Source organism: Serratia sp. CY32780 (genome assembly GCF_052169135.1).
Taxonomy (GTDB): Bacteria; Pseudomonadota; Gammaproteobacteria; order Enterobacterales; family Enterobacteriaceae; genus Serratia; species Serratia sarumanii.
Genome location: NZ_JBJNLI010000006.1, coordinates 1 through 109577 on the forward strand (window position 1 = coordinate 1; position 109577 = coordinate 109577).

Sequence of the window (109577 nt, forward strand, 5' to 3'; positions counted from 1 at the left end):
TGAATTTTACTTCAGTTAGTCACTCTTCAAGACTTGATATTTTTTTGCATCCGAAGATGCTGGATATCGTCTTGTGGAGTGCCCACACAGATTGTCTGATAAATTGTTAAAGAGCAGTGAGTTAGGCGCTTTCGCTTGCTAACTCGAGGTGGCGTATATTACGCTTTCCTCTTTCAGAGTCAACCCTAATTTTCAGGATTTTTTCTCTTTCTTCCCGGCCGCTGTGTGAAGTGAATCACTTGCGCCGTGTCGATGGAGGCGCATTATAGGGATCCGAGTTTTTTGCACAACCCCTTTTTTGATCTTTTCTTTCTGTTTGCACACTTTTCAGCCCTTCCGTGTGGATCTTGTGCGATCAGGGCCATTTTCAGCAGGATCCGGCGCTGCCGTTGGTTGTAATTCCATCGCCAGGGTCTAGTATTGCCGGTAAATATGATCCCGACGTGAGGCAGCACTATGTCCGATGCAGTACGTTCTTATCTTCAATACACCCCCAAACTCGGTCAGCGTGTCTTGATCGATCCTTCCAGCGTCGTGATCGGCGACGTCGAACTGGCGGATGACGTCAGTATCTGGCCGCTGGTCGCTATCCGCGGTGACGTCAATGCGGTAAAGATCGGCGCGCGCAGCAATATTCAGGACGGCAGCGTACTGCATGTGACTCACCGTTCCGAACATAACCCCGACGGTTATCCCCTGCTGATTGGGGAAGACGTGACCGTGGGTCATAAAGCCATGCTGCACGGCTGCGCCATCGGCAACCGGGTGCTGGTCGGTATGGGCTCGATCCTGTTGGACGGTGTAGTAGTAGAAGACGACGTAATGATTGGTGCCGGCAGTTTGGTGGCGCCGGGCAAACGGCTGGCCAGTGGCTATCTCTATATGGGGAGCCCGGCACGCCAGGTTCGGCCGTTGACCGCCGCCGAGTTGGAAGGATTACTTTATTCTTCTAACAACTATGTGCGTTGGAAAGATGAATATCTGTCGGAAGACATCTGACGGCCACCCCGTTCCCTATATAGAGAACGGGGTGGAAATTATGCCGCCAGTTCGCTGCGCAGCTGGCGCAATACCGGCTCGATCTCTGGCATCACTCCATGCCAAAGCAGGAAAGCATGCGCCGCCTGCCCCACCAGCATGCCCAGCCCATCGGCATATTCCGTTGCCCCTTGCTGCTGCGCCCAGGCCAGGAACGGCGTGACGCCCTGCTGATAGAACATGTCATAGCAACGGGTTTGCGCGTTCACCACGCCTGAGGGCAACGCCGGGATCTCCCCGCTGATACCGGACGCCGTCGCGTTGATCACCAGATCGAACGCTTGCTGATTCAGTTGATCCATCGGCGCCGCCGAGATCTCTCCCAGATGCCGGAAAGCGTCGGCCAACTCCTCGGCGCGGCTGAAGGTGCGGTTGGTGATCGTGAGCCGGCAGCCGAAAGACAGCAGCGGCAGGATCACGCCGCGCGCCGCGCCGCCGGCCCCCACCAGCAAGATGCGATCCTGCGGCCGAATCAATTGCTGACGCTGCAGATCGGTCAGCAAACCGATGCCGTCGGTGTTGTCCCCCAATAGACCGCCATTCGGCAATACCTTCAGGGTATTGACCGCGCCGGCCATCGCTGCGCGCTCGCTCAGCTCGGAAGCGGCCTCATAAGCGCGCTCTTTGAAAGGCACCGTGACATTCGCCCCCAGCCCTCCGGCGTGGATAAACGCCTGCAGGCTGGTTTCAAAACCGTCCAACGGCGCCAACACCGCTCCATAGGGATGCTCAATGCCAGTCTGGGCAGCGAACAGCGCATGAATTCGCGGCGACTTGCTGTGACCGATAGGGTTGCCAAATACCGCAAACTTCTCCATGCCCATTACCTCTAGCCCTGACGGATCTGTTCGCCGGTCAGAGCATCTCTGATTTCGGAAGGGTTAAGACGGCCACCCACCTCGCCGGCCAATACCGGGAAAGCCTCGCCGAATTGCCGCGCGACTTCATCCGCACTGCGGCACGGCTCCAGACCACTGAGATTGGCGCTGGTCGATACCAGTGGCTTGCCGTACTCCCGGCACAGTTGCTGCACCAACGGATGATCGCTGACGCGCACCGCCAGCGAGCTGAAACGCCCGGTCAGCAAACGCGGCGTCTCCGGCCGGGCAGGCAACACCCAGGTTACCGGCCCAGGCCAGCTGGCGAACATCGTCGCGCGCTGCTGTTCGCTGAGCGCGCTGTCGTCGATATAGGGCTTAAGCTGCGTATAGTCGGCGGCGATCAGAATCAGCCCCTTTTCCCACGGCCGCTGTTTCAACGCCAGCAGCGCATTGACCGCCTGTTCGCTGTCGGGATCGCACCCCAGGCCGAATACCGCTTCGGTGGGATAGGCAATCACCTGCTGTTGATGCAAAGCATCGATGATAGATAAAAGGTTCGGGCTTAATTCTGAGTTCATGATGTGATTATTCTGTAGTCGCCACGGGTTTTCCGCACAGCTTGCTGGCACAGCACAGGACGGGGCCTTTTGCCGTACGTTTTTCCATCAGTAGCGGGTAATGGCAATAGGCGCATTCACCGGCGACGGGTTTAACATTGAGGGCGAATTGGCATTCCGGATAACGATCGCAGGAATGAAAAACCTTGCCGTAGCGCGATTTACGCTGCAACAGCTTGCCCTGACCGCACTGCGGACAGGTAATGGCGGTTTCATCAGGCTTATCGATCACTTCAGTGTGATCGCACTGCGGATAATCGCTGCAACCGATAAACATGCCATAGCGCCCCTGGCGCAGCACCAACGTCGCCTGACACTTCGGGCACTGCTGCCCATCCAGCACCTTGACGACATGCCCGTCGGCCTGCGCTTTCAGCGGCCGAATATATTGGCATTCAGGGTACTGGGAACAGCCGAGGAAGGGGCCATGGCGACCGCTACGGATCACCAGCTCGGCCCCGCATTCCGGACAGGGTTCATTTTGCCTGGCGGCAAAAATCGCGTTTTTTGTCATAACGTCTTCTATGCGCGTTATCGGCTCAATGCAGATAACCTTCGTTCACTTCAAACAACAGTTCTTCCATTTGCTGATAGGCGCTTTCATATCCGGGAATATTAAACAGCACCATCAACACGACCCATTTCAGATCTTCGAGATCGAATTCCGCATTATCCAAAGCCATAACGCGGTCGATAACCATTTCACGGGTTTCGAGGTTCAATACCTGAATCTGTTCCAGGAACAGGAGAAAACCACGGCAGCCGGCGTCCAAACGCGCGCTTTCCTCTTCGGTGTAGATCCGCATTGCCAGCGGATCGGCATCCATAAAGTAAGGCGCATTTTGACCTTCTTGCAGGTCAGCCAGCTTCTCAAGCCAATTCAACGCGTTGTAGATATCATCCCGATGAAACCCCGCCTGGGCGAGATCATCGGTCAGTTGATCCTGATCGACGCGCATCTCTGGTTCATTGTGGATATAAGTTTCAAACAAGTACATGAGTACGTCGAACATGGCTTGCCCTCCTTATTCGGACATAGCCGCCGGGTACAGCTGCGATCCACCCTGCTAACTCCAGTTCGAGTAACTTGATTACCACCACTGGCACAGGTTGGCCGGCACGTTCAGCGACGACGTCAACAGGTGTCACCTCATCTCCTACGTTAGCCAACACATCGGCAAATGGCAATTCAACTTCAGCCTGCGACGCACAAATAGTTGTATTTTCGTTCAGTGGCAGCCATTGAAGGCTGCTTCCCAGCAATTCTGCGATATCTTTCGGCCCGGTAACCAGATGCGCGCCCTGCTGAATTAGCCAGTGCGTGCCTTCGCTCATCGGGTTCCCTAACGGCCCCGGCAAGGCGAATACCTCACGCCCCTGCTCCAGCGCATAGCGGGCCGTCACCAGGGTGCCGCTGCGCAACGAGGCTTCTATGACCAGAACGCCCTGGCTCAGCCCGCTGATAATGCGGTTGCGACGCGGAAAATGGTCGGCCAGAGGCAAATCAGTGACCAAATGATCCGAAATCACCGCGCCGCCCTGCTCGACAATCTGCTCCGCGAGCCTGCGGTGCCGGCGTGGATAAACATTGGCCAACCCGCTGCCCAATACCGCTACCGTGCAACCGCCGGCCGCCAGCGCTGCGCGATGGCAAATGCCGTCGATGCCGATCGCCAAACCGCTGGTGATGGTGAAACCGCAACGCGCCAATTCCGCGGCGAAATGATTGGCCCAACGCTCGCCGTAGTGGCTGAACTGCCGGCTGCCAACCATGGCGAGCTGCGGGCGCAGCAACGCTTGAGGATCGCCCTCGATCAGCAAAAACAGCGGCGCATCGTCGATCTGGGCCAGGCGTTCCGGATAGCCGGCCGCCCCATAGTTCAGCATACGGTGCGCCGGCAGTTCCAGCCAACGCAGGCTGGCCGCCAGATAAGCGGGATCCGCTTGGTTGAACTGCGCCCGCTGCCGCTCGTTCAACCCCAGTTCACGCAACGCGCTGCGAGGCTCGCGCCCCATTTGCGATAGCTGCCGCACGAACCGGCTGGCCACGACTGTCTGCAGCCCCGTTACCCCTCGCATCCGTAAAGCGATCTCTTCCGGCCGCATCGTCTGTTCCCTCAGCAAAAACGGTGGTATTACCAATCTGAGCAATTGGTGCGCAATGCTGTCAATCAGGCCGGGAAATGTCTAGAATAGAGGTTAAACCTCGTTCATTACTCGGATACAGATCTAAAGATATATGTCAGTCTTGCAGGTATTACATTTCCCAGACGAGCGTCTGCGCAAAATCGCAGCGCCGGTAAAAGAAGTCAATGCAGATATCCAGCGCATCGTGGATGATATGTTTGAAACCATGTACGCAGAGGAAGGCATTGGCCTGGCTGCGACTCAGGTGGATATCCATCAGCGCATTATCGTGATCGACGTCTCCGAGAATCGCGATCAGCGTCTGGTGCTGATCAACCCGGAGCTGCTGGAAAAGAGCGGCGAAACCGGCATCGAGGAAGGCTGTCTTTCCATTCCCGAGCAGCGTGCGTTGGTACCACGTGCCGCGCAGGTGAAGATCCGCGCGCTGGATCGCGAAGGCAAACCTTTCGAACTGGAAGCGGACGATCTGCTGGCGATCTGCATCCAGCACGAGATGGATCACCTGATGGGTAAACTGTTCGTCGATTACCTGTCGCCGCTCAAGCGTCAGCGCATTCGTCAGAAACTGGAAAAAATGGCCAAGCTTCAAGCCCGCGCCTAACCGATCAGGAAATCAACGTGTCTGACTCTTTACGGATTATTTTCGCCGGAACACCAGACTTCGCAGCGCGTCATCTTGACGCGCTGTTGTCATCTGAGCACCAGATTGTCGGCGTTTTTACCCAGCCCGACCGCCCGGCAGGCCGCGGCAACAAGCTGACGCCAAGCCCGGTAAAAGTGCTGGCTGAGCAACACCAACTGCCGGTATTTCAGCCCAAATCGCTGCGCCCCGAAGAGAACCAGCGCCTGGTGGCCGATCTTAACGCCGACGTGATGGTGGTGGTTGCCTACGGGCTGATCCTGCCGCAGGCGGTGCTGGATATGCCGCGTCTCGGTTGCATCAACGTACATGGCTCGCTGCTGCCTCGCTGGCGCGGTGCGGCGCCGATCCAGCGCTCGCTCTGGGCCGGCGACAGCGAAACCGGCGTGACCATCATGCAGATGGACGTCGGTCTCGATACCGGCGACATGATGCACAAGATTGCCTGCCCGATTGAGAGCAGCGATACCAGCGCCAGTCTCTACGACAAGCTGGCGCAGCTCGGCCCGCAGGGCATGCTGACGACGCTGCGCCAAATGGCCGACGGCAGCGCCACCCGCGAAGTGCAAGACGACGCGCTGGTCACCTACGCCGAGAAGCTGAGCAAAGAAGAAGCTCGCCTGGACTGGACGCTGTCCGCCGAACAACTGGAGCGCTGCATCCGCGCCTTCAACCCTTGGCCGATCAGCTACTTCACCATCGACGATCAACCGGTGAAAGTCTGGCAAGCCAGCGTACTGGCGCAAAGCGCCAATGCGGAGCCGGGCACCGTTGTCCATGCCGACAAGCACGGCATTCAGGTGGCGACCGCCGACGGCATCCTCAATCTGATCCAACTGCAGCCCGCCGGCAAGAAACCGATGTCGGCGCAGGACCTGTTAAATTCACGCCGTGAATGGTTTACCCCGGGTAACCGGCTGTAAGTCACCCCACTGCCCGGCCGTTCATCGCCGGGCCGTTATTTTCTTAATGCCGATCGTTATCAGCTTCAGCCTATGAAAAATAATTACAATCTCCGCAGCATCGCTGCCAAAGCCATCGGCCAGGTGCTGGATCAAGGGCAGTCGCTCAGCACTGTCCTGCCGGCGCTGCAAACCGCCATCAGCGATAAGGACCGCGGGTTGCTGCAGGAACTGTGCTTCGGCACATTGCGCGTGCTGCCGCAGCTCGAATGGTGCATTCAACAATTGATGGCCAAGCCGCTGACCGGCAAACAGCGTACGCTGCACTATCTGCTGATGGTCGGCCTGTATCAGCTGCTGTATACCCGTATCCCGCCGCACGCCGTATTGGCCGAAACCGTGGAAGGCGCGGTGGCGCTGAAACGCCCACAGTTGAAAGGCCTGATTAACGGCGTCTTGCGGCAATTCCAACGCCAGCAGGAAGAGCTGCTGCAGCGCGCCGCCAACAATGACAGCCGCTATCTGCACCCGAGCTGGTTGCTGAAACGCATTCAACAAGCCTATCCCGCCAACTGGGAACAGATCGTCGACGCCAATAACCAGAAGCCACCAATGTGGCTGCGCGTCAACCGCCTGCATCACACCCGCGAAGCTTATCTGCAGTTGCTGACCGACGCAGGCATCGCCGCGGAGCCTCATTCAGACTATGCCGACGCGGTGCGTTTGCTGGCGCCTTGCGCCGTGACCGATCTGCCTGGGTTCGCCGACGGCTGGGTCACCGTGCAAGATGCCTCAGCCCAGGGCTGTGTCGATCTATTGGATCCGCAAGACGGTGAACAGATCCTCGATTTGTGCGCCGCGCCTGGCGGCAAAACCACGCATATTCTGGAAGCGGCGCCGAAAGCGCACGTCATGGCGGTCGATATCGACGAACAGCGCCTGGCGCGAGTGAAGGAAAACCTGCAGCGCCTGCGTTTGCACGCAGAGGTTAAGCTGGGCGATGGCCGCACCCCGCAGCAATGGTGCGCTGACAAGCTGTTCGACCGGATCCTGCTGGACGCGCCTTGTTCCGCCACCGGCGTGATCCGCCGTCACCCCGACATCAAATGGCTGCGTCGCGATCACGACATCGCCGAACTCGCCGCGCTGCAGGCCGACATCCTGGAAGCCGTCTGGCCCCATCTGAAATCGGGCGGCGTGATGGTTTACGCTACCTGCTCTATCCTGCCAGATGAAAACAGCAGCCAGATCGCCGCGTTCTTGCAGCGCCACGCCGATGCCAAGCTGGTTGAAACCGGCGATGCGCAGCGGCCGGGGCGGCAGAATATCCCGCATCCCGAGGACGGCGATGGCTTCTTTTACGCTAAGCTGATTAAAATGTAATGCTTCGGGGCGTGCGTGCGCGCCCTAAGTCTTTCAGTGTGAAGCAGAGAACACGATGAAAATAATTATTCTTGGTGCCGGTCAGGTTGGCGGGACGCTGGCGGAAAACCTGGTGGGTGAAAACAACGATATCACCGTCGTCGATACCGATTCCGGCCGGCTGCGTCAGCTGCAGGATAAATTCGATCTGCGGGTGGTTCAGGGGCACGGCTCTCATCCTCGGGTGCTGCGCGAAGCCGGCGCAGAAGACGCCGACATGCTGGTCGCCGTCACCAACTCCGACGAAACCAACATGGTTGCCTGCCAGATCGCCTATTCTCTGTTCAATACCCCCAACCGCATCGCCCGTATCCGCGCGCCGGAATATATCCGCGAGTCGGAGAAACTGTTCCTGCCGGAAGCGGTGCCGATCGACCATCTGATTTCACCGGAGCAGCTGGTCATCGACTATATCTACAAGCTGATTGAATACCCCGGCGCGCTGCAGGTGGTCAACTTCGCCGAAGGCAAGGTCAGCATCGCTGCGGTTAAAGCCTATTACGGCGGCCCGCTGGTCGGCAATGCGCTCTCTTCGATGCGCGAACACATGCCGCATATCGACACCCGCGTCGCCGCTATTTTCCGCCAGGACAGACCAATACGTCCGCAAGGCTCGACCATTATCGAAGCCGGTGATGAAGTCTTCTTCGTCGCCGCATCACAGCACATCCGCGCGGTGATGAGCGAACTGCAGCGGCTGGAAAAACCCTATAAGCGCATCATGATCGTCGGCGGCGGCAACGTCGGTGCCGGCCTGGCCGCCAAGCTGGAAAAAGACTACAACGTCAAACTGATCGAGCGGAACCAGCAACGCGCCGCCGAACTGGCCGAGCAGCTGCACGATACCATCGTGTTCTACGGCGATGCCTCCGACCAGGAGCTGCTGGCCGAAGAGCACGTCGAACAGGTGGATGTCTTCATCGCCATCACCAACGACGATGAGGCCAACATCATGTCCGCCATGCTGGCCAAGCGCATGGGCGCCAAGAAGGTGATGGTCTTGATCCAGCGCCGCGCCTATGTCGATCTGGTGCAGGGCAGCGTGATCGATATCGCCATTTCGCCGCAGCAGGCGACCATCTCCGCCCTGTTGGGGCACGTGCGCAAAGCGGATATCGTCAGCGTCTCGTCGCTGCGCCGCGGCGTGGCGGAAGCGATCGAAGCGATTGCCCACGGCGATGAAAGCACGTCCAAAGTGGTCGGCCGCATCGTCGAAGACATCAAGCTGCCACCGGGCACCACCATCGGCGCGATCGTACGTGGTGACGACGTGATCATCGCCAACGGCAACAGCAAAATCGAGCAGGGCGATCACGTCATCATGTTTATTACCGACAAGAAATTCGTGCCGGACGTTGAACGCCTGTTCCAACCGAGCCCGTTCTTCTTGTAGAACAAATTTATTAGGCGGTGGTCTATAATCGCGTAGTTGTTCTCTGCCTTGGGAGGAGATAAAACTTCTCTCCTTTTGTGGCAAAGGGAAATTGCTTTGTTAAACTTGAGTTATTAATTCTGCAAGGGGTGCGTTCTATGAGTATGTTGAAAGAGTTTCGCGAATTTGCCATGCGTGGCAACGTGGTCGATCTGGCCGTCGGTGTGATTATCGGTGCCGCATTCGGCAAGATTGTTTCGTCCTTCGTGGCCGATATCATCATGCCACCACTGGGGTTACTGATCGGCGGCGTCGACTTTAAACAATTCCATCTGGTATTACGTGAAGCTCAGGGCGCCGTACCGGCGGTGGTAATGAACTACGGTTCATTCATTCAAACCGTATTCGACTTCGTGATTGTCGCCTTCGCCATCTTCCTGGCAATTAAATTGATGAACAAAATGCGCCGCAAGCAGGAAGAAGCGCCGGCAGCGCCGCCAGCACCTACCGCAGAAGAGAAACTGCTGACGGAAATCCGTGACCTACTGAGCCAGCAACAGCAGCCAAAACTGTAAAACAGCGTTTGGTTATGCCAATAAAAAGCCACCTGACGAAGGTGGCTTTTTTAATGCCTTAAAACCAGAAGGCCAGTGGTAAATTATCGCTTGATAGTTTACCACTGGCCTCCCAGTCACCGCCTTTGCTGTGTTTTTCTTTACGCCGATAGCTGCCTTTGCCTTTCACATTCTTTTCTACTCGTTGACGGAATAGCGGATCATGCAGCAGCGCCTCAATGGCGTTATCTTGAATCTGACCTTTAGTGTGACGATATTTCGTCATGATAATGCTCCTGTAAAAGGTGTGGTGATAAAACGGGGCGATAATACTGCCGGCGGTATAAAAATTAAAGTGCCGTCAGCAACCTTTTTTGCCTTTTTCATCGCTGGCGCCCTGTTCCAAGGCTTCCAGAATAGAACAATAATTGCTGGTATGGGCAGTACCGCAGCAGGCATCACTCAGCCGCTTCAGCGATTCGCGCATGCGAGTCAACTCCGCCAACTTGCTTTCCACTTCGCTCAGGCGCGCATCGACGATCGACTTCGACTCCTGGCAGGTATGATGTTCAGGATCGACGCGGATCGACAGCAGCTCAGCGATCGTTTCCAGAGTAAATCCCAGCTGCTTGGCATAGCGAATGAAGCGCAGCCGCTGCAGATCCTGCTCGGTGTAGAGCCGATAACCACCTTCGGTGCGGACATTGTGATCCATCATGCCCTGCTTTTCATAGTAACGCACGGTATCCGGCGTCACTTCGGCAAGCTTGGCCAACTGACCTATCTTGAACATTACTTCTCCTCCCGGGTGAATTTGCCGTCCAATGCACGCTGATATTCACCATGCAAGAAATCCGTACTCATCCCAGCCTGACGCAACCGATGCTCCAGCAGCGCCATGCGTTTGCTGAGTTCGACATAGTCCTGATGCTCACTGTTAATCTCTTGCAGCAAACGAGCAACGGTCAACGCCTCTTTGCGATCTTCCAGCTCCGGCGGCAGGTAACCGGCATTTTTCAGCAAACGGTAACCGGCGCGCAGTTCAGCTGGCACCGAGCTGTCATCTTCCAGCGCCAACGGTTGGCCCTGGCCGGGCAGATTGTCGAACTCGCCTTTATCCTGGGCATCAAGGATATGGCGTTCCGCCCATTGATCGAGCAGCCCCATGAAAGACAGCCTCGGTTAGCCTAATGATTAAGCCTTAGCATAGCGGACAGGGGCGGGGATCTTAAGCGCAGCGGGGGAATTACGCACATTTGGCTGGGTTTGGACGTAAAAAAACCGGGCAAGCCCGGTTTTTTTACGCGTCTACAGATTACTCTGCAGTTGCTACTTCTGCTTGAGACTCAGCACGATCAACCAGCTCGATGTATGCCATCGGCGCGTTGTCGCCTGCGCGGAAGCCACACTTCAGAATGCGAGTGTAACCACCGGCACGGCTCGCGAAACGCGGGCCCAGCTCGTTAAACAGTTTTGCCACGATCTCGTTATCACGAGTACGGGCGAATGCCAGACGACGATTAGCTACGCTGTCGGTCTTGGCAAGAGTAATCAGCGGCTCAACAACGCGACGCAGCTCTTTTGCTTTTGGCAGGGTCGTCTTGATGATCTCATGACGAACCAAAGAGCCGGCCATGTTACGGAACATAGCCTGGCGATGGCTGCTGTTACGGTTCAGTTGACGACCACTCTTACGATGGCGCATGACCTTATCCTTCTCAGTAAAACCTTAACCTGTGATCCGGTTACTCGTCAGCAATGCTTGCCGGCGGCCAGTTTTCCAGGCGCATGCCCAGAGACAGACCACGTGAGGCCAGCACGTCTTTAATCTCGGTAAGAGATTTTTTACCCAGGTTTGGCGTTTTCAGCAACTCAACCTCGGTACGCTGTACCAGATCACCGATGTAGTGGATAGCTTCTGCCTTGAGGCAGTTAGCAGAGCGGACAGTCAATTCCAGATCGTCAACAGGGCGCAGCAAGATCGGATCGAATTCCGGTTTCTCTTCTTTAACTTCCGGCTGACGTACATCACGCAGGTCAACGAAAGCTTCAAGTTGTTCAGCCAGAATGGTGGCCGCACGGCGGATCGCCTCTTCAGGATCGATCGTGCCATTGGTCTCCATCTCGATGACCAGCTTATCCAAGTCAGTACGCTGTTCTACACGCGCAGCTTCAACATTGTAGGCGATACGCTCTACAGGGCTGTAGCAGGCGTCAACCAACAGACGACCGATTGGGCGCTCATCTTCTTCCGAATGAATTCGGGCAGAAGCCGGCACATAACCGCGACCGCGCTGAACTTTGATACGCATGCTGATAGCCGCGTTCTCATCAGTCAGGTGGCAGATCACGTGCTGAGGCTTGACGATTTCGACATCACCATCATGGGTGATGTCGGCAGCGGTCACAGGGCCAATGCCAGATTTATTCAGGGTAAGAATAACTTCGTCTTTGCCTTGAACTCTCACCGCCAGCCCTTTCAGGTTGAGCAGGATCTCCAGGATATCTTCCTGTACGCCTTCTTTGGTGCTGTACTCATGCAGTACACCATCAATCTCAACCTCGGTCACCGCGCAACCCGGCATAGATGAAAGCAGAATACGGCGCAGTGCGTTGCCAAGAGTATGGCCAAAGCCACGCTCTAAAGGCTCAAGGGTCACCTTGGCGTGCGTCGAACTGACTTGCTCGATATCTACCAGGCGCGGTTTTAGAAACTCTGTCACAGAACCCTGCATTGTGTCCTCTCTTTGGTACTAAGCTTTACTTGGAGTAAAGCTCGACGATCAGGTGTTCGTTAATGTCCGCAGACAGATCGGTACGTTCAGGCATACGCTTGAACACGCCTTCCATCTTAGCAGCATCAACTTCCAGCCAAGTCGGCTTTTCACGCTGCTCAGCCAGCTCCAGAGAAGCTTTAACACGAGACTGCTTTTTAGCTTTCTCGCGGATGCTGACTACGTCATTCGGAGATACCTGATAAGAAGCGATGTTAACAACGCGACCGTTTACCATAACTGCTTTGTGGCTAACCAGCTGACGTGACTCTGCACGAGTAGCGCCGAAGCCCATACGGTAAACAACGTTGTCCAGACGACCTTCCAGCAGCTGCAACAGGTTTTCACCGGTGTTGCCCTTCAGGCGGGTTGCTTCTTTGTAATAGTTACGGAATTGACGCTCCAGAATGCCGTACATACGGCGAACTTTCTGCTTCTCACGCAACTGAACACCGTAATCAGACAGACGCGGTTTACGCGCACCGTGCTGACCAGGTGCTTGTTCAATTTTACACTTGGAATCGATCGCGCGAACGCCAGACTTAAGGAACAGGTCTGTGCCCTCACGACGGCTCAGCTTGAGCTTAGGACCCAAATATCTTGCCATTTTCTTTCTCCAACAATCCTAAAAGCTGCGTTACACGCGGCGCTTTTTCGGCGGACGACAACCGTTATGAGGGATCGGAGTCACATCAGTAATGTTAGTGATGCGGAAACCAGCCGCGTTCAGAGCGCGGATAGTAGACTCACGACCAGGACCAGGTCCTTTAACCATAACTTCCAGGTTCTTGATACCGTATTCTTTTACTGCGTCAGCACAACGTTCTGCTGCAACCTGTGCTGCGAACGGAGTGGACTTACGAGAACCACGGAAACCGGAACCACCGGCTGTTGCCCAACCCAAAGCATTACCCTGACGATCAGTGATGGTAACGATGGTGTTGTTGAAAGAAGCATGGATATGAGCCACGCCGTCAGAGACTTGCTTTCTTACACGCTTACGTGTACGAACAGGTGCCTTTGCCATTATTCAATAACCCCGATTATTTCTTGATCGGCTTGCGCGGACCCTTACGGGTACGAGCGTTGGTCTTGGTGCGCTGACCGCGTACCGGCAGACCACGACGATGACGCAAACCACGATAGCAACCAAGGTCCATAAGACGCTTGATGCTCAGGGTAATTTCACGACGCAAATCACCCTCAACGGTGTATTTGGCAACTGCATCACGAAGCTTTTCGATTTGCTCTTCAGACAGCTCACTGATCTTAACATTTTCAGCAATACCCGTGGATGCACAGATAGCCTGTGAACGGGTTTTACCGATACCGAAGATCGACGTTAAGGCGATAACGGTATGTTTATGATCAGGAATGTTAATGCCTGCTATACGGGCCACTATGCACTCCTACTATTTTATACAGCAACACCATTCTGAAAAGCCCGTTTTCAGGATACTCAAATAGTGTTGCAGTGCGACATACAAAAGATTGGCTGGCTAATCTAGCCAGCTCAACCCAACTTTGCAAGAAAAATATGCGAGATAATCAGCCTTGACGCTGTTTATGCTTCGGCTCGGCGCTGCAAATCACACGAACGACACCGTTACGCTTAACGATTTTGCAGTTACGACATAATTTCTTGACGGAAGCACGAACTTTCATTTTTACTCTCCGTAACTTCTCAAACGAATCTGACTAGCGGTTATAGCCTTTCAGATTTGCTTTCTTCAATGCAGACTCGTACTGACTTGACATCATCAGAGTTTGCACTTGAGCCATAAAGTCCATGATGACGACAACCACGATCAGTAGCGAGGTACCACCAAAGTAGAATGGTACTTTCATTGCATCACGCATGAACTCCGGGATCAGGCAGATGAAAGTAATGTACATCGCGCCCACCAGGGTTAAACGCGTCATTACTTTATCGATATACTTCGCCGTTTGCTCTCCCGGACGAATTCCTGGTACGAAGGCACCGGACTTCTTCAGGTTATCTGCTGTCTCACGCGGGTTGAAGACCAACGCCGTGTAGAAGAAACAGAAGAAGATGATTGCAGACGCATAGAGTAACACATAAAGCGGTTGCCCTGGCTGCAAATACAGCGAAATCGTAGTCAGCCAGTTCCAACCGGTACCGCCCCCAAACCATGATGCAATCGTGGCCGGGAACAGAATAATGCTGGAAGCGAAAATCGCCGGGATAACACCCGCCATGTTCACTTTCAACGGTAAATGTGTGCTCTGTGCTGCATAAACACGACGACCTTGTTGACGCTTCGCATAGTTAACGACGATACGACGTTGACCACGCTCGATGAAAACAACGAAGAAGGTTACTGCAAACACCAATACTGCAACCAACAGCAGCAGGAGGAAGTGCAGGTCGCCTTGCCGCGCTTGCTCGATAGTATGAGCCACTGCCGGCGGGAGCCCCGCTACAATACCCGCGAAGATAATGATCGAGATACCGTTGCCGATACCGCGTTCAGTAATCTGCTCACCCAGCCACATCAGGAACATTGTCCCGGTTACCAGGCTCACAACCGCAGTAAAGTAGAATGCAAAGCCTGGATTTAACACCAGGCCCTGCATACCAGGCATATTCGGCAGACCGGTAGCAATACCGATCGACTGGAATATGGCCAATACCAGCGTACCGTAACGGGTGTACTGGCTAATCTTGCGACGGCCAGCCTCCCCTTCTTTCTTGATTTCCGCCAACGCTGGATGAACCACCGTCAGCAGCTGGATAATGATCGACGCCGAGATATACGGCATGATCCCCAGAGCAAAGATAGAAGCACGGCTGAGGGCACCACCAGAGAACATGTTAAACATTTCAATGATAGTGCCTCTCTGCTGCTCAAGCAATTTGGCAAGCACAGTGGCATCGATACCAGGAATCGGAATGAAAGAGCCGATGCGGAAGACAATCAGCGCGCCGATGACAAACAAAAGTCTGCGCTTCAGCTCGCCGAGCCCGCCTTTAGCACTTTGAAAATCTAATCCTGGTTGCTTAGCCATCTGCTACTTATTCCTCAATTTTACCGCCAGCAGCCTCGATAGCAGCACGAGCGCCTTTGGTGACACGCAGACCACGCAGGGTTACCGGACGAGCGACTTCGCCAGAAAGTACAACTTTCGCGAATTCGATCTGGACACCAACTACGTTAGCGGCTTTCAGCGCGTTCAGGTCGATAACATCGCCTTCAACCAGAGCCAGTTCAGACAGACGAACTTCTGCCGTGATCATCGCTTTGCGTGAAGTGAAGCCGAATTTCGGCAGACGACGGTACAGAGGCATCTGACCACCTTCGAAACCACGACGTACGCCACCGCCAGAACGAGACTTCTGACCTTTGTGACCACGGCCGCCGGTTTTACCCAGGCCAGAACCAATACCACGACCTACACGCTTAGGCGCATGCTTGGCACCTTCAGCCGGAGACAGAGTATTTAAACGCATCTGTTACTCCTCAACTTTAACCATGTAGGAAACCAGGTTGACCATACCGCGAACAGCAGGAGTATCCTCGCGCTCTACGGTGTGACCAATACGACGCAGACCCAGACCGAGCAGAGTAGCTTTATGCTTCGGCAGACGGCCAATTGAGCTGCGAGTTTGTGTAACTTTAATAGTCTTAGCCATGGTCAATTACCCCAGAATGTCGGCAACGGATTTACCACGCTTAGCAGCGACCATTTCAGGAGACTTCATATTCGCCAGAGCGTCGATAGTTGCACGAACCACGTTGATCGGGTTGGTGGAACCATAAGCTTTAGCCAATACGTTGTGCACCCCAGCAACTTCGAGAACGGCGCGCATTGCACCGCCCGCGATGATACCGGTACCTTCATGAGCAGGCTGCATGAACACGCGAGAACCCGTGTGAGCGCCCTTAACAGGGTGCTGCAGGGTGCCGCTGTTCAGCGCGACGTTCATCATGTTGCGACGGGCTTTTTCCATCGCTTTCTGGATCGCTGCTGGAACTTCGCGTGCTTTGCCGTAGCCAAAACCAACGCGACCGTTACCATCACCAACTACAGTCAGTGCGGTAAAGCTGAAAATACGGCCACCTTTTACGGTTTTAGATACGCGGTTTACCGCGATCAGCTTTTCCTGCAGTTCGCCAGCTTGTTTTTCGATGTGAGCCATCTTAAACCTCTTCCTTAGAACTGAAGGCCAGCTTCACGGGCAGCATCTGCCAGTGCCTGGACTCGACCATGATATTGGAAACCGGAACGGTCAAAGGATACTTTCGCAATCCCTTTTTCCAACGCGCGCTCAGCCAGAGCTTTACCTACGGCTGCTGCTGCGTCTTTGTTACCGGAATACTTCAGTTGCTCCGCGATAGCTTTTTCTAAAGTAGAAGCGGCTACCAGTACTTCAGAACCGTTTGGAGCAATCACCTGTGCGTAAATGTGACGCGGGGTACGATGTACCACCAGGCGGGTTGCACCCAGCTCTTGGAGCTTGCGGCGTGCGCGGGTCGCACGACGGATACGAGCAGATTTCTTATCCATAGTGTTACCTTACTTCTTCTTAGCCTCTTTGGTACGCACGACTTCGTCGGCGTAACGAACACCTTTGCCTTTGTAAGGCTCAGGACGACGGTAAGCACGCAGATCTGCTGCTACCTGGCCAATTACCTGCTTATCAGCGCCTTTCAGCACGATTTCAGTTTGGCTTGGGCATTCAGCAGTGATACCTGCCGGCAGCTGGTGATCGATAGGGTGAGAGAAGCCCAGGGCCAAATTCACCACGTTGCCTTTAACGGCAGCACGATAACCAACACCTACCAGTTGAAGCTTTTTGGTGAAGCCTTCGGTAACACCAACAACCATTGCGTTCAGCAGAGCGCGCGTGGTACCCGCTTGAGCCCATGCGTTAGCAAAACCTTCGCGCGGAGCGAAAGTCAGTGCGTTAGCTTCTTGCTTCACTTCAACGGCGTCGTGGATAGTACGAGTCAACTCGCCGTTTTTACCCTTAATCGAAATAACCTGACCGTTGAGTTTTACCTCTACGCCGGCAGGAATGACGACGGGTGCTTTTGCAACACGAGACATTCTTTCCTCCCGAATTAAGCTACGTAGCAGATAATCTCGCCACCAAGACCAGCCTGGCGAGCTGCACGATCGGTCATAACACCTTTAGAGGTAGAAACAACAGCGATACCCAAACCGGCCATAACTTTTGGCAGCTCATCTTTTTTCTTGTAGATGCGCAGACCTGGACGGCTGATACGTTGAATGCTTTCTACCACAGCTTTGCCCTGGAAGTACTTCAGTACCAGTTCCAGAACAGGCTTGGCGTCGCCTTCGATTTTGAAATCTTCAATAAAACCTTCTTCCTTCAGCACGTTGGCAATTGCCACTTTCAGCTTGGAGGAAGGCATGGTGACCGCAACTTTGTTCGCGGCTTGACCGTTACGGATACGGGTCAGCATATCCGCGATCGGATCTTGCATGCTCATCTGTCTTTACTCCCGTGATTCAATTGGTAATTACCAGCTAGCCTTTTTCAAGCCTGGTACTTCACCGCGCATAGCGGCTTCACGAAGCTTAATACGGCTCAACCCGAATTTGCCCACATAACCATGTGGACGGCCAGTTTGGCGGCAGCGTTTACGCTGACGAGACGGGCTGGAATCACGCGGCAGAGTTTGCAGCTTGAGAACGGCATTCCAACGATCTTCATCGGATGCGTTCACATCAGAGATAATAGCTTTCAGTTCAGCGCGTTTTGCAAAGAACTTGTCAGCTAATTTCACGCGCTTGACTTCGCGTGCTTTCATTGATTGCTTAGCCATCAGTAACCCTGCCTTACTTGCGGAACGGGAAGTTAAAAGCAGCCAGCAGCGCGCGGCCTTCATCATCAGATTTCGCAGTAGTGGTAATGGTAATATCCAAACCACGAACGCGATCGACTTTGTCGTAGTCGATTTCTGGGAAGATGATTTGCTCACGCACGCCCATGCTGTAGTTGCCACGGCCATCGAATGACTTGGCGGACAGGCCACGGAAGTCACGGATACGTGGAACAGCAATGGAGATCAGGCGCTCAAGGAACTCCCACATGCGTTCGCCACGCAGAGTTACTTTACAGCCGATCGGATAGCCCTGACGGATTTTGAAGCCTGCAACAGATTTGCGGGCTTTGGTGATCAACGGTTTTTGACCGGAGATAGCTGTCAGGTCCGCTGCGGCGTTATCCAGCAGTTTCTTGTCAGCAATCGCTTCACCAACACCCATGTTCAGGGTGATCTTCTCGACCCGAGGGACTTGCATGACAGAGTTGTAATCAAACTGAGACATCAGTTGTTTGACTACCTCGTCTTTGTAGTAATCATGCAGTTTCGCCATCGTATTACTCCAAATTACTTGATAGTTTCGCTGTTAGATTTGAAGAAACGGACTTTTTTGCCGTCTTCGAATCTAAAGCCTACACGGTCAGCCTTGCCGGTAGCCGCGTTGAAGATAGCAATGTTAGAAACCTGAATTGCAGCTTCTTTTTCAACAATGCCGCCTGGTTGGTTCAGAGCCGGAACCGGCTTCTGGTGTTTCTTAACCAGGTTGATGCCTTCAACAATGACCTTGCCAGCAGACAGGACATTTTTTACTTTACCGCGCTTACCTTTGTCTTTCCCGGTAATCACGATAACTTCGTCATCACGACGGATCTTCGCTGCCATGTTCGCTCCTTAGAGTACTTCTGGTGCCAGAGAGATAATTTTCATGAACTTCTCATTACGCAGTTCACGAGTTACCGGCCCAAAAATACGCGTACCGATTGGCTGCTCGCTGTTATTGTTCAAAATAACGCATGCATTGCCATCGAAGCGAATGACAGAACCGTCCGGGCGACGTACACCCTTCTTGGTGCGCACCACTACCGCCTTCAGAACATCGCCTTTCTTCACCTTACCGCGAGGAATTGCTTCCTTGATGGTAATTTTGATGATGTCGCCGACGCCTGCGTAGCGACGGTGCGAGCCACCTAGAACCTTGATACACATTACGCGACGTGCACCGGAGTTGTCGGCGACGTTCAGCATAGTCTGTTCTTGGATCATTTTAGTGCTCCGCTAATGTCAACTACTACTTTAAAGACCCAAGTAAAAATTAGGCCGTTGAAAAGCCCCATAACCGAGGGCGCAGCATTATAACACCGCTTACTTGGTATGGGTAGAAAAAATAAACGGCTCATTTTCTGAGCCGTTTATTAAGTGAGAGCCAGCTACTCTATTACAGAATCGCTTTCTCTACAACGCGAACCAGCGTCCAGGACTTGGTCTTGGACAGTGGGCGGCATTCGCGGATTTCCACCACGTCGCCGGTACCACATTCGTTGTTCTCGTCATGTACGTGCAGCTTGGTCGTACGTTTGATGAATTTCCCGTAGATCGGGTGCTTCACAGTACGTTCGATAGCAACAACGATGGATTTCTCCATTTTATCGCTAACAACACGACCCTGCAGGGTACGGATAACTTCAGTCATTTACACACCCGCCTTTTGAGTCAGTAAAGTCTTAACGCGTGCGACGTCACGACGCACTTGTTTCAACAGGTGAGTTTGTTGCAGCTGGCCACTGGCCGCCTGCATGCGCAAGTTGAATTGCTCACGCAGCAGGTTGAGCAGCTCGGCATTCAGCTCTTCAACGCTTTTTTCACGCAGCTCTTGTGCTTTCATTACATCACCGTCTTAGTTACAAAGGTGGTTTTGATCGGCAGTTTCGCTGCTGCCAGTTTGAATGCCTCGCGGGCAACCTCTTCTGGCACGCCGTCCATTTCGTACAGGACCTTACCAGGCTGGATCAGGGCAACCCAATACTCCACGTTACCCTTACCTTTACCCATACGCACTTCCAGCGGCTTCTCGGTGATCGGTTTGTCCGGGAATACACGGATCCAGATCTTGCCTTGACGCTTAACTGCACGAGTCATTGCACGACGAGCTGCTTCGATTTGACGAGCAGTCAGACGGCCACGGCCAACAGCTTTCAGACCGAAAGTGCCGAAGCTAACATCCGTACCTTGCGCCAGACCACGGTTGCGGCCCTTGTGCACCTTACGGAATTTTGTACGCTTTGGTTGTAACATCAGCGACTCTCCTTACTTGCGGCCTTTACGCTGCTGCTTTTTAGGTTGAGCAGCCGGTTCCGGTTGTTCAACTGCAGCCATACCACCCAGGATCTCACCTTTGAAGATCCATACCTTAACGCCGATTACACCATAAGTGGTGTGCGCTTCAGATGTGTTGTAGTCGATGTCCGCACGCAGAGTGTGCAATGGAACACGACCTTCGCGGTACCATTCGGTACGTGCGATTTCAGCGCCGCCAAGACGGCCGCTTACTTCAACTTTGATACCTTTAGCGCCAAGACGCATTGCGTTCTGTACTGCACGCTTCATAGCACGACGGAACATCACGCGACGTTCCAGCTGAGAAGTGATGCTGTCAGCAACCAATTTAGCGTCGAGTTCCGGTTTACGGACTTCGGCGATGTTGATCTGTGCAGGAACGCCAGCGATGTCCGCTACGACCTTGCGCAGTTTTTCGACGTCTTCACCTTTCTTGCCGATAACGATGCCTGGGCGAGCAGTGTGAATGGTCACACGGATGCTCTTCGCAGGACGCTCGATAACGATGCGAGAAACGGAAGCTTTCGACAGTTCCTTAGTCAGGAATTGACGAACTTTAAAGTCGCTGTCCAGGTTGTCAGCGAATTCTTTGGTATTCGCATACCAAGTAGAGTTCCAAGGTTTGACAATACCCAGGCGAATACCATTAGGATGTACTTTCTGACCCATTGCTAGTCTCCAGAGTCTCAGCGATCGGACACAACCACAGTAATGTGGCTGGTGCGCTTCAGGATGCGATCTGCACGACCTTTTGCACGCGGCATAATGCGCTTCATGCTTGGGCCTTCGTCTACGAAGATTTTCGTAACTTTCAGATCATCGATGTCAGCGCCATCGTTGTGTTCTGCGTTAGCAATGGCAGACTCCAGCACTTTCTTAACCAGACCAGCAGCTTTCTTGTTGGTGTAGGTCAGAGTTTCCAGAGCTTGCGACACTTTCTTACCGCGAATCAGGTCAGCAACAAGGCGAACCTTCTGAGCAGAAGAACGAGCGTGGCGATGTTTAGCGATAGTTTCCATCTCTTCCTCCTACCTTAGCGCTTTTTAGCTTTTTTATCAGCCGCATGGCCGCGATAAGTACGAGTCGGCGCGAATTCACCCAGTTTGTGACCGACCATTTCATCGGAAACGAACACTGGTACGTGCTGACGACCATTATGGACAGCGATGGTCAAACCGATCATGTTAGGAAAGATCGTTGAACGACGGGACCAAGTGCGCAAAGGCTTCTTGTCACCGCTTTCCACCGCTTTCTCTACCTTCTTCAGCAAGTGCAGGTCAATAAAAGGACCTTTCTTGAGAGAACGTGGCATGGCTTATCCTCTAATTATTTTTTGCTACGGCGACGTACGATGAACTTATCAGTACGCTTGTTGCTACGGGTCTTCTTACCTTTGGTCTGAACGCCCCACGGAGTTACCGGGTGCTTACCAAAGTTACGACCTTCACCACCACCGTGCGGGTGATCTACCGGGTTCATCGCCGTACCGCGAACGGTAGGACGAACACCACGCCAACGTGCAGCACCTGCTTTACCCAGAACGCGAAGCATGTGTTCAGCGTTACCGACTTCACCCAGGGTGGCGCGGCAATCAGCTGGAACTTTACGCATTTCGCCGGAGCGCAGACGCAGAGTTACGTAGGAACCATCACGAGCAACGATCTGAACGTAGGCACCAGCGGAGCGAGCCATCTGACCGCCTTTACCTGGTTTCATTTCTACGTTGTGAACCGTTGAACCAACTGGAATGTTGCGCATCGGCAGGGTGTTACCCGCTTTGATTGCAGCATCAACGCCAGATTGAATCTGGTCACCAGCTTTCAGGCCTTTCGGCGCCAGGATGTAACGGCGTTCGCCGTCTTTGTACAGAACCAGCGCGATGTTCGCGGAACGGTTCGGATCGTACTCCAGACGCTCAACCACAGCAGGGATACCGTCTTTGTTGCGCTTGAAGTCAACCAGACGATAATGTTGCTTGTGGCCACCACCGATATGACGGGTGGTGATACGGCCATTGTTGTTACGACCACCGCTTTTGCTCAGTTTTTCCAGCAGCGGGGCATAAGGTTTACCCTTGTGCAGCTCAGGGTTAACCACTTTAACAACGTGGCGACGACCCGGAGATGTAGGTTTACATTTAACAATTGCCATTGTTCTTACTCCTCCGACTTACTCTGCGCCGCCGATGAAGTCCAGATTCTGGCCTTCTTTCAGGGTGACGTAAGCTTTTTTCCAGTCGCTACGACGACCAACACGCTGACCGTGACGCTTCACTTTCCCTTTAACTACCAGGGTGTTCACGTCTTCGACTTCGACTTCAAACAGTTTCTGCACTGCAGCTTTAATTTCTGCTTTGGTCGCGTCTTTGGCAACTTTGAGAACGATGGTGTTGCTTTTTTCCATCGCAGCGGATGCTTTTTCAGATACGTGCGGTGCACGCAGCACTTTCAGCAAACGTTCTTCACGGATCATGCCAGCATCTCCTCAACTTGCTTCACAGCATCAGCAGTCATAACCACTTTGTCGAAGGCGATCAGGCTAACCGGATCGATACCTGCTACATCGCGCACGTCAACCTTGTACAGGTTGCGAGCTGCCAGGAACAGATTCTCATCCAGTTCACCGGTCACGATCAGCACGTCTTCCAGAGCCATATCTTTCAGTTTCTGTGCCAGCAGCTTAGTTTTAGGCGCTTCTACAGAGAACTTCTCGACAACGATCAGACGATCTTGACGTACCAGTTCGGACAGGATGCTTTTCAGCGCGCCGCGGTACATCTTTTTGTTTACTTTCTGACTGTGGTCCTGTGGCTTAGCAGCAAAGGTCACGCCGCCTGAACGCCAGATCGGGCTCTTTACAGAACCTGAACGCGCACGGCCGGTGCCTTTCTGACGCCATGGCTTTTTGCCGGAACCAGTTACTTCAGCACGGGTCTTCTGAGCACGGGTACCTTGACGGGCACCTGCTGCATAAGCAACAACAACCTGGTGTACCAGCGCTTCGTTGAAATCACGACCGAAGGTAGTTTCGGAAACAGTCAGCGCGCTTTGCGCGTCTTTCAATACTAATTCCATTGCTATCCCCTTACGCCTTCACAGCTGGTTTAACGATCAGGTTGCCACCGGTTGCGCCCGGTACAGCACCCTTAACCAGCAGCAGGTTGCGCTCAGCGTCAACACGTACTACGTCCAGGCTCTGAACGGTTACGCGCTCATCACCCAGGTGGCCAGCCATTTTCTTGCCTTTGAACACTTTGCCCGGAGTCTGGTTCTGACCGATAGAACCCGGAACGCGGTGAGACAAGGAGTTACCGTGGGTAGCGTCTTGGGTACGGAAGTTCCAGCGCTTAACAGTGCCAGCAAAACCTTTACCTTTAGAAGTACCGGTAACATCGACTTTTTTAACGTCAGCGAAGATTTCTACGCTAATTTCCTGACCTGCAGCGAATTCTTGACCTTCTTCCAGGCGGAATTCCCACAGACCACGGCCAGCTTCAACGCCAGCTTTAGCGAAATGGCCCGCTTCCGGCTTGGTTACACGGTTAGCTTTTTTGCTACCGGTGGTAACCTGAACGGCACGGTAACCGTCGGTGTCCAGGCTTTTAACCTGAGTCACACGGTTCGCTTCAATTTCAATTACGGTTACTGGGATAGAAACGCCATCTTCAGTGAAGATACGGGTCATACCCACTTTTTTACCGACTAAACCAATCATTGTTTCAACCTCTCAATCGCTCAATGACCTGATTAACCCAGGCTGATCTGCACGTCTACACCGGCAGCCAGATCCAGACGCATCAGAGCATCAACGGTTTTCTCGGTTGGCTCAACGATGTCAACCAGACGCTTGTGAGTGCGAATCTCGTACTGATCGCGCGCGTCTTTGTTGACGTGCGGAGAAATCAGAACGGTAAAGCGCTCTTTGCGAGTTGGCAGCGGGATCGGACCACGGACTTGCGCACCAGTGCGCTTTGCAGTCTCGACGATTTCCGCGGTTGATTGATCGATCAGACGATGATCAAACGCTTTCAGGCGGATACGGATTCTTTGGTTCTGCATGAGACCAGAGCTCCAATTATTTATAAACGTAAATAATTACTCCTCACACCCATTTCGATTGATGGGGGAGTGTAATCGTCAACATATAACCCCCATATCGGGAGTATTGTTCGAGAGGCAAAAAAGGCCTGCCAATCGACTGATTCGCTAAAATCAGGCTTACCAAGATTAGGTAAGCCCGCGCATTATACGCAAAATGGCCGAGGAAGCAAGCCACAGTTGGAAATATGCTCAGGAAATCGTCATTTTTGCGCGTTCAGATGCAGTCGCGAGATGAAGGCGGCAAACAGGGTATGAATTATGCTTGGCAGGGACGCTCCCCTGCCCCACCGTAAAAACGGTTGCCGGCAGGAGAAACGATGACGAACAGAAGGCAGGTTTACTCTTTGCGCTCTAGAACCTGGGCCTGGGCATAGTTTTGAATACCGAGGCGAGCGATCAGATCCAGCTCGGTTTCCAGCCAGTCGATATGCTCTTCTTCATCGGCCAGGATGTCGATCATCAAATCGCGGCTGACGTAATCGTGGATCGAGTCGGCATAGGCGATACCTTCGCGCAGGTTTTTGGCACCCGCCAGCTCCAGCGCCAAATCGGAACGCAGCATCTCTTCAATGTCTTCGCCGATGTTCAGCTTGCCGAGATCTTGCAGGTTCGGGATCCCTTCCAGGAACAGGATACGCTCGATGTAGCGATCGGCATGTTTCATTTCGTCGATCGACTCGTGGTACTCCTTGTCGTTGAGGCGCATTAACCCCCAATTCTTGAACATGCGGGCGTGCAGGAAATATTGATTGATGGCAACCAGCTCGTTACCGAGCAGCTTGTTGAGGTGAGCAATGATCTTTTTATCGCCTTTCATAGGTAACTCCTCCTGGCCAGTTCTAAAAGTGTAGAACCTGTAAGCCAAGAGTCAAAAATAACCTTACCCTTTGTTAGGCAACTTCATGCATTGGGATGATAGTTCCGCGTTCCTCCACCATAATCTGTCTTGCCTGACGAATGCACTTTCCACAATCAGTACCAATCGGCACAAGTTCACGCAGCTGCTTCATGGTATGGGGATTGTGCTGACGCACCGCGTTACGGATGGCTTTGTCAGTCACCGCATTACACAGACATACATACATAGAGAGACTCACTTCTTAACCAATGCACTGAGTCTAAATGGGAATGGTTTTTATTTCAATTAAGATTTAAACAAATTGCATAAAAAAAGGGCACCGAAGTGCCCTTTTTTGTGTCGAAAAATTATTCGCGATTAAGCGATAACTTTAGCAACAACGCCCGCGCCAACGGTACGGCCGCCTTCACGGATTGCGAAACGCAGACCGTCGTCCATCGCGATTGGGTGAATCAGGGTTACAACCATGTTCACGTTGTCGCCTGGCATTACCATCTCTACGCCTTCTGGCAGTTCGATGGTACCGGTCACGTCAGTTGTACGGAAGTAGAACTGTGGACGGTAGCCTTTGAAGAATGGAGTGTGACGACCACCTTCATCTTTGCTCAGGATGTACACTTCAGATTCGAACTGGGTGTGTGGCTTGATAGAGCCTGGCTTCGCCAGTACCTGACCACGTTCGATTTCTTCACGCTTGATACCACGCAGCAGAACACCTACGTTCTCACCAGCACGGCCTTCGTCCAGCAGTTTGCGGAACATTTCAACGCCAGTACAGGTAGACTTAACGGTGTCTTTGATACCAACGATTTCAACTTCTTCGCCAACTTTGATGATACCGCGCTCAACACGACCGGTAACAACGGTACCACGACCGGAGATGGAGAATACGTCTTCGATTGGCAGCAGGAACGGCTTGTCGATAGCACGCTCTGGCTCTGGGATGTAGCTGTCCAGCGCTTCGGCCAGTTCGATGATTTTCGCTTCCCACTCAGCTTCGCCTTCCAGCGCTTTCAGCGCGGAACCGCGGATTACTGGCAGGTCGTCGCCTGGGAAGTCGTAAGCGGACAGCAGTTCGCGAACTTCCATTTCTACCAGTTCCAGCAGCTCTTCATCATCAACCATGTCGCATTTGTTCATGAATACGATGATGAAAGGAACGCCAACCTGACGACCCAGCAGGATGTGCTCACGGGTCTGAGGCATTGGGCCGTCAGTCGCAGCAACTACCAGGATCGCGCCGTCCATCTGAGCAGCACCGGTGATCATGTTTTTCACGTAGTCGGCGTGCCCTGGGCAGTCAACGTGCGCGTAGTGACGAGTCGGGGTGTCATACTCAACGTGAGAGGTGTTGATGGTGATACCACGAGCTTTTTCTTCTGGCGCGTTATCGATCTGGTCGAAAGCACGTGCAGAACCGCCGTAGGTTTTAGCCAGAACGGTGGTGATCGCTGCAGTCAGGGTAGTTTTACCGTGGTCAACGTGGCCGATAGTACCAACGTTAACGTGCGGTTTTGTACGTTCAAATTTTTCTTTAGACACGGCTATATTCCTTACTATAGCGCTCTCCCCTTCTGGAGAGAGCACGGGACTTTGGTTTTAACCCTGCGGCTTATTTGCCACGGGCTTCGATTACGGCCTGAGCGACGTTGTTCGGTGCATCATCATACTTCAGGAATTCCATGGTGTATGATGCGCGACCTTTAGTCAGAGAACGCAGCTGAGTTGCGTAGCCGAACATTTCGGACAACGGTACTTCAGCGTGGATCTTAACGCCAGTCACTTCAGATTCCTGACCGCGCAGCATGCCGCGACGACGGCTCAAGTCACCGATAACGTCACCGGTGTTCTCTTCTGGAGTCTCAACTTCAACCTTCATGATAGGCTCAAGCAGAACGGGTTTCGCTTTCTTAAAGCCTTCTTTAAAGGCGATAGACGCGGCCAGTTTAAACGCCAGTTCAGAGGAGTCAACGTCGTGGTAAGAACCGAAGTGCAGACGAATACCCATGTCTACTACCGGGTAACCAGCCAACGGACCAGACTTCAGCTGCTCCTGGATGCCTTTATCAACGGCAGGGATGTATTCGCCAGGAATTACGCCGCCTTTGATGTCGTTGATGAACTCGTAACCTTTCGGGTTAGAGCCCGGCTCCAGTGGGTACATGTCGATCACAACGTGACCGTACTGACCGCGACCACCAGACTGCTTGGCGTGCTTACCTTCAACATCGGTAATCTTCGCGCGAATCGCTTCGCGGTAAGCTACCTGAGGTTTGCCCACGTTAGCTTCAACGTTGAATTCACGCTTCATGCGGTCAACGATGATGTCGAGGTGCAGTTCACCCATACCGGCGATGATGGTCTGGTTAGACTCTTCGTCAGTCCATACGCGGAATGACGGGTCTTCTTTAGCCAGACGGCCCAGAGCCAGACCCATTTTTTCCTGGTCAGCTTTGGTTTTCGGTTCAACGGCGATAGAGATTACCGGCTCAGGGAATTCCATACGCTCCAGGATGATTGGAGAGTCTGGATCACACAGGGTGTCCCCGGTGGTCACGTCTTTCAGACCGATCGCAGCGGCGATGTCGCCTGCGCGAACTTCTTTGATCTCTTCACGCTTGTTAGCGTGCATCTGAACGATACGGCCGAAACGCTCGCGCGCAGACTTAACGGAGTTCAGCACGGTGTCGCCGGAGTTAACAACGCCGGAGTACACGCGGAAGAAGGTCAAGTTACCGACGAACGGGTCGGTAGCGATTTTGAACGCCAGAGCAGAGAACGGCTCGTCATCACTTGCGTGACGCTCAGCCGGAGTGTCTTTACCGTCGTCCAGGATACCGTTGATCGCAGGAACGTCAGTTGGTGCCGGCAGGTATTCGATTACCGCATCCAGCATCGCCTGCACGCCTTTGTTCTTGAACGCAGAACCGCAGGTAACCAGGATGATTTCGTTGTTCAGTACGCGCTGACGCAGAGCAGTTTTGATTTCTTCCTCGGTCAGCTCTTCGCCGCCCAAGTATTTTTCCATCAGCTCTTCGGAAGCTTCCGCAGCGGACTCGATCAGGTTCTGGCGCCATTCTTCAGCCAGATCCATCATGTCAGCCGGGACGTCTTCGTATTCGAAGGTTACGCCTGCGTCTTCTTCGTTCCAGTTGATCGCCTTCATTTTCACCAGGTCGATAACGCCGGTGAATTTGTCTTCTGCGCCGATAGCCAGCTGCAGAGGAACAGGGTTGGCGCCCAGACGAGATTTGATCTGGCCTACAACTTTCAGGAAGTTAGCGCCCATACGGTCCATTTTGTTAACGAACGCGATACGTGGCACTTTGTATTTGTTAGCCTGACGCCATACGGTTTCAGACTGTGGCTGAACACCACCAACAGCACAGTAAACCATTACCGCGCCATCCAGCACACGCATGGAACGTTCTACTTCGATGGTGAAGTCAACGTGCCCTGGGGTGTCGATGATGTTTACGCGATGCGGTTCGAACTGCTTGGCCATACCAGACCAGAAAGCAGTAGTCGCTGCAGAAGTGATGGTAATACCACGCTCCTGCTCCTGTTCCATCCAGTCCATGGTGGCAGCGCCGTCATGAACTTCACCGATTTTGTGGTTTACACCGGTGTAGAACAGAATACGTTCGGTAGTGGTGGTTTTACCGGCGTCGATGTGAGCACTGATACCGATGTTGCGGTAGCGTGCAATGGGTGTTGTACGAGCCATTTGATTCCTCTATTCCTAGGGCGTTCAAGTTCAGTTAACCCAAGCGGGCCGATTTGACGCGCCCGCTTGGTTAGCATGACTACAGCCGGGTGATTACCAGCGGTAGTGGGCGAACGCCTTGTTGGCTTCGGCCATACGGTGAACGTCTTCACGCTTCTTAACAGCAGAACCTTTGTTCTCTGCTGCGTCAGACAGCTCGTTCGCCAGGCGCAGAGCCATGGATTTATCACCGCGTTTACGTGCAGCATCAACGATCCAACGCATTGCCAGAGCATTACGACGAACCGGGCGGACTTCAACTGGTACCTGATAAGTAGAACCGCCAACGCGACGCGACTTAACTTCTACAGTCGGGCGAACGTTGTCGAGAGCGACTTCGAAAGCTTCCAGGTGATCTTTACCAGAACGCTGAGCCAGGGTCTCCAGCGCGGTATAGACGATTGCTTCTGCAGTAGATTTTTTACCGTCTACCATCAGGATATTTACAAATTTGGCCAGCAGCTCAGATCCGAACTTAGGATCTGGCAGGATTTTACGTTGGCCGATTACGCGACGACGTGGCATGGAAATACTCCGTTGTTAATTCAGGATTGTCCAAAACTCTACGAGTTTATTTTGACATTAAAGTTAAAACGTTTGGCCTTACTTAACGGAGAACCATTAAGCCTTTGGCTTCTTCACGCCGTACTTGGAACGAGCTTGCTTACGGTCTTTAACACCGGAGCAGTCAAGTGCACCACGGACGGTGTGGTAACGCACACCTGGCAGGTCTTTTACACGACCGCCACGGATCAGGATTACGGAGTGTTCCTGCAGGTTGTGGCCTTCGCCACCGATGTAGGAAGTCACTTCGAAACCGTTGGTCAAACGCACACGGCAAACTTTACGCAGTGCGGAGTTTGGTTTTTTCGGGGTAGTGGTGTATACGCGGGTGCATACGCCACGTTTCTGCGGGCAGGCTTCCAGCGCTGGAACGTTGCTTTTAGCAGCCTTCACAGAGCGTGGTTTGCGAACCAGCTGGTTAATTGTTGCCATTAAAAAAGCTCCTGGTTTTTGCTTCGTACTAGCTTCGTAAACATGTGATAAATCCCCTCGTATGCACTATTGGCAAAGTACGAGGACGCAGAATTTTAGGGCTGACCAGTATGGGTGTCAAGAAATATACAACATCACTCTCATTACCAGGCCATTTGGCTGCGGTGTTGTTCGGTTAATTCAACGAAGTGATTATAGCCGACGACAGTGATTTTGTGCGAAAAATGACCGACCAATCCCCGGGCTTCCAGGTCGTCCTGCAGCGCATAAAGGGATATGGGGGCGGCGAGCAGCGATTCAAGATGGGCGCTGCCGGCAAGGCCTGCAAGCACGCCGTCCTGCAGCAGCAGCAGCGCGTCACCCTCCGCCGTCAGGCGCAGCAGCGCAGGCAAGTCACATTGGTTTGGCGAGTGGCTCAGGGTATACAGCATCAGAGGATCCTAAAACGTCATCACGGCGTCGTAGCCGGCCAGTTCGCGGCGCAGTTCGTCCGGCGCCAGCACCTCGGCATCCAGCACCCAATCGGTCACCTGGCTCAGCCCACGCTCCTGCAGCGAAGCCTGGCACAGATAGCAGCGCTCCACGTCATACAGCGGCAGCACGCCGAAGGTGGCGATGTAATTGCGCGCCAAAATCTTTTCCGGTTGCTGGCCCGGCAACAGCTGCAATACGCCGTCGCCGACAAAAAACACCCCCAAATCTTCACTGAGCGCCGACGTGGCGAGCAGCGCATCCAGCCCTTCCCTGCCGCCGGCGCCGCCGTGCGGCCCGTGGGTGAAAACAAAAGCGACTCGTTTCATCATATCCTCAGAACTGCACCAGACGGTCGCAACTCAGCGACGCTTCGGCCAGGGAACCCAGCCCGCTCAGGGTAAAGCCAGGCTGCAGGTTGGCGCTTGCCAGCCCCTGTTGCACCGCCTCCTGCTCGTCGGTGACCCCACGGCGCAACGCGGCGGCTACGCAGACGTTGAGCGCTACGCCGTGTTGCTGCGCCAGTTGCGTCCAACCGCGCACCAGGTCGAACTCGTCGCTGGCGGGCGCGGTCAGCTGGTTGGCGTTCAGCACGCCCTCACGGTAGAAAAAGACGCTGGAAAGCCGGTGCCCTTTCGCCAACAAAGCCTGAGCGAACTGATAGGCGCTGCTGGCCTGCTGCGTGCCGTAAGCCGGGCCGGTGACCAACAGGCAATAATCGAGCATCAACGGTCGCTTCCCAACAGATCGCCGCTCTTGAACTGGCGGATGTACAGATACACGGTGTGTTTGGAGATGTTCAGGCGATCCGCCACCTGGTTGATCGCATCCTTGATGTCGAAGATGCCTTTCTCATAGAGGTTGAGCACCACCTGGCGGTTCTTGGCGTTATTGGACACCGAGCGGTCGGCGTTCACCTCTTCGATGGTGAACTCCAGCGTCTGCGCCACCAGATCGTCGACGGAAGACGCAAAATTCACCGACGACGGCACGTCCTGCGTGGCTGGCGGCATAAAGGTCTGCATGATCTGCGAAAACGGTACGTCGAGGTTCATGTTGATGCACAGCAAGCCGATCACCCGCTGCTCGCGATTGCGAATGGCGATGGTCACCGACTTCATCAACACGCCGCTCTTGGCGCGGGTAAAGTAGGCTTTCGACACGCTGCTGTCGTCGCCGGCCATGTCGTGCAGCATGCGCAGCGCCAGATCGGTGATCGGCGAGCCGATTTTACGCCCGGTATGTTCACCGTTGGCGATGCGTACCGCTGAGCTGTTCAGGTCTTCCAGCGCGTGCAGTACGATCTCGCAGTGGCCGCCGATCAACATCGCCAGCCCGTCGACCACCGCTTCATAGGATTTCAGGATTTCATGATCCGTTTGAGTAAACGGACGTTCATTCAGCAAATCAAGTTCGCTGGCTTCGCTGGATAAAAGCGAATTCGACATCGAAGATACCACCCTCATAGATCGCCTGTGCCAGGGGGCGCAGCTAAAACCGCTCGAACCGGATCGCTGCCGTCGTCGGCACGCCGCAGCGCGGCCGGCTGAGAGCGCCATCAAACGGCACGATGACATCCGCGGGCGAGGCGGCCGGGAACAATTTTAGGTACACGCCCTAAGGGGCAGACGCATGACTGATAAGTCAGAATTATTAGTCTAGCAAAGCGGCCGGAGCAAAGTCCTTGCGTTTGCGCGTGGTATTGACGTTAAGCCCGATGCCCGGCAGGCGTCAAGCGTTCAATGGAGAGAGAGGCGGCGGCTGCCGAAATGAAAACCGCCGCGGAGGGCATCCGCGGCGGTGGCAAACAAAGCGGCGATGTTATTTCGCTTTGGCGTCTGCTTTCGCGTCCGCCGGTTTTTCGGCTTTAGCGTCGGCTTTCGGCGCCGCTTTCACGTCCAGCAGCTCAACGTCGAAGACCAGCGTGGAGTTAGCCGGGATGCCCGGAACGCCGGTTTTGCCGTAGGCCAGCGCCGGTGGGATCACCAGCTTGATTTTGCCGCCTTTCTTGATGTGCTTCAGGCCTTCGGTCCAGCCTGGGATCACGCCGTCCAGACGGAACGACAGCGGCTCGCCGCGGGTGTAGGAGTTATCGAACTCGGTACCGTCGGTCAGGGTGCCTTTGTAGTTCACCACCACGGTGTCGCTGTCTTTCGGCGCTTCACCCGCGCCCGGCTTCTCTACCTGGTACAGCAGGCCGGATTCGGTTTTCTTCACGCCTTTTTCTTTAGCGAAGCTATCGCGGTACTTGGCGCCTTTGGTTTCGTTGTCCTTGGCGTCCTGCTCCATCTTCGCCTGAGCGGAAGCCTTCACGCGCGCTTCGAAGCCCTGCAGGGTCTTCTCGATGTCGGCGTCGTTCAGTTTGCTCTTGTTGGCGAACGCGTCCTGAACGCCGGCAATCAGCTGATCTTTGTCCAGCTTGATGCCCAGCTTCTCTTGCTCTTTCAGAGAGTTGTCCATGTAACGGCCGAGAGAGGCGCCCAATGCGTAGGCCGCTTGCTCGTCGTCGTTTTTAAACTTGCCGGTGCTCGGTGCTGCTGCCGCGTCCGCTGGTTTAGCGGCTTCTGCCGGCTTGGCGGCATCGGCTGCCATGACCTGGGTCGCATTCAGAGCAAAAGCCATGGTGGTTGCCAGAAGCGTGACTTTAAACAAAGATTTCATCCATTTCTCCAGTGTCTGAAGCAATGCCCCAAACAATCATTAGGTAAGATAACCGGGCTACTATAGCTGCCTGAAACAAAACAAAACAGTCGCACAGGTAACCAATCGAGTCAAAGTGTGACTCCCGCTTTGCCAAGAAGTTTCCCTCTGGGTGCTACTCCCATGATAAATCAGATTTTTCTTGCGGAATATTCGGCCAGGCTCGCAAAAAACGGCAGATCGAGCGTGCAACTTTTCAGCACTTTACACTGTCGATCGCAACGTTGCGCGCCGTCTGGAGAAATAGCGCGAGCAAACCCGGCGCCAGCTGTTACCATAGCGCCGAATCAGGATTTTATCGCGTCAGAGGTAGCCTCATGCACAACGCCGACACTCAACGCCTGCTACAGCGGCTTGAAGAACTGGAGAGCCGTCAGGCCTTCCAAGAGCTCACCATCGAAGAGCTCAACCAGACCGTCATCCAGCATCAAATGGAAATGCTGAAGATGCGCGAACATCTGCGCATGTTGACCGACAAGCTGCGCTCGACCCAAACCTCAATGATCGCCTCGCAATCGGAAGAAACCCCTCCGCCGCACTATTGAGGGCTCGCCATGCGGTTATTTCAGGCGTGCCAACCCTTCGACGGCACGCTCGAGATACCGGCGCGGGCACCCCAGGTTTATGCGGATAAAACCGCGCCCCTGCGGGCCGAAACCGCTGCCCATCGACGGCGCCAGCTTCGCCACCGCCACCAGCGCCTGCTGCAAGTCAGCATCGTTCAAACCCAGCGAGCGGCAATCCAGCCAGGCGAGATAGGTCCCTTCAGCCTGGGTCATCGTGCACCAGGGCGCGGCGTCAGCCAGCGCCTGCTTAAACCAACGCCGGTTCTCCGCCAGGTAGTCGAGCAGCTCATCAAGCCAGGCAGCGCCCCGTTGATAGGCCGCGGTCGCCGCCGTCATCGACAGCGCGTTGAATACATCCAGCCCGTGGGCGTTCAGCCGATCGACAAACGCCTGCCGAAGCCGGGCGTTGGGGATCAGGAAATTCGAAATGCGCAGCGAGGAGAGGCCGAACGTTTTGCTGGCGGACGTCGCCACAATTACCCGATCGCGATATTCCTCGCCCAGATGCAACACCGACGTAAACGTCTCGCCGGGCAGCAGCAGGTCGGCCCAAATTTCATCGGAGATCACCGTGACGTCATGGGCGTGGCAGAGCGCCATGAGCCGCTCCAGTTCATCGCGGCGCCAGCAACGGCCGGTTGGATTGTGCGGGTTGCACAGCAACAACAGCGGCGGTTTACGCTGCGCCAGGCAGGCGGCCAGCTGGTCGAAATCGATCCGGTATCCCTGCGGGGTTTCCCGCAGCGGGTTTTCAATCACCTCTCTGCCGTTCATGGTGACTATCTTGGCGAACGAGCCATAATACGGCCCCTGCACCACCACCCCGTCCCCCGGCTTGCTGAGCAGTTGGATCAGCATCGCCAGCCCCGGCACCACCCCTTCAATCGACGTGAACCACTCGCGCCGCAGCGGCAAGCCGTGCCGCTTGGCAAACCAGTCGATTGCCGCTTGGTAGTAGGCGTCGTCGCGTTCGCTGTAGCCAAAGACGCCGTGGTCCACCCGCTGATGCAGCGCCTGCTGCACCTCTGGCGGGCACGGAAAGTCGAAATCGGACACCCACATCGGCAACAGTTCGCTGCCGTCCAGTTGCAGATAGCGGTCGATGAAGTCCCACTTCACGGAGCCGGTGTTGTGGCGATCGATGATGGCGTTGAAATGACTCGTCATGTCAGGCTTCCTTACGCTGCAAGTCGTTCTGAGGTTGGAGTTTGGCGATACCGAAGCCGGTGAACCCATAAATCAGGGCGAACACCACCGCGGCATAACATTGGATCGCCCACGGCAGCAGATCGAGGGTGCTGACCCCCAGCGTGGTGGCCATGTAAATGCCGGCGGCCGTCCACGGGATCAGCGGTTCGATGACGGTGCCCGCATCTTCGACGGTGCGCGACAGATTTTTGTTGTCCAGCCCCATGCGCCGATAGGCCCCTTTGAACAGCTCCGCCGGGATCAGCAGCGCCAGCTTGCCGTCGCTGGTCGCGCCGGTCACCAGGATAGTGGTGGCAACGGTGGCGGCGATCAGCTGGCCGGTGGTGTGCACCACGTTCAGCAGCCGGCTGATGATCACCGTCAGCGCGCCGGTCAGCGTCAGAGCGCCGGCGAAGGAAAAGGCGCAGAACACCAGCAGGATCGTACTCATCATCGAGAACATGCCGCCGCGGTTCAGCAGGCGCGGCACATCGGCGACGATACCCTCAACGTTGTGGCCCTGAGCGGCAAACATCGACAGATTGAAACCGTCCATCAACGCATTCAGCCCCTGCTGCAGGCTAAAGCCCTGCAGCGCGACGCCGATGGCGATCGCCAGCGCGCAGGCGGCCAGCATGACGGGGATCACCGGCCGTTTGGTCACCGCGCCCCACAGCACCAGCACCGGCGGCAGGATCAGCAGCAGATTGAAGTGGTACAGCCCCTCGAGCGCGCCGACGATTTCGGTCACTTTTTCCGGCGTTGCCACGCTGCCCACCGCACCGGTGTGGCCGGCGATCAGGTACACCACGGCGGCCAGGATGAAGCTCGGCAGCGTCGTGTACATCAGATGCTGGATATGGCTGTAGAGATCGGTATCCGCGACGATGGCCGCGAAGTTGGTCGAATCGGACAACGGCGAAATTTTGTCGCCGAAGTAAGCGCCGGACACCACCGCCCCGGCCGCGGCGGCCAGCGGCACGTCCAGACCGGCGGCCACGCCCATCAGCGCCACGCCCACGGTGCCGGCCGCTCCCCAGGAAGTACCGGTGCACACCGAGATCACGCTGGTGATGAAGAATGCGGCGATCAGAATGTATTGCGGGCTGATCAGCTTCAGCCCCCAGTACACCATGTAAGGGATTGTGCCGCTGATCATCCAGGTGCCGATCAGGCCGCCCACGCAGATCAGGATCAGGATAACCGGCATCGCCTTCGCCAGTTTGGCCACGATGGCCTCGATGATGTCGTCCCAGCGGTAGCCTTGCCACCAGGCCAACGCGGCGGCGATGGCGGCGGAAACCAGCAGCAGCGGTTCAATGCGCAGGCCAAACTGGCCATAGCCGATGATGAGCAGCAACAGCATGGCCACAATCGGCAGCGTCGCCAACCCAAGGTTGAGCGTTTTCTTATTATCCATATACGGCTCCTGTTGAAGATGGGGTACTGCAACAGCGTAATGGCTTCGATAATCGGAGGATGTGAGCGCAGGCAATCGGCCATGTAATCGGTTTCATGAGGTAGCGTTGTGTGAGCCGTCTCTCATTCGCCGCGCTTGCTTTGCGCATGCGCCTCACCGTCGGTTACGGAGTCTCGCAGGATAAGTTCGGCCGAAAAGCGGTTGTTCTGCGGCGCGACGTCGCTGCCGCTGTGGATCTGCAGCGCCAGGCGCGCGGCGCGTCGGGCCATTTTCTCGATCGGGTAATGCACGGTGGTCAACGAAGGATGGAGATATTTCGCCAGGGCAATGTCGTCAAAGCCGACGATCGACAGCGCCTCGGGCAGCTGAACTTGCCGTTGATGGCAGGTGCGCATCATGCCGGCGGCCATCACGTCGTTGAACGTCACTGCGGCGGTGAAGCGTTGGTCGCTGGCCAGAACGCGCTCGGCCGCCAGTTCGCCCCCTCGCTCGTTGAAGGGCACGCTGATGATCCAGCTGCCGGGCACCTCAATGCCGGCGGCGGCCATGGCCTGGCGGTAACCCGCTAGCCGCTGCGCGCGATCGTCGATCGGCAGATCCGCCGTCACGCAGGCAATTCTTCGATGCCCCTGGCGTATGAGCAGCTCGGTCGCCGTCTGCGCCGCATTGGCGTTGTCGAGCCAGATGCAACGGTTGGCGATGGCGGGCAGATAACGATTGATCAGCACCAGCGCGGGCGTATGGGCGGCGTAGCGCAGCAGCGCCTCCTCCTCCATGCGCGTGACGTGCGCCACGATGGCTTCACATCCCTGATTGATGAGAAAATCGAGGCCGCTTTTTTCCAGCTCGGCCTGATGCCCGCCGCTGCACAACATCAACCGCACGCCGGCCTGCCGCGTGATGTCTTCCACGCCCCGCGCGAGGCGTGAAAAAAACGGATCGTCGAGATTGCCGGTCAGCAATCCCAGCATATTGCCGCTTCTTTTCGCCAGCGCCAGCGCGGCGGCGTTGCGGTGGTAGTTAAACTCGCGCATCGCTTTCTCGACGCGTTCGCGGGTCACCGGTTCAACGTAGGCGGTATTATTGATCACCCGGCTGACGGTGGCCGTGGAAACGCCGGCGCGCCGCGCCACGTCTTTCATGGTGGCCATGGCATGTCCTGTTGTGCCGTTCGGCGCCCGGTGCGCCGCGCATAAAAAAGGGCAGCCGATGGCCGCCCTCTTGTCTCGTCACTGCGATCTGCTTAGTGGCAGCCGCAGCCGCCGTTACCGCAACCGCCTTTACCGTGGTCGTGACCATGGTCGTGATCGTGGCTGTGGCCGTGACCGCCGCAGCAGCCTTCACCGTGTTCGTGGTGATGGTCGTGCTCGCCGTGTACGTGACCGTGCGCCAGTTCTTCTGCGGTCGCTTCGCGGATCGCGACAACTTCCACATTGAAGTTCAGGTTTTGGCCGGCCAGCATGTGGTTGCCGTCAACCACCACGTGGTCGCCGTCAACTTCGGTGATTTCAACCGGTACCGGGCCCTGATCGGTGTCAGCCAGGAAACGCATGCCGACCTGCAGTTCGTCAACGCCCATGAAGACGTCTTTCGGTACGCGTTGCACCAGGTTTTCGTCGTAGTTGCCGTACGCGTCGTTCGCGCTGACGTGAACGTCAAAACGATCGCCAACGTCGTGGCCTTCGAGTGCTTTTTCCAGACCTGCGATCAGAGAACCATGCCCGTGCAGATAGTCCAGCGGTGCGCTCACCGGAGACTCATCAACCAAAACACCGTCTTCTGTACGTACTTGGTAAGCCAGGCTGACCACCAAGTCTTTTGCTACTTTCATGATATCTCCTACCGTTGGCTACTAGGACGCGCACCGTTATCGGGATGCGCGCCTTTTCCGGACAGATTGTAACGGAAATCTGCCTCGCTGTACCCTCCGGGATAAAAAAACGCTACTTCGGCTGGAAAATGCCGATCACCTGCTCTTGCGGGCGAACGTGTTTTTCCACCTGTTGTTCGGTCTGGCGCTGATGGTGGCCGCACTTGACGCACTCCACCACCTCCACCTGATCCTCCCGCCATACCGCCAGCGTATCCATGGCGCTGCAGCTCGGGCACACCGCCCCGGCGATAAATCTCTTACGTGTTGCAGACATCGTTATGCTCCCGCTTATTCGTATTCGTCCCAGCCGTCGAACTGGCGACTTTCTTTTTGCATTTCGCGATGGAACAGCTCTTCCAGCTCGCGCCGCGCCTCTTTCACGCGGGAAATTTGCGCCACGTCGCCCTGATGCGGCGGCATCAGTTCACGCAGCATGCGCATATCCAGGCGGCGGAAATGCTGCTGGGCGCGGAAGGCCTGGTGCGGGTGCATGCCCAACTCCATCAGCGCTTTGCGCCCCAGTTCCAGCGCGCTGGAGAAGGTCTCGCGGCTGAACTGCTTCACGCCCGCCTGCAGCAACTCATGCGCCTCCACGCGGCCGCGCGCCCGCGCCAGAATGCTCAGGTTCGGGAAGTGCTGCTGGCACAGCCGCACGATCTCCATGGTGTCTTCCGGCTCATTGCAGGTGATCACGATCGACTTGGCCTTCTCGGCGCCCGCCGCGCGCAGCAGCTCCAGCTCGGTGGCGTCGCCGTAATAAACCTGGTAACCGTAACGCCGCAGCACGCCGACGGCGCTGACGTCGCGCTCCAGTACGGTAATGCGCATTTTGTTGGCCATCAACAGGCGGCCGATCACCTGGCCGAAACGCCCGAAGCCGACGATGATCACCTGCGGATCGTCGTCCTCTACGTACGGCGTTTCCTCTTCTTCGCCCTTGGCGTTATAGCGACGCGCCAAAATGCGGTCGATGGCCTGCATCAGCAGCGGCGTGGTCATCATCGACAGCGTCACCACCACCAGCAGCAAGGAGAGTTGATCCGGCTGCAGCACCTTTTGCGCGCCCGCCGCAGAAAACAGCACGAAGGCGAACTCGCCGCCCTGGCTGAGCACCCCGGCGAACTGCAGGCGCACCGAACTGCGCAGGCCGAACAGACGCGACACCCCGTAGAGCACGCCGGATTTGATCGCCACCAGCGCCAGCACGCCGATCAACACCTCGGCCAGATGGGTGTAGAGCACGCCGATATTCAACACCATGCCCACCGAGATAAAGAACAGCCCCAGCAGCAGCCCTTTAAACGGCTCGATGGAAATCTCCAGTTCGTGGCGGTATTCGCTCTCCGCCAGCAGCACCCCGGCGATGAAGGTGCCGAGCGCCATCGACAGGCCAAGCGTCTCCATAAACAGCGCCGAGCCGAGCACCAGCAACAGCGCCGCGGCGGTGAAGATCTCGCGCACGCCGGAAGCGGCGATATAGCGGAACAGCGGCCGCAGCAGGAAGCGGCCGCCGATCAGCATGCCGCCGAACGCCGCCACCTTGAGCGCGATCTTCGCCCAGTCGTCGCTGGTTCCGCCGGCGCCGGCCAGAATGGGGATCAACGCCAACGCCGGGATCACCGCCATATCCTGGAACAGCAGCACCGAGAAGCCGAGCTGCCCCCCTTCGTTGCGGTTCATGCCCTTCTCGCGCATCAGCTGCAGCGCCATGGCGGTGGAAGACATCGCCAGGCCGATACCGCCGATCACCGCCGCCTGCCAGGCGAAGTGCGTCAGATACAGCAACGCGCCCAGCACCGCAGCGGTGATCAACACCTGGCCGGCGCCGGCGCCGAAGATCGAGCGCCGCAGCTCCCACAGCTTGCTGGGGTTCAGCTCCAGGCCGATGATGAACATCAGGAACACCACGCCCAGCTCGGAGAAATGCAGGATCTCGTCGACGTCGCGAATGAAGCCCAATCCCCAGGGGCCGATGGCGATGCCGGCGATCAGATAGCCCAGCACCGCGCCGATCCCCAGGCGACGGGCGATCGGCACCGTCACCACCGCGGCGAACAGGAACAGCAAAATGGCGGTCAGTAAGGTCGATCCTTCCATCGTCACCGCCCTCCGTGCGGCAGCGGGTGGCTCAGCCACTCGCCGTAGGCGTCCGCATGGCTGCGCAGCACCTCCGGCTTCTGCCGCCGCGCCCAATAGACCACGAACGGCGTCAGCCAATGCATATGGCACATCCCGGCGGTCAACTCGAACGGCCGCAGGATATCTTCCATCGGATAGTGGTTATAACCGCCGGTGCGGTAGGCACCTTCCGGCTCACCGGTGGTGATCACCGATCGCCAGTATTTACCCGCTAGCGCATTGCCGCCCACCCCGCTGGCGAAGCCGCGCGACAGCACGCGATCCAGCCACTCCTTCAGCAGCGCCGGGCAGCTGTAGGTATACAGCGGGTGCTGAAACACGATGACCTGATGCTCACGCAGCAGCTGTTGTTCGTGATGGATATCGATAAAAAAATCAGGGTAGTGCGCGTAGAGATCGTGCACGGTGACATGTTCCAACTGCTGCGCCGGTCGAAGCAAAACCCGGTTCGCCACCGAGTCATGAGATTCCGGATGGGCATACAGCAGCAAGACCTTGGGCGGCTGCGACATCATTCCCCTCCAAAGCGTCGTCAGGGTAGCGGTTTTCCGTTACCATGCATCGCAAAGACAAAAACAGCGCGCGGTGCGCGTTCTGTTACCTTAATGATAATTTAACATACTCTGAACATACGGCGCTTTATGATTGTATTCTCCTCGCTACAAATCCGACGCGGCATCCGCGTCCTGCTGGACAACGCCACGGCGACGGTTAATCCAGGTCAGAAGGTCGGCCTGGTGGGCAAAAACGGCTGCGGCAAATCCACGCTGCTGTCGCTGCTGAAGGGCGAGATCGCGGCGGATGGCGGCAGCTTTACCTTCCCCGGCAACTGGGCGCTGGCCTGGGTCAACCAGGAGACGCCAGCGCTGGACGTGCCGGCCATTGAGTATGTTATCGACGGCGACCGCGAGTTTCGCCAGCTCGAAGCCGAATTGCAGGCGGCCAACGACCGCAACGACGGCCACGCCATCGCTACCCTGCACGGCAAGCTGGACGCCATCGACGCCTGGACCATCCGTTCCCGCGCCGCCAGCCTGCTGCACGGCCTCGGCTTCTCCAACGAACAGCTGCAAAGCCCGGTGCGCGACTTCTCCGGCGGCTGGCGCATGCGCCTCAACCTGGCGCAGGCGCTGGTGTGCCGTTCCGATCTGCTGCTGCTCGACGAACCGACCAACCACCTGGATCTCGATGCGGTGATCTGGCTGGAGCGCTGGCTGAAAAGCTATCCCGGCACGCTGGTACTGATCTCGCACGACCGCGACTTCCTCGATCCGATCGTCGACAAGATCCTGCATATCGAACAGCAGACGATCAATGAGTACACCGGCAACTATTCGTCGTTCGAACGCCAGCGCGCCACCAAGCTGGCGCAGCAACAGTCGCTGTATCAGCATCAGCAAGAGAAAGTGGCGCACCTGCAAAGCTATATCGACCGTTTCCGCGCGCAGGCCACCAAGGCCAAGCAGGCGCAGAGCCGCATCAAGATGCTGGAGCGCATGGAGCTGATCGCCCCGGCGCACGTCGACAACCCGTTCACCTTCAGCTTCCGTCCGCCGGAAAGCCTGCCGAACCCGCTGCTGCGCATGGACAAAGTCAGCGCCGGGTATGGCGATAAAGTGATCCTGAAGTCAATCAAGCTGAACCTGGTGCCCGGCTCGCGCATTGGCCTGCTCGGCCGCAACGGCGCCGGTAAATCCACGCTGATCAAACTGCTGGCCGGCACCCTGGAGCCGCTGAGCGGCGAGATTGGCCTGGCGAAAGGCATCAAGCTGGGTTACTTCGCCCAGCACCAGCTGGAATTCCTGCGCGCCGACGAATCGCCGCTGCAGCACCTGAGCCGCATCGCACCACGGGTGCTGGAACAGCAGCTGCGCGACTATCTGGGCGGCTTCGGTTTCCAGGGCGACAAGGTCAGCGAAGTGACCGAACGCTTCTCCGGCGGCGAGAAGGCGCGGCTGGTGCTGGCGCTGATCGTCTGGCAGCGCCCTAACCTGCTGCTGCTCGATGAACCGACCAACCACCTGGATCTCGACATGCGTCAGGCGCTGACCGAGGCGCTGATCGATTTCGAAGGCGCGTTGGTGGTGGTCTCGCACGACCGTCACCTGCTGCGCTCCACCACCGACGATCTGTACCTGGTGCACGACGGCCAGGTCGAGCCTTTCGAGGGCGATCTCGACGACTACCAGCAGTGGCTTGTCGACCTGCAGCGCCAGGAAAGCCAGCAGGACGCGCCGGAAAAAGAGAGCGGCGGCAACAGCGCGCAGGCGCGCAAGGAACAAAAACGCCGCGAGGCGGAGTTCCGTACGCAGACCCAACCGCTGCGCAAGCAGATCGCCAAGCTGGAACAGCAGATGGAAAAACTGGGCGCCGAACTGGCGGCGGTGGAGGAACAGCTGGCGGATCCCGCGCTGTACGACATCAGCCGCAAGGCCGAGTTGACCGACTGCCTGCAAAAGCAAAGCCAGGCCAAATCCGCGCTGGAAGAGACGGAAATGACCTGGCTGGATGCGCAGGAACAGCTGGAACAGTTAACGCAGGCGTTCGAAGCCTAAGCCTCAGGCCTTGTAAAAAGGCCTATCCCCCAGAATTGTCGCGCGGTGCATGATGCGCCGCTGCGGCAGATAATCCGCGTTGGCGTAGTGCTGCGTCACGCGGTTATCCCAGATCGCCACGTCATTTTCCTGCCAACGCCAGCGCACCTGAAATTCCGGTTTGGTGATGTGAGCAAACAGGAAGTTCAGCAAAGCGTCGCTCTCTTTCGGCGCCAGATCGACGATCCGCGTGGTAAACCCTTCATTGACGAACAGCGCCTGCCGGCCGCTGACCGGGTGGGTGCGTACCACCGGATGCAGCAGCGGCGGGTTTTTCTGCACCGCCTGTTGCCAGCGCTGATGCTCCTCTACACTGCCGCGATGTTTGTGTTCCGGGAACGACTTGGTGAAGTCATGCTCCGCACGCAGCCCCGCCAACAGCGTTCTGAACGGCGCCGACAGCGCCTCGTAGGCCGCGATGCCACTGGCCCACAGCGTATCGCCGCCGGTGGAAGGCAAGGTCTTGGCCGCCAGGATCGCCCCCAGCGGCGGGTTCTCGATAAAGGTCACGTCGGTGTGCCAGTTATCGTTGTCCGGCGGGTTGTCGTCGTGGGTATCAAGCACGATGATCTCTTCCACGTCGGTGGCGTGCGGATAGACCGGATGGATATGCAGATCGCCGAAGCGGCCGGCCAGATCGCGCTGCTGCAGCGGGGTGATCGGCTGATTGCGGAAGAACAGCACCTGATGCTTCAGCAAGGCGTGATAAAGCTGCTCAAACTGGCCGTCGCCCAGCGGCCGGGCCAACTCGACGTTTTCCACCAGCGCCCCGATGTAAGGCCCCAGCGGGGTGATATTCAGACGTTCGTTCATTGCTGTACTCCATGCCACGGGGTCAATCGGCGCTGCAGGGCACGCAGCCCCAGCTCCAGCCCAAATGCAATCACCGCAATCACGCCGATGCCGGCCAACACCACGTCGGTCGCCAGAAACTCACCGGCGGATTGCACCATAAATCCCAGGCCGCGCGTGGCGGCGATCAGTTCGGCGGCCACCAGCGTCGACCAGCCGACGCCCAGCCCGATGCGGATGCCGGTCAGGATCTCCGGCAGCGCGCTCGGCAGCACCACGAAACGCAGCACCTGCCAACGCGTGGCGCCCAACGCCCGGGCGGCACGCACCCTCACCTGCGCCACGCTGCGCACGCCGGCCACGGCAGACAGCGTCACCGGCGCGAAGATCGCCAGATAAATCAGTAAGATCTTTGAGGTTTCGCCGATGCCGAACCAAATCACCATCAGCGGCAGATAGGCCAGCGGCGGCACCGGGCGATAGATTTCAATCAGCGGATCGAGAATGCCGCGCACCGTGTCGTTCAGCCCCATGGCGATGCCCACCGGGATGCCGACGATTACCGCCGCCAACAGCGCTACCAGAATGCGCCCCAGGCTGGCCGCCAGGTGTTGCCACAGCGTGGCGTCCATAAAGCCTTGCGGGCTGGCGATGGTGATCAGCTGGTGCAGCACCTGCTGCGGCGCCGGCAAAAACAGCGGGCTGATCAGCTGCAGCGCCGTCACGCCCCACCAGACGATCAACACCGTCAACAGCGTGGCGCCGCTCAGCCAAACGTTGCGCGGCACGCTGAAACGGCGCGCCGCTTTGCCCTGCGGCTGCGCCGCGGCCTTCAGAGTGGAATGCAGGCTCATAGCAAGGCCTCGCGCTGTTGGAAAACTTTGCCCAGCACGTATTCGCGCTGCGCGATAAATTCAGGATCGGACTTGATGGCGCGGCAGGCTTCGCCGTCGGCATAGCGTTGGCCGAAGTTCAGCGACAGCCGCTCCACCACCTGCCCCGGCCCCGGCGACAGCAGCAACAGCTCGCTGGCGAGGAACACCGCCTCTTCGATATCGTGGGTGATCAGCAGCACCTGTTTGCCGGTATCGCGCCAAATGGTCAGCAACAGCTCCTGCATCTGCTCGCGGGTGAACGCGTCCAGGGCGCCGAACGGTTCGTCCAGCAACAACAGCCGCGGATCGGCGGCCAGAGCGCGGGCGATGCCGACGCGTTGGCGCATGCCGCCGGAAAGCTGCCAGATAAAGTGCTGTTCATAGCCCGCCAGCCCCACGCGCTGCAGCATCTGCTCCGCCACCTGGCGGCGCTGCGCCTTGCCGACGCCGGCCAGCTGCAGGCCGAACTCGACGTTGTCCACCACGTTGCGCCACGGCAGTAAGCCCTCATGCTGGAACACCACGCCCCGTTCGGCGCCCGGGCCGTGAACGGGCGTTCCATCCAGCGTGATGCTGCCAGCTGAAGGCTCGATAAACCCGGCGATCAAATTCAGCAGCGTGGTCTTGCCGCAGCCCGACGGGCCGAGCACCACCACCAGTTGCCCGGCGGCAATCTGGAACGACACGTCACGCAGCGCGGGCCGCCCCTGATACTCTGCTGAAAGATGATTGACGTTTAGCATCCTGCTTCCTTACGACTGCGGCGCAGCCTGCACCTGTTTCACAAAACGGTCGGTCACGTAAGCGCTGTAGTCGCTGTCGACCTGCGGGATCTTGCCCTGCTGCTTGAGGAATTCGGCGGTATCGCGGATCGCCTTGTCCACCGGCTGGCCGAGCTGGGCAACCTGATCCGCCACCGGCAGATAACGGTTTCCCTTCACCAGCTCCGGCACCTGCGCTTCCGGCACGCCGCTCAGGCGCGCCAGCGTGCTGAGGTGGCTCGGATCTTTCAGCCACTGCTCCGGCGCCGCCAGGTAGGCCTTTTGCGCCTGTAGGGCGCTGGCGGCAAAGGCGGTCACCACGTCGGGATGTTTCTCGGCAAAGTCTTTGCGCACCACCCACACGTCCAGCGTCGGCGAGCCCCATTCGCCCACCTGCGCGGAGTCGGTCAACACCTTGCCCTGTTTGGCCAGTTCGTTGACCACCGGCGCCCAGACGTAAGCGCCGTCGATGTCGCCGCGCTGCCAGGCGGCGGCGATGGCCGGCGGCTGCAGATTGAGGATCTTCACCTGCTCAGGCTTGATGCCCCAATGCTTGAGCGAGGCCAGCAGGCTGTAATGGGTGGTGGAGATAAACGGCACCGCAATGCGCTTGCCGATCAGATCCTGCGGGCTTTTGATGTCATTTTTCACCACCAGCGCTTCGGAGCTGCCGAGCTGCGAGGCGATGAGGAACACTTCGATGGGGAGTTTCTGGCTGGCGGCCACCGCCAGTGGGCTGGAGCCGATATTGCCGATCTGCACGTCGCCGGAGGCCAGCGCACGCAGCACGCTGGAGCCGCTGTCGAACTTACGCCAGTCGACGGTCGCGCCGGACCGTTTGGCGAAGCTGTTTTCCGCCTGCGCCACCTTGGCCGGCTCCGCCGACGTCTGGTACGCCACGGTCACGTCCACCGCGTAGGCGCTGGCTGCGCTGAGCGCCAGCGCCAACAGCGCCGCGTTGCGTAAGGAAAAGAGTTTGCCCGCCATGTTCCGCTCCGTTGATAAAAATCTGTTCAGTTGCTGACAGTTTTATCTGAGCGGTGACGGGCGATAAAAGAATAAAAAAGTCTTCTTTATTACCCTGCGTAATATAAACACGGATTACAGCGCGATCGTCCCGTGCAGGAACACGTGAGCATAGCCGCCGAGCAGCGTACGTTCCCCTTGCAGTTCGCAGAACAGTTCGCCGCCGCGCGCCGAGACCTGCTGTGCCTGCAGCCGATGGCGGCCGAGACGCGCCGTCCAGTAAGGCATCAGCGTGCAGTGCGCGGAGCCGGTAACCGGATCTTCACCGCCGTCGAGCGTGAAATAGCGCGACACGAAGTCCACGGTGTCACCCGGCGCAGTGACGATCACCGCACACCCGGCCAGCGCGATCAGCGCCGGGATGTCCGGCCGCAGCGCACGCACCTGCGCCTCGTTTTCCAGCACCACCAGCAGCGCTTTCGCCTGCCACACCTCCTGCGGCTGCACGCCCAGCAGCGCCGCGAGGCCCGCCGGCTCAGCCACCTTCTGCGGCGGCCGAGCGGGGAAGTCGAGCACCAGCCGTTCCCCGTCCTGCGCATCGCGCTTGACGAACAGCTCGCCGCCGGCCGAGCGGAAGCGAATATCCTGCAGCGCCGGGTTAACCACGCTGAACATCACATGCGCCGCCGCCAGGGTGCCGTGGCCGCAGAGATCGACCTCGCGCTGCGGGGTAAACCAGCGGATGGCGGTCATGTCGCCGTCATCCCAGACAAAGCTGGTTTCCGGCAGGCCGATCTCGTTGGCGATCGCCTGCAGCCGCGCCGCCGGCAGCGGCTGTGTCAGCAGGCACACCCCGGCCGGGTTGCCGCGCAGCCCTTCGCCGGTAAAGGCAACCACGTGATAATAATTTTCCGCCATCGTTCGCTCCTTAATGCCAGATCAGTAACACACAGGCTGCGGTCAACAACCCCATGGAAACGTTGAAGATAACCCAGGCCTTTTTGCTGCGTAGCAGGCGGCCGATCAGGGTGCCGAACGCCAGCCAGATAATGCCGGCGACGATGTTGACCGCCAAAATGCCCAGCGCGATCGCCGCAATGGAACCGTTGTACTTATCGCCCGCCAGGCTGAAGCTGGCCACCGCCCCCAGCGCCATCAGCCAGGCTTTCGGGTTGAGGAACTGCAGCAGCCAACCCTGATACAGCCGCACCGGCTGCGGCGGCGCCACGTCGGTTTCCAGTTTTTCATAGGCGGCGGTGGCGACTTTCCATGCCAGCCACAGCAGGTACAGGCTGCCGAGGATTTTCAGGATCAGGTGCAGCGACGGATAAACCAGGATCAGGCTGCCGACGCCGAAGGCCACCAGCAGCAAAATGCTTTGCATGCCGAGCATAATGCCGATCATCAGCCACAGCGAACGCATAAAGCCGAAGTTGGCGCCGGAAGTGGTCAGCAGCAGGTTATTGGGGCCGGGCGTGATGGCGGCGACCCACAGGAAGCCCAGCATCGAAAGGAATAAACTCGGTTCCATGGCACGGGTGCTCCTCACCCAAGGCGCTTTTTTGCAGTATCATTGTTAATTCTTGGTATTGAAGCTAACAGTGCGCTAGGGATCTCACAATAGCCGCCCACAACATTTTACTCAGCCTATGCCTAACACCTTTCGCCCTCTGACCGGGGCCAGTAACCCGCACCTGCAAACGCTGTTGCCGCGGCTGGTGCGCCGCCGCGTATTATTGAAACCGCATTGGCAGCGGCTGGAATTGCCCGACGGCGATTTCGTCGATCTCGCCTGGAGCGAGGATCCGGCGCAGGCGCGCGACAAACCGCGTGCGGTGCTGTTCCACGGCCTGGAAGGCAGCTTCTACAGCCCTTACGCGCATGGCCTGCTCAACGCCTGGCGCGAGCGCGGCTGGCTCGGCGTGGTGATGCACTTTCGCGGCTGCAGCGGCGTGCCCAATCGCAAGCAGCGCATCTACCACTCCGGTGAAACCGAAGACGCGCGCTTCTTCCTGCGCTGGCTGCGCGACCGCTACGGCGAGGTGCCGACCGCGGCGGTCGGCGTTTCGCTCGGCGGCAACATGCTGGCCTGCTACCTGGCGCAGCAAGGCGCCGACAGCCTGCTGCAGGCGGCGGTGGTGGTCTCGGCGCCGCTGATGCTGGAGCCCTGCGCCTACCGCATGGAGCAAGGCTTTTCCCGCGTTTATCAGCGCTACCTGCTGGGGCAGCTGAAACAAAACGCCACCCGCAAGCTGTTGCACTACCCGGACACCCTGCCGCTCAAGCTGTCCCAACTGAACGGTCTGCGGCGCATCCGCGAATTCGACGACGCCATCACCTCGCGCATTCACGGCTTCAGTGACGCCACCGACTATTATCGCCGCTGCAGCGCCCTGCCGCTGTTGCCGGCTGTCCAAACGCCGCTGCTGATCATCCATGCGAAGGACGATCCCTTCATGACCCCTGAGGTGATCCCCGACGTCGCCGGCCTGCCGCGCAATATCGAATATCAGCTGACCGAGTTCGGCGGCCACGTCGGCTTCGTCGGCGGCACGCTGAAAAAACCATACATGTGGCTGGAGCATCGCATTCCGGCCTGGCTTTCCCCTTATCTGGACATCCCGACGTGATCATTCCCTGGCAAGAACTGGCAACCGACACCCTCAACAGCCTGATCGAATCTTTTGTACTGCGCGAAGGCACCGATTACGGCGAGCACGAACGCTCGCTGGAACAGAAGGTGGAGGACGTGCGCCGCCAGCTGAAAAACGGCGAAGTGGTGCTGGTGTGGTCGGAACTGCACGAGAGCGTCAACATCATGCCGCGCGGCCAGCTCCGCGCCGGGCAGGAAGAAATTTAGTGGCGATCGGTTCTATGACTGACGGAAAAAATCAGGTAACAATGGGGCATTGCAAACCAGCGCGCGCCATTTTTTCCCGAGATAGAGAGCGTCAACAAGAGCCACAATAATCCCCTGACGCCGGCGCATTCAACACGGAGTGACAACCACCATGTCTGCCAAACATCCCGTTATCGCGGTGACCGGTTCCAGCGGCGCCGGCACCACCACCACCAGCGTGGCGTTCCGCAAAATATTCCAACAACTCAACATCCGCGCCGCCGAGCTGGAGGGCGACAGCTTCCACCGCTACACCCGGCCGGAAATGGACGCGGCGATCCGCAAGGCGCGCGATCTGGGCAGACACATCAGCTATTTCGGCCCCGAGGCCAACGACTTCGGCCTGCTGCAGCAGAGCTTCATCGACTACGGCAAGAACGGCACCGGGCGCTCGCGCAAGTATCTGCACACCTACGACGAAGCGGTGCCCTACAATCAGGTGCCGGGCACCTTCACCCCGTGGGAACCGCTGCCGGCGCCGACCGACGTGCTGTTTTACGAGGGGCTGCACGGCGGCGTGGTCACCGAGCACCATGACGTGGCCAAGCACGTCGACCTGCTGGTCGGCGTGGTGCCGATCGTCAACCTGGAGTGGATCCAGAAACTGATCCGCGATACCGGCGAGCGCGGCCACTCCCGCGAAGCGGTAATGGATTCGGTGGTGCGTTCGATGGAAGACTACATCAACTACATCACGCCGCAGTTCTCGCGCACCCACATCAACTTCCAGCGCGTGCCGACGGTGGACACCTCCAACCCGTTCGCCGCCAAGGCGATTCCCTCACTGGACGAAAGCTTCGTGGTGATCCACTTCCGCGGGCTGGATCAAATTGACTTCCCCTATTTGCTGGCGATGCTGCAAGGCTCGTTTATCTCGCACATCAATACGTTAGTGGTGCCGGGCGGCAAGATGGGGCTGGCGATGGAACTGATCATGGCGCCGCTGGTGCAGCGGTTGCTGGAAGGCAAGAAGATCGAATAAACGCGTTGAGCGCGGCGCCGGGCCGCGCTCCGCCTCGATTACGCCGCTTGGCGGATCTCGAAGCTGTGGGTCACCGTGGCGGCCTTGTTGAGCATCAGCGCCACCGAGCAATATTTCTCCGCCGACAGGTTCACCGCACGCTCGACGATCTTGTCGGTCAGATCCTGGCCGGTAACGATGAAATGCAGGTTGATATGGGTGAACAACCGCGGAGCTTCTTCGCGGCGCTCGGAGGTCAGCTTCACCTCGCAGTCGCGCACGTCGTTGCGCCCTTTTTGCAGGATGGACACCACGTCGATCGCGCTGCAGCCGCCCACCGACATCAGCACCATCTCCATCGGGCTGGGTGCTTTATCGCCGGCGTTGCCGTCCATCAGCACCTGGTGGCCGGAGGCCGATTCACCCAAAAACGTTAACCCTTCCACCCATTTAACTCTTGCCTGCATTCTGATCACTCCGGTTGATTTCTTAAAATCAGAGTACGCTTTCGCATAGAAACAGGCAACGTAACCTGATGCTAATCATGCTGAAGCGAGACAACACGAGACACCCGCCTTACTCTGTGCTACAAACAGAGCCGCAATAAATCTTTCCGGGACACTGAATTTCAGGGAAACGCCCAGAGAAAGGCTCCTTTACCGGTATGTTAACAGAATGTAGCTTGCAGCGCTTACGGCAAGTTAATATGCTAGAGCGACAGCGTATTTTTATGACACGCCTCAAAACTTGCCGGTAGCCCTCGCTCATGACTGCGGCTACAGGCGGGTTTTACAGGGAACTCTGACCCCTGTGACACAAGGCAGCGATAACAACAGAGGATAACAGCGAATGGTTCTCGGCAAACCGCAAACAGACCCTACTCTCGAATGGTTCCTGTCTCATTGCCATATCCACAAATATCCATCGAAGAGTACGCTGATTCACCAAGGTGAAAAGGCCGAAACGCTTTACTACATCGTGAAAGGCTCCGTCGCGGTGCTGATCAAGGATGAAGAAGGTAAAGAGATGATCCTGTCCTACCTCAACCAGGGGGATTTCATCGGCGAGCTCGGATTGTTCGAAGAAGGCCAGGAGCGCAGCGCCTGGGTTCGCGCGAAAACCGCCTGTGAAGTGGCCGAAATTTCCTACAAGAAATTCCGCCAGCTGATCCAGGTGAACCCAGACATCCTGATGCGTCTGTCCGCCCAAATGGCGAGCCGCCTGCAGGTCACCTCCGAAAAAGTGGGCAACCTCGCCTTCCTGGACGTTACCGGCCGCATCGCGCAAACCCTGCTGAATCTGGCGAAGCAACCCGACGCCATGACTCACCCGGACGGCATGCAGATCAAGATCACCCGCCAGGAGATCGGCCAGATCGTCGGCTGCTCGCGCGAAACCGTTGGCCGTATTCTGAAAATGCTGGAAGATCAAAACCTGATTTCCGCCCACGGCAAAACCATTGTCGTCTACGGCACCCGTTAATCCCTGAAGAAACGGCGCAATCTGCGCCGTTTTTTTTATCTGCTCTCTGCCATGTGGCGCCGCCTGATCTACCACCCGGAAATCAACTACGCACTGCGACAAACGCTGGTGTTGTGCCTGCCGGTGCTGTTCGGCCTGCTGATAGGCCAGCTGCAGCTCGGCCTGATGTTCTCTCTGGTGCCCGCCTGCTGCAATATCGCCGGTCTGGACACGCCGCATAAGCGCTTCTTTAAACGGCTGGTGGTTGGCGGCTCGCTGTTCGCCTTCAGCAGCGTGCTGCTGCAACAGGCACTGCTGTGGCACGTGCCGCTGCCGGCGCTGATGCTGGGCCTGGCGCTGCTGCTCGGCGTCACCGGTGAAATCAGCCCGCTGCACGCCCGGCTGTTGCCGGCGGCGCTGGTGGCCGCCATCTTCGCCCTCAGCACGGCCGGCACAGTACCCATCTGGCAGGCGCCGCTGCTATACGCCATCGGCACCGTCTGGTACGGCTTATTCACCTGGTTCTGGTTTAAGCTGTGGAAAGAGCAGCCGATGCGCGAGACCCTGAGCCAGCTCTACCTGGAACTGGCGGACTATTTCGAAGCCAAATACTCGCTGCTGACCCAGCACACCGATCCGCAAACCGCGCTGCCGCCGCTGCTGGTGCGCCAGCAAAAGGTGATGGATCTGATCAGCCTGTTGTACCAACAGCTTAATTTCCTGCCGCACGCCAACAACCTCGAGCAAAAGCGCCTGCAGCGCGCCTTTCAGGTGGCGATGGATCTGCAGGAGCACATCACCGTCAGCCTGCATCTGCCGGAGGAGGTGCAAAAACTGGTGGAGCAGAGCCAGGCCGAAGCGATCATTCGCCGCAACGCTCAGGTGATCGCCGGCCGGCTGCGCGTAGTGGCGCACGATATTCTCTATCATCAACATTCGAAGCGCTTCTCCATGGCCCACGAGCTGGCGGCGCTGGAAAAAATGGCGGCGCAGCATCCCGATAACCCGGTCGGCCAGTTTTGTTATTACCACTTCAGCCGCATCGCCCGCCTGCTGCGCACCCAGCATCCGCTATACCGCCGCGACCTGATGCCCGGCCAGCACCGCCTGCCGTTTTGGCCGGCGCTGGCCAGCTATCTGTCGTTCAAGTCCACCGCCCTGCGCAACGCCGCGCGGCTGGGCGTGACGCTGGCAGTCGGCAGCAGCCTGGGTGCGGTGTTCAATCTGCCGAAGCCTTACTGGATCCTGCTCACCATCATGCTGGTGAGCCAAAACGGGTATAACGCCACCCGGGTGCGTATTCAGCACCGTGCGCTGGGCACGATTGCCGGGCTTTTGCTGGCGGCCGGGCTGCTGCAGCTGCAGTTGCCGGAAGGCGAAACGCTGAGCATCATGTTGGTGATCACGCTGCTGGCCTACCTGGTTTCGCGCAAGAACTACGGGCTGTCGGTGATTGGCTTTACGGTCACGGCGGTTTACACCCTGCAGCTGCTGGCGCTGAACGGCTCGCATTTTCTGGTGCCGCGCCTGATCGATACGCTGATCGGCTGCGTGTTGGCGTTCGGCGGCACCATTTGGCTGTGGCCGCAGTGGCAAAGCGGGCTGCTGCGCAAGAATGCCCATCAGGCGCTGGAGCAAGATCAAACCGCGCTGCGGTTGATGCTGGAACAGCCGGAACCGGACGCCACCGCGTTGGCCTATACCCGCATGCAGGTCAACCAGGCGCACAATGCGCTATTCACCTCGCTCAATCAGGCGATGCAGGAGCCGGGGTTCGCGTCGGACTATCTGGCGGACATGCGGCTGTGGGTCACGCATAGCCAGTTCATCGTCGAGCACCTGAACGCCATGACCATTCTGGCGCGCGAACACTACATGCTGACGCCAAAACTGGCGGAAGCGTATCTGCAGGCCTGTGAAATCGCGCTGCAAAGCTGCCAACAGCGGTTGGAATACGACGGCCCGAGCAGCGGCAACAGCGGCATCATGCAGCCGCCGGATCTGCATCCGGAGATGCCCGTTACCGAGATGGAGCGCCATCTGCGGCGCATTCTGTCGCACCTGAGCGTGATGCACACCATTTCGTCGCTGGCCTGGCGCCAGCGCCCGCACCACGGCATTTGGCTCAAGCGCAAACTGCGCGATCAATAAGGGCGCGGCATGCCGCGCCCCGTTATATACCGCGCGGGCGTCAGGCGTTGATCACATCCTGCACCGCCAGCTCGAACAGCGCCATGCCGGCCTCGATATCCTGCAGCTCCACCACCAGCGACGGCGCGAAACGGATCACGTTCGGCCCGGCGTTGAGGATCATCAACCCGCGCGCGGCGGCGGCGGTGAGGAAGTCGCGCGCTCTGCCGTGATAATGCGGCGTCAGCTCGGCGCCAATCAGCAACCCCATGCCGCGAATCGCGGTGAAAATACCGTATTTATCGCCGATATGCTGCAAAGCCTGCACATACAGCGCATGACGCTGCTCGATGCCGCTCAGCACCTCCGGCGTATTGATCACGTCCAGCGCTGCCTCCGCCACCGCGCAGGCCAGCGGGTTGCCGCCATAGGTGGTGCCGTGGCTGCCCACCTGCATCACCGACGCGATCTCTTCGGTAGTCAGCATGGCGCTGACCGGGAAACCGCCGCCCAGCGCCTTGGCGGTGGTGAGAATGTCCGGCGTCACGCCATAATGCATATAGGCGAACAGTTTGCCGCTGCGCCCCATGCCGCTTTGCACTTCGTCGAACACCAGCAGCGCCTGATGTTGGTCGCACAGCTCGCGCACGCCTTTGAGGAAGCCGGCATCGACCGGCGTAATGCCGCCCTCGCCCTGAATCGGCTCCATCACCACCGCGCAGGTGTGGTCGTCCATCACCGCCTTCACCGCCGCCAAATCGTTGAACGGCACGTGCACGATGTCGGCCGGCTTCGGCCCGAACCCGTCGGAATATTTGGCCTGCCCGCCCACCGACACGGTGAACAGCGTGCGGCCGTGAAACGCGTTATAGAAGGCGATGATTTTGGTTTTGTAGGGGCTGTGGCGGGTGATGGCGTAATGACGCGCCAGTTTGAACGCCGCCTCGTTGGCCTCTGCGCCGGAGTTGGCGAAGAACACCCGATCGGCGAAGGTGGCGTCGATCAGCTTGCTCGCCAGGCGCAGCGCAGGTTCATTGGTGAAGACGTTGCTGGTATGCCACAGGGTTTCGCCCTGGCGTTTGAGCGCCTCGACCAGCGCCGGATGGCAGTGCCCCAGCGCCGTCACCGCGATGCCGCCGGAAAAATCGATGTACTCTTTTCCCTGTTGATCCCAGACCCGGCTGCCTTGGCCGCGCACCGGCACAAACTGGGCAGGTGCATAAACAGGCAGGATCACTTGGTCAAAGGTGCTGCGGCTCACTGCGGATTTTTCAGTCATTTTCGGCTCCACCCTGAAGGTTTTTCAGCGCTATCGTAATGTCAGATTGAAAACATAATCACGAAATATGCATAAAAAACCAATCAAGCGCAAACGCAAAACGCCTGGCGGGCGAAAAAAACGCATCGGGATTAACGCTGGAGGAAATTATCCAGCAGCTGGTGGCCCTGCTCGCTGAGCACGCTTTCCGGATGGAACTGCACGCCTTCCAGCGCCAAAGTGCGGTGGCGGATGCCCATGATCTCGTCGCGCACGCCGTCGCGTTCGCTCCAGGCGGTCACTTCAAAACAGTCCGGCAGCGTATCGGCTTTCAGCACCAGCGAGTGATAGCGGGTCACGGTCAGCGGATCGCTCAGGCCGCGAAACACGCCGACGCCCAGATGACGAATCGCCGAGGTTTTGCCGTGCATCACCGCGCGGGCGCGCACCACCTCGGCGCCGAACGCCTGCCCCAGCGCCTGGTGCCCCAGGCACACGCCGAGGATCGGCAGCTTGCCGGCGAAATGACGAATGGCGGCCAGCGAGATACCCGCTTCGTTCGGGGTGCAGGGGCCAGGGGAAATCACCAGATGCTGCGGCGCCAGCCGCTCGATATCGGCCAGCTGCAGCTCATCGTTGCGCTTCACCAGCACCTCGGCGCCCAATTCGCAGAGGTACTGGTAAAGGTTATAGGTAAAGGAGTCGTAGTTATCGATCAGCAGCAGCATGTTAGGTCCGGCAGAGAAAAATGCCGCCACAGTGTACTGATTTAACCCGCCGCTGCCGACGATAATTTCCGCTTACTTTTTACGGCCGCCGGTGATCGAGCCCAACACGCCGCGCAAGATCTGGCGGCCGAGATCGCGCGCCATGCTCTTGGCAGCGGTCTGGACGATGCCGTCGCGCTTGCCGCCGCGCGGGCCGGTGGAACCGAACAGCAGCTCGTTCAGGCCGTCCATCAGGCCGCCGCCCGCCTGCTGTTGTTGCTGTTGCGCCTGCGGTTGCTGCCCCTGCTGCGGGGTGCCGACGGTGGCAAAACCGCCCGACGACAGCTTCTCGTAGGCGGACTCGCGGTCAATCATATCCTCATAGCGGCCATACAGCGGCGACTTGTTGATCGCACTGTTCAGCCCTTCCGCGCCGAGCATGCCCATTTTGGATTCCGGCGCGATCACCATCGCCCGCTCCACCACATTCGGCCGGCCCTTCTCGTCGAGGAATGACACCAGCGCTTCACCCACGCCCAGCTCGGTGATCGCCGTTTCGGCATCGAAGGCCGGATTGGCGCGCAGGGTTTGCGCCGCCGTCTTCACCGCCTTCTGATCGCGCGGCGTGAAGGCGCGCAGCGCATGCTGCACGCGGTTACCCAGCTGGCCCAGCACGCTGTCCGGGATGTCCAGCGGGTTCTGGGTGACAAAGTAAATGCCGACGCCTTTGGAGCGGATCAGGCGCACCACCTGTTCGATCTTGGTCAGCAGCGCCGCCGGCGCGTCGTTGAACAGCAGGTGCGCCTCATCGAAGAAGAACACCAGCTTCGGCTGTTCAGGGTCGCCCACTTCCGGCAGGTGCTCGAACAGCTCAGCCAGCAGCCACAGCAGGAACACCGAATACAGCTTCGGCTGATTGATCAGCTTGTCCGCCGCCAGCAGGTTGATCACGCCGTGGCCGTTGGCGTCGGTTTTCATCAGATCGTTGATGTCGAGCATCGGCTCGCCGAAGAACTGGTCAGCGCCCTGCTCTTCCAGCGTCAGCAACCCGCGCTGAATAGCGCCGATCGACGCGGCAGAGATATTGCCGTACTGAGTCTGGAATTGTTTGGCGTTGTCGCCGACGAACTGCAGCATGGTGCGCAAATCCTTCATGTCCAGCAACAGCAGCGCGTTGTCATCGGCGATCTTGAACACCAGCTGCAGCACGCCGCTTTGCACCTCGTTCAGATCCAACAGGCGCCCCAGCAGCAGCGGCCCGAGATCGGAAATCGTGGCGCGGATCGGGTGCCCCTTTTCACCGTAAATATCCCACGGGATAATGGTGCAGGCCTGCGGCTGCCAGTCGCTGACGCCGATCGCCGCCAGGCGCGCCTGCAGTTTCTCGGAAGGCACGCCCTCGGCGCCGATGCCGGACAGATCGCCCTTCACGTCCGCCAGGAACACCGGCACGCCGATGCGCGAGAACTGTTCGGCCATTTTCTGCAGCGTCACCGTCTTGCCGGTGCCGGTTGCCCCGGTGATCAGCCCGTGGCGGTTGGCCAACGCCGGCAAAATCACCAGATCCTGCTCCGGTTTTCCGTCTTTCATCGCTTTGGCGATAATCCGTGGTTCACTCATTTTCTGTTCCTTTGACGCTGACGCGGCGCGAAACGCGCCTGTGGATGCAATAAAGCTATAAGCGCCGCGTAACCCCGTCAAGGACAAACAAAAAGGGCGCCGTCGGGGCCTGATGAATTCAGATTGCGCTTAGCGTCAAAGCGCCTTTGCTTGAACAATAAAGCACCAGTGCTATAGTGAGCATTACGCTGTATATACGAGGTAAATACCATGTCTGAATCTACCGTGGTAATCCGCGTGGATGAAGAGTTAAAAACCGCTTTCGCCAGCGCGGCAAAGGCCGCCGATCGCACGGCTTCGCAACTGCTGCGTGATTTCATGCGCGAGTTTGTCCGCCGCCAGGCGCAACAGGAAGAGTACAACCAGTGGTTAAAGGAAAAGGTCGAGGTAAGCCGCAAGGCGTTGCGTGAAGGCAAATTCGCCGACGATGAAGAGGTGGCCGCTTATTTCGCCGAACGCAGAGCCAAATCAACGCGATAAAACACAAAAGGACTTTTGTGAAACTGACATGGACGGAACCCGCCATCGCCGATCGTCTGGCGATTTATGAATGGTTGGAACTTAAAAATCCGGCCGCCGCCGCAGAAAATGATGCAAAAATCGCTGACGCGGCGGCACGCCTCGTGCATCATCCCGCCAGCGGGAAAACGGGGCGGATAGCGGTACGCGCGAGCTGGTCATCTCCCCGTCCTATTTGCTGGTCTATGAATGGGCGGCTCAACGCGTCATCGTATTGGCCATCGTGCATACTCGCCGTCGGTGGCCGCCGGCATAGTCACCCCCGCAGCCCCAACTGCTCCTTCAGCGCTTTCAAATAGCGCCGGCTGACCGGCACCGGATCGCCTGCCGACATGATCATCTCCGCCGCGCCGCCCTCTTCGAAGCGGATCTCGCGCACCTGCTCCAGATTGACCAGATACTGCCGATGGCAGCGCACCAGCGGCGTACGGCTTTCCAGCGTGCGCAGCGTCAGCTCGGTGAAACACTCCATGCCGTCGCTGCGCACCACGAAGACCCCGCTCAGTTTGGAGCGGATCGCCAGCACTTCGTCGAAGCGCAGCAGATAGATGCGGCTGTGGCCGGTGCAGGGAATGTATTTCAGGTAACCGGCGCTCTCTTCCAGCGCCGCCATGTCCTGCGGCGCACTGCGCTGCCGCAGACGTTGCAGCGTCTTGCTCAGCCGCTTCGGCTCCGCCGGCTTCAGCAGATAGTCGAAGGCGTGCTCCTCGAATGCCTGCACCGCGTATTCGTCGTAGGCGGTCAGAAACACGATGTGCGGCATGCGGTTGGGATCCAGCATGCCGACCATTTCCAGCCCGCTGATGCGCGGCATCTGGATATCGAGAAACACCACGTCCGGCTGCAGCCGGTGGATCTGGCTGATGGCTTCAATGGCGTTGGCGCACTCGCCGATAATCGCGATCCCCGCTTCAGCTTCCAGCAGGTGGCGCAGGTTGTCGCGCGCGGAAGGTTCATCGTCAACAATCAGTGCGTTTAACATCAGGCGGCCCTCTCCATGGGAACATTGAGCGTAATGCGGGTGTAGGCGTCCGGCTGGCAATCCACCTGCACGCCATAGCCTTCGCCGTAGCGCACGCGAATGCGTTTATCCACCAGGTTCATCCCCAGCCCGCTGCAGTTCGGCTTCGGCTGGAACAGCCCGGCGTTGTCCGTCACCTGCAGCAGCAGATGCTCCCCTTCGCAGCAGGCGCCGATTTCGATGCGGCCCACGCCCAGCAGATGCGAGGTGCCATGCTTGATGGCGTTCTCGACGATCGGCTGCAGCGAGAACGCCGGCAGCCGCACCGCCAACAGCGCCTCCGGCAGCGATACCGCGATCTCCAGCCGATCGGCGAAGCGCGCTTTCTCGATCTGCAGGTAGGCGTTCACGTGTTCAATCTCGTCCGCCAGGCTGACTTCGTCATCCGAGCGTTTGAGGTTTTTACGAAAGAAGGTCGAGAGAGACTGCACCAGATCGCAGGCGCGTTCGCCATCGCGGCGGATCACCGCCACCAGAGTATTCAAGGCATTGAACAGGAAATGCGGATTGACCTGCGCATGCAGCAGCTTGATCTCCGACTGCGCCAGCAGCTGCTTGTGGCGCTCGTACTGTCCGGCTATGATCTGCGCCGACAGCAGGCTGGCGATGCCTTCGCCCAGCGTACGGTTGATGGTGCTGAACAGCTGGCTTTTCGGCTCATACAGCTTGATGGTGCCGATCACCCGCTGATTTTCGCCGCGCAGCGGGATCACCAGCGTCGATCCCAGCTTGCAGGCCGGATTGATCGAGCAGCAGTAAGAGAGCTGATTGCCGTCGGCGTACACCACCTCGTTGTTGTCGATGGCGCGATGCGAATGCACCGAGGCGATCGGCGTGCCCGGCAGGTGGTGATCGTCGCCGATGCCGATAAAGGCCAGCAGCTTGTCGCGATCGGTGATCGCCACCGCGCCGATGCCCAGCTCCTGATAGATCACCCGGGCGACCTTCATGCTGTTCTCCTGATCGAAGCCCTGCCGCAGGATGCCCTCGGTGCGCTCGGCGATCTTCAGCGCCTTGGAAGAGAAGGCGCTGGTGTATTTTTCGAACATCGCGCGCCTATCCAGCAGGATTTGCATGAACATCGCCGCGCCGACGGTATTGGCGATCATCATCGGCAGCGCGATGTGCTCCACCAGCTGCAACGCTTCGTCGTAGGGGCGCGCCACCGCCAGGATGATCGCCATCTGCAGCACTTCCGCCACCAGCGCCACGCCGCCGACAAACAGCGGATTGAACAGCAGCTCGATGCGCCCGCGGCGCATGGCGATGCTGTGTACGATGCCGCCGACCAGGCCTTCCGACACCGTGGAGATCGCGCAGGCCACATCGGTCATGCCGCCGAGCGTATACCGGTGCAGGCCGCCGGTCAGCCCGACCAGAAAGCCCACCGACGGCCCGCCCAGCAGACCGCCCAGGACCGCGCCTATCGCGCGGGTGTTGGCGATCGAATCCTGAATGTGCAGCCCGAAATAGGTGCCCATGATGCAGAACACCGAGAAGATCACGTAGCACAGCAGCTTGTGCGGCAGGCGGATGGTCACCTGCATCAGCGGGATGAACAGCGGGGTTTTGCTCAGCAGATAGGCGATAACGAGATAGACGCACATCTGCTGCAACAGCAACAGCACCTGGTTAAATTCATACATGGCAGCAACTCATCCAGAGACAACAAAGGGCGAACGCCGGATTTCCGGTCTGATTATTGTCTGCCGATTAGAGCATGAGGCGCGGGAGAAAACAGTGATGAAGGCAAGGCTTCGAGAGGAAGGAGCGGCCGACCCCAACGGGATCGGCCAAAAAACTTACGGCAGCACCTTGGCCGACAGAATCACCACCGGTTTGGTTGGTACATTCTGGTAAGGGCCGACGTTGCCGGTTGGCACCTGGGCAATTTTGTCCACCACGTCCATGCCTTTCACCACTTTGCCGAACACCGCGTAGCCGAAGTCACGCTGGCCGTGATCCAGGAAGGCGTTATCCGCCACGTTCAGGAAGAACTGGCTGGTGGCGCTGTCCTTGTCGGCGGTGCGCGCCATCGAGATGGTGCCGCGCAGGTTGCGCAAGCCGTTGTCGGCTTCGTTCTTGATCGGCGCCTTGGTGGATTTTTGCTGCATGTCAGCGGTGAAACCGCCGCCCTGGATCATAAAGCCAGGGATCACGCGATGGAAAATGGTGTTGTTGTAGTACCCGCTGTTCACGTAATCGACGAAGTTCTGGGTGGAAACCGGTGCCTTCTGGCTGTCGAGCGCCAACTCGATATTCCCCGCCGAGGTCGTCAGCATGACGTGGGTCTCACCGGCGGCGAGTGCGGCTGGCGCCATCGCTGTGAGGGAACACAGCGCGACGAAGGTCACTAAAGTACGTTTGAACATTAACGGGTCCTTTCTCTGAGAGACAAACAACGGAAAAGCGCTTTGATTCTAAAGAGCTGTATCGGCAAGTACCAGCCATTTACCTATATTTACCCAATTACGGGACATATCCTAGGCGGCCCTGAATTTTGCTGCGGAAAGTATGGGCGCAGAAGGCTTTTTTGCCAACCGCATCACGCATTTTTTGCCCCGCGCCGCCCTGGGTTGATTTTTGCGATCTGCCTCCCAGTTTGCACACGCATTGCCGTTACTCTATATAAATGAGAGCGCTCTCATTATAAAAAGAGCGGATACTGAAGCATCCCACGGCGGCGTCGCCGCGCAACCCCTGGAGAAATGACGTGAGTGAACTGATGACTGAAGTCAGCCCCGAGTTTGAAAGCACCATCATGGAACTGCTGGTGTTCTCCGGCAGCGCGCGCAGCAATGCGTTGACGGCGCTGCGGCAAGCGCGCGCCGGCGATTTCGCCGCCGCGGCCAAGCACATGGCCGAGTCCAAAGAGTGGGTGAAGAAAGCACACCTGATCCAGACCGAGCTGATCGGCCTGGACGAAGGCTGCGGCAAACTGGCGATCAACCTGATCACCGTGCATGCGCAGGATCATCTGATGAACGCCATGGTGATCCAGGATCTGGCCGACGACATGATCGAGCTCTATCGCCGTCAGTCGCAGACGGAGGGCCGCCCATGAGCACGCTTAAAATCGCCGTGATCGGCGGCGGCAGCAGCTACACTCCCGAGCTGGTGGACGGGCTGATCCAGCGCATCGAGGAGCTGCCGGTCACCGAACTGGCGCTGGTGGACGTCGAACCGGGCCGGCAAAAAGTGGAAACCATCGCCGCCCTGACCCGCCGCATGCTGGCGCACCACGGGCTGGAGCAGGTGAAGGTCAGCGTGCACTTCGCGCTGGATGACGCCATTCGCGGCGCCGCCTTCGTGCTGACCCAGTTCCGCGTCGGGCAACTGCCGGCGCGCGCCGCCGACGAACGGCTGGGCCTGAAATACCAGCTGCTCGGCCAGGAAACCACCGGCGTCGGCGGCTTCGCCAAGGCGCTGCGCACCATCCCGGTGATGCTGGACATCGCTCGCCGGGTGGAAACGCTGGCGCCGGACGCCTGGATCATCAATTTCACCAACCCGGCCGGTATCGTCACCGAGGCGGTGTCCCGCTTTACCAAAGCGAAGATCATCGGCCTGTGCAACGTGCCGATCAGCATGCATCACATGATCGCCAACATGCTGCAGGCGCCTTACGCCGACGTGCAGCTGCGCTTCGCCGGCCTGAACCACATGGTCTGGGTGCATCAGGTCACGCAGCAGGGGCGCGACGTCACCGCCAAGGTGATCGACATGCTGTGCGACGGCGCGGCGCTGACCATGAACAACATCAAGGAAGAGCCCTGGCAGCCGGACTTCCTGCGCGCGCTCGGCGCCATCCCCTGCCCCTACCACCGCTATTTTTACCAGACCCGCGAGATGCTGGCGGAAGAGATGGCCGCCGCCGGCGAGCGCGGCACCCGCGCCGAGCAGGTGATGCAGGTGGAGAAAGAGCTGTTCGAGCTGTATGCCGATCCGCAGCTGAACACGAAACCGGAGCAGCTCAGCTTCCGCGGTGGTTCTTTCTATTCCGAAGTTGCGCTGGAGCTGATTCGTGCTATCCATAATAATCTCGGCACGCAATTAGTGGTCAACACCGCAAACCGCGGCGCTATCCATGGCCTGCCGGACGATGCTGTGATAGAAATCAACTGTATCGTTGATGCTCAGGGCGCGCACCCGCTGACCTTCGGCCCGCTGCCAGAGCCGATGCAGGCCCTGACGCAGCAGGTGAAAGCCTACGAACGCCTGACCATCGAGGCGGCGGTGCACGGCGATCGCCGCAGCGGGTTGCTGGCGCTGATCGCCAACCCGTTGGTGGGCAACGCCAACCTGGCGCAGCCGCTGCTGGAAGAGGTGTTGACGATAAACGCGCCGTATTTGCCGCAGTTCAGGTAAGCGGCTATACGCAGCCAGACAGGGGTTCGGCGCGCCGAACCCATTTTTTTAGCCGTAATTCAGGAGTGGGACGATGGTGACACTGGAAGATGTCGCAGCGCTGGCGGGCGTTTCGCGCGCCACCGTATCGCGCGTGGTGAATGGCGACAGCAACGTCAAGGCGCCGACCCGCGAGAAGGTTGAACGCGCCGTTGCCCAGCTCGGTTACACCCCCAACCCGGCGGCCCGCGCGCTCGCCTCCAGCCACAGCAATACCCTTGGGCTGGTCACCACCTCGTACCGCGGCGGCTTTTTCGGCGCGCTGATGGACTTCGTGCAGACCGAGGCCGAATCCCACGGCAAACAGCTGCTGGTGACCCAGGGCCGCAACAGCGCCGAAAACGAATGGCAGGCGGTGCAGCGGCTATTTAGCCTGCGCTGCGACGGCGTGATCCTGCACGTGCGTTTTCTCAGCGACGATCGGCTGCGCCAATTGGCGGCGGAGCAACGTGATTTCGTATTGCTCGATCGTCTGGTACCGGGGCTGGAAGACCGCTGCGTCACCTTCGATCACCCGCTCGCCAGCCGCATGGCGACGCAGCAGTTGCTCGATGCCGGGCACCGGCGCATCGCCTGTATCAGCGGCCCGCGTGAACGCCCGTCGAGCCGCCTGCGGCTGCAGGGGTTTGAAGAGGCGATGCAGGCGGCGAATATCGAGCCGGTGGCCTGCCTGGAGGGCGTCTACGATCTGGAAAGCGGTTACCGCTGCGCCGATCGGCTGCTGCGGCAAGCCGCGCGGCCCAGCGCCATCTACTGCTGCAACGAAGAGATGGCGATCGGCGCGCTGCTGGCGATCAACGAACACCGCCTGCGGGTGCCGCAGGATATCTCCTTGATCTGCTACGACAGCGGCGAACGCGCGCCTTTCGTGCGCCCGGCGTTGAGCAGCGTACATTTTCCCATCAGCGAGATGGCCCAATACGCGGCGCGCAGGTTGATCGACCCCGCCACCCCGGCGCACCGGTTTGAGCCGACGATCGTCAACCGTGATTCCGTTGTGACGGTACGCAAATAGATCACAATAATGCACACCAGCCCTTCATGGGTTACATCAAAAAATCGACAGCCATCACAAAAAATCCCGTTGTCTGTGCTAGGATCCGCCCCCTGGTGGCCTGATCGGGACTTTTTTCTGCGTTTGCCAGGAAAAGCCAGCGGCCTTATGCCAGCGTTAAAACCTCTAACAGACATATTCAGGCCTATACAATGAATGACAGTAACCGCATACGGCTTACCTGGATCAGCTTCTTTTCGTACGCGCTGACCGGTGCTTTAGTGATCGTCACAGGGATGGTGATGGGAAACATTGCAGAGTACTTTAACCTGCCGGTTTCCAGCATGAGCAACACCTTTACTTTCCTCAACGCCGGTATTTTGATTTCGATCTTCCTCAATGCCTGGCTGATGGAAATCATCCCGCTGAAGCGTCAGCTGATCTTCGGCTTTGTCCTGATGGTGCTGGCGGTCGCCGGGCTGATGCTCGGCAAGAGCCTGACCATGTTCTCGCTGTGCATGTTTATCCTCGGCGTGGTTAGCGGTATCACCATGTCGATCGGCACCTTCCTGATCACCCACATGTATGCCGGCCGCCAGCGCGGTTCGCGCCTGTTGTTCACCGACTCCTTCTTCAGCATGGCCGGGATGATCTTCCCGATCGTCGCCGCGATGCTGCTGGCCCGCCACATCGGCTGGTACTGGGTTTATGCCTGCATCGGCCTGCTGTACGTGGGGATCTTCGTGCTGACCCTGTGCTCCGAATTCCCGGTGCTGGGCAAGAAAGGCGCCGACGCCGGCCAGCCGGTCGAGAAAGAAAAATGGGGCATCGGCGTGCTGTTCCTGTCGATCGCCGCGCTGTGCTACATCCTCGGCCAGCTGGGATTCATTCAGTGGGTGCCTGAGTACGCCACCAAGTCGTTCAACATGGACATCGGCCAGGCCGGTAAGCTGGTGAGCGACTTCTGGACCTCTTACATGGTCGGCATGTGGGTGTTCAGCTTCATCCTGCGCTTCTTCGATCTGCAGCGCATCGTGACCGTGCTGGCCGCACTGGCTACCGGCGCGATGTACCTGTTCGTCAGCACCGACAACCCGGAGCACCTGGGCTACTACATCATGGCTCTGGGCTTCGTTTCCAGCGCCATCTACACCACGCTGATCACCCTCGGCTCGCTGCAGACCAAGGTCTCCTCGCCGAAGCTGGTCAACTTTATCCTGACCTGCGGCACCATCGGCACCATGTTGACCTTCGTGGTTACCGGCCCGATCGTGGCGAAAGGCGGCGCGCACGCGGCGCTGACCACCGCCAACGGCCTGTATTTGGCGGTGTTCGTGATGTGCCTGCTGCTGGGCTTCGTGACCAAGCACCGCAGCCACGGCCACGTGACGCACTGATTTCTTCGCATCAAAGACATCAGGGGCGCCCGCAAGGCGCCCTTTTTTTGCGCCTTAACGCCGAAAATCCACCGTTTCATCCTGCTGCAGATGCAGCGTGGTTTCCGCCGGCCGCGTTTCGGCGATCACCGCCCCCTGGCGAATCGAGTAGCGCACCGGCGTCTGGCGGCGCACCGCGTCGAAGCCGCTTTCCGCCGGCAGGATCACCAGGTTGGCGCTGTTGCCGGCCGCCAGGCCGTAGTCGCTCAGGTTAAGGGTGCGCGCGCTGTGGCTGGTGATCAGCTTCAGCCCGTCGTCGATCTGGCCATAGCCCATCAGCTGGCACACGTGCAGCCCCATATGCAGCACCTGCAGCATGTTGGCGGTGCCGAGCGGATACCAGGGATCGAACACGTCGTCGTGGCCGAAGCAGACGTTGATCTGCGCCTCCAGCATCTCCTTCACCCGCGTTACGCCGCGCCGTTTCGGGTAGCTGTCGAAACGGCCCTGCAGGTGAATGTTCACCAGCGGATTGGCGACGAAGTTGATGCCGGACATTTTCAGCAGGCGGAACAGCCGCGAGGCGTAAGCGCCGTTGTAAGAGTGCATCGCCGTGGTGTGGCTGGCGGTGACTTTCGCCCCCATCTCCAGCTTCAGCGCCAGCGCCGCCACGGTCTCGACGAAGCGCGATTGTTCGTCGTCGATCTCATCGCAGTGCACATCCACCAGCCGATCGTATTTTTGCGCCAGCGCAAACGCCTTATGCAGCGATTCCACGCCGTACTCGCGGGTGAATTCGAAATGCGGAATGGCGCCCACCACGTCGGCCCCCAGCCGCAGCGCCTCTTCAAGCAGCGCTTCGCCGTTGGGGTAGGAAAGGATCCCCTCCTGCGGGAAGGCGACGATCTGCAGCGTCACCCAGGGCGCCACCTCCTGTTTCACCTCCAGCATGGCGCGCAGCGCGGTCAGCGTGGGATCGGAAACGTCGACGTGGGTGCGCACATACTGCACGCCGTTGGCGATCTGCCACTTGAGCGTTTGCCAGGCGCGCTGTTTGACATCTTCATGGGTCAGCAACGCTTTGCGTTCGGCCCAGCGCTCAATGCCCTCGAACAGCGTGCCGGACTGGTTCCAAGCCGGCTGACCGGCGGTTTGCGTGGTATCCAGGTGAATATGCGGTTCGACGAACGCCGGCAGCGCCAGCCCGCCCTGCGCATCCAACACGTCGCTGCGCCACTCCTGCCCTTCCGGCTGCGGCACCAGATGCGCGATGCGCCCCTGCTCAATCGCCAGTTGCCACAATCCTTCATGCCCGCTTAAACGCAGGTTATCGATAAACTTCAATGGACGTTTCGCCACCCTTCACCTCTGCCGTTGCGCTGGTTTTCTTCATCATACTGGCAGCGGATCGCGCTGACAAAGTCACCGTTGCCTGCCTACCCCCTGTGTTTACTCCCTGCGGGGTAGTTTGCATGCAAACTGACTCGCTTCAGCTAAAGGTGAATAAAATCCGCAACTTATCAAAAAACGTGAAAAATCATCCATATACCACGTTAGAGGTATATGAGGGTGTGATTGATTTGCATCAATAAATTGCCCATTGGGAGAGATAAGGTAAGCCTAGGAAACCAGAATTTTGAGGCAATAATGAGCAGAGTCAAACTTGCCGTCGTCGGCAATGGCATGGTCGGCCACCGGTTCATCGAAGATCTGTTGGATAAAGCAGACAAAGACCAGTTCGAAATCACCGTATTTTGCGAAGAGCCGCGCATCGCTTACGATCGCGTGCACCTCTCTTCCTACTTCTCGCACCACACCGCCGAAGAGCTGTCGCTGGTGCGCGAAGGCTTTTACGAAAAACACGGCGTGAAGGTGCTGGTCGGCGAGCGCGCCATCACCATCAATCGCGACGAGAAGGTCATCCACTCCAACACCGGCCGCACCGTCTATTACGACAAGCTGATCATGGCCACCGGTTCCTATCCGTGGATCCCGCCGATTAAAGGTTCGGATAGCCAGGACTGCTTCGTTTACCGCACCATCGAAGACCTGAACGCCATCGAAGCCTGCGCGCGCCGCAGCAAACGCGGTGCGGTGGTCGGCGGCGGGCTGTTGGGGCTGGAAGCCGCCGGCGCGCTGAAAAGCCTGGGGGTGGAAACGCACGTGATCGAGTTCGCCCCGATGCTGATGGCCGAACAGCTCGACCCGATGGGCGGTGACCAGCTGCGCCGCAAGATCGAGCGCATGGGCGTCAAGGTACACACCGGCAAAAATACCCAGGAGATCGTCAACGGCGGCGGCACCGCGCGCAAAACCATGCATTTCGCCGACGGCAGCCTGCTGGAAGTGGATTTCATCGTGTTCTCCACCGGCATTCGCGCCCAGGACAAGCTGGCGCGCCAATGCGGGCTGGAGATTGGCCGCCGCGGCGGCATCGCCATCAACGACAGCTGCCAGACGTCGGATCCGGACGTCTACGCCATCGGTGAGTGCGCCGCCTGGCGCGATCGCACCTTCGGCCTGGTGGCCCCGGGTTACAAAATGGCGCAGGTGGCCGTCGATCACCTGCTGGGCCGCGAAAACGGCTTCCAGGGCGCCGACATGAGCGCCAAGCTGAAGCTGCTGGGCGTGGACGTCGGCGGCATCGGCGATGCTCACGGCCGCACCGAGGGCGCCCGCAGCTACGTTTATCTGGATGAAAGCAAAGAAGTCTACAAACGCATCGTGGTCAGCGCCGACAACAAAACCCTGCTCGGCGCGGTGCTGGTGGGCGACACCAGCGATTACGGCAATCTGCTGCAGCTGGCGTTGAACGGCATCGAGCTGCCGGAAAACCCGGACGGCCTGATCCTGCCGGCTCATGCGGGCAGCAAACCGGCCATCGGCGTGGATTCGCTGCCGGAAAGCGCGCAGATCTGCTCCTGCTTCGACGTCAGCAAAGGCGACATCATCCAGGCGGTCAACAAAGGCTGCCACACCGTGGCGGCGCTGAAGGCCGAAACCAAGGCCGGCACCGGCTGCGGCGGCTGCATCCCGCTGCTCACCCAGGTGTTGAACGCCGAGCTGAGCAAGCAAGGCATCGAGGTCAACCATCACCTGTGCGAACACTTCGCCTATTCGCGCCAGGAGCTGTTCCACCTGATCCGCGTCGAAGGCATCAAGTCGTTCGAGGCGCTGCTGGCCAAATACGGCAAAGGCTACGGCTGCGAAGTCTGTAAGCCGACCGTCGGCTCGCTGCTGGCTTCTTGCTGGAACGAATACATCCTCAAGCCGCAGCATACGCCGCTGCAGGATACCAACGACAACTTCCTCGGCAATATCCAGAAAGACGGCACCTACTCGGTGATCCCGCGCTCCGCCGGCGGCGAAATCACCCCGGACGGCCTGCTGGCCATCGGCCAGATCGCCAAGGAGTACAACCTCTACACCAAAATGACCGGTTCGCAGCGCATCGGCATGTTCGGCGCGCAGAAAGACGATCTGCCGGCCATCTGGCGCAAGCTGCTCGCCGCCGGCTTTGAAACCGGCCACGCGTATGCCAAGGCGCTGCGCATGGCGAAAACCTGCGTCGGCAGCACCTGGTGCCGCTACGGCGTCGGCGACAGCGTCGGCTTCGGCGTCACGCTGGAGCATCGCTACAAAGGTATCCGCACCCCGCACAAAATGAAGTTCGGCGTCTCGGGCTGTACCCGTGAATGCGCCGAAGCGCAGGGCAAGGACGTTGGCATCATCGCCACCGAGAACGGCTGGAACCTATATGTCTGCGGCAACGGCGGCATGAAACCGCGCCACGCCGATCTGCTGGCCGCCGACCTCGATCGCGAGACCCTGGTGCGCTACCTCGACCGCTTCATGATGTTCTATATCCGCACCGCCGATAAGCTGCAACGCACCTCGGTGTGGCTGGAGAGCCTGGAAGGCGGCATCGATTACCTGCGCAAGGTGATCATCGACGACAAGCTCGGCATCAACGACCAGCTGGAAGCGGAGATCGCCCGCCTGCGCGATGCGGTGATCTGCGAGTGGAAAGAGACCGTCGAGCACCCGGAAACGCAGCTGCGCTTCGCCCACTTCGTCAACAGCCCGCTGCGCGATCCGAACGTGCAGGTGGTGGCCGAACGCGACCAGCACCGCCCGGCGCGCCCTGACGAGCGCATTCCCGTCACCCTGATCGATACCGAGGAGAGCCACGCATGAGCCAGTGGATTACCGTTTGTCCCGTCGCCGACATTCTGCCCGGCACCGGCGTGTGCGCCCTGATCGGCGATCGGCAGGTGGCGGTGTTCCGCCCCTATGCCGACGAGCAGGTGTTCGCCATCAGCAATATCGACCCGTTCGCCCAGGCCAGCGTGCTGTCGCGCGGCCTGATCGCCGAGCATCAGGGCGAACTGTGGGTCGCCAGCCCGCTGAAGAAACAGCATTTCCGCCTGTACGACGGCCACTGTCTGGAAGACGACAGCCGTTCCGTCGCCAGCTTCGCCAGCCGGGTGGTCGACGGCATCGTGCAAGTCGCGGCATAACCTTTCGGGAGGCAACATGTTTACCGACACGATCAACAAATGCGCCGCCAACGCGGCGCGCATCGTCCGCCTGGCGAAGGAGAGCCCGCTCGGCTTTTGGATCAGCTCGGCGATGGCGGGCGCCTACGTCGGCCTCGGCATCATCCTGATCTTCACCCTCGGCAACCTGGTCGACCCAAGCGTGCGGCCGCTGGTGATGGGCGCCACCTTCGGCATCGCGCTGACGCTGGTGATCATCGCCGGTTCCGAGCTGTTCACCGGCCATACGATGTTCCTGACGCTCGGCGTCAAGGCCGGCACCATCCGCCAAAGCCAAATGTGGGCGGTGCTGCCGCAAACCTGGCTCGGCAACCTGCTCGGCTCGGTGCTGGTGGCGCTGATGTATTACTACGGCGGCGGCAGCCTGCTGCCGGTGGATACCAGCCTGGTGCACAGCGCCGCGCTGGCGAAAACCACCGCGCCGGCCGAAGTGCTGTTCTTCAAGGGCGTATTGTGCAACTGGCTGGTCTGCCTGGCGATTTGGATGGCGATCCGCGTCGAAGGCGCCGCCAAATTCATCGCCATCTGGTGGTGCCTGCTGGCCTTTATCGCCTCGGGTTACGAACACTCCGTCGCCAACATGACGCTGTTCGCCCTCTCCTGGTTCGGCAACCACAGCGAGGCCTACACCCTCGCCGGCATTGGCCACAACCTGCTGTGGGTGACGCTGGGCAACATCCTGTCCGGCTCGGTGCTGATGGGCCTGGGGTATTGGTACGCTACGCCGCGCGCCGAACGCCCGCAGGCGGCGAAAGTCGCCGCACGTCAGACCGCCTGAGTTTTCGGGGGCGCATTTCGCCCCCACACTGATTCTCCCGAGGAGTGCCGATGGACTACCTGCCGATTTTCTGCCAACTGCAACACAAAGCCTGCCTGCTGGTGGGCGGCGGCGAGATCGCCGAACGCAAGGCGCGCCTGCTGCTGGACGCCGGCGCGGCGCTGACCGTCAACGCCCTGGCATTCAGCCCACAGTTCCACCACTGGGCTGAAAAAGGCCTGCTGACGCTGGCCGAGGGCGAATTCAGCCCGGCCCTGCTGGCGGAAAAATGGCTGGTGATCGCCGCTACCGACCGGCTGGAAGTCAACGCACTGGTGTATCAGTGCGCCAACCAGCAGCGGGTGTTCTGCAACGTGGTGGACGATCCAAAACGCGCCAGCTTTATCATGCCGTCGATCATCGACCGTTCGCCGATCATGGTGGCGGTGTCCTCCGGCGGCAAAGCGCCGGTGCTGGCGCGGCTGCTGCGCGAGAAGCTGGAAGCGATGCTGCCGCAGCACCTCGGCAAGCTGGCCCAGCTGGGCGGCTCGCTGCGGCAGCGGGTAAAACAACGCTTCAGCAGCCTCGGCGCGCGCCGTCGCTTCTGGGAACGGTTATTCGCCCACGATCGGCTGGCGCAGTCGCTGGCCAACGACGACGCCGCGCTGGCCGAACGCCAGCTCGAGCAGCTGTTCAGCGAACGGCCGGAAGATCGCGGTGAAGTGGTGCTGGTGGGCGCCGGGCCGGGCGATGCCGGCTTGCTGACGCTGAAAGGGCTGCAGCAGATCCAGCAGGCTGACGTGGTGGTTTACGACCGGCTGGTCTCCGAAGAGATCATGACGCTGGTGCGCCGCGACGCCGAACGCATCTTCGTCGGCAAACGCGCCGGCCACCACTGCGTGCCGCAAGAGCAAATCAACCAAATCCTGCTGCAGCAGGCGCTGCAAGGCAAACGCGTGGTGCGCCTGAAGGGCGGCGATCCCTTTATCTTCGGCCGCGGCGGCGAAGAGCTGGAGACGCTGGCGGACGCCAACGTGCCGTTCTCGGTGGTGCCGGGCATTACCGCCGCCTCCGGCTGTTCCGCCTACAGCGGCATCCCGCTCACCCACCGCGACCATGCGCAGAGCGTGCGCCTGGTGACCGGCCACGCCAAGGCCGACGGCGGATTGGACTGGGCGACGCTGGCCGCCGGGCAGCAGACGCTGGTGTTCTATATGGGGCTAACGCAGGCAGCGGAGATCCAGCGCCAGCTGATCGCACACGGCTTGCCGGCCGCCACACCGGTAGCGCTGGTGGAAAACGGCACGTCCTGCCGCCAGCGGGTGATCGAAGGCGAGCTCGGCCAACTGGGCGCCTTGTCCCTGCAGGCCGCCAGCCCCAGCCTGATCATCGTCGGCAGCGTGGTCAGCCTGCGCAGCAAGCTCAATTGGTTCGCCAGCGAGGAACCGCCCGCCGGCCTGGCGCAAATGGCGTGATACCGACGTAAAAAAAGCGGCCTTTGGCCGCTTTTTCTATTCGCGCCGGCGTTACGCCTGCGGCGGTACGAAACCGACGGCCTGATAGACCTTCGCCAGGGTTTCCTGCGCGCGCGCGCGGGCCTTGGCGGCGCCGTCGCGCATCACCTGCTGCAGATAGGCTTCGTCGTTGCGGAAGCGATGGTAGCGCTCCTGCAGCTCACCCAGCATGCCGGAGACGGCTTCCGCCACCGCGCCTTTCAGGTGGCCGTACATCTGGCCCTCGAACTCGGCTTCCAGCTGCGCGATGCTCTTGCCGGTCACGCCGGCGAGGATATCCAGCAGGTTGGAGACGCCCGCCTTGTTGACCACGTCGTAACGCACGACAGGCGGCTCTTCCGAGTCGGTCATTGCGCGTTTGATCTTCTTGGTCACCGCTTTCGGATCTTCCAGCAGGCCGATCACGTTGTTGCGGTTGTCGTCCGACTTGGACATCTTCTTGGTCGGCTCCTGCAGCGACATGACGCGCGCGCCGGATTTAGGAATGAACGGCTCCGGCACTTTGAACACGTCGCCGTACAGCGCGTTAAAACGCTGGCCTACGTCGCGGCTCAGTTCCAGGTGCTGTTTCTGGTCTTCGCCCACCGGCACCTGATTGGTTTGATACAGCAGGATATCGGCCGCCATCAGCACCGGATAGCTGAACAGCCCGGCGTTGATGTTCTCCGCGTAGCGCGCGGATTTGTCCTTGAACTGCGTCATGCGGCTCAGTTCGCCGAAATAGGTGTAACAGTTCAGCACCCAGCTCAGCTGCGTGTGCTCAGGCACGTGCGACTGCACGAAGATGGTGCTTTTTTCCGGATCGATACCGCAGGCCAGGTACAGCGCCAGCGTATCCAGCGTGGCCTTGCGCAGCTTCTCGGCGTCCTGGCGCACGGTGATGGCATGCAGATCGACGATGCAGTAGATGCAGTCGTAGTCGTCCTGCATCTGCACCCACTGACGCAGCGCACCCATGTAGTTGCCGATGGTCAGTTCGCCGGACGGCTGCGCGCCGCTAAATACGATGGGCTTACTCATGTTTAAATTTCCTGATTCTCTAAAGATGACAGCCCAAGAGCGGGCAACAAATCGGCGAAGCGCTCCAACACCCGATCGGGGTGGCTCAGGGCGATCGATTCGCCGTAGTTATAACCGTAGGTAAAGCCGACGCTCGGGCAACCGGCACCCTGCGCGGCTTGAATATCGTTGCGCGAGTCGCCGACGAACAGCAGTTCATGCGCCCGCAGCCCAAGCTTGCCGAGCACCAGGTACAGCGGCGCCGGATGCGGTTTCTTTTCCGTCACGTCGTCGCCGCCGATCACCAGCGAGAAATAGTCGCCAATGCCCAGCGCCGCCAGCAGCGGTGCCACGAACGGCGTCGGCTTGTTGGTCACCAATGCCATCGGGTAACCGTGCGCGGCCAGCCGGGCCAGCGTCTCTTGCACCTGCGGGAACAGGCGGCTGCCGCTGTCGACGGTCTGCGCGTAGAAATGGTCGAAGCGTTCACGCAGCCGGCTGCACTGCTCCGGCGTGCCTTCCGCTTCCGCCCAGCGCAGCGCGCGCTGCACCAGCACGTCGGCGCCGTTGCCGATCCAGGTGCCGACCCGTTCTTCACCCGCTTGCGGCAGGCCCGTATCTTCCAGCGCCATATCGATGGCGGCTGCCAGACCCGGCGCGCTGTCGACCAGCGTGCCGTCCAGATCGAAGGCCAATGCGCGGATCGCGCCGAAATCAGCCATGGGTAACCTTCGCCAGCTCGCTGCGCATCTCGTCGATCACCTTGCGGTAGTCCGGCTGGCCAAAGATGGCGGAACCGGCGACGAACATATCGGCGCCCGCGGCGGCGATTTCGGCAATGTTGTCCACCTTCACCCCGCCGTCGACTTCCAGGCGGATATCGCGGCCGCTGTCGTCAATCAGCTTGCGCACCTGGCGCAGCTTGTCCAGAGTGCCGTGAATGAACGACTGGCCACCGAAGCCCGGGTTAACCGACATCAGCAGGATCACGTCGATTTTATCCATCACGTAATCGAGGTAGCTCAGCGGCGTGGCCGGGTTGAACACCAGGCCGGCTTTACAGCCGTGCTCTTTGATCAGCTGAATGGTGCGATCGACATGCTCGGAAGCTTCGGGGTGGAAAGAGATATAAGACGCGCCGGCCTTGGCGAAATCAGGCACGATGCGATCCACCGGCTTGACCATCAGGTGCACGTCAATCGGTGCGGTAATGCCGTAGTTGCGCAGCGCTTCGCACACCATCGGGCCGATGGTCAGATTGGGCACGTAGTGGTTGTCCATCACGTCGAAGTGCACCACGTCGCCGCCTGCGGCCAGCACGTTGGCGGTATCTTCACCTAACCGGGCAAAATCTGCCGACAGAATGGACGGGGCAATCAAAAACTTTTTCATCCGCTTCTCCAAACGTAGGGTCGAGTTGTTATGCGCCGGGATGCCCCCGGCTTAGCGATACAGCGCCAAAAGCTCGTTCACTTTGCTGCGGCCGAGAATGTTGCGGCTGATCGTGCGGCGCGCTTTCACCACATACAGCGCGGCATGCTGGTACCAGTCGCGCGTCAGCTCGGTATCGTGATTGGAGATCAATACCGGTACCTGGCTCTCTACCGAGAGCTGGTGCGCCAGATGCGCCAGGCTCTGCTGATCGGCGATGCTGAAGCTGTTGGTGTGGTAGGCGGTGAAATTCGCCGTCGCCGACAGCGGCGCATAAGGCGGATCGCAATACACCACGGCGCCGGCCACGGCCTTCGCCATGGTATCGCGGTAATGCTCGCAGACAAAAGTGGCATTGCGCGATTTTTCGGCAAACCAGTAGAGCTCTTCTTCCGGGAAGTACGGTTTCTTGTACCGGCCAAACGGCACGTTGAACTCGCCGCGCAGGTTATAGCGGCACAGGCCGTTATAGCAGTGGCGGTTCAGGTACAGGAACAGCAGCGCCCGGCGGTAAGGCTCGGTGCTAGTATTGAACTCTTCTCGCAGCAGGTAAAACTGATCCGAGTTATTGAATTCATCGGCGAAAAGCGTGCGGGCATCGCGCACGAAGTCATCCGTGCGCAGCTTAACGATGTTATACAGGTTGATAAGATCGCTATTGATGTCGGCGAGAATGTAGGCGTCGTAATCCGTATTCAGAAAGACGGATCCCGCACCCACGAAGGGCTCGATTAAGCAGTCTCCCGCCGGCAGATGGCGACGAATCTCATCTACCAGCGGGTATTTTCCACCAGCCCATTTTAAAAAAGCGCGGTTTTTCTTCATGCCGTCAATTAGCTACTTATACAATTCAGAGCGGCGGATTGTACTCTGTTTCAGACAGCACATCAGCGCACAAATTTAAATGATTTATTTTTTAAGATCTTGCTGCACTTGGTGTACAGGTCGGACCCACGGTTTTTTCGCCTGCACATCCGCCGGCAACGAAGCAATGGCGCGCTTCGCTTCTGCGGAAGACGCATAGTTGCCGCTTACCAGCACGTACCACGGTTTGCCGTCACGCTTGGTGGCGTACACCAGGTAGTTCTGCAGCTTCTGCTGTTTGGCGTAGGCGTTCAGCGTATCGGAACGCGAAGCGCTGCTCAGCTGCAAGGTATAGTGGCTGCCTGGCGCAGACTGCAGCGAACTGCCGCTGCTGGCAACCGCTCCCGCTTTCGCGGTAGAAGACGGCTTGGCAGGCGGCGTATACACCGTGGTCGGTGATTTATGCTGCGTCGCGCTCGGCTTGGCGGCGGTTTTCGCCGGCGTTTTATGCTGTTGCTGCGCGGTGCCCTGCACAGGGCGAGTCGTTTCGCGCGCCGCGGCGCCGCTCATCACCGTCGCCGGTGCGGTCGGCAGCGTCGAGGCTGCGCCGGTCATGCCCTGGGTCGCGGCATCCACCTGCCCTTGCTGCTGCGACAGCGCATCCGCCATGTTGCCAGGCAGATCGACGCGCTGCTGCGCACCGCCCTGCTGAGGCTGAGTTTGCGCTTCGGTCGGCGTGCCGGAGATCGGCGGAACGCTGACGTTCTGCGGTTGCTGCGGCTGAGTCGCGCTCACGCCGTTGTTGTCATGGGTATCCGTGGTGCCGCCCGGCACGCCGTTATTGGCGGTGGTCAGCGACGAAGAACCGGACAGGTTGATATCGCGGGCCGCGCCGTTTTGCGCGCCGCTATCCTGAGCCGCTTCATGCTTGGTCGGCGCCTTCAAGGCGGAACCGATGCCGATAATCAGCAGCAACAGCACCAAAATGCCGATGCCGATCATCAAATGCTGGCGCGAAACGGCGAAGCGCGGCGCGGCGGCCGGCTTGCGCGAACGCGTAGGACGACGATCGCTGCTATCAGGTCTGAGATCGTCTTCCGGTTTAAACTCGTCCATCTGAAACCCTCCAACTAGAGGCAAAAGCCCACCACCGTAGACCTACCGTGGCACGGGCAGATTAACCCGATGATGGCAAAGCGACACCCGTCGTGCTCTGCTCACTGTATTAATATAGATGCAAATGGCGGCTAAGCCACTGTTACTTAGTCCGATTTAATTACGCTGCTGCTCAGGCAGGCAGGCGGCGATCGACGCCAACACCAGCTCATGCCCTACGCCGCCGCGCACTTCCGCCGCACCTATCGCGGTCGGCAGCACCAGACGCAGTTCACCCGCCAGCACTTTCTTGTCGCGCAGCATGTGCGGCAGATAGGATTCCGGCGTCATTTCCTGCGGCCCGCAGACCGGCAAGCCGGCCCGCAGCAGCAGCGCTTTGATGCGTTCGATATCTTCAACCGAGAACTGGCCGAGACGGCGCGCGGTTTCCGCCGCCATCACCATGCCCGCAGCCACCGCTTCGCCGTGCAGCCATACGCCGTAGCCCATTTCGGCTTCGATGGCGTGGCCGTAAGTATGGCCCAGATTCAGCAAGGCGCGCAGGCCGCTTTCGCGTTCGTCGGCGGCCACGACCTCGGCCTTCAGCTCGCAGCAGCGGCGGATACAGTACGCCAACGCCTGCATATCCAGCGCCATCAGCGCATCGATGTTGTTTTCCAACCAGACGAAGAACTCGCGATCGAGGATGATCCCGTATTTGATGACTTCAGCCAGGCCGGAAGAGAGTTCACGCGTCGGCAACGTTTTCAGGCAATCCAGATCAACCACCACCGAAGCGGGTTGATAGAAAGCGCCGATCATATTTTTGCCGAGCGGGTGGTTGACGGCGGTTTTGCCGCCTACGGAGGAGTCCACCTGCGACAACAGCGTGGTGGGAACCTGAATAAAGCGCACGCCGCGTTGGTAGCACGCGGCGGCGAAGCCGGTCAGATCGCCGACCACGCCCCCGCCGAGGGCGATCAGCGTGGTATCGCGCCCGTGCGGTTTTTCAAGCAGCGCCGAAAACACCTGCTCCAACACCGCCAGAGATTTGTACTGTTCACCATCGGGAAGGATCACCTGATCCACCACGACGCCCCCCTGCTCCAGCACCTGCCGGACACGCTCCAGATAAAGCGGCGCCAGGGTCTGGTTGGTGACCAACATCGCTTGCTCACCCGCCTTCAACGGCATAAAAGAAGCCGGATCGTTAAACAATCCGGCGGCGATGGTAATCGGGTAGCTGCGCTCCCCAAGCGTTACAGTAATTCTCTCCATGTCGCGCTCAGTTCTCTGTATGGTGCGGCGGTGGTTGATCCCCGCAACAGCGGGGAACACAAATCAGTTTTCCGCATTGGCCGACGGCGAACGCGAAAATCGGCAATCAGTTGCTTTCCAGCATGTTGATGATCTGGTTGGCAACCACTTTAGCGCTCTGATCGTCGGTGCGGATGGTGACATCGGCAATCTCTTCATACAACGGATTGCGCTCTTTCGCCAAGGCTTCCAGCACTTCACGCGGCGGAGAATCAACCTGCAGCAGCGGGCGTTTTTTATCACGCTGGGTACGAGCCAGCTGCTTCTCGATCGTGGTTTCAAGATAGACCACCACGCCGCGCGCGGACAGACGGTTGCGCGTTTCGCGCGACTTCACCGAACCGCCGCCGGTCGCCAACACAATCCCTTGTTTTTCCGTCAGTTCATTAATGACTTTTTCTTCACGATCGCGGAAACCTTCTTCCCCTTCCACGTCGAATACCCAGCCCACGTCAGCTCCGGTACGTCGCTCAATTTCTTGATCGGAGTCGAAGAACTCCATATTGAGTTGCTGAGCTAACTGACGGCCAATAGTGCTTTTGCCGGCACCCATAGGCCCAACCAGAAAGATATTGCGTTTCTCTGCCATGTTTTTCGGTATTACTAAGACAATTCGTTAATGTTAACCCGCCCCGCCAATCAAATCAGCGGCGGGACCTAAACTGAAACCTCATGAGCGATAGTGCGAGATCAGACGAAAAATTATCTCAACACTCTTGGTAGTTTGGCAACCGAATAAATCGCAATCCACGCCGCGGGAGGGAAACCATATGTTTTTAACGGCGTCTTGACGCTAACAAAAAACCTCGGTGCTCAATTCGGTAACCCTTGTAAGCTAAATCGGCCGCAGCGTCAAACGCAGATCCCCCCAAGGGGATAAAAAAGTGTATCTGCACATCAACTTTAGGAGATTTGCCGCCCGGCCGACAGGCAGCCGCTTATCCCTTAATCAGGGTCGGCGTAATGAAGATCACCAGCTCGCGTTTTTTCTGTTGCGCGCCGCTTTGCCGGAACAAGCCCCCCAGCAGTGGTGCATCGCCCAATCCCGGCACCTTGTCCGCCGTCTTGCCGCTATGCCGTTGAAAAATACCACCGAGCACCAGGGTTTCGCCGTTTTTCACCGTGATCTGCGTCTTAATCTCCTGTTTATCGATGGTCAGCGCTTCCCCCGCGCCCCGGCTGATGGCGCGCCCCGGCATATTTTGGCTGATGTGCAGCGTCAGCGTGATGCGTCCGTCCGGCAACACCTTGGGCGTCACCTCCATGCCCAGCACCGCCTCTTTGAACTCGATCGCGGTCGCACCGCTGGCGCCGCTCGACACTTCGTAAGGGATCTCGGTTCCCTGTTTGATACTGGCGGTTTGCAGATGCGCCGTCAGCAGGCGCGGGCTGGCGATGATCTCCACCTGATTCTCCTGCTCCAGCGCCGTCAGCTCGAGGCTCAGCAAACGCCCGCTGATGCGCGCCAGGTGGAAACCGGCGTTCACCGCGCTGCGCTCCAGCGGCAGGTTGACGCCGAGATTGCCCGGCCGCAGCGGCCGCGTCGGCCTGTCGTCGGGCGCCAATCCCCAACGCACGCCGAGTTCACGCAGGCTTTCGCTGTTGATGGTCACGATATGCGCCGCCAGCTGCACCTGTGCCAGCGGCGCGTCCATTTCCGTCACCCGTTTTTTCAACTGCGCCAGGATTGGCGCGGTGTCGCGCAGCAGCAGCGTATTGGTGCGCTTATCCGCCAGCACGCTGCCACGCTCGCTGAGCAAGGTGCCGCGTTGGGCATTGAGGCTTTCGGCAATCTCCGCCGCATCGCCGTTTTGTAACGTCAGGGTCAGGCTGTGCAGCGGTTGCCGCTGCGCCAGCGCTTCTCGCTGCTGTCTTTTTTCCTGCGCGTCCGGCTCCGGGGCGATCAGCATTACGCTCCCCTCCCGCGTCATCGTCAGCTTGCCCATACGCAGGGTCAGCGCCAGCGCCTGAGGCCAGGGCACATTCTCCAGCCGCAGCGTCAGGTTGCCGCTCACGCCGGGCGCGGCGATCAGGTTCATCTGCCGATAATCCGCCAGCGCCTGCAGGATGACCGTCACCGGCGCATCCTGAAACTCCAGGGAAACCTGCTGTTTATCCTGCGCCTGCGCGGCGCCGAGCGCCAGGCACCACAGCGCCACGCCCAATCCAGCGCGTCCTTTCATGGTTTGCCATCCTTGTTGTTGTCCATCATGAGCGAGATGTCGCCCTGGCTCGCCGGGCAATCCGGTTCGGCCGCCAGCGCCGTTAGCGTCAGGCTGCGCGCCTGCACCTGCGTCACCTGCCAGCGCTCGGCCAGTACCCGCTGCTGCGGCCGCAGGCGTAGCCATTGCCCCGCCGGCGTCACCACCCAGCCATAGCGCAGCGCCGGATGCCCGATGACGCCTTTCAGTCGCCAGCCCGCGGGCGATGCCTCCGTTTGGGCACAAGCAGGCAGCGGAGGCGGCGCAAACGGATCGCGCGGCTCAGCGCATAAGGCCCACGGCCATAGCAGCCACCACCAACGGCCAGGTCTTTTACTCATCGGCCTGCTCCTCGGCGGCATCCTGTAAAACCAACCGCGCCGTCATGCCCTGCGGCGGTGTCTCCACGCTCAGCTGCTGGAGGCGCAAATCGGCGGGCAGCGCCTCCAGCAGCACCAGCAAACCGGCGTAGTCAATGCGCAAGCTCAGCGTTTGCCGCGGCGGTTTTTCCTGCCGCTGCCAGCGCAACAAGGCGCCCCCCGCTCGTTGCAGCACGCTCGCCAGATCGCCGGTGGCGATCGGCGCAAGCGGCGCCGCCGGGATAGCGGTTTGCGGCACCTCGTCCAGTTGGCGTTGCACCATGGCGATCTGTTGCAACAGGCGCTGTTGCCGCTCCGCCGCGCTTTCCCGCTGACGCCATTCGTCTTGCAGCATCCAGCCGCCGCCCAACAGCGCCAACGCGCCAATGCCCAGCCCTTGCGCCACCAGCAATAGCCAACCCGGCAAGCTCAGCCAGAAGCGCAGCCCGGATGACAAACGGCTATCCATCACGCCCCCAGCGCGCCGCCAGGTGAAAGGAGTACAGGCCGTCTTCGCGTTGCGCCACCTCCGCCAAACGCAGCCGTGGCAACGCAGGCATCCCCGCCAGCCGTCGTTCGAACTGCGTGATGGCCGCAGGAGAACGGCTCAATCCACGCAGCCGCAGGCCGTTCGCCGCATCGCTGTCCAGCGCCGTGAGCCACAGCGGGGGAGGAACGCTGGAGGACAATTGCTGCAGCAGCTGCAAATAACGCCGGTTATGTTGGGCGTTGCTCGCCTGCCGTTCGGCGCGGACGCTGTGCAACGCTCGCTGCGCCCGCTCTTGCTGCTGCTGGCGGACGAGCAACGTCAATGCCGCCAGCTCTTCACCCAGCATCGCCAGCCGCGCCTGCCGCTGCGCCTGTTGATGCCGCAGCTGGCCGGCGATCAGGAACAGTGCCAGCAGCAGCGCCGCTACCTGCAACAGCAGCACGCCCAGCCAGAAATAGCCGCGCCGCCGCTCGCGGCGCTGGCGCCAGGGCAGAAAGTTGACCTGATACATCAGCGATCCTCCTCGCGCAGCGCCAGACCACCGGCCAACGCGAACGCCGAAGGATGCGCAGGCAACGGCGGACGCAGCTGCGTGAAGGCGCTGAGCGGCGACCAACCAAGGCAACCGGCGGGCAAGGCTCCCGCCAGCACGCCGCCGGCATAGACCGGCCGATCGTCGCCCACCGGCATCTGGGCTTGCAGCGCCCGCAGCGCCTGCGCGTCATCGTCGCCCGGCGCCAGACCAAAAGCGAACGCGCCGTCGGCCGGCGCCACCCACAGCCATTCTCGTTCGAGACGGTGCATCAGCCCCGCAGCGGGCGGCACGCCTGCCGCCGTCGCCATCATGCGCAGCGCACAGGGGGTGATATCGACCGCTTGCGGATGCAGGCCAGCCTGACGCAGACAATGCAGCCACTGCTGCAGCTCCTGCCGCCGCGCAGCGGTCAACAGCAGCGCCGCCTCATCCGCCGGCGCGGCGCGATAGTCGAGCACCAACGTCTGGCCGTCGAGCGGGAACTGCTTCAAACCGTGGCCACCGATATAGTCGCTGCGTTCCGGCTCGCGCAGCCGCGCGTCCGGCTGCGTCATGCGCTGCTGTAACACGCGCTGCGCCGGCAGAGCAATGCGTAAGGAAATATGTCGCGGCAGCTGGACGCGCCATTGCCGCAGCGCCCGGATCAGGAATTCGGAAGGTTGCAGGCAGCCATCGCGCAAAACCGCCTGCGGCAGCGCCTGCTGCCACCAGTGGCGCAACTGCCAGCCGTTGCGGCGGCGTTGAGCCGCCACCGCCCGCACGCAGTCGATTTGTATATCCAGCCCTACCTGCCATGCTTGAGGGAACATGTTTCGCAAGCCTCCATAACATCAGATGATAAAAGAACATATCCATGTCGCAGGCTTGCCTTTATACTACCGCGCGGTTGTTTATAAACTGCCCAAATGACTTAGAAATGGGAAATCTCAGGTGAAGTTCGTAAAGTATTTTCTAATCCTTGCAGTATGTTGCATCGTGCTGGGAGCAGCCTCGATTTTTGGCTTGTACAAATATGTCGAGCCACAGCTGCCCGACGTCGCAACGCTGAAAGATGTGCGGCTGCAGATACCGATGCAGGTCTACAGCGCCGATGGCGAACTGATCGCCCAATACGGCGAGAAGCGCCGCATTCCGCTGAAACTGGATCAAATTCCGCCGGTGATGGTGCACGCATTCATCGCCACCGAAGACAGCCGCTTCTATGATCACCACGGCGTCGATCCGGTCGGCATCTTCCGCGCCGCCTCCATCGCGCTGGTCTCCGGCCACGCTTCACAGGGGGCCAGTACCATTACCCAACAGCTGGCGCGTAACTTCTTCTTAAGCCCGGAACGCACCCTGATGCGTAAAATCAAGGAAGCTTTCCTGGCGGTGCGCATCGAGCAGATGCTCACCAAAGATGAAATCCTTGAGCTGTATCTGAACAAGATCTATCTGGGTTACCGCGCCTACGGCGTGGGCGCCGCCGCGCAGGTCTATTTCGGCAAAGACGTCAGCCAGCTGACCCTGAGCGAAATGGCGACCATCGCCGGCCTGCCGAAAGCGCCGTCCACCTTCAACCCGCTCTATTCGCACGATCGCGCCGTTGCCCGTCGCAACGTGGTGCTGTCGCGCATGCTGGACGAACACTACATCACGCAGGCGCAGTACGATCAGGCGCGTTCCGAAGATCTGGTCGCCAATTACCATGCGCCGGAAATCAGCTTCTCCGCGCCGTATCTCTCCGAGATGGTGCGTCAGGAGATGATCAAGCGCTACGGTGAAAACGCCTATACCGACGGTTACAAGGTTTACACCACCGTCACCAAACGGCTGCAGCTGGCGGCGCAGGAATCGGTGCGCAACAACGTGCTGGCCTATGACATGCGCCACGGCTATCGCGGGCCGTCCAACGTGTTGTGGAAAGTCGGCGAAGCGGCCTGGGATCGCAAACAGATTGTCGATTCGCTGAAAAACCTGCCGAACTACGGCCCGTTGGCGCCGGCGGTGATCACCGCCGCCAACCCGCAGGAAGCGACGGCGATGCTGGCCGACGGCAGCAGCATTGCCCTGCCGATGGCGACCATGCGCTGGGCGCGGCCATATCGCTCAGACACTCAGCAAGGCCCAACGCCGAAACGCGTCACCGACGTGGTGCAGGCCGGCCAGCAGGTATGGGTGCGCAAAGTGAACGACGCCTGGTGGCTGTCGCAGGTGCCTGACGTCAACTCGGCGCTGGTCTCGATCAACCCGAACGACGGCGCGGTGAAAGCGCTGGTCGGCGGCTTCGATTTCAACCAGAGCAAATTCAACCGCGTCACGCAGGCGCTGCGCCAGGTAGGTTCGAACATCAAACCGTTCCTGTACACCGCCGCGATGGATAAAGGCCTGACGCTGGCCACCATCCTGAACGACTTGCCGATCACCCGTTGGGATGCCGGCGCCGGCACCGACTGGCGGCCGAAGAACTCGCCGCCGACCTACGACGGCCCGATTCGTCTGCGGCAGGGGCTGGGGCAATCGAAGAACGTAGTGATGGTGCGCGCGATGCGCGCGATGGGCGTCGACTACGCGGCGGAATATCTGCAGCGCTTCGGCTTCCCGGCGCAGAATATCGTGCATACCGAATCGCTGGCGCTGGGTTCCGCCTCCTTCACCCCGATGCAGCTGGTGCGCGGCTACGCGGTGCTGGCGAACGGCGGTTACCTGGTCGATCCGTACTTCATCACCAAAATTGAAGACGACAACGGCAATACGGTGTTCGAAGCCAAACCGAAAGTGGTGTGCAGCAGCTGCAACCTGCCGGTGATCTACGGCGACACCCACCGCTCGGCGGTGCTGTCCGACGACAACATCGAAAACGTCGCCACCTCGCAGGAAGGCAACAACAGCACGGTGCCGATGCCGCAGCTGGAGCAGGTCACCCCGGCTCAGGTACAGCAGGACGGCGATCAACAGTATGCGCCGCACGTCATCAGCACACAGCTGGCCTTCTTGATCCACGACGCGCTGAACAGCAACATCTTCGGCGAACCGGGTTGGATGGGTACAGCCTGGCGTGCCGGGCGCGATCTGAAACGTCATGATATCGGCGGCAAAACCGGTACCACCAACAGTTCCAAGGACGCCTGGTTCTCCGGCTATGGCCCGGATACCGTGACCTCGGTGTGGATCGGTTTCGACGATCACCGCCGCGATCTGGGCCGGTCGACGGTATCCGGCGCCATCCCGGATCAAATTTCCGGCGGTGAAGGCGGTGCCAAGAGCGCCCAGCCAGCGTGGGACGACTTCATGAAGACCGCGCTGGAAGGCATCCCGGAGCAGAAAGTCACGCCGCCGCCGGGCATCATCAGCGTCACCATCGACAAGAGCAGCGGCAAGCTCTCTGGCGGTGGCGGCGGCAGCCGTTCCGAGTACTTCATCGAAGGAACTCAGCCGACGGACTACCCATCGCGCGATACCGGCACCACGTTGACCGATCCGGGCGGTGAAAGCCACGAGCTGTTCTGATCGAAAAGGGCCAGAGAAATCTGGCCCTTTTTTTGTTCGGTGCGAAGCGTATCAGCGCGATGCGCGCAAAAACGCCTCGGAGAGGAACAGCGCGCTGACGTTGCGCGCCTCACGGAAATCCGGTTCCGCCAGCAGCGCCATCATGTTGGCGATCGGCCAGCGCACCTGCGGCAGGGGCTCTGGTTCATCCCCTTCCAGGCTCTGCGGATAGAGATCGTGCGCCAGCACGATATTCATTTTGCTTGAAAAGTAGGATGGCGCCATCGTCAGCTTGCTGAGAAAATCAAAGCGCTTCGCGCCGAATCCCACCTCTTCCATCAGCTCGCGGTTGGCCGCCTCCAGCACGCCCTCACCGGGATCGATAAGCCCTTTCGGGAACCCCAGCTCATAGGATTCGGTGCCCACCGCATATTCGCGGATCAGCAGCAGATCATCGCCAATCACCGGCACGATCATCACCGCTTCGCGATCCGAAGGCCGCATGCGCTCATACACCCGCCGAACCCCGTTGCTGAATTCCAAATCGACCGACTCGACGTTGAACAAACGCGAACGCGCGACCGTTTCCACTTTCAGAATTTTAGGTTTTTGCAGGTGTTTATCCATGATTGCCTCAAAAAGGTTACCCAGACGTGGACGGGGCAACCGAAATAATGATTGGCGTAACGCACGGCTCGTAGGCGCTCAAACGCTGACCAAATTCGATCCTGATCACATTGTGCGTTAAGGGCAAGCTCCGCCGCAACGCGCATGAGCAGTAATTTACTTTCTTTTAACAAGCGTAGCCAGCGGCCGGCGATTTTCCGTACTGATTCAGCAAACAGCGTGCAAGAAAATAGGATAATGCCGATATCGACGGCAGAGGCCGGTTGCTAGTATCACGCAGGCAAGAATCAGTGATAAAATGGCCTTGCGTCATGAAGGAATGAGATCCAGAGCGAGAATCTGTTTGTTCCCTCATTAGTTCTGGGTGCCTCCTGGCGGTTTACTCCGTATAATATTCAGCTTTTCATCAGGTTGGCGAAATTCACGGTGTGAGATGGGGATTGCATGAGCACAATAGTGTTGATATTGGCCTTAGTGCTTGTCTGTCTGATTGCCGCCGGTCTGTACCTGTGGTTCAAGGCCCGCAACCCGTCGGCGCTGGCGCACGCGCTGCCGTTTATCAAACCAGCCCACCGCAAGCTGACCGACGAAGAGCGCGCCGCGGTCGAATTCTACCTCAATCAGCAAAACAAGCTGAGCAACAAACTGTTGCCCGGCGGCGGCGCTACGCTGCCCGCGGCCAAGCTGGCGCTCACCCCGCAAAGCGATAACGTTTATCCCGTCACGCACGCCATCACCCGCTACGGGCTGGCCAGCGACGATCCCAATAAATGGCGCTATTACCTCGACGCTGAAGAGGTGCATCTGCCGCCGTTCTGGGAGCCCTATATCACCGCCGACAACCATGTGGAAGTGATCAGAACCCAGACGCTGCCACTGGTGATTTCGCTCAACGGGCATTCGCTGAAAGATCATATTCACGACCGGCCGCAGCCGCCGGTGGTGACCGCCGCGCCGACCAAAAACGCGTCCATCCGCAAGGAGGAGAGTGAGCATGTCGAGCTGGTCAATATTCGCAAGGAAACGCCGGAAGAGCATGCGCTGAACCGGCCGAACGGCATCCGTGAAGCCGTTATCATCTCCGTTGCGCTGCTGCTGCTGTTCTTCAGCCTGATAAGCCCGGTGCTGGTGATCCCCTGGATGATTTTCGTGGCGGTGCTGATGATCGCCTGGGGATGCTGGAATCTGTTCCGTCGCCCGGCCTCACGCGAGCTGAAGGAGATCCACTGTCTGCGCGGTACGCCGAAGCGCTGGGGCCTGTTCGGCGAATCCGGCCAGGGGCAGATCAGCAACATTTCGCTCGGCATCATCGATCTTATCTACCCGCCGCATTGGCAACCTTACCTGACGCAGGACCTGGGCAAGACCACCGACGTGGACGTCTACCTCAATCGGCAGGTGGTGCGCCAGGGGCGCTTCCTCTCGCTGCATGACGAAGTGAAGAACTTCCCGCTGCAGCAGTGGGGCCGCAACGCGGTGCTGGTCGCCAGCTCGGCGCTGGTGCTGCTGTTGCTGCTGATCTATATCCCGCTCAACCTGCCGCTGACCCTCAGCATGGCCTGGCTGCAGGGCGCGCAAAAAGTGGAAGTGACCAGCGTACAGGCGCTGGAGGCCACGCCGCTGCGCATCGGCGACACGCTGAAAGTGCGCGGCAGCGGCATGTGCTATGTGCCGCCGCCGGCCAACGGTGGCGGCGCCGCCAATTTCGCGCCGTTCGACTGCTCCGGCATTTATTGGAACAACGCCGCCCCGCTGCCGCAGCCGGAATCGGAAGTCATAGACAAAGCGACGGCCCTGCTGGCTACGGTCAACAGCCAGCTGCATCCGAGCGGCGCCGATCAGAAGGTCAACCCGCAGTTGGCCAGCGCCATTGAGAAATCCGGCATGATCCTGTTGGATGACTTCTCTGATATCGTTCTGAAAACACAGGATTTGTGTCAGGCAGAAAACGACTGCGTGCGGTTGAAAAACGCCCTGGTCAACCTGGGTAACGCCAAAAACTGGAGCGGTTTGGTGAAACGCGCCAGATCCGGCGCGCTGCAAGGCGTCAACGTGCTGCTGCGCCCGGTGAGTGCCGAATCGCTGGACAGCCTGACCAAAGTGGCCACGTCGTCGTTCATCTTCAATGAAACGCGTCTGGCCGCCGCGGCGCTCAACAGCCCGCCGCCGGGCGGTTTCCTGATCCGCAGCGACGAAGGCCGCCAGCTGGTCAGCCACCCGCAATCTTCGGCGCCGCAGAGCGAATACAACGCCCTCGACCAGTGGAATGAGCTGCAGCGCCTTTCCACTCTGCTGCTGCATACCCCGTTCCAGGCGCAGGGGGTGATCACCAGCCTCAGCGTCGACGCCAACGGCACCCGCCACGTGGCGCTGCACAGCGAACCGGACATGATCACCCTGTGGCGCTACCTCGGTACCAGCCTGCTGTTGCTGGCGGTGGTCATCAGCCTGGGCTATAACGCCTGGCGGCTGGTGCAGCGTCGGCGCATCAATCAGCACCGCGTCGCCGATATCCAGCGTTACTACGACAGCTGCTTCAATCCGCAGCTCAATCCGATGTCGATGCGGCCGATGGCCTGAACCTGGCGTCGGGGCCTCCGCCCTGTCATCTGCTTATGCTACGCTAACGCTATTATTCTCATCTGCGGACCGCCCGTCGGTCCGCCCGTGGAGTTTTTATGGTTCCCGAGTTTGATTGGCCGCAGATCGATACCGTGCTGCTGGATATGGACGGCACCTTGCTGGATCTGGAGTTCGACAGCCACTTTTGGCTCAGCCTGGTGCCGCAGGCGCTGAGCGAAAGGCGCGCCATTCCGTTCGACGAAGCCCGCAATATCATTGAGCGGGAATATCAGGCGGTGCAGCACACCATGAACTGGTATTGCTTCGATTACTGGAGCGAGCGGTTGGATCTGGATATCTACCGCATGACCAGCGAAGTGGGCAGCCGCGCCCGGCTGCGCGAAGACACCGAGCCGTTTTTACAGGCGCTGCGCGACGCCGGCCTGCAAACCATTTTGCTGACCAATGCGCATCCGCACAGCCTGGCGGTGAAAATCGAGCATACCGGCCTCGATCGGCACCTTGATTTATTGTTTTCCACCCACACATTTGGTTATCCGAAAGAAGATCAGCGTCTGTGGCAGGCGGTGCAGCAGCACACCGGATTCAATCCGCAGCGCACGCTGTTCGTCGACGACGGCGAGCCGATCCTCGACGCGGCGCGCGCTTTCGGCATTCGTTACTGCCTGGGCGTGCAAAACCCGGACTCCAGCACGGCGGAAAAAAGCTTCCAGCGCCATCCGTCGATGCGCGACTATCGCCTGCTGATACCGGCGCTGGCCAAGGGGGAAGCATGAAGGAAAAAGCGACGCGCGACGACGCGGTCCGGCTGGACAAGTGGCTGTGGGCCGCACGCTTCTACAAGACCCGCGCGCTGGCGCGCGAAATGATCGACGGCGGCAAGGTGCATTACAACGGCCAGCGCGGCAAGCCGAGCAAGATTGTCGAACTCAACGCCGAGCTCAAGCTGCGGCAGGGTAACGAAGAACGAACCGTGATCGTGCTGGCGCTGAGCAGCCAACGCCGCGGCGCCGGCGAGGCGCAGCAAATGTATCAGGAAACCGAAGCCAGCATCGCCAACCGCGAAAAAATGGCGCTGGCGCGCAAGATGAACGCGTTGACCATGCCGCATCCGGACCGCCGTCCGGACAAAAAGGAGCGGCGCGACCTGATGAAATTTAAATTTGGTGAGCCGGAATAACCCCTCACCGCAATGAGAGAAGATTATGTCCAACCATGACCAATTGCACCGTTACCTGTTTGAAAACTACGCGGTGCGCGGCGAGCTGGTTACCGTCAGCGAAACCTATCAGCAGATCCTGAATAATCACGACTACCCGGCGCCGGTGCAAAAGCTGCTGGGCGAGCTGCTGGTCGCCACCAGTCTGCTGACCGCGACCCTGAAGTTCGACGGCGACATCACCGTGCAGCTGCAGGGCGACGGCCCGCTGAAGCTGGCGGTGATCAACGGCAACAACCGCCAGGAGATGCGCGGCGTTGCGCGCACCCAGGCGCCTATCGCCGACGACAGCACCCTGCATCAGATGATCGGCAACGGCGTCATGGTCATCACCATTTCCCCGACGGAAGGCGAGCGCTATCAGGGCGTGGTCGGCCTGGAAGGTGAAACCCTGGCCGAGTGCCTGGAAGCCTACTTCCGCCAGTCCGAACAGCTGCCAACCCGCCTGTTCATCCGCACCGGCGAAGCGGAAGGCCACGCCGCGGCGGCCGGTATGCTGCTGCAGGTGCTGCCGGCGCAGGACGGCAACCTCGATGATTTCGATCATCTGGTGCAACTGACCAACACGGTAAAAAGCGAAGAGCTGTTCGGCCTGCCGGCCAACGAAGTGCTGTACCGCCTGTATCACCAGGAAGAAGTCACCCTGTACGAACCGCAGGACGTGCAGTTCCGTTGCACCTGTTCACGCCAGCGTTGCGCCGACGCACTGCTGACCCTGCCGACCGACGAAGTGGCGGACATGCTGGAGCAGGACGGCAATATCGACATGCACTGCGACTACTGTGGCAGCCACTATGTCTTTGACCCGGTTGATGTTGCCGCCTTGTATGCGGGTAATACCGGAGAAAGCGATAGGTTGCACTAAGTTATACCCCCTTCGGCGGGCGCGCCCGGCGCCCGCCAACGCCCGCCGTTTGCACGTTTGCTTTTTTCCGTGTGCTATCTCTCAGATCGTAACGAAATACCGCCTAAAACGTTAAATATTTGATACCCATCGCTGTTACGCACCGTTAGATCCCTACAATTGCCGCCAGAAATTCTGTGACCAAGGAGTAGTAACATGCGCGTTAAAGGTATAACCCCTCAGGATCTGGCCGCTTACGGCATTCACGACGTTAGCGAAATCGTTCACAACCCGAGCTATGAACTGCTGTTTAAGGAAGAAACAGACCCATCTCTGGAAGGTTTTGAGCGTGGGGTAGTCACCAAGCTGGGTGCCGTCTCCGTCGATACCGGCATCTTCACCGGCCGCTCGCCGAAAGACAAATACATCGTCCGCGACGACATCACCCGCGATACCGTGTGGTGGGCCGATCAGGGCAAAGGCAAAAACGACAACAAACCCCTCAGCCCGGAAGTGTGGGCCGATCTGAAACACCTGGTCACCGAACAGCTTTCCGGCAAGCGCCTGTTCGTGGTGGATACCTTCTGCGGCGCCAACGCCGACTCGCGCCTGAAAGTGCGCTTCATCACCGAGGTGGCCTGGCAGGCGCACTTCGTGAAAAACATGTTCATCCGCCCGAGCGACGAAGAGCTGGCTGACTTCGAGCCGGACTTCGTGGTGATGAACGGCGCCAAATGCACCAACCCGAACTGGCAGCAGCAAGGCTTGAACTCGGAGAACTTCGTCGCCTTCAACCTGACCGAGCGCATGCAGCTGATCGGCGGCACCTGGTACGGCGGCGAAATGAAGAAAGGCATGTTCTCGATGATGAACTACCTGCTGCCGCTGAAAGGCATCGCCTCGATGCACTGCTCGGCCAACGTGGGCGAGAAAGGCGACGTGGCTGTGTTCTTCGGCCTGTCCGGCACCGGCAAAACCACCCTCTCCACCGACCCTAAGCGTCAGCTGATCGGCGATGACGAGCACGGCTGGGACGACGACGGCGTGTTCAACTTCGAAGGCGGCTGCTACGCCAAGACCATCAAGCTGTCTGAAGAAGCCGAGCCGGACATCTACCACGCCATCAAACGCGACGCGCTGCTGGAAAACGTCACCGTGCTGGCCGACGGCAGCATCGACTTCAACGACGGTTCGAAAACCGAGAACACCCGCGTTTCTTACCCGATCTACCATATCCAGAACATCGTCAAGCCGGTGTCCAAGGCGGGTCACGCCACCAAGGTGATCTTCCTGACCGCCGACGCTTTCGGCGTGCTGCCGCCAGTATCGCGCCTGACCGCCAACCAGACTCAGTACCACTTCCTGTCCGGCTTCACCGCCAAACTGGCCGGCACCGAGCGCGGCGTCACCGAACCGACGCCAACCTTCTCCGCCTGCTTCGGCGCCGCGTTCCTGTCGCTGCACCCGACGCAGTACGCCGAAGTGCTGGTGAAACGCATGCAGGCCGCCGGCGCCCAGGCTTATCTGGTCAACACCGGCTGGAACGGTACCGGCAAGCGCATCTCGATCAAAGATACGCGCGGCATCATCGACGCCATCCTGAGCGGTGAAATCGACAAGGCGGAAACCGTCACCCTGCCGATCTTCGATCTGGCGATGCCGACCGCGCTGCCGGGCGTGAACCCGGAAATCCTCGATCCGCGCAATACCTACGCCAGCCTCGAGCAGTGGCAGGAAAAAGCGCAGGATCTGGCCGAGCGCTTCATCACCAACTTCGACAAATACACCGACACACCTGCGGGCGCCGCGCTGGTCAGCGCCGGCCCTAAGCTGTAATTCGGTAGCGTTACCTCTTCAGCTAAGGCGCGGATCCCGCGCCTTTTTTTATTTTCAGCGATTGCTTTTTAACCAGCAAGGCGAGAAAATAAGTCAATGCAATCATTGATAGCAAAGGAGGTTTCAATGGCTACTATCACCGTCAGAAATCTGGACGACGAAATCAAAGAGCTGCTGCGTATTTCAGCGGCGAAAAACGGCCATTCCATGGAAGAGGAAGCGCGCATGATCCTGAAACAGGCGCTGGTGAAAAAGCCGCCGCGCTATGGATTGGGTACCTGGATGCATCAGCACTTCGCCGAATTCGGCGGCGTTGAACTGGAGATCCCACCGCGTGACGCCGTGCCACCACGCATCGTCACCTTTGATGATGAAGATGACAACGCATGATCATTCTCGACACCAACGTCATTTCAGAAACGCTGCGCCCCAGCCCGTACTACAACGTCATTAACTGGCTAAATGAAAAGGACAATGACGATCTCTATCTAAGCGCCATTGTCCTGGCCGAACTGTTCAGCGGCGTCGCCTGCATGCCTGACGGCAAGCGCCAGCGGGATCTCAAGCTCAAATTGGCGGACGCTCTTGAATTGAAGTTCGAGGGGCAGATATTGCCGTTTGATGGGCTGTGCGCGATGCAATACGCGGAATTGACGGCAAGGAATCGGCTGCTGGGTAAAGCGATGAGCGTGCCGGATGCCCAAATCGCCGCCACCTGCCTGCATTACGGCGCCGCCCTGGCTACCCGCAATACCAAAGACTTCCTCCACTGCGGCATCGAGTTAATCGATCCGTGGCAGGCGCCGACCGGCCGTCGGTTGCATGAGGATGCGGCGGAATACTACGTGATGAGCAGGAAGTCCTGACGGGGCCGCAACGACGCGGCCCGCGCCAAGCGCGTCAGGCGTTTTCCCTGGCGGTTTGATGGCCGTTGGCCGACTCTTTTTTCTCCATCGGCAACGGAATATACGCGCGGATCAAGAGCCCGCCGCGTTCGCTGGTGCCGATTTCCAACTCACCGTCGTGCGCATCGATAATACGCTGCACGATCGCCAGCCCCAGACCGGTGCCGCTGGTGCTGCGCGCGCTGTCACCGCGGACGAACGGCTGCAGCAGGTGCTTCAACTCTTCCGGCTTGATGCCCGGGCCGTCGTCTTCCACCTGGAACCAGCCGCGCTGCAGCTCGCGGCCGCTGCTGACCTTGATCCAGCCGTTGCCGTAACGCGCCGCGTTCACCACCATGTTCACCGCCGCCCTCTTAATCGACAGCGGGTGCACGTTCATCATCAGCTCACCCGGCGACAGCGCGGTTTCAATCACCCGCTCATAGCCGCTTTCCGCCGCGACCACCTCGCCCAAAATGGCGTTCAGATCGCTGCTTTCGGTCGGCATCTCCTGCCCGGTGCGCAGATAATCGATGAACTGCTCGATGATGGCGTTGCACTCTTCGATGTCTTTATTGATCGACTCGGCCAGATAGCCGTCTTCGGCGCTCATCATCTCCGTCGCCAGCCGGATACGCGTCAACGGCGTGCGCAGATCGTGGCTGACCCCGGCCATCAGCAAGGTGCGGTCATCCGCCAGCTGCTTGACGCCCGACGCCATCTGATTGAATGCGCGAGTCACCGACCGCACTTCGGAAGCGCCATACTCGCGCAGCGGCGGCGGAATAATCCCCTTGCCCACCTGCAGCGCCGCATGTTCCAGCTCCACCAGCGGGCGGTTTTGAATGCGGATAAACAGCCAGGCGCCGCCGATCGCCAGCAGCATGATCGCCAGCGTATAGCGGAACAGCGGAGAGAAGTCGCCCTGGTGGATTTCCGTCAGCGGCACGCGCACCCAGATATCGGGCTGCAGCCAGGTTTTCAGCCACACCACCGGGGAGTTCTTGTTCACCTCCACCCGCACATCGGTCGGCCCGCCGAGCTGCTGCGCCATCTGCTGGCTGAGGAACTGGTAGTGCTGCGCCCAGCGCAGGCCGCTCTCCTCCGCCGCCGAGTTGGTGTAGAGAGAGATGCCCAGTTCGCGGTAAATCTCGCGGCGGAACGCCGGCGGCACTTCCAGCAGCGTGCCGTCCTCCAGCTGCAGCCGATCGGTCATCAGCATACGCACTTCGTAGGCCAATACCTTGTTGAACTGCTGCAGGCTGGGTAGGATGGCGAAGTTCAGCACCACCAGATAGGTCGTCACCAGGCTGACGAACAGCAGGGTGACGATCAACAACAGGGTTCGGGCAAACGAGCTACGCGGTGAAAAGCGCAATCGCCTCATGCCTTGCTGCCGTCCGGGACGAACACGTAGCCGAGACCCCAAACGGTCTGGATATAACGCGGATGCGCCGGATCTTCTTCCACCATGCGGCGCAGGCGAGAGATCTGCACGTCGATGGAGCGCTCCATGGCGCTGTATTCGCGGCCACGCGCCAGGTTCATCAGCTTATCGCGCGACAGCGGTTCACGCGGGTGGCTGACCAGCGCCTTCAGTACCGCGAACTCGCCGCTGGTCAACGGCATCGGTTCGTCTTCGCGGAACATCTCGCGGGTGCCGAGGTTCAGTTTGAATTTGCCGAACGCGATCACCGCTTCTTCCTGCGAAGGCGCGCCCGGCAGCTCGTTAGCCTGGCGGCGCAGCACTGCACGAATGCGAGCCAACAGCTCACGCGGGTTAAACGGTTTAGGAATGTAGTCGTCGGCGCCGATTTCCAGCCCGACGATGCGATCGACCTCTTCACCTTTGGCGGTGACCATAATGATCGGCATCGGGTTGCTCTGGCTGCGCAGGCGGCGGCAGATGGACAGGCCGTCTTCGCCCGGCAACATCAGATCGAGCACCATCAAATGGAAGGATTCACGGGTCAGCAAGCGATCCATTTGCTCAGCGTTGGCAACGCTGCGAACCTGGAAGCCCTGCTCGGTTAAATAACGTTCCAAAAGTGCGCGCAGGCGCATGTCATCATCGACAACCAGGATCTTATGATTCTCTTGCATGGTATTACTCCCAAAGGCTTTATTGCCTGACTCGAATATTGTTAGAAAACCTTGCCATTTGAGACAGCGTTTAATGGTATGTATTCTAGACGAAATTGTTACAAAGCTTATTCTTTTCCCCATTTATCAACAATTTTCAGTGAATGTCGACGGGGGTTCGTCAAAATATCGCCCTTTATCAGCGCAATGTGGGGCCGCGGCCCAATTTTACGCAATTTCGCCACCGGCAAACCGCACGGTGGCGTTTTGACGGCGAGTCAGGAAGTCTGCAGGAAACGCGCCAGCTGCCGGCGCAGCTGCCGGTTCTCTTGCTGCAGCGCCTCAACCCGATCGAGCAACGTCAGCGCCATGGCGATCCCCGGCCAATCCAGATCCAGCTCGGCCCGCAGCCTGCGCGCACGCTGCAGATGGCTCAGCGCCGGGTAGTCGAACTCCCAGCTCGGCTGCGCCGGCTCCAGCGGCACGATCACGCCCAGGCCAACGATCTCGACCAGCTCATCCTCTGAAATCTCCACCCGTTGGCACAGTTCCACCACGGTGAAAGTGATCTCTTTCTTCATCATGTGCTTTACTCCCATTCCGCGCGCGGGTTGAACGCCGCCTGTTCAGCCAGTTCTCGCCACAGGGCGCTGGCCTTCTCGTTCGGCTTCGGCGGCATCACCACCTTGAGAATGACATACAGGTCACCGGGCTCTTTCTTGCCCGCCAGCCCCTTGCCCTTGACCCGCAGCCGTTTGCCGCTCTGGCTGCCGGCCGGCACGGTCAACGCGATTTTGCCGGTCAGCGTTGGCACCTCAATGCTGGCGCCGAGCGCCGCCTCCCAAGGGGCGAGAGGTGCCACGATGCTCAGGTTGTGGCCGTCAATCTCGAACAGCGGGTGCGGCGCGAGGCGGATGACCAGATACAGATCGCCGTTCTGGCCGCCGCCCACGCCGGCCACGCCCTGCCCCTTGAGGCGAATGCGCTCGCCGTCGCCCACCCCGGCCGGGATTTTCACGTTCAGCGTTTTGCTGGCTTCGCTCACCTGCCGCCCCAGCTCGTCGTACACCGGCAGCTTGTAGGAGATCTCGCGGCTTTGGCCATGCAGCGTTTCCTCGAGGAACAGCGGCACCTCCATCTCCAGATCCTGGCCGCGGAAGCCATGCCCGCCGTGCGAGTGCGAAGCGGAGCGATGCCCGCCCGCCGCACGCCCGCCGAACATGCTTTCGAAGAAATCGGAGAAGTCTTGCGCGTCGGCACCGCCGCCGTGCCATGAAGCGCTCTGCTGATAGCCGCCGCGATCGCCGCGCGCCTGGCGGCCAAAGTTCGGATCGTTGCGGTGCAGCCGGATCTGATCGTACTCGGCGCGGCGCTCTTCGTCCTTCAGCACCTCATAGGCTTCGGCCAGCTCCTTGAATTTGCTCTCGGCGTCTTCTTCGGTGCTCACGTCAGGGTGATATTTACGCGCCAGCCGGCGGTAGGCCGTTTTGATGGTTTTCAGATCGGCGTTGGGCTCAACGCCCATCGTTGCGTAGTAATCTTTAAATTCCATGCGGTAATACCTTCAATGTGTTGGGTTGTGCGCCAAAATTCCTTGTCTCTCTCGCCAGATATCCTCCTTTCGTCACATTCCTTTTCCGCTATCGCTAAGCATACTCCCGATTGTTAAAAGCTGCGCAAACTGAATAACAACCGTGCGGCAACGCGCAGGCCCGCGCGCCATTTCTAAAGCCCCCCGCATTCACGTACACTGTGGCGGTGGCCCCATAAAGATAAATCACCATGAGAACTCAACTGATAACCCGTGAAGGGTATGACAAGCTCAAGCAAGAGCTGGATTACCTCTGGCGCGAAGAACGCCCCGAGGTGACCAAGAAAGTGACCTGGGCCGCCAGCCTGGGCGACAGAAGCGAAAACGCCGACTACCAGTACAACAAGAAGCGGCTGCGCGAGATCGACCGCCGCGTCCGCTATCTGACCAAATGCCTGGAGCAATTGAAGATCGTCGATTACTCCCCGCAGCAGGAAGGCAAGGTGTTCTTCGGCGCCTGGGTGGAGGTGGAGAACGACGACGGCGAGACCAAACGCTTTCGCATCGTCGGTTACGACGAGATCTTCGGCCGCAAGGATTACATCTCCATCGACGCGCCGATGGCGCGCGCCCTGCTGAAAAAAGAGGTCGGCGACGTCGCCACCGTCAATACGCCGCTGGGCGAGGCGCAGTGGTACGTTAACGAGATAGACTACCCGAAGTAAGCTTTCAGCTTTTTCCGAACCGCCGCCAACGCCGCCGCCTGCGCAGTTCTCCACGTGGCGGCCGCGCGGCGGCGGCCCGCTCCACTGGCATTTTCCCCGATCAATCCGTATAACTGTCCCCTGTTTATTCACCGTTCTCAATACAGATACCAGACCTATGAATGACCCACTGAGCCGCATTATTGCAACAGAACTGCAGGCCCGGCCGGAGCAAGTCGACTCCGCCATCCGTCTGCTGGATGAAGGTAATACCGTGCCCTTTATTGCACGCTATCGTAAGGAAGTCACCGGGGGCCTGGACGACACCCAACTGCGCCAGCTGGAAACCCGCCTGGGTTATCTGCGTGAACTGGAAGATCGTCGTCAGACCATCCTGAAGTCGATCGATGAACAGGGCAAACTGACCGAACAACTGGCGGGGGCGATCAACGCCACGCTGAGCAAGACCGAACTCGAAGACCTCTACCTGCCGTACAAACCGAAGCGCCGCACCCGCGGCCAGATCGCCATCGAGGCCGGTCTGGAACCGCTGGCGGACGCGCTGTGGCAGGATCCGCAACAGCAGCCGGAACTGCTGGCTGAACGCTACGTCGACGCCGACAAGGGCGTGGCGGACGTCAAAGCCGCCCTCGACGGCGCGCGCTATATCCTGATGGAGCGCTTCGCCGAAGATGCCACGCTGCTGGCCAAGGTGCGCGACTACCTGTGGAAAAACGCCCATCTGGTGTCCAAAGTGGTCGAGGGCAAGGAAGAAGAAGGCGCCAAGTTCCGCGACTATTTCGATCACCACGAACCGATTTCTCAGGTGCCTTCGCACCGCGCGCTGGCGATGTTCCGCGGCCGCAACGAAGGCGTGCTGCAGCTGGCGCTGAACGCCGATCCGCAGTTTGAGGAAGCGCCGCGCGAAAGCCAGGCGGAGCTGATCATCATCAATCACCTCAACCTGCGCCTGAACAACGCCCCGGCCGACGCCTGGCGCAAGGCGGTGGTCAACTGGACCTGGCGCATCAAGGTGTTGCTGCACCTGGAAACCGAGCTGATGGGCACGGTGCGCGAGCGCGCGGAAGATGAAGCGATCAACGTTTTCGCCCGCAACATGCATGATCTGCTGATGGCCGCGCCGGCCGGCATGCGCGCCACCATGGGCCTCGATCCGGGCCTGCGCACCGGGGTGAAAGTCGCCGTGGTCGACGCGACCGGCAAGCTGGTCGCCACCGACACCGTCTACCCGCACACCGGGCAAGCGGCCAAAGCCGCCGCCATCGTCGCGGCGCTGTGCATCAAACACAACGTGGAGCTGGTGGCCATCGGCAACGGCACCGCTTCGCGTGAAACCGAGCGTTTCTATCTCGACCTGCAAAAGCAGTTCGGCGAGGTCCGGGCGCAGAAAGTGATCGTCAGCGAAGCGGGCGCGTCGGTGTATTCCGCGTCCGAACTGGCGGCGCAGGAGTTCCCGGATCTCGACGTGTCGCTGCGCGGCGCGGTGTCCATCGCCCGTCGTCTGCAGGATCCGCTGGCGGAGCTGGTGAAAATCGACCCGAAATCCATCGGCGTCGGCCAGTATCAGCACGACGTCAGCCAGAGCCAGCTGGCGAAGAAGCTGGACTCGGTGGTGGAAGACTGCGTGAACGCCGTCGGCGTCGATCTGAACACCGCGTCGGTGCCGTTGCTGACCCGCGTGGCCGGCCTGACGCGCATGATGGCGCAGAACATCGTCAACTGGCGCGACGAGAACGGCCGCTTCAGCAACCGTGAGCAACTGCTGAAAGTCAGCCGCCTGGGGCCGAAGGCCTTCGAACAGTGCGCCGGCTTCCTGCGCATCAACCACGGCGACAACCCGCTGGATGCTTCCACCGTTCACCCGGAAGCCTACCCGGTGGTGCAGCGCATCCTGGCCGCCACCGAGCAGGCGCTGCAGGACCTGATGGGCAACGCCTCGGCGGTGCGCAGCCTGAAAGCGGTCGATTTCACCGACGACAAGTTCGGCGTGCCGACGGTCACCGACATCCTGAAAGAGCTGGAGAAGCCGGGCCGCGATCCACGTCCGGAGTTCAAAACCGCCACCTTCGCCGAAGGCGTGGAAACCCTCAACGATCTGCAGGTGGGCATGATCCTGGAAGGGTCGGTCACCAACGTCACCAACTTCGGCGCCTTCGTGGATATCGGCGTGCATCAGGATGGCCTGGTGCACATCTCCTCGCTGGCGGACAAGTTCGTTGAAGATCCGCACACCGTGGTGAAGGCCGGCGACATCGTCAAAGTGAAGGTGATGGAAGTCGATCTGCAGCGTAAACGCATCGCGCTGAGCATGCGCCTGGATGAGCAGCCGGGCGAAGGTTCACCGCGCCGCGGCGGCAACGCGCCTGCACAGACGCGCGACCACGCCAACCGTTCGGCGGGCGGCAACAAGGCCAAACCGCGCAACGCGGCGCCGGCTGGCAACAGCGCCATGGGCGACGCGCTGGCGGCGGCATTCGGCAAGAAACGCTAAGTCAGATCCAACAGGGGGCGGAGCCTGCTCCGCCCCTTTCTGATGAATAAAACTTGCGGCATTTCTTGACCCGCCTCAATAAACCGTCATCTTTTTATTTCCCGCGCCTGCGTGACCACCCTCCCATTATTCAGGCAACAACAATCCCTTCTGCAGCCATTTATTAACAACTTCGTTAACACGCATTTTTCATCTCGCGAATTGTGAGAGAAACACAAATGGTTACCGCTCGCATTACGGCGGAATAATGTTATCGAATTGCCTTTCGGTGGAAATAAATAAAGGGAAAAAACCATCTATATTTGCAAACAAGAAAACTCGGCTACAAATACGTAACTGATTTAACTCGCCATTCTCATTTGTTCCCCAGCGCAACCGGTGGTAAAACGTCGTTAATCAAGACAACGCCATCAAAAACTGTCGACGCCATAATAATTGGTTACAATACCCTTACTTTTTGTATTGAACGCGATAATGATAATTACTATTATTTGCGCTCACTTTATTGCATGACCTTATGGATGAATACCGCCGACGGCGTGGCATTTTCGCCGGCAACGTCCAATTATCATCAGCCCGATGCTCATCGGCACCCGGAAGGTTAATCACATGCAGCTCCAACCTAAACGCACGTATAAGATTGTCGGCTTTTCCGGTGAAATTGCGCCGGCCTACCGCCAGAAACTGTTATCGCTCGGCATGCTGCCCGGCTCTTCGTTCGACGTAGTGCGCGTCGCACCGCTGGGCGATCCGATAGAAATTAAAACTCGCCGCGTCAGCCTGGTGCTGCGCAGGAAGGATCTGGCGCTGCTGCAGCTCGACGGCCAGCCCTGAGCCGCCGCGCTCTCCGTTTGCCGACGCGCCTTTGCGCCGGCGCTGTTCTCCTTGAAGACGACACGCTGAACTATGAAAAAACTCACCATCGGCTTAATCGGTAACCCGAACTCCGGCAAAACCACGCTGTTCAACCAGCTGACCGGCGCACGCCAACGGGTCGGCAACTGGGCGGGCGTGACGGTCGAACGCAAAGAAGGCCATTTCACCACCCCGCAGTCCGACGTACGGCTGGTCGATTTGCCCGGCACCTACTCCCTGACCACCATTTCAGAGCAAACCTCGCTCGACGAGCAGATCGCCTGCCACTACATTTTGAGCGGCGACGCCGATCTGCTGATCAACGTGGTCGACGCCTCCAACCTGGAGCGCAACCTCTACCTGACGCTGCAGCTGCTGGAGCTGGGCATTCCCTGCATCGTGGCGCTGAACATGCTCGACATCGCCAAAAGTCAGCATATCGATATCGACGTCGCCGCGCTGTCGGCGCGCCTCGGCTGCCCGGTAGTGCCGATGATCTCCACCCGCGCCGACGGCATCGGCGTGCTGAAACAGATGATCGACAATCATCACATCAACGAACAGCAGGCGCTGGTGAACTACCCACCGCTGTTGCTGAAAGCGGTCGCCACGCTGAGCGACGCCATGCCGCAAACGCTGCCGGCGGTGCAGCGCCGCTGGCTGGCATTGCAAATGCTGGAAGGCGACATCTACAGTCACCGGCTGGCCGGCCCCGCCGTCGCGCTGTTGCCTGCGGCTGCCCAGGCGTTGCAACAGCAGCAGCAGGAAGACCCGGCGCTGGTGATCGCCGACGCGCGCTACCAGTCCATCGCCGCCCTGTGCGATGAGGTCAGCAACTCGCAGCAGGCGATGCCCAACCGTCTGACCGAGCTGCTGGATAAGGTGATCCTCAACCGCTGGCTGGGCGTGCCGATCTTCCTGCTGGTGATGTACCTGATGTTCCTGCTGGCGATCAACATCGGCGGCGCGCTGCAGCCGATCTTCGATATCGGCTCGGCAGCGATCTTCATTCAGGGCATTCAGTGGCTCGGCTACACCCTGCACTTCCCCGACTGGCTGACCGTTTTCCTGGCGCAGGGCGTCGGCGGCGGCATCAATACCGTGCTGCCGCTGGTGCCGCAGATCGGCATGATGTACCTGTTTCTGTCGTTCCTGGAGGATTCCGGCTACATGGCGCGCGCGGCGTTCGTGATGGATCGCCTGATGCAGGCGCTCGGGCTGCCGGGCAAATCCTTCGTGCCGCTGATCGTCGGCTTCGGCTGCAATGTGCCGTCCATCATGGGCGCCCGGACGCTGGACGCCCAGCGCGAGCGCCTGATCACCATCATGATGGCGCCGTTCATGTCCTGCGGCGCCCGTCTGGCGATCTTCGCGGTGTTCGCCGCCGCCTTCTTCGGCCAGGACGGCGCCGGGGTGGTGTTCTCGCTGTACATGCTCGGCATTGCGGTGGCGATCCTTACCGGCCTGGTGCTCAAATACACCCTCATGCGCGGCGAAGCCTCGCCGTTCGTGATGGAGCTGCCGGTCTACCATGTGCCGCACCTGAAAAGCCTGCTGCTGCAAACCTGGCAGCGGCTGAAAGGCTTCGTGCTGCGCGCCGGCAAGGTGATCGTGGTGGCCAGCATATTCATCGGCGGCCTGAACAGCTTCTCGTTCAGCGGCAAGACGGTCGACAACATCAACGACTCCGCGCTGGCCTCGGTCTCCAGGGTGCTGACGCCGCTGCTGCAGCCGATGGGCGTCCACAGCGATAACTGGCAGGCCACCGTCGGGCTGGTGACCGGTGCGATGGCGAAGGAAGTGGTGGTCGGCACGCTGAATACGCTGTACACCGCCGAGCGCATCAACAAAGAGGCGTTCGATGCCGCCAACTTCAACCTGCTCGATGAACTGGGCGGCGCACTGAACGAAACCTGGGACGGCCTGAAAAACACCTTCAGCCTGAGCGTGCTCTCCAACCCGATCGAAGCCAGCAAGGGCGACGGCGAGATGGGCGTCGGCTCAATGGGCGTGATGAGCAGCAAATTCGGCTCCGGCATCTCCGCCTACAGTTATCTGATCTTCGTGCTGCTGTATGTGCCTTGCGTCTCGGTGATGGGCGCCATCGCCCGTGAATCGAGCCGCGGCTGGATGACCTTCTCTATTCTGTGGGGGCTGAACGTGGCCTACTCGCTGGCGACGCTGTTCTATCAGGTGGCCACCTTCAACCAACACCCGCAGTACAGCCTGACGGCGATCCTGGCGGTGGTGCTGGTGAATCTGCTGGTGCTGTTCGGCCTGCGCCGGGCGCGCAGCCGCGTCACGGTGCGCCTGGGCAACGCCACGCCGGCGGCCTGTTGCCAGAGCGCCAAAGGGAGCTGTCACTGATGGCCGGGCTGCTGCAGGTGCGCGATGCGCTGGCGCTGCGCGGCAGCGCCCAGGCGCAGCAGCTCAGCCACTCGCTGGCGACGCCGCTGCCGCTGGTGCAAGCGATGCTGGACCGTTTGACGGCGATGGGGAAAGTGGAACGCATCGAACAGGATGACGGCGCCTGTCTGAGCGGCAGTTGCAAACGCTGCCCGCAGGGCCAGGGGTGCAGCACGGTGTTCTACCGGCTGAAGGCCTGACGATCAGGGGCGCCATGACGGGCGCCCCTTTGCCGTTCAAGGCTTATTGCTTGTCTTTGTAAACTTCGGCGATGGCGCTGAATTTACCGTGTTCACGGCCTGCCAGGATCACGTAGTATTGACCGCCCTTTTCGTCAGCCAGTTTGGACAGCTCTTCCTTGGCATCCATCGGTGACGTGGTTTCCGCCGTCGTGGTGACGGTGCCGATCTTCTCGTATTTACCCGGGTTCTTATCCAGATCTTCCTTGGTCAGCAGGGTTGCCGCCATGGAGCCGAAAGACACCGAACCCAGCACTGCCGCTGCAATAATCATCTTCAATGATTTCATGACACTAACCTCTCAATGGATAATTTATCTGTTATGAAAGCCGTCAAGGATCCATGCGTAGTACCGCAGGCTGCCGCGACATCCTCAGGCCTCGTTGCTTTCCCTGACGGGGCCTGTTTCCCAGAGACGAAACGCCAAAATGAAAAGCGCCGCACGCGGTCTTTTCATTTTGCAGCCAACGCATTGACTCACTAAGTATCGAACAGCTTTGTCTTTTATCCACCCGGCGGCGTTTTTTTTAGCGCTCTATCGTGCGTTTTCCCACCGGATTCAATGTGCTGCAATAAACGCTTCGATCATCGTCACAAATTCATCGGGATGAGAAATAAACGGCGCATGGGCGGCTTTGGCCACGATCTGCGACGCAGAATGCGGCCAGGCGGTATCGAGCAGCTCGGCGACCTTGCGCGGCACCAGCCCGTCCAGATAACCGTAGATCCGCAGCAGCGGCAGCTCCAGCGCGGCCAACGGCGCACGCAGATCGGTGGTGCGCAGGATCTCCAGCCCGCCGTTCAACACCTCGACGCTCGGCGTCGGCTGGTTGAGCACCACCGCTTTCAGCTGGCGCGCATCCTGACGCGCGCTCTCGGTGCCCAGCGTCTGCAACGCCAGAAAACGCTCGACGGTGCGCTGGAAATCCAGGCTCAACTGATGCTGGAAACCGCTCAGCACGTCCGGGCGGATCCCCGGCCACTCATCGCGGGCGGCAAAGCACGGCGAGGAGGCCACGGTGATCAGCCCCTTGAGTCGCTCGGGCTGCATCAGCGCCGCCTGGCTGGCCACCAGCCCGCCGAGCGACCAACCTAGCCACCAGGCCTGCGGCGGGGCGGCCGCCAGCACGATTTCCGTCATCTGTTCCAGCGACAGGGCACCGAACCCCTGGCTGCGGCCATAACCCGGCAGATCGACCAGGTGCAGGCGAAAATGCGGCGCCAGTCGCGCCTGAATGCAACTCCACACTTCGGCGTTCAATCCCCAGCCGTGCAGCAGCACAAGATCGCGTTCGCCTTCACCTATTGTTTGCCAGTACAGCGCTGTCATTGGTTATTGTCCTTTCATGCTTATCCGTCTCGGAGGCTCTATGCTATCAATCCGCAGCCGCTGTTGGCTATGCCGACAGCCGTTGAGCCTGATGCGCCATGGCATCTGCAGCTGCTGCCTGCGCCATCTGCCGGCCCACCCGCCGTGTTGCCCACGCTGCGGATTGCCCGCCGGGGAAACGCAAATGCCCTGCGGCCGCTGCCTGCAACGGCCGCCGCCCTGGCAGCGGCTGGTGTTCGTCGGCGACTACGTTGCGCCCCTCAGCCAACTGGTAAAGAGGTTCAAGTTTCACCGCGCGCCCGAGCTGGCGCCGACGCTGGCGCGCCTGATGCTGTTGCGGTGGCAGCAGGCGCGCAGAGAGCAGAATCTGAACAGACCCGACCTGATTTTAGCGGTACCCTTGCATGCAACGCGCTGTTGGCACCGTGGTTATAACCAGAGCGATCTGCTGGCCCGGCCGCTGGCGCGCTGGCTGGGCTGTGCCTATCGGCCCGCCGCTTTGCGCCGGGTGCGCAAAACCGCCCTGCAACAGCGGCTGAGCGCCGGGGCACGCAGGCGCAATTTGCAGCGCGCTTTCACCTGCACGGTGCCGGTCGCCGGCCGGCATATCGCCCTGGTGGATGACGTGGTGACCACCGGCAGCACCGTCGCGGAGATCGCGGCGCTGTTGCGGCGGCAAGGCGCCGCCTCGGTGCAGATATGGTGCGTTTGCCGCACGTTGTAGTGCCACGGCAATGGGCGTATTATAACCGACTATAGAAGTCAACTATTGAGCTAATGCTATGATCCGTATAACAGATGCTGCACAGGAACACTTTGCCAAACTGCTGGCAAATCAAGAAGAAGGCACCCAAATCCGCGTATTCGTGATCAACCCGGGCACGCCGACGGCCGAATGCGGTGTCTCTTATTGCCCGCCGGACGCGGTAGAAGCGACGGATACCGAACTGAAGTTCGACAAGCTGTCCGCCTATGTCGATGAGCTGAGCGCGCCGTATCTGGAAGACGCCGAAATCGACTTCGTGACCGACCAGCTGGGCTCTCAGCTGACGCTGAAGGCGCCGAACGCCAAGATGCGCAAGGTCGATGACGACGCGCCGCTGATGGAGCGCGTGGAATACGTGCTGCAGTCGCAGATCAACCCACAGCTGGCGGGCCACGGCGGCCGCGTGACGCTGATGGAGATCACCGACGACAACATGGCGATCCTGCAGTTCGGCGGCGGCTGTAACGGCTGTTCGATGGTCGACGTTACGCTGAAAGAAGGCATCGAGAAAGAGCTGCTGCAGAAATTCCCGGAGCTGAAAGGCGTGCGCGATTTGACCGAGCACCAGCGCGGCGAGCACTCCTATTACTGATCCCCGGCGCTCGCGCCGCGGTGGATAACACAATGCCGGAAGGGGGGAACCCGTTCCGGCATTGTCGTTTTCAGCCCACCGACACCTTGCGCCGCCGTTTGTCCAAATCCTTCAGCAACCGGTTTATCCGCGGATCGGCGAACATCTCCTCCAGCGTTTCGGTCAGCTTGCGCCGCCAGTTAGGGTACTGGTCACTGGTGCCGGGAATATTGACCGGATCGGCCATGTCCAGCCAGTCTTCCGGCTGCAGGCCGAGCAGGGCGCTGGCGCTGTCGGCGACATAGCGCTGCAGGCCGCGGTTGAGCAGCGGGCTCATGCCGAGCAGCGCCGCCTTCTTGCCCACCTTCTGCGGCACGCAGCCATAGCGATGCAACCCGTCCAGCAGCCCCTGCTTGGCGCGTTCCCGATCGGCGAACAGCGCCCGCAGGATCTCCGCATCCGGGTAAAGGCCCAGCCGGTTGCCGAGCGTCAGATCGTCGCTTTGCCAGTAGCCGCGCAGCGTCGGCAGATCGTGGGTGGTGATGGTCGCCATCGCCTGCACCGGATAGGCCTGCGGCGCGCGGAAATGGTGTTCACCGTCGCTTTCGAAATACAGCACTTTGTAGGAATAGACGCCGCTGTCGCGCAGCTTGCCGACGATCTCCACCGGCACCGTGCCGAGATCCTCGCCGATCACCATGCAGCGGTGGCGCTGGCTTTCCAGCGCCAGCACCGCCAGCAGATCGTCCACCGGGTATTTGACGTAGGCGCCGCGATCGGCGGTTTCGCCATAAGGGATCCACCACAGCCGCAGCAGCGCCATGACGTGATCGATGCGCAGCGCGCCGCAGCTGGTCATGTTGGCGCGCAAAAGATCGATGAACGGCTGATAACCGCGCGCCGCCATCACGTGCGGATCCATCGGCGGCAAGCCCCAGTTTTGCCCCAGCGGCCCCAGGATGTCCGGCGGCGCGCCGACCGACGCTTTCAGGCAGTACAGTTCGCGATCACACCAGGTTTCCGCCCCGCCTTCCGCCACCCCGACCGCCAGATCGCGATACAGGCCAATCGGCATCTGCTGCTGCCGGCTCTGTTCGAAACACTGCGCGAACTGCGTGGCCGCCAGCCACTGCAGCCACAGGTAAAAGCGGACCGCGTCCTGATGCTCATCGCAGAACTGCCGCACCGCTTCGCTCTGCCCACGCCGATAGCGCTCGGGCCAGGCCGGCCAGCCCCACTGGCTGGCGTCTTTGGCCGCTAGGTGGGCATGCAGCGCATCGAACGCCGCCTGCTGATACAGGCTTTCGCCGCCCTCAGTCACGAACCGTTCGAACGCCTGACGCTGCGCGTCGTTCGGCTTGCGCGCCTGAAACAGCGGGAACGCCAGCTTCAGCCCCGCCAGCTTCAGCTGCATCACGGCGGTGTAATCCACCCACTCCGCGGCGCGCGCCTTGGCCAGCTGCTTCTGCGTCGCCGGCTTCTGCCACCAGCGCTGCGCCGCGTCGCTGCGCTGGAAATCCTCCACCGCGTTGACGTCGATATACGCCAGATTCAGCCAGCGGCGCGACGAGGGGCTGTAGGGGCTGGCGCTCTCCGGGTTGGCCGGATACAGCGCATGGATCGGATTGAGGCCGACGAAAGCGCCGCCGCGTTCCCCCACCTGCTCCACCATCAGGCGCAGATCGCCGAAATCGCCGATGCCCCAGTTGCGATCGGAACGCAGCGTATACAGCTGAACGCAGGCGCCCCACAGCTTCTTGCCGGTCAGCAAGGCGTTCGGCTCGAAGCAGCGCCTCGGCGCGACGATCACTCGGCATGACCACTGCCGCATGCCCTGGCTCAGCGTCAATTGGTGATAGCCCGCTGGCAGATCGCCCGGCAGCGTCAGGGTCTTGCGCGCGCCGACGCGCCCCTGCAGGCATTCGCCGTCTTCACGCTGCAGCGCCCACAGGTACTCGCCTTCGCCCGCCGGGGTCAACGCCAACGGCGCGCCCTGATAGAACACCTTGACCGCCGGTAACGGCGACGCAGCCCCTTCCTGCGCGGCTTCGGCCCGACTCATGGCCGCCAGCAGCTTGCGCTTGGTCTCCGGTTCAATCGCCTGCCGCTTGCCGTGGGCATTGATGAAATCGGCGGCGATACCCGCCTGTGCCGCCGCCTGATCGATACGCTTGCGATCCATTCGTTCTCCTTAACGTTTGGCTTGCCAGATGCGCTGCTGGTAATCGCGGATCGAACGATCCGAGCTGAACATGCCGACGCGCGCGGTGTTAAGGATAGTCCGCCGCGTCCATTCGTCCCGATCGCGGTACAGTTCATCGACCCGGCTTTGCGCCTGGCAATACGAGGCGAAGTCCGCCAACACCAGATAAGGATCGCCGCCCTCCAGCAGGCTGTGCAGCATCATGTCGAACGCGTGCTTGTCGCCGTGGCTGAACGCGCCGCTCGCCAGCTCATCCAAAATCGCCTTCAGGTGCTTGTCTTTCTTTCGGTAGCTGAGCGGATCATAGCCCTTCGCCAGTATCGCCTTCACCTGCTCCACGGTATTGCCGAAGATAAAGATATTGTCTTCGCCCACCTGCTCGGCGATTTCGACGTTGGCGCCGTCCAGCGTGCCGACCGTCAGCGCGCCGTTCAGCGCCAGCTTCATATTGCCGGTGCCGGAGGCCTCTTTGCCAGCGGTGGAGATCTGCTCGGAGATATCCGCCGCCGGGATCATCAGTTCGGCCACCGACACGCGGTAGTCGGGAATGAACGCCACTTTCAGGCGGTCTTTCACCAGCGGATCGTTATTGATCTTCTCGGCCGCCTGGTTGATCGCGTAAATGATGTTCTTCGCCAGGTAGTAGCCCGGCGCCGCCTTGGCGCCGAACAGGAAGACGCGCGGCACGATGTCCAGATTCGGGTTGTCGCGCAGCTGGCGATACAGCGACAGGATGTGCAGCAGGTTCAGGTGCTGGCGTTTGTACTCGTGCAGGCGCTTGATCTGCACGTCGAAAATCGCATCCGGGTCGAGCGTCAACCCCATCACACCGTGCACGTAATGGGCCAGCGCCACCTTGTTGTCGCGTTTGATCTGCTGATAACGCTGGCGGAACGCCGCGTCGTCGGCGAATTTTTCCAGCCCGCGCAACGCGTCGAGATCGTTCGCCCATTCCACCTTCAGCGTCTCGTCGATCAGGCCCGACAGCGCCGGGTTGCA

At 59.3% G+C, this 109577-nt stretch carries 127 protein-coding genes (1 of these 127 running past the window's edge); 38 read left to right on the plus strand and 89 right to left on the minus strand.

The annotated features are described in order from the left end of the window. The first annotated feature begins 456 nt into the window (after positions 1–456). Positions 457–999 (plus strand): gamma carbonic anhydrase family protein, encoded by a 543-nt coding sequence (locus tag ACJ8HH_RS20350; RefSeq protein ID WP_060427195.1) that lies wholly within the window; start codon positions 457–459, stop codon positions 997–999. Positions 1000–1037: 38 nt separating this feature from the next. Here the strand turns inward: ACJ8HH_RS20350 and aroE are convergent, their stop codons facing one another. From aroE to dprA, 5 genes are read right to left on the minus strand one after another with little or no spacing between them, the layout of a single operon-like run. Continuing rightward, positions 1038–1856 carry a shikimate dehydrogenase gene (gene aroE, locus ACJ8HH_RS20355; protein ID WP_060452096.1) on the minus strand — a complete coding sequence of 273 codons (819 nt, stop codon included), beginning with the start codon at positions 1854–1856 and terminating at the stop codon, positions 1038–1040. Positions 1857–1867: 11 nt separating this feature from the next. Continuing rightward, on the minus strand, positions 1868–2437 hold the full coding sequence (tsaC, locus tag ACJ8HH_RS20360) for an L-threonylcarbamoyladenylate synthase type 1 TsaC (protein WP_060452094.1): 570 nt from the start codon (positions 2435–2437) through the stop codon (positions 1868–1870). 7 nt (positions 2438–2444) lie between these two features. Next, positions 2445–2990, minus strand: a complete 546-nt coding sequence (locus tag ACJ8HH_RS20365; protein ID WP_004929705.1) for a DNA topoisomerase family protein — start codon at positions 2988–2990, stop codon at positions 2445–2447. Between the two features lie 25 nt (positions 2991–3015). Continuing rightward, on the minus strand, positions 3016–3489 hold the full coding sequence (gene smg / locus ACJ8HH_RS20370) for a DUF494 family protein Smg (protein ID WP_033650013.1): 474 nt from the start codon (positions 3487–3489) through the stop codon (positions 3016–3018). Continuing rightward, positions 3461–4582 (minus strand): DNA-protecting protein DprA, encoded by a 1122-nt coding sequence (gene dprA / locus ACJ8HH_RS20375; RefSeq protein ID WP_060452093.1) that lies wholly within the window; start codon positions 4580–4582, stop codon positions 3461–3463. The genes smg and dprA overlap by 29 nt, the downstream gene beginning before the upstream one ends. A gap of 133 nt (positions 4583–4715) precedes the next feature. On the opposite strand from dprA, the gene def reads away from it, so the two are divergent. The 5 genes from def to mscL all read left to right on the plus strand — a co-directional run bounded on the left by def (position 4716) and on the right by mscL (position 9535). Beyond that, positions 4716–5225 (plus strand): peptide deformylase, encoded by a 510-nt coding sequence (gene def, locus ACJ8HH_RS20380; RefSeq protein WP_033636244.1) that lies wholly within the window; start codon positions 4716–4718, stop codon positions 5223–5225. Between the two features lie 17 nt (positions 5226–5242). Then, positions 5243–6187, plus strand: a complete 945-nt coding sequence (gene fmt, locus ACJ8HH_RS20385) for a methionyl-tRNA formyltransferase (RefSeq protein WP_033650014.1) — start codon at positions 5243–5245, stop codon at positions 6185–6187. A 72-nt stretch (positions 6188–6259) separates the two neighbouring features. Beyond that, positions 6260–7549 (plus strand): 16S rRNA (cytosine(967)-C(5))-methyltransferase RsmB, encoded by a 1290-nt coding sequence (gene rsmB, locus ACJ8HH_RS20390; protein ID WP_039569810.1) that lies wholly within the window; start codon positions 6260–6262, stop codon positions 7547–7549. A 55-nt stretch (positions 7550–7604) separates the two neighbouring features. Then, on the plus strand, positions 7605–8981 hold the full coding sequence (trkA, locus tag ACJ8HH_RS20395) for a Trk system potassium transporter TrkA (protein ID WP_033636248.1): 1377 nt from the start codon (positions 7605–7607) through the stop codon (positions 8979–8981). A gap of 137 nt (positions 8982–9118) precedes the next feature. Then, positions 9119–9535 carry a large-conductance mechanosensitive channel protein MscL gene (mscL, locus tag ACJ8HH_RS20400; RefSeq protein WP_025304493.1) on the plus strand — a complete coding sequence of 139 codons (417 nt, stop codon included), beginning with the start codon at positions 9119–9121 and terminating at the stop codon, positions 9533–9535. A gap of 58 nt (positions 9536–9593) precedes the next feature. Here mscL and ACJ8HH_RS20405 read toward each other — a convergent pair whose 3' ends face one another. The 42 genes from ACJ8HH_RS20405 to fkpA all read right to left on the minus strand — a co-directional run bounded on the left by ACJ8HH_RS20405 (position 9594) and on the right by fkpA (position 33291). Next, positions 9594–9800 (minus strand): alternative ribosome-rescue factor A, encoded by a 207-nt coding sequence (locus ACJ8HH_RS20405; protein ID WP_039569814.1) that lies wholly within the window; start codon positions 9798–9800, stop codon positions 9594–9596. Between the two features lie 75 nt (positions 9801–9875). Continuing rightward, complete coding sequence (zntR, locus tag ACJ8HH_RS20410) at positions 9876–10307, minus strand: Zn(2+)-responsive transcriptional regulator (RefSeq protein WP_033636251.1); 432 nt, start codon at positions 10305–10307, stop codon at positions 9876–9878. Further along, positions 10307–10681, minus strand: coding sequence for a DUF1992 domain-containing protein (locus ACJ8HH_RS20415; protein ID WP_039569815.1), 375 nt, complete (start codon positions 10679–10681; stop codon positions 10307–10309). The genes zntR and ACJ8HH_RS20415 overlap by 1 nt, the downstream gene beginning before the upstream one ends. 148 nt (positions 10682–10829) lie before the next feature. Further along, entirely contained in the window at positions 10830–11219 is a 390-nt protein-coding gene (gene rplQ, locus ACJ8HH_RS20420; protein WP_004929726.1) for a 50S ribosomal protein L17, read from the minus strand. A 40-nt stretch (positions 11220–11259) separates the two neighbouring features. Next, positions 11260–12249: a DNA-directed RNA polymerase subunit alpha gene (locus ACJ8HH_RS20425; protein WP_002919219.1), complete on the minus strand. Its 990-nt coding sequence runs from the start codon at positions 12247–12249 to the stop codon at positions 11260–11262. A gap of 25 nt (positions 12250–12274) precedes the next feature. Next, a complete protein-coding gene (rpsD, locus tag ACJ8HH_RS20430; protein ID WP_004929729.1) occupies positions 12275–12895 on the minus strand; it encodes a 30S ribosomal protein S4 in 621 nt (206 codons plus the stop codon). Positions 12896–12925: 30 nt separating this feature from the next. Then, positions 12926–13315, minus strand: a complete 390-nt coding sequence (gene rpsK / locus ACJ8HH_RS20435) for a 30S ribosomal protein S11 (protein ID WP_004929731.1) — start codon at positions 13313–13315, stop codon at positions 12926–12928. A gap of 16 nt (positions 13316–13331) precedes the next feature. Further along, positions 13332–13688: a 30S ribosomal protein S13 gene (gene rpsM / locus ACJ8HH_RS20440; protein ID WP_004929734.1), complete on the minus strand. Its 357-nt coding sequence runs from the start codon at positions 13686–13688 to the stop codon at positions 13332–13334. Between the two features lie 148 nt (positions 13689–13836). Then, positions 13837–13953, minus strand: coding sequence for a 50S ribosomal protein L36 (gene rpmJ / locus ACJ8HH_RS20445; RefSeq protein ID WP_002227352.1), 117 nt, complete (start codon positions 13951–13953; stop codon positions 13837–13839). A gap of 33 nt (positions 13954–13986) precedes the next feature. Further along, positions 13987–15318 (minus strand): preprotein translocase subunit SecY, encoded by a 1332-nt coding sequence (gene secY / locus ACJ8HH_RS20450; RefSeq protein ID WP_004929740.1) that lies wholly within the window; start codon positions 15316–15318, stop codon positions 13987–13989. Positions 15319–15325: 7 nt separating this feature from the next. Continuing rightward, positions 15326–15760 carry a 50S ribosomal protein L15 gene (rplO, locus tag ACJ8HH_RS20455; RefSeq protein ID WP_004929742.1) on the minus strand — a complete coding sequence of 145 codons (435 nt, stop codon included), beginning with the start codon at positions 15758–15760 and terminating at the stop codon, positions 15326–15328. A gap of 3 nt (positions 15761–15763) precedes the next feature. Beyond that, positions 15764–15943 (minus strand): 50S ribosomal protein L30, encoded by a 180-nt coding sequence (gene rpmD, locus ACJ8HH_RS20460; protein WP_048232028.1) that lies wholly within the window; start codon positions 15941–15943, stop codon positions 15764–15766. 6 nt (positions 15944–15949) lie between these two features. After that, a complete protein-coding gene (gene rpsE / locus ACJ8HH_RS20465; RefSeq protein ID WP_004929747.1) occupies positions 15950–16450 on the minus strand; it encodes a 30S ribosomal protein S5 in 501 nt (166 codons plus the stop codon). A 14-nt stretch (positions 16451–16464) separates the two neighbouring features. Continuing rightward, positions 16465–16818: a 50S ribosomal protein L18 gene (gene rplR, locus ACJ8HH_RS20470; protein ID WP_004929748.1), complete on the minus strand. Its 354-nt coding sequence runs from the start codon at positions 16816–16818 to the stop codon at positions 16465–16467. A 9-nt stretch (positions 16819–16827) separates the two neighbouring features. Next, positions 16828–17361: a 50S ribosomal protein L6 gene (rplF, locus tag ACJ8HH_RS20475; protein ID WP_004929751.1), complete on the minus strand. Its 534-nt coding sequence runs from the start codon at positions 17359–17361 to the stop codon at positions 16828–16830. A gap of 14 nt (positions 17362–17375) precedes the next feature. Beyond that, positions 17376–17768: a 30S ribosomal protein S8 gene (gene rpsH / locus ACJ8HH_RS20480; protein ID WP_004929753.1), complete on the minus strand. Its 393-nt coding sequence runs from the start codon at positions 17766–17768 to the stop codon at positions 17376–17378. 30 nt (positions 17769–17798) lie between these two features. Continuing rightward, a complete protein-coding gene (gene rpsN, locus ACJ8HH_RS20485) occupies positions 17799–18104 on the minus strand; it encodes a 30S ribosomal protein S14 (protein WP_004929754.1) in 306 nt (101 codons plus the stop codon). Between the two features lie 13 nt (positions 18105–18117). Further along, positions 18118–18657, minus strand: a complete 540-nt coding sequence (gene rplE, locus ACJ8HH_RS20490; protein WP_033636253.1) for a 50S ribosomal protein L5 — start codon at positions 18655–18657, stop codon at positions 18118–18120. 14 nt (positions 18658–18671) lie between these two features. Beyond that, positions 18672–18986 (minus strand): 50S ribosomal protein L24, encoded by a 315-nt coding sequence (gene rplX / locus ACJ8HH_RS20495; RefSeq protein ID WP_004929758.1) that lies wholly within the window; start codon positions 18984–18986, stop codon positions 18672–18674. Positions 18987–18995: 9 nt separating this feature from the next. Further along, entirely contained in the window at positions 18996–19367 is a 372-nt protein-coding gene (rplN, locus tag ACJ8HH_RS20500; RefSeq protein ID WP_000613954.1) for a 50S ribosomal protein L14, read from the minus strand. 172 nt (positions 19368–19539) lie between these two features. Beyond that, positions 19540–19794, minus strand: a complete 255-nt coding sequence (gene rpsQ / locus ACJ8HH_RS20505; protein ID WP_004929760.1) for a 30S ribosomal protein S17 — start codon at positions 19792–19794, stop codon at positions 19540–19542. Next, positions 19795–19986, minus strand: a complete 192-nt coding sequence (gene rpmC / locus ACJ8HH_RS20510) for a 50S ribosomal protein L29 (RefSeq protein ID WP_004929762.1) — start codon at positions 19984–19986, stop codon at positions 19795–19797. Then, the gene (gene rplP, locus ACJ8HH_RS20515) at positions 19986–20396 is read right to left on the minus strand and encodes a 50S ribosomal protein L16 (protein ID WP_004929764.1); all 411 of its coding nucleotides are present in this window, start codon (positions 20394–20396) and stop codon (positions 19986–19988) included. The genes rpmC and rplP overlap by 1 nt, the downstream gene beginning before the upstream one ends. 12 nt (positions 20397–20408) lie before the next feature. Further along, positions 20409–21107: a 30S ribosomal protein S3 gene (gene rpsC / locus ACJ8HH_RS20520; RefSeq protein ID WP_004929766.1), complete on the minus strand. Its 699-nt coding sequence runs from the start codon at positions 21105–21107 to the stop codon at positions 20409–20411. Positions 21108–21124: 17 nt separating this feature from the next. Further along, a complete protein-coding gene (gene rplV / locus ACJ8HH_RS20525) occupies positions 21125–21457 on the minus strand; it encodes a 50S ribosomal protein L22 (protein ID WP_002223844.1) in 333 nt (110 codons plus the stop codon). Between the two features lie 14 nt (positions 21458–21471). Further along, complete coding sequence (gene rpsS / locus ACJ8HH_RS20530) at positions 21472–21750, minus strand: 30S ribosomal protein S19 (RefSeq protein ID WP_004929772.1); 279 nt, start codon at positions 21748–21750, stop codon at positions 21472–21474. Between the two features lie 14 nt (positions 21751–21764). After that, positions 21765–22589 carry a 50S ribosomal protein L2 gene (gene rplB / locus ACJ8HH_RS20535; RefSeq protein ID WP_004929775.1) on the minus strand — a complete coding sequence of 275 codons (825 nt, stop codon included), beginning with the start codon at positions 22587–22589 and terminating at the stop codon, positions 21765–21767. 18 nt (positions 22590–22607) lie between these two features. Further along, positions 22608–22910 carry a 50S ribosomal protein L23 gene (rplW, locus tag ACJ8HH_RS20540; RefSeq protein ID WP_004951179.1) on the minus strand — a complete coding sequence of 101 codons (303 nt, stop codon included), beginning with the start codon at positions 22908–22910 and terminating at the stop codon, positions 22608–22610. Further along, positions 22907–23512, minus strand: a complete 606-nt coding sequence (gene rplD / locus ACJ8HH_RS20545; RefSeq protein WP_004929779.1) for a 50S ribosomal protein L4 — start codon at positions 23510–23512, stop codon at positions 22907–22909. Before rplD ends, rplW begins: the two co-directional genes overlap by 4 nt. Before the next feature lie 10 nt (positions 23513–23522). Beyond that, positions 23523–24152, minus strand: a complete 630-nt coding sequence (gene rplC, locus ACJ8HH_RS20550) for a 50S ribosomal protein L3 (protein ID WP_015379265.1) — start codon at positions 24150–24152, stop codon at positions 23523–23525. A 32-nt stretch (positions 24153–24184) separates the two neighbouring features. Beyond that, a complete protein-coding gene (gene rpsJ, locus ACJ8HH_RS20555; RefSeq protein WP_001181005.1) occupies positions 24185–24496 on the minus strand; it encodes a 30S ribosomal protein S10 in 312 nt (103 codons plus the stop codon). A gap of 379 nt (positions 24497–24875) precedes the next feature. After that, positions 24876–25355 (minus strand): bacterioferritin, encoded by a 480-nt coding sequence (gene bfr / locus ACJ8HH_RS20560; RefSeq protein WP_033636255.1) that lies wholly within the window; start codon positions 25353–25355, stop codon positions 24876–24878. A 73-nt stretch (positions 25356–25428) separates the two neighbouring features. Next, complete coding sequence (bfd, locus tag ACJ8HH_RS20565; protein WP_015379266.1) at positions 25429–25623, minus strand: bacterioferritin-associated ferredoxin; 195 nt, start codon at positions 25621–25623, stop codon at positions 25429–25431. A 131-nt stretch (positions 25624–25754) separates the two neighbouring features. Next, on the minus strand, positions 25755–26939 hold the full coding sequence (gene tuf, locus ACJ8HH_RS20570) for an elongation factor Tu (protein ID WP_015376315.1): 1185 nt from the start codon (positions 26937–26939) through the stop codon (positions 25755–25757). Positions 26940–27009: 70 nt separating this feature from the next. Next, complete coding sequence (gene fusA / locus ACJ8HH_RS20575; protein ID WP_033636256.1) at positions 27010–29124, minus strand: elongation factor G; 2115 nt, start codon at positions 29122–29124, stop codon at positions 27010–27012. Between the two features lie 93 nt (positions 29125–29217). Beyond that, the gene (rpsG, locus tag ACJ8HH_RS20580; RefSeq protein ID WP_004956203.1) at positions 29218–29688 is read right to left on the minus strand and encodes a 30S ribosomal protein S7; all 471 of its coding nucleotides are present in this window, start codon (positions 29686–29688) and stop codon (positions 29218–29220) included. Between the two features lie 96 nt (positions 29689–29784). After that, the gene (gene rpsL, locus ACJ8HH_RS20585) at positions 29785–30159 is read right to left on the minus strand and encodes a 30S ribosomal protein S12 (RefSeq protein ID WP_004930426.1); all 375 of its coding nucleotides are present in this window, start codon (positions 30157–30159) and stop codon (positions 29785–29787) included. A 143-nt stretch (positions 30160–30302) separates the two neighbouring features. Further along, on the minus strand, positions 30303–30590 hold the full coding sequence (tusB, locus tag ACJ8HH_RS20590) for a sulfurtransferase complex subunit TusB (RefSeq protein ID WP_033636257.1): 288 nt from the start codon (positions 30588–30590) through the stop codon (positions 30303–30305). A 9-nt stretch (positions 30591–30599) separates the two neighbouring features. Further along, positions 30600–30959, minus strand: coding sequence for a sulfurtransferase complex subunit TusC (gene tusC, locus ACJ8HH_RS20595; RefSeq protein ID WP_033636258.1), 360 nt, complete (start codon positions 30957–30959; stop codon positions 30600–30602). Positions 30960–30966: 7 nt separating this feature from the next. Next, entirely contained in the window at positions 30967–31356 is a 390-nt protein-coding gene (gene tusD / locus ACJ8HH_RS20600) for a sulfurtransferase complex subunit TusD (protein ID WP_039569242.1), read from the minus strand. Then, positions 31356–32078, minus strand: a complete 723-nt coding sequence (locus ACJ8HH_RS20605) for a helix-turn-helix transcriptional regulator (RefSeq protein WP_004930418.1) — start codon at positions 32076–32078, stop codon at positions 31356–31358. Before ACJ8HH_RS20605 ends, tusD begins: the two co-directional genes overlap by 1 nt. A gap of 373 nt (positions 32079–32451) precedes the next feature. Beyond that, complete coding sequence (gene fkpA / locus ACJ8HH_RS20610) at positions 32452–33291, minus strand: FKBP-type peptidyl-prolyl cis-trans isomerase (protein WP_016930330.1); 840 nt, start codon at positions 33289–33291, stop codon at positions 32452–32454. Between the two features lie 356 nt (positions 33292–33647). On the opposite strand from fkpA, the gene ACJ8HH_RS20615 reads away from it, so the two are divergent. Then, on the plus strand, positions 33648–33875 hold the full coding sequence (locus tag ACJ8HH_RS20615) for a SlyX family protein (RefSeq protein ID WP_033649297.1): 228 nt from the start codon (positions 33648–33650) through the stop codon (positions 33873–33875). Positions 33876–33890: 15 nt separating this feature from the next. On the opposite strand, the gene ACJ8HH_RS20620 is transcribed toward ACJ8HH_RS20615, so the two are convergent. The 7 genes from ACJ8HH_RS20620 to kefG form a co-directional block, all read right to left on the minus strand. After that, on the minus strand, positions 33891–35063 hold the full coding sequence (locus tag ACJ8HH_RS20620; protein ID WP_033649298.1) for a MalY/PatB family protein: 1173 nt from the start codon (positions 35061–35063) through the stop codon (positions 33891–33893). Position 35064: 1 nt separating this feature from the next. Beyond that, positions 35065–36504 (minus strand): Na+/H+ antiporter NhaC, encoded by a 1440-nt coding sequence (gene nhaC / locus ACJ8HH_RS20625; RefSeq protein ID WP_033649299.1) that lies wholly within the window; start codon positions 36502–36504, stop codon positions 35065–35067. Positions 36505–36626: 122 nt separating this feature from the next. Further along, positions 36627–37655 (minus strand): LacI family DNA-binding transcriptional regulator, encoded by a 1029-nt coding sequence (locus ACJ8HH_RS20630; RefSeq protein ID WP_033649300.1) that lies wholly within the window; start codon positions 37653–37655, stop codon positions 36627–36629. A 92-nt stretch (positions 37656–37747) separates the two neighbouring features. After that, complete coding sequence (slyD, locus tag ACJ8HH_RS20635; protein WP_060452092.1) at positions 37748–38335, minus strand: peptidylprolyl isomerase; 588 nt, start codon at positions 38333–38335, stop codon at positions 37748–37750. A gap of 112 nt (positions 38336–38447) precedes the next feature. Next, positions 38448–38651, minus strand: coding sequence for a YheV family putative zinc ribbon protein (locus ACJ8HH_RS20640; protein WP_015379274.1), 204 nt, complete (start codon positions 38649–38651; stop codon positions 38448–38450). A 14-nt stretch (positions 38652–38665) separates the two neighbouring features. Further along, on the minus strand, positions 38666–40474 hold the full coding sequence (gene kefB, locus ACJ8HH_RS20645; protein WP_033636264.1) for a glutathione-regulated potassium-efflux system protein KefB: 1809 nt from the start codon (positions 40472–40474) through the stop codon (positions 38666–38668). Between the two features lie 2 nt (positions 40475–40476). Further along, positions 40477–41028: a glutathione-regulated potassium-efflux system ancillary protein KefG gene (gene kefG, locus ACJ8HH_RS20650; RefSeq protein WP_025159909.1), complete on the minus strand. Its 552-nt coding sequence runs from the start codon at positions 41026–41028 to the stop codon at positions 40477–40479. A gap of 129 nt (positions 41029–41157) precedes the next feature. On the opposite strand from kefG, the gene ACJ8HH_RS20655 reads away from it, so the two are divergent. Continuing rightward, the gene (locus tag ACJ8HH_RS20655; RefSeq protein WP_060427172.1) at positions 41158–43071 is read left to right on the plus strand and encodes an ABC transporter ATP-binding protein; all 1914 of its coding nucleotides are present in this window, start codon (positions 41158–41160) and stop codon (positions 43069–43071) included. A gap of 3 nt (positions 43072–43074) precedes the next feature. Here the strand turns inward: ACJ8HH_RS20655 and tauD are convergent, their stop codons facing one another. The 6 genes from tauD to ACJ8HH_RS20685 all read right to left on the minus strand — a co-directional run bounded on the left by tauD (position 43075) and on the right by ACJ8HH_RS20685 (position 48035). Further along, entirely contained in the window at positions 43075–43923 is an 849-nt protein-coding gene (gene tauD, locus ACJ8HH_RS20660; protein WP_060427173.1) for a taurine dioxygenase, read from the minus strand. Further along, positions 43920–44756, minus strand: a complete 837-nt coding sequence (tauC, locus tag ACJ8HH_RS20665) for a taurine ABC transporter permease TauC (RefSeq protein ID WP_033631937.1) — start codon at positions 44754–44756, stop codon at positions 43920–43922. The genes tauD and tauC overlap by 4 nt, the downstream gene beginning before the upstream one ends. Continuing rightward, positions 44753–45520 carry a taurine ABC transporter ATP-binding subunit gene (tauB, locus tag ACJ8HH_RS20670; RefSeq protein ID WP_060424566.1) on the minus strand — a complete coding sequence of 256 codons (768 nt, stop codon included), beginning with the start codon at positions 45518–45520 and terminating at the stop codon, positions 44753–44755. The genes tauC and tauB overlap by 4 nt, the downstream gene beginning before the upstream one ends. A gap of 9 nt (positions 45521–45529) precedes the next feature. Next, positions 45530–46525, minus strand: coding sequence for a taurine ABC transporter substrate-binding protein (gene tauA, locus ACJ8HH_RS20675; protein WP_033649304.1), 996 nt, complete (start codon positions 46523–46525; stop codon positions 45530–45532). A 114-nt stretch (positions 46526–46639) separates the two neighbouring features. After that, the gene (locus ACJ8HH_RS20680; protein WP_039569229.1) at positions 46640–47422 is read right to left on the minus strand and encodes a PhzF family phenazine biosynthesis protein; all 783 of its coding nucleotides are present in this window, start codon (positions 47420–47422) and stop codon (positions 46640–46642) included. Between the two features lie 10 nt (positions 47423–47432). Continuing rightward, a complete protein-coding gene (locus tag ACJ8HH_RS20685) occupies positions 47433–48035 on the minus strand; it encodes a LysE family translocator (protein ID WP_039569226.1) in 603 nt (200 codons plus the stop codon). A 118-nt stretch (positions 48036–48153) separates the two neighbouring features. On the opposite strand from ACJ8HH_RS20685, the gene ACJ8HH_RS20690 reads away from it, so the two are divergent. From ACJ8HH_RS20690 to ACJ8HH_RS20700, 3 genes are all read left to right on the plus strand, one after another. Further along, positions 48154–49134, plus strand: coding sequence for a hydrolase (locus tag ACJ8HH_RS20690; protein ID WP_033649307.1), 981 nt, complete (start codon positions 48154–48156; stop codon positions 49132–49134). Beyond that, on the plus strand, positions 49131–49364 hold the full coding sequence (locus tag ACJ8HH_RS20695) for a YheU family protein (RefSeq protein WP_039569220.1): 234 nt from the start codon (positions 49131–49133) through the stop codon (positions 49362–49364). The genes ACJ8HH_RS20690 and ACJ8HH_RS20695 overlap by 4 nt, the downstream gene beginning before the upstream one ends. A gap of 151 nt (positions 49365–49515) precedes the next feature. Then, entirely contained in the window at positions 49516–50385 is an 870-nt protein-coding gene (locus tag ACJ8HH_RS20700; protein ID WP_004930374.1) for a phosphoribulokinase, read from the plus strand. 38 nt (positions 50386–50423) lie between these two features. Here the strand turns inward: ACJ8HH_RS20700 and ACJ8HH_RS20705 are convergent, their stop codons facing one another. Further along, positions 50424–50831 carry an OsmC family protein gene (locus ACJ8HH_RS20705; RefSeq protein ID WP_033654867.1) on the minus strand — a complete coding sequence of 136 codons (408 nt, stop codon included), beginning with the start codon at positions 50829–50831 and terminating at the stop codon, positions 50424–50426. A 382-nt stretch (positions 50832–51213) separates the two neighbouring features. Here ACJ8HH_RS20705 and crp point away from each other — a divergent pair, with 382 nt between their 5' ends. Beyond that, positions 51214–51846, plus strand: coding sequence for a cAMP-activated global transcriptional regulator CRP (gene crp / locus ACJ8HH_RS20710; RefSeq protein ID WP_004090925.1), 633 nt, complete (start codon positions 51214–51216; stop codon positions 51844–51846). 51 nt (positions 51847–51897) lie between these two features. Beyond that, complete coding sequence (locus tag ACJ8HH_RS20715; RefSeq protein WP_033654866.1) at positions 51898–53976, plus strand: YccS/YhfK family putative transporter; 2079 nt, start codon at positions 51898–51900, stop codon at positions 53974–53976. A 40-nt stretch (positions 53977–54016) separates the two neighbouring features. On the opposite strand, the gene argD is transcribed toward ACJ8HH_RS20715, so the two are convergent. From argD to ACJ8HH_RS20730, 3 genes are all read right to left on the minus strand, one after another. Then, entirely contained in the window at positions 54017–55234 is a 1218-nt protein-coding gene (argD, locus tag ACJ8HH_RS20720) for a bifunctional acetylornithine/succinyldiaminopimelate transaminase (protein ID WP_060452091.1), read from the minus strand. Positions 55235–55365: 131 nt separating this feature from the next. Continuing rightward, entirely contained in the window at positions 55366–55941 is a 576-nt protein-coding gene (locus ACJ8HH_RS20725; RefSeq protein WP_060452090.1) for an aminodeoxychorismate synthase component II, read from the minus strand. 72 nt (positions 55942–56013) lie between these two features. Then, positions 56014–57540, minus strand: coding sequence for a helicase HerA-like domain-containing protein (locus ACJ8HH_RS20730; RefSeq protein WP_039569209.1), 1527 nt, complete (start codon positions 57538–57540; stop codon positions 56014–56016). 210 nt (positions 57541–57750) lie between these two features. Here ACJ8HH_RS20730 and ACJ8HH_RS20735 point away from each other — a divergent pair, with 210 nt between their 5' ends. Together ACJ8HH_RS20735 and ACJ8HH_RS20740 are read left to right on the plus strand one after the other, a co-directional pair. Beyond that, positions 57751–58020: a hypothetical protein gene (locus ACJ8HH_RS20735; protein WP_043148391.1), complete on the plus strand. Its 270-nt coding sequence runs from the start codon at positions 57751–57753 to the stop codon at positions 58018–58020. 17 nt (positions 58021–58037) lie between these two features. Beyond that, positions 58038–58358, plus strand: a complete 321-nt coding sequence (locus tag ACJ8HH_RS20740; RefSeq protein ID WP_225845547.1) for a type II toxin-antitoxin system RelE/ParE family toxin — start codon at positions 58038–58040, stop codon at positions 58356–58358. Here ACJ8HH_RS20740 and btsR read toward each other — a convergent pair. From btsR to ppiA, 3 genes are all read right to left on the minus strand, one after another. Beyond that, on the minus strand, positions 58316–59041 hold the full coding sequence (btsR, locus tag ACJ8HH_RS20745; RefSeq protein ID WP_060452089.1) for a two-component system response regulator BtsR: 726 nt from the start codon (positions 59039–59041) through the stop codon (positions 58316–58318). The two genes, ACJ8HH_RS20740 and btsR, sit on opposite strands and share 43 nt — an antisense overlap. Beyond that, positions 59041–60726: a sensor histidine kinase gene (locus ACJ8HH_RS20750; RefSeq protein WP_060452088.1), complete on the minus strand. Its 1686-nt coding sequence runs from the start codon at positions 60724–60726 to the stop codon at positions 59041–59043. The genes btsR and ACJ8HH_RS20750 overlap by 1 nt, the downstream gene beginning before the upstream one ends. A 156-nt stretch (positions 60727–60882) precedes the next feature. Then, complete coding sequence (ppiA, locus tag ACJ8HH_RS20755) at positions 60883–61452, minus strand: peptidylprolyl isomerase A (RefSeq protein ID WP_033636286.1); 570 nt, start codon at positions 61450–61452, stop codon at positions 60883–60885. A 353-nt stretch (positions 61453–61805) separates the two neighbouring features. On the opposite strand from ppiA, the gene ACJ8HH_RS20760 reads away from it, so the two are divergent. From ACJ8HH_RS20760 to tsgA, 4 genes are all read left to right on the plus strand, one after another. Continuing rightward, complete coding sequence (locus ACJ8HH_RS20760; protein ID WP_033638609.1) at positions 61806–62144, plus strand: PTS lactose/cellobiose transporter subunit IIA; 339 nt, start codon at positions 61806–61808, stop codon at positions 62142–62144. Next, positions 62141–63448, plus strand: a complete 1308-nt coding sequence (locus ACJ8HH_RS20765) for a 6-phospho-beta-glucosidase (RefSeq protein WP_060452087.1) — start codon at positions 62141–62143, stop codon at positions 63446–63448. Before ACJ8HH_RS20760 ends, ACJ8HH_RS20765 begins: the two co-directional genes overlap by 4 nt. A gap of 73 nt (positions 63449–63521) precedes the next feature. Continuing rightward, positions 63522–64502 (plus strand): LacI family DNA-binding transcriptional regulator, encoded by a 981-nt coding sequence (locus ACJ8HH_RS20770; protein ID WP_039569200.1) that lies wholly within the window; start codon positions 63522–63524, stop codon positions 64500–64502. Between the two features lie 191 nt (positions 64503–64693). Next, positions 64694–65878, plus strand: a complete 1185-nt coding sequence (gene tsgA / locus ACJ8HH_RS20775; RefSeq protein ID WP_033636290.1) for an MFS transporter TsgA — start codon at positions 64694–64696, stop codon at positions 65876–65878. A gap of 54 nt (positions 65879–65932) precedes the next feature. Here the strand turns inward: tsgA and ACJ8HH_RS20780 are convergent, their stop codons facing one another. After that, complete coding sequence (locus tag ACJ8HH_RS20780) at positions 65933–67201, minus strand: cytosine deaminase (RefSeq protein WP_033649318.1); 1269 nt, start codon at positions 67199–67201, stop codon at positions 65933–65935. A gap of 303 nt (positions 67202–67504) precedes the next feature. Here ACJ8HH_RS20780 and nirB point away from each other — a divergent pair, with 303 nt between their 5' ends. The 4 genes from nirB to cysG are packed head-to-tail and all read left to right on the plus strand — an operon-like array spanning position 67505 to position 72648. After that, complete coding sequence (gene nirB, locus ACJ8HH_RS20785; protein WP_033636292.1) at positions 67505–70054, plus strand: nitrite reductase large subunit NirB; 2550 nt, start codon at positions 67505–67507, stop codon at positions 70052–70054. Then, complete coding sequence (nirD, locus tag ACJ8HH_RS20790) at positions 70051–70377, plus strand: nitrite reductase small subunit NirD (protein ID WP_019456155.1); 327 nt, start codon at positions 70051–70053, stop codon at positions 70375–70377. Before nirB ends, nirD begins: the two co-directional genes overlap by 4 nt. Before the next feature lie 16 nt (positions 70378–70393). Then, a complete protein-coding gene (nirC, locus tag ACJ8HH_RS20795) occupies positions 70394–71194 on the plus strand; it encodes a nitrite transporter NirC (RefSeq protein ID WP_060452086.1) in 801 nt (266 codons plus the stop codon). Positions 71195–71244: 50 nt separating this feature from the next. Continuing rightward, positions 71245–72648 (plus strand): siroheme synthase CysG, encoded by a 1404-nt coding sequence (cysG, locus tag ACJ8HH_RS20800; protein WP_033654856.1) that lies wholly within the window; start codon positions 71245–71247, stop codon positions 72646–72648. A gap of 51 nt (positions 72649–72699) precedes the next feature. Here the strand turns inward: cysG and trpS are convergent, their stop codons facing one another. From trpS to pilM, 12 genes are all read right to left on the minus strand, one after another. Beyond that, complete coding sequence (gene trpS, locus ACJ8HH_RS20805) at positions 72700–73707, minus strand: tryptophan--tRNA ligase (protein WP_025304534.1); 1008 nt, start codon at positions 73705–73707, stop codon at positions 72700–72702. Between the two features lie 2 nt (positions 73708–73709). Then, entirely contained in the window at positions 73710–74408 is a 699-nt protein-coding gene (locus ACJ8HH_RS20810) for a phosphoglycolate phosphatase (protein WP_060388415.1), read from the minus strand. Next, positions 74401–75078 (minus strand): ribulose-phosphate 3-epimerase, encoded by a 678-nt coding sequence (gene rpe, locus ACJ8HH_RS20815; RefSeq protein ID WP_004930320.1) that lies wholly within the window; start codon positions 75076–75078, stop codon positions 74401–74403. Before rpe ends, ACJ8HH_RS20810 begins: the two co-directional genes overlap by 8 nt. Positions 75079–75129: 51 nt before the next feature. After that, on the minus strand, positions 75130–75942 hold the full coding sequence (gene dam / locus ACJ8HH_RS20820) for an adenine-specific DNA-methyltransferase (RefSeq protein ID WP_004930319.1): 813 nt from the start codon (positions 75940–75942) through the stop codon (positions 75130–75132). 84 nt (positions 75943–76026) lie between these two features. After that, positions 76027–77037, minus strand: coding sequence for an SPOR domain-containing protein (locus ACJ8HH_RS20825; protein ID WP_033636298.1), 1011 nt, complete (start codon positions 77035–77037; stop codon positions 76027–76029). A gap of 156 nt (positions 77038–77193) precedes the next feature. Further along, entirely contained in the window at positions 77194–78294 is a 1101-nt protein-coding gene (gene aroB / locus ACJ8HH_RS20830) for a 3-dehydroquinate synthase (protein WP_033636299.1), read from the minus strand. A gap of 106 nt (positions 78295–78400) precedes the next feature. Then, the gene (gene aroK, locus ACJ8HH_RS20835; RefSeq protein WP_004391482.1) at positions 78401–78922 is read right to left on the minus strand and encodes a shikimate kinase AroK; all 522 of its coding nucleotides are present in this window, start codon (positions 78920–78922) and stop codon (positions 78401–78403) included. Between the two features lie 349 nt (positions 78923–79271). Then, positions 79272–80516: a DNA uptake porin HofQ gene (hofQ, locus tag ACJ8HH_RS20840; RefSeq protein ID WP_080311539.1), complete on the minus strand. Its 1245-nt coding sequence runs from the start codon at positions 80514–80516 to the stop codon at positions 79272–79274. Beyond that, on the minus strand, positions 80513–80875 hold the full coding sequence (locus tag ACJ8HH_RS20845) for a HofP DNA utilization family protein (RefSeq protein WP_039569179.1): 363 nt from the start codon (positions 80873–80875) through the stop codon (positions 80513–80515). The genes hofQ and ACJ8HH_RS20845 overlap by 4 nt, the downstream gene beginning before the upstream one ends. Beyond that, positions 80868–81362, minus strand: a complete 495-nt coding sequence (locus tag ACJ8HH_RS20850; protein WP_039569176.1) for a hypothetical protein — start codon at positions 81360–81362, stop codon at positions 80868–80870. The genes ACJ8HH_RS20845 and ACJ8HH_RS20850 overlap by 8 nt, the downstream gene beginning before the upstream one ends. Next, on the minus strand, positions 81355–81894 hold the full coding sequence (locus ACJ8HH_RS20855; protein ID WP_033636303.1) for a PilN domain-containing protein: 540 nt from the start codon (positions 81892–81894) through the stop codon (positions 81355–81357). The genes ACJ8HH_RS20850 and ACJ8HH_RS20855 overlap by 8 nt, the downstream gene beginning before the upstream one ends. Then, positions 81894–82727 carry a type IV pilus biogenesis protein PilM gene (gene pilM, locus ACJ8HH_RS20860; RefSeq protein WP_049235345.1) on the minus strand — a complete coding sequence of 278 codons (834 nt, stop codon included), beginning with the start codon at positions 82725–82727 and terminating at the stop codon, positions 81894–81896. The genes ACJ8HH_RS20855 and pilM overlap by 1 nt, the downstream gene beginning before the upstream one ends. Before the next feature lie 121 nt (positions 82728–82848). Here pilM and mrcA point away from each other — a divergent pair, with 121 nt between their 5' ends. Next, positions 82849–85407: a peptidoglycan glycosyltransferase/peptidoglycan DD-transpeptidase MrcA gene (gene mrcA / locus ACJ8HH_RS20865; protein WP_033654851.1), complete on the plus strand. Its 2559-nt coding sequence runs from the start codon at positions 82849–82851 to the stop codon at positions 85405–85407. A 51-nt stretch (positions 85408–85458) separates the two neighbouring features. On the opposite strand, the gene nudE is transcribed toward mrcA, so the two are convergent. Then, positions 85459–86013 carry an ADP compounds hydrolase NudE gene (gene nudE, locus ACJ8HH_RS20870; RefSeq protein WP_033636306.1) on the minus strand — a complete coding sequence of 185 codons (555 nt, stop codon included), beginning with the start codon at positions 86011–86013 and terminating at the stop codon, positions 85459–85461. 444 nt (positions 86014–86457) lie between these two features. On the opposite strand from nudE, the gene ACJ8HH_RS20875 reads away from it, so the two are divergent. The 7 genes from ACJ8HH_RS20875 to ACJ8HH_RS20905 all read left to right on the plus strand — a co-directional run bounded on the left by ACJ8HH_RS20875 (position 86458) and on the right by ACJ8HH_RS20905 (position 93361). Next, positions 86458–88593 carry an intracellular growth attenuator family protein gene (locus tag ACJ8HH_RS20875; RefSeq protein ID WP_033649328.1) on the plus strand — a complete coding sequence of 712 codons (2136 nt, stop codon included), beginning with the start codon at positions 86458–86460 and terminating at the stop codon, positions 88591–88593. A 98-nt stretch (positions 88594–88691) separates the two neighbouring features. Next, a complete protein-coding gene (yrfG, locus tag ACJ8HH_RS20880) occupies positions 88692–89372 on the plus strand; it encodes a GMP/IMP nucleotidase (protein ID WP_033636308.1) in 681 nt (226 codons plus the stop codon). After that, positions 89369–89776 carry a ribosome-associated heat shock protein Hsp15 gene (gene hslR, locus ACJ8HH_RS20885; RefSeq protein WP_033636309.1) on the plus strand — a complete coding sequence of 136 codons (408 nt, stop codon included), beginning with the start codon at positions 89369–89371 and terminating at the stop codon, positions 89774–89776. The genes yrfG and hslR overlap by 4 nt, the downstream gene beginning before the upstream one ends. Positions 89777–89801: 25 nt before the next feature. Continuing rightward, entirely contained in the window at positions 89802–90680 is an 879-nt protein-coding gene (gene hslO / locus ACJ8HH_RS20890) for an Hsp33 family molecular chaperone HslO (RefSeq protein WP_033636310.1), read from the plus strand. 195 nt (positions 90681–90875) lie between these two features. Continuing rightward, positions 90876–92495, plus strand: a complete 1620-nt coding sequence (pckA, locus tag ACJ8HH_RS20895) for a phosphoenolpyruvate carboxykinase (ATP) (RefSeq protein WP_015379308.1) — start codon at positions 90876–90878, stop codon at positions 92493–92495. Between the two features lie 126 nt (positions 92496–92621). Next, positions 92622–92885, plus strand: a complete 264-nt coding sequence (locus tag ACJ8HH_RS20900) for a FitA-like ribbon-helix-helix domain-containing protein (protein WP_004930730.1) — start codon at positions 92622–92624, stop codon at positions 92883–92885. Beyond that, the gene (locus ACJ8HH_RS20905; RefSeq protein WP_033636311.1) at positions 92882–93361 is read left to right on the plus strand and encodes a type II toxin-antitoxin system VapC family toxin; all 480 of its coding nucleotides are present in this window, start codon (positions 92882–92884) and stop codon (positions 93359–93361) included. Before ACJ8HH_RS20900 ends, ACJ8HH_RS20905 begins: the two co-directional genes overlap by 4 nt. A gap of 34 nt (positions 93362–93395) precedes the next feature. Here the strand turns inward: ACJ8HH_RS20905 and envZ are convergent, their stop codons facing one another. The 4 genes from envZ to cbpA form a co-directional block, all read right to left on the minus strand. Next, complete coding sequence (gene envZ, locus ACJ8HH_RS20910; protein ID WP_033636312.1) at positions 93396–94766, minus strand: two-component system sensor histidine kinase EnvZ; 1371 nt, start codon at positions 94764–94766, stop codon at positions 93396–93398. After that, positions 94763–95482 carry an osmolarity response regulator transcription factor OmpR gene (gene ompR, locus ACJ8HH_RS20915; protein WP_004709363.1) on the minus strand — a complete coding sequence of 240 codons (720 nt, stop codon included), beginning with the start codon at positions 95480–95482 and terminating at the stop codon, positions 94763–94765. Before ompR ends, envZ begins: the two co-directional genes overlap by 4 nt. A gap of 257 nt (positions 95483–95739) precedes the next feature. Beyond that, a complete protein-coding gene (locus tag ACJ8HH_RS20920) occupies positions 95740–96045 on the minus strand; it encodes a chaperone modulator CbpM (protein ID WP_033636313.1) in 306 nt (101 codons plus the stop codon). Between the two features lie 5 nt (positions 96046–96050). Beyond that, the gene (cbpA, locus tag ACJ8HH_RS20925; protein ID WP_033636314.1) at positions 96051–97013 is read right to left on the minus strand and encodes a curved DNA-binding protein; all 963 of its coding nucleotides are present in this window, start codon (positions 97011–97013) and stop codon (positions 96051–96053) included. Positions 97014–97243: 230 nt separating this feature from the next. Here cbpA and greB point away from each other — a divergent pair, with 230 nt between their 5' ends. From greB to ACJ8HH_RS20950, 5 genes are all read left to right on the plus strand, one after another. Further along, positions 97244–97717, plus strand: coding sequence for a transcription elongation factor GreB (gene greB / locus ACJ8HH_RS20930; protein WP_033636315.1), 474 nt, complete (start codon positions 97244–97246; stop codon positions 97715–97717). 157 nt (positions 97718–97874) lie between these two features. Beyond that, positions 97875–100208 carry a Tex family protein gene (locus ACJ8HH_RS20935; protein WP_039569149.1) on the plus strand — a complete coding sequence of 778 codons (2334 nt, stop codon included), beginning with the start codon at positions 97875–97877 and terminating at the stop codon, positions 100206–100208. Between the two features lie 609 nt (positions 100209–100817). Next, positions 100818–101042 (plus strand): ferrous iron transporter A, encoded by a 225-nt coding sequence (gene feoA / locus ACJ8HH_RS20940; protein ID WP_025304553.1) that lies wholly within the window; start codon positions 100818–100820, stop codon positions 101040–101042. Between the two features lie 72 nt (positions 101043–101114). Then, a complete protein-coding gene (gene feoB, locus ACJ8HH_RS20945) occupies positions 101115–103430 on the plus strand; it encodes a Fe(2+) transporter permease subunit FeoB (protein WP_060443801.1) in 2316 nt (771 codons plus the stop codon). After that, complete coding sequence (locus ACJ8HH_RS20950; protein WP_033649334.1) at positions 103430–103669, plus strand: FeoC-like transcriptional regulator; 240 nt, start codon at positions 103430–103432, stop codon at positions 103667–103669. The genes feoB and ACJ8HH_RS20950 overlap by 1 nt, the downstream gene beginning before the upstream one ends. A 43-nt stretch (positions 103670–103712) precedes the next feature. On the opposite strand, the gene ACJ8HH_RS20955 is transcribed toward ACJ8HH_RS20950, so the two are convergent. Together ACJ8HH_RS20955 and bioH are read right to left on the minus strand one after the other, a co-directional pair. Then, the gene (locus tag ACJ8HH_RS20955) at positions 103713–103997 is read right to left on the minus strand and encodes a YdgH/BhsA/McbA-like domain containing protein (RefSeq protein ID WP_004930765.1); all 285 of its coding nucleotides are present in this window, start codon (positions 103995–103997) and stop codon (positions 103713–103715) included. A gap of 270 nt (positions 103998–104267) precedes the next feature. After that, complete coding sequence (gene bioH, locus ACJ8HH_RS20960) at positions 104268–105038, minus strand: pimeloyl-ACP methyl ester esterase BioH (RefSeq protein ID WP_033649335.1); 771 nt, start codon at positions 105036–105038, stop codon at positions 104268–104270. A 40-nt stretch (positions 105039–105078) separates the two neighbouring features. Here bioH and gntX point away from each other — a divergent pair, with 40 nt between their 5' ends. Both gntX and nfuA read left to right on the plus strand, forming a co-directional pair. Further along, complete coding sequence (gene gntX, locus ACJ8HH_RS20965; RefSeq protein WP_033649336.1) at positions 105079–105762, plus strand: DNA utilization protein GntX; 684 nt, start codon at positions 105079–105081, stop codon at positions 105760–105762. Positions 105763–105820: 58 nt separating this feature from the next. After that, positions 105821–106396 carry a Fe-S biogenesis protein NfuA gene (nfuA, locus tag ACJ8HH_RS20970; RefSeq protein ID WP_004930777.1) on the plus strand — a complete coding sequence of 192 codons (576 nt, stop codon included), beginning with the start codon at positions 105821–105823 and terminating at the stop codon, positions 106394–106396. A 70-nt stretch (positions 106397–106466) separates the two neighbouring features. Here nfuA and malQ read toward each other — a convergent pair whose 3' ends face one another. Together malQ and malP are read right to left on the minus strand one after the other, a co-directional pair. Continuing rightward, positions 106467–108557, minus strand: a complete 2091-nt coding sequence (malQ, locus tag ACJ8HH_RS20975) for a 4-alpha-glucanotransferase (protein WP_049195631.1) — start codon at positions 108555–108557, stop codon at positions 106467–106469. A 9-nt stretch (positions 108558–108566) separates the two neighbouring features. After that, positions 108567–109577, minus strand: partial view of a maltodextrin phosphorylase gene (malP, locus tag ACJ8HH_RS20980; RefSeq protein ID WP_033649338.1) — the 3' portion only. The gene runs 1395 nt beyond the window's last position; only the last 1011 of its 2406 coding nucleotides appear in the window; its start codon lies off the right edge, out of view — the gene reads right to left on this strand; the stop codon is at positions 108567–108569.

Bases quoted from the DNA above. Each gene is read 5' to 3' on its own strand.
- ACJ8HH_RS20350 (WP_060427195.1), top strand. From the start codon at position 457: ATGTCCGATGCAGTACGTTCTTATCTTCAATACACCCCCAAACTCGGT.
- aroE (WP_060452096.1), bottom strand. From the start codon at position 1,856: ATGGAGAAGTTTGCGGTATTTGGCAACCCTATCGGTCACAGCAAGTCG.
- tsaC (WP_060452094.1), bottom strand. From the start codon at position 2,437: ATGAACTCAGAATTAAGCCCGAACCTTTTATCTATCATCGATGCTTTG.
- ACJ8HH_RS20365 (WP_004929705.1), bottom strand. From the start codon at position 2,990: ATGACAAAAAACGCGATTTTTGCCGCCAGGCAAAATGAACCCTGTCCG.
- smg (WP_033650013.1), bottom strand. From the start codon at position 3,489: ATGTTCGACGTACTCATGTACTTGTTTGAAACTTATATCCACAATGAA.
- dprA (WP_060452093.1), bottom strand. From the start codon at position 4,582: ATGCGGCCGGAAGAGATCGCTTTACGGATGCGAGGGGTAACGGGGCTG.
- def (WP_033636244.1), top strand. From the start codon at position 4,716: ATGTCAGTCTTGCAGGTATTACATTTCCCAGACGAGCGTCTGCGCAAA.
- rsmB (WP_039569810.1), top strand. From the start codon at position 6,260: ATGAAAAATAATTACAATCTCCGCAGCATCGCTGCCAAAGCCATCGGC.
- trkA (WP_033636248.1), top strand. From the start codon at position 7,605: ATGAAAATAATTATTCTTGGTGCCGGTCAGGTTGGCGGGACGCTGGCG.
- mscL (WP_025304493.1), top strand. From the start codon at position 9,119: ATGAGTATGTTGAAAGAGTTTCGCGAATTTGCCATGCGTGGCAACGTG.
- ACJ8HH_RS20405 (WP_039569814.1), bottom strand. From the start codon at position 9,800: ATGACGAAATATCGTCACACTAAAGGTCAGATTCAAGATAACGCCATT.
- zntR (WP_033636251.1), bottom strand. From the start codon at position 10,307: ATGTTCAAGATAGGTCAGTTGGCCAAGCTTGCCGAAGTGACGCCGGAT.
- ACJ8HH_RS20415 (WP_039569815.1), bottom strand. From the start codon at position 10,681: ATGGGGCTGCTCGATCAATGGGCGGAACGCCATATCCTTGATGCCCAG.
- rplQ (WP_004929726.1), bottom strand. From the start codon at position 11,219: ATGCGCCATCGTAAGAGTGGTCGTCAACTGAACCGTAACAGCAGCCAT.
- ACJ8HH_RS20425 (WP_002919219.1), bottom strand. From the start codon at position 12,249: ATGCAGGGTTCTGTGACAGAGTTTCTAAAACCGCGCCTGGTAGATATC.
- rpsD (WP_004929729.1), bottom strand. From the start codon at position 12,895: ATGGCAAGATATTTGGGTCCTAAGCTCAAGCTGAGCCGTCGTGAGGGC.
- rpsK (WP_004929731.1), bottom strand. From the start codon at position 13,315: ATGGCAAAGGCACCTGTTCGTACACGTAAGCGTGTAAGAAAGCAAGTC.
- rpmJ (WP_002227352.1), bottom strand. From the start codon at position 13,953: ATGAAAGTTCGTGCTTCCGTCAAGAAATTATGTCGTAACTGCAAAATC.
- secY (WP_004929740.1), bottom strand. From the start codon at position 15,318: ATGGCTAAGCAACCAGGATTAGATTTTCAAAGTGCTAAAGGCGGGCTC.
- rplO (WP_004929742.1), bottom strand. From the start codon at position 15,760: ATGCGTTTAAATACTCTGTCTCCGGCTGAAGGTGCCAAGCATGCGCCT.
- rpmD (WP_048232028.1), bottom strand. From the start codon at position 15,943: ATGGCTAAGACTATTAAAGTTACACAAACTCGCAGCTCAATTGGCCGT.
- rpsE (WP_004929747.1), bottom strand. From the start codon at position 16,450: ATGGCTCACATCGAAAAACAAGCTGGCGAACTGCAGGAAAAGCTGATC.
- rplR (WP_004929748.1), bottom strand. From the start codon at position 16,818: ATGGATAAGAAATCTGCTCGTATCCGTCGTGCGACCCGCGCACGCCGC.
- rplF (WP_004929751.1), bottom strand. From the start codon at position 17,361: ATGTCTCGTGTTGCAAAAGCACCCGTCGTCATTCCTGCCGGCGTAGAG.
- rpsH (WP_004929753.1), bottom strand. From the start codon at position 17,768: ATGAGCATGCAAGATCCGATCGCGGATATGCTGACCCGTATCCGTAAC.
- rpsN (WP_004929754.1), bottom strand. From the start codon at position 18,104: ATGGCTAAGCAATCAATGAAAGCACGCGAAGTCAAGCGCGTGAAATTA.
- rplE (WP_033636253.1), bottom strand. From the start codon at position 18,657: ATGGCGAAACTGCATGATTACTACAAAGACGAGGTAGTCAAACAACTG.
- rplX (WP_004929758.1), bottom strand. From the start codon at position 18,986: ATGGCAGCGAAGATCCGTCGTGATGACGAAGTTATCGTGATTACCGGG.
- rplN (WP_000613954.1), bottom strand. From the start codon at position 19,367: ATGATCCAAGAACAGACTATGCTGAACGTCGCCGACAACTCCGGTGCA.
- rpsQ (WP_004929760.1), bottom strand. From the start codon at position 19,794: ATGACTGAAGTTATCCGTACCCTGCAGGGTCGTGTTGTTAGCGATAAA.
- rpmC (WP_004929762.1), bottom strand. From the start codon at position 19,986: ATGAAAGCACAAGAGCTGCGTGAAAAAAGCGTTGAAGAGCTGAATGCC.
- rplP (WP_004929764.1), bottom strand. From the start codon at position 20,396: ATGTTACAACCAAAGCGTACAAAATTCCGTAAGGTGCACAAGGGCCGC.
- rpsC (WP_004929766.1), bottom strand. From the start codon at position 21,107: ATGGGTCAGAAAGTACATCCTAATGGTATTCGCCTGGGTATTGTCAAA.
- rplV (WP_002223844.1), bottom strand. From the start codon at position 21,457: ATGGAAACTATCGCTAAACATCGCCACGCTCGTTCTTCTGCTCAGAAG.
- rpsS (WP_004929772.1), bottom strand. From the start codon at position 21,750: ATGCCACGTTCTCTCAAGAAAGGTCCTTTTATTGACCTGCACTTGCTG.
- rplB (WP_004929775.1), bottom strand. From the start codon at position 22,589: ATGGCAATTGTTAAATGTAAACCTACATCTCCGGGTCGTCGCCACGTT.
- rplW (WP_004951179.1), bottom strand. From the start codon at position 22,910: ATGATCCGTGAAGAACGTTTGCTGAAAGTGCTGCGTGCACCGCACGTA.
- rplD (WP_004929779.1), bottom strand. From the start codon at position 23,512: ATGGAATTAGTATTGAAAGACGCGCAAAGCGCGCTGACTGTTTCCGAA.
- rplC (WP_015379265.1), bottom strand. From the start codon at position 24,152: ATGATTGGTTTAGTCGGTAAAAAAGTGGGTATGACCCGTATCTTCACT.
- rpsJ (WP_001181005.1), bottom strand. From the start codon at position 24,496: ATGCAGAACCAAAGAATCCGTATCCGCCTGAAAGCGTTTGATCATCGT.
- bfr (WP_033636255.1), bottom strand. From the start codon at position 25,355: ATGAAAGGCGATAAAAAGATCATTGCTCACCTCAACAAGCTGCTCGGT.
- bfd (WP_015379266.1), bottom strand. From the start codon at position 25,623: ATGTATGTATGTCTGTGTAATGCGGTGACTGACAAAGCCATCCGTAAC.
- fusA (WP_033636256.1), bottom strand. From the start codon at position 29,124: ATGGCTCGTACAACACCCATTGCACGCTACCGCAACATCGGTATCAGT.
- rpsG (WP_004956203.1), bottom strand. From the start codon at position 29,688: ATGCCACGTCGTCGCGTAATCGGCCAACGTAAAATCCTGCCAGATCCT.
- rpsL (WP_004930426.1), bottom strand. From the start codon at position 30,159: ATGGCAACAATTAACCAGCTGGTTCGCAAACCACGCTCTGTGAAGGCT.
- tusB (WP_033636257.1), bottom strand. From the start codon at position 30,590: ATGCTGTATACCCTGAGCCACTCGCCAAACCAATGTGACTTGCCTGCG.
- tusC (WP_033636258.1), bottom strand. From the start codon at position 30,959: ATGAAACGAGTCGCTTTTGTTTTCACCCACGGGCCGCACGGCGGCGCC.
- tusD (WP_039569242.1), bottom strand. From the start codon at position 31,356: ATGCTCGATTATTGCCTGTTGGTCACCGGCCCGGCTTACGGCACGCAG.
- ACJ8HH_RS20605 (WP_004930418.1), bottom strand. From the start codon at position 32,078: ATGTCGAATTCGCTTTTATCCAGCGAAGCCAGCGAACTTGATTTGCTG.
- fkpA (WP_016930330.1), bottom strand. From the start codon at position 33,291: ATGAAATCTTTGTTTAAAGTCACGCTTCTGGCAACCACCATGGCTTTT.
- ACJ8HH_RS20615 (WP_033649297.1), top strand. From the start codon at position 33,648: ATGCACAACGCCGACACTCAACGCCTGCTACAGCGGCTTGAAGAACTG.
- ACJ8HH_RS20620 (WP_033649298.1), bottom strand. From the start codon at position 35,063: ATGACGAGTCATTTCAACGCCATCATCGATCGCCACAACACCGGCTCC.
- nhaC (WP_033649299.1), bottom strand. From the start codon at position 36,504: ATGGATAATAAGAAAACGCTCAACCTTGGGTTGGCGACGCTGCCGATT.
- ACJ8HH_RS20630 (WP_033649300.1), bottom strand. From the start codon at position 37,655: ATGGCCACCATGAAAGACGTGGCGCGGCGCGCCGGCGTTTCCACGGCC.
- slyD (WP_060452092.1), bottom strand. From the start codon at position 38,335: ATGAAAGTAGCAAAAGACTTGGTGGTCAGCCTGGCTTACCAAGTACGT.
- ACJ8HH_RS20640 (WP_015379274.1), bottom strand. From the start codon at position 38,651: ATGTCTGCAACACGTAAGAGATTTATCGCCGGGGCGGTGTGCCCGAGC.
- kefB (WP_033636264.1), bottom strand. From the start codon at position 40,474: ATGGAAGGATCGACCTTACTGACCGCCATTTTGCTGTTCCTGTTCGCC.
- kefG (WP_025159909.1), bottom strand. From the start codon at position 41,028: ATGTCGCAGCCGCCCAAGGTCTTGCTGCTGTATGCCCATCCGGAATCT.
- ACJ8HH_RS20655 (WP_060427172.1), top strand. From the start codon at position 41,158: ATGATTGTATTCTCCTCGCTACAAATCCGACGCGGCATCCGCGTCCTG.
- tauD (WP_060427173.1), bottom strand. From the start codon at position 43,923: ATGAACGAACGTCTGAATATCACCCCGCTGGGGCCTTACATCGGGGCG.
- tauC (WP_033631937.1), bottom strand. From the start codon at position 44,756: ATGAGCCTGCATTCCACTCTGAAGGCCGCGGCGCAGCCGCAGGGCAAA.
- tauB (WP_060424566.1), bottom strand. From the start codon at position 45,520: ATGCTAAACGTCAATCATCTTTCAGCAGAGTATCAGGGGCGGCCCGCG.
- tauA (WP_033649304.1), bottom strand. From the start codon at position 46,525: ATGGCGGGCAAACTCTTTTCCTTACGCAACGCGGCGCTGTTGGCGCTG.
- ACJ8HH_RS20680 (WP_039569229.1), bottom strand. From the start codon at position 47,422: ATGGCGGAAAATTATTATCACGTGGTTGCCTTTACCGGCGAAGGGCTG.
- ACJ8HH_RS20685 (WP_039569226.1), bottom strand. From the start codon at position 48,035: ATGGAACCGAGTTTATTCCTTTCGATGCTGGGCTTCCTGTGGGTCGCC.
- ACJ8HH_RS20690 (WP_033649307.1), top strand. From the start codon at position 48,154: ATGCCTAACACCTTTCGCCCTCTGACCGGGGCCAGTAACCCGCACCTG.
- ACJ8HH_RS20700 (WP_004930374.1), top strand. From the start codon at position 49,516: ATGTCTGCCAAACATCCCGTTATCGCGGTGACCGGTTCCAGCGGCGCC.
- ACJ8HH_RS20705 (WP_033654867.1), bottom strand. From the start codon at position 50,831: ATGCAGGCAAGAGTTAAATGGGTGGAAGGGTTAACGTTTTTGGGTGAA.
- crp (WP_004090925.1), top strand. From the start codon at position 51,214: ATGGTTCTCGGCAAACCGCAAACAGACCCTACTCTCGAATGGTTCCTG.
- ACJ8HH_RS20715 (WP_033654866.1), top strand. From the start codon at position 51,898: ATGTGGCGCCGCCTGATCTACCACCCGGAAATCAACTACGCACTGCGA.
- argD (WP_060452091.1), bottom strand. From the start codon at position 55,234: ATGACTGAAAAATCCGCAGTGAGCCGCAGCACCTTTGACCAAGTGATC.
- ACJ8HH_RS20725 (WP_060452090.1), bottom strand. From the start codon at position 55,941: ATGCTGCTGCTGATCGATAACTACGACTCCTTTACCTATAACCTTTAC.
- ACJ8HH_RS20730 (WP_039569209.1), bottom strand. From the start codon at position 57,540: ATGAGTGAACCACGGATTATCGCCAAAGCGATGAAAGACGGAAAACCG.
- ACJ8HH_RS20735 (WP_043148391.1), top strand. From the start codon at position 57,751: ATGTCTGAATCTACCGTGGTAATCCGCGTGGATGAAGAGTTAAAAACC.
- btsR (WP_060452089.1), bottom strand. From the start codon at position 59,041: ATGTTAAACGCACTGATTGTTGACGATGAACCTTCCGCGCGCGACAAC.
- ACJ8HH_RS20750 (WP_060452088.1), bottom strand. From the start codon at position 60,726: ATGTATGAATTTAACCAGGTGCTGTTGCTGTTGCAGCAGATGTGCGTC.
- ppiA (WP_033636286.1), bottom strand. From the start codon at position 61,452: ATGTTCAAACGTACTTTAGTGACCTTCGTCGCGCTGTGTTCCCTCACA.
- ACJ8HH_RS20760 (WP_033638609.1), top strand. From the start codon at position 61,806: ATGACTGAAGTCAGCCCCGAGTTTGAAAGCACCATCATGGAACTGCTG.
- ACJ8HH_RS20765 (WP_060452087.1), top strand. From the start codon at position 62,141: ATGAGCACGCTTAAAATCGCCGTGATCGGCGGCGGCAGCAGCTACACT.
- ACJ8HH_RS20770 (WP_039569200.1), top strand. From the start codon at position 63,522: ATGGTGACACTGGAAGATGTCGCAGCGCTGGCGGGCGTTTCGCGCGCC.
- tsgA (WP_033636290.1), top strand. From the start codon at position 64,694: ATGAATGACAGTAACCGCATACGGCTTACCTGGATCAGCTTCTTTTCG.
- nirB (WP_033636292.1), top strand. From the start codon at position 67,505: ATGAGCAGAGTCAAACTTGCCGTCGTCGGCAATGGCATGGTCGGCCAC.
- nirD (WP_019456155.1), top strand. From the start codon at position 70,051: ATGAGCCAGTGGATTACCGTTTGTCCCGTCGCCGACATTCTGCCCGGC.
- nirC (WP_060452086.1), top strand. From the start codon at position 70,394: ATGTTTACCGACACGATCAACAAATGCGCCGCCAACGCGGCGCGCATC.
- cysG (WP_033654856.1), top strand. From the start codon at position 71,245: ATGGACTACCTGCCGATTTTCTGCCAACTGCAACACAAAGCCTGCCTG.
- trpS (WP_025304534.1), bottom strand. From the start codon at position 73,707: ATGAGTAAGCCCATCGTATTTAGCGGCGCGCAGCCGTCCGGCGAACTG.
- ACJ8HH_RS20810 (WP_060388415.1), bottom strand. From the start codon at position 74,408: ATGGCTGATTTCGGCGCGATCCGCGCATTGGCCTTCGATCTGGACGGC.
- rpe (WP_004930320.1), bottom strand. From the start codon at position 75,078: ATGAAAAAGTTTTTGATTGCCCCGTCCATTCTGTCGGCAGATTTTGCC.
- dam (WP_004930319.1), bottom strand. From the start codon at position 75,942: ATGAAGAAAAACCGCGCTTTTTTAAAATGGGCTGGTGGAAAATACCCG.
- ACJ8HH_RS20825 (WP_033636298.1), bottom strand. From the start codon at position 77,037: ATGGACGAGTTTAAACCGGAAGACGATCTCAGACCTGATAGCAGCGAT.
- aroB (WP_033636299.1), bottom strand. From the start codon at position 78,294: ATGGAGAGAATTACTGTAACGCTTGGGGAGCGCAGCTACCCGATTACC.
- aroK (WP_004391482.1), bottom strand. From the start codon at position 78,922: ATGGCAGAGAAACGCAATATCTTTCTGGTTGGGCCTATGGGTGCCGGC.
- hofQ (WP_080311539.1), bottom strand. From the start codon at position 80,516: ATGAAAGGACGCGCTGGATTGGGCGTGGCGCTGTGGTGCCTGGCGCTC.
- ACJ8HH_RS20845 (WP_039569179.1), bottom strand. From the start codon at position 80,875: ATGAGTAAAAGACCTGGCCGTTGGTGGTGGCTGCTATGGCCGTGGGCC.
- ACJ8HH_RS20850 (WP_039569176.1), bottom strand. From the start codon at position 81,362: ATGGATAGCCGTTTGTCATCCGGGCTGCGCTTCTGGCTGAGCTTGCCG.
- ACJ8HH_RS20855 (WP_033636303.1), bottom strand. From the start codon at position 81,894: ATGTATCAGGTCAACTTTCTGCCCTGGCGCCAGCGCCGCGAGCGGCGG.
- pilM (WP_049235345.1), bottom strand. From the start codon at position 82,727: ATGTTCCCTCAAGCATGGCAGGTAGGGCTGGATATACAAATCGACTGC.
- nudE (WP_033636306.1), bottom strand. From the start codon at position 86,013: ATGGATAAACACCTGCAAAAACCTAAAATTCTGAAAGTGGAAACGGTC.
- ACJ8HH_RS20875 (WP_033649328.1), top strand. From the start codon at position 86,458: ATGAGCACAATAGTGTTGATATTGGCCTTAGTGCTTGTCTGTCTGATT.
- yrfG (WP_033636308.1), top strand. From the start codon at position 88,692: ATGGTTCCCGAGTTTGATTGGCCGCAGATCGATACCGTGCTGCTGGAT.
- hslR (WP_033636309.1), top strand. From the start codon at position 89,369: ATGAAGGAAAAAGCGACGCGCGACGACGCGGTCCGGCTGGACAAGTGG.
- hslO (WP_033636310.1), top strand. From the start codon at position 89,802: ATGTCCAACCATGACCAATTGCACCGTTACCTGTTTGAAAACTACGCG.
- pckA (WP_015379308.1), top strand. From the start codon at position 90,876: ATGCGCGTTAAAGGTATAACCCCTCAGGATCTGGCCGCTTACGGCATT.
- ACJ8HH_RS20900 (WP_004930730.1), top strand. From the start codon at position 92,622: ATGGCTACTATCACCGTCAGAAATCTGGACGACGAAATCAAAGAGCTG.
- ACJ8HH_RS20905 (WP_033636311.1), top strand. From the start codon at position 92,882: ATGATCATTCTCGACACCAACGTCATTTCAGAAACGCTGCGCCCCAGC.
- envZ (WP_033636312.1), bottom strand. From the start codon at position 94,766: ATGAGGCGATTGCGCTTTTCACCGCGTAGCTCGTTTGCCCGAACCCTG.
- ompR (WP_004709363.1), bottom strand. From the start codon at position 95,482: ATGCAAGAGAATCATAAGATCCTGGTTGTCGATGATGACATGCGCCTG.
- ACJ8HH_RS20920 (WP_033636313.1), bottom strand. From the start codon at position 96,045: ATGATGAAGAAAGAGATCACTTTCACCGTGGTGGAACTGTGCCAACGG.
- cbpA (WP_033636314.1), bottom strand. From the start codon at position 97,013: ATGGAATTTAAAGATTACTACGCAACGATGGGCGTTGAGCCCAACGCC.
- greB (WP_033636315.1), top strand. From the start codon at position 97,244: ATGAGAACTCAACTGATAACCCGTGAAGGGTATGACAAGCTCAAGCAA.
- ACJ8HH_RS20935 (WP_039569149.1), top strand. From the start codon at position 97,875: ATGAATGACCCACTGAGCCGCATTATTGCAACAGAACTGCAGGCCCGG.
- feoA (WP_025304553.1), top strand. From the start codon at position 100,818: ATGCAGCTCCAACCTAAACGCACGTATAAGATTGTCGGCTTTTCCGGT.
- feoB (WP_060443801.1), top strand. From the start codon at position 101,115: ATGAAAAAACTCACCATCGGCTTAATCGGTAACCCGAACTCCGGCAAA.
- ACJ8HH_RS20950 (WP_033649334.1), top strand. From the start codon at position 103,430: ATGGCCGGGCTGCTGCAGGTGCGCGATGCGCTGGCGCTGCGCGGCAGC.
- ACJ8HH_RS20955 (WP_004930765.1), bottom strand. From the start codon at position 103,997: ATGAAATCATTGAAGATGATTATTGCAGCGGCAGTGCTGGGTTCGGTG.
- bioH (WP_033649335.1), bottom strand. From the start codon at position 105,038: ATGACAGCGCTGTACTGGCAAACAATAGGTGAAGGCGAACGCGATCTT.
- gntX (WP_033649336.1), top strand. From the start codon at position 105,079: ATGCTATCAATCCGCAGCCGCTGTTGGCTATGCCGACAGCCGTTGAGC.
- nfuA (WP_004930777.1), top strand. From the start codon at position 105,821: ATGATCCGTATAACAGATGCTGCACAGGAACACTTTGCCAAACTGCTG.
- malQ (WP_049195631.1), bottom strand. From the start codon at position 108,557: ATGGATCGCAAGCGTATCGATCAGGCGGCGGCACAGGCGGGTATCGCC.